Origin of the sequence: Gulosibacter sp. 10 (assembly GCF_900163695.1) — a bacterium.
Lineage (GTDB): Bacteria > Actinomycetota > Actinomycetes > Actinomycetales > Microbacteriaceae > Gulosibacter.
This window is the reverse complement of record NZ_FUIC01000014.1, coordinates 1-113,114: the sequence shown is the minus strand read 5'-3', so window position 1 is coordinate 113,114 and position 113,114 is coordinate 1. Positions and strand designations below refer to the sequence as shown.

Here is a 113,114-nt window from a genome sequence, read left to right as displayed (position 1 = left end):
GTAGTGCAGCTCGACCGCGCCGAATCCGTCGATGTGCGGGGCGAATGGATGGGTCATGCGGTTGAGGGTACGCGGAATCTGAGGTATAGACATGCGCGCGAACAGCCCCTATAGTGGATCATTGCGCTTCGTCGCTCCATGCCTTCATATTGCGGTCGGCTTGGTGGATCCCCGTTCAGCAGCTCTCGACCCCATCCGCGCACTTCGCGCCGTGGCTTCCGAGAGCTCCCGTTCCTCGTCATCGAGGTGCGAGCCTGGGCAGCAGCTCAGAGTTTACACGCTCCGAGACTCGGAACGGGGGATTTCCATCGGGCGGCGGGGCCTTCCCCACGACCATATGCATTGAGCGTCCCGTTCGCCGCGGGATGCGTGGAGGTATTTCTTTTGGCTGCTGCGAGCAACGCAACTCCCATGCCGAAGTCGGGTCGGAACGCGCACCGGCTGTCGTTTGCACAGATCAAGGACACGCTCGAGGTCCCCGATCTGCTGTCACTGCAGACCGATTCGTTCGATTGGCTCGTCGGCAACGAACACTGGAAGGCCCGTCTGGCCTACCAGGAGGCCACCAGCGGTGGTGACAACATCGCCCGCATCTCGGGGCTGGAGGAGGTCTTCGAGGAGATCTCCCCGATCGAGGACAACGCGGGGGCCATGCAGCTTGCGTTCCGCAACCCCTACCTCGAGCCCGAGAAGTACTCGATCGACGAGTGCAAGGAGCGGGGCAAGACCTACTCGGCGCCGCTTTACGTCGAGGCCGAGTTCATGCGCTTCGAGACCGGCGAGATCAAGACCCAGACGGTCTTCATGGGCGACTTCCCGCTCATGACCGACAAGGGCACGTTCATCATCAACGGCACCGAGCGCGTCGTCGTGTCGCAGCTCGTGCGCAGCCCCGGCGTGTACTTCGAGCGCACCCCCGAGAAGAACTCCGACCAGGACGTCTACTCGGCCCGCGTCATCCCGCAGCGCGGCGCATGGCTCGAGTTCGAGGTCGACAAGAAGGGCAACGTCGGCGTCCGCATCGACCGCAAGCGCAAGCAGTCGGTCACGGTGTTCCTCCGCGCCATCGGCCTCACCGAGGAGGACATCCGCGCCGACTTCGCCGGCTTCGAGACCATCCTCGAGACCCTCGCGAAGGACGACCCGAAGATCCAGACGCAGGAAGAGGCCCTGCGCGACATCTACCGCAAGATCCGCCCCGGCGAGCAGGTCGCCTCGGAGGCGGCGCGCGCGCTGCTGGACAACTTCTACTTCAACCGCAAGCGCTACGACCTCGCCAAGGTCGGCCGCTACAAGCTCAACCGCAAGCTCGGCCTCGAGGCGCCGATCAGCGACTCGGTGCTGTCCACCGAGGACATCGTCGCGATCATCCGCTACCTCGTGGCGCTGCAGCGCGGCGACGAGACGATCGAGGGCACCCGCAACGGCGGCGAGCTCGTCGACATCCCCGTCGAGACCGACGACATCGACCACTTCGGCAACCGCCGCATCCGCGCGGTGGGCGAGCTGATCCAGAACCAGGTGCGCACCGGCCTCAGCCGCATGGAGCGCGTCGTGCGCGAGCGCATGACCACGCAGGAGATCGACTCGATCACCCCGCAGTCGCTCATCAACGTGCGCCCGGTCGTCGCCGCGATCAAGGAGTTCTTCGGAACCTCGCAGCTGTCGCAGTTCATGGACCAGAACAACCCGCTCGCGGGCATCACCCACAAGCGCCGCCTCTCGGCCCTGGGCCCCGGCGGCCTCAGCCGCGAGCGCGCGGGCGTCGAGGTCCGCGACGTGCACCCCTCGCACTACGGCCGCATGTGCCCGATCGAGACGCCGGAAGGCCCGAACATCGGCCTGATCGGCTCGCTCGCGACCTTCGCGCGCATCAACTCCTTCGGCTTCATCGAGACCCCGTACCGCCGCGTGCGCGACGGCGTGGTCACCGACGAGGTCGACTACCTCAGCGCCGCCGAGGAGGACGAGTTCGTCGTGGCCCAGGCCAACGCGCAGCTCGACGGCGACAACCGCTTCATCGAGGAGAACGTGCTCGTCCGCCTCAAGGGCGGCGAGGTCGAGCTCGTGCCCGGCGACGAGGTCGACTACATGGACGTCTCGCCGCGCCAGATGGTGTCGGTCGGCACCTCGCTCATCCCGTTCCTCGAGCACGACGACGCGAACCGCGCCCTCATGGGCGCGAACATGCAGCGCCAGGCCGTGCCGCTGCTCCGCGCCTCCTCGCCGATCGTCGGCACGGGCATGGAGAGCTACAGCGCGATCGACGCGGGCGACGTGGTCACCGCGGTCAACGCCGGCGTGGTCACCTCGGTCTCGGCCGACCAGGTCGTCGTGCAGACGGACGAGGGCGGCTCGGAGTCGTACTTCCTCCGCAAGTTCGAGCGCTCGAACGCGGGCACCTGCTACAACCACCGCGCGATCGTCAAGGCGGGCGACCGGATCGAGGTCGGCGAGGTCATCGCCGACGGCCCGTCGACCGACAACGGCGAGCTCGCGCTGGGCAAGAACCTCCTCGTGGCGTTCATGCCGTGGGAGGGCCACAACTTCGAGGACGCGATCATCATCTCGCAGAACCTCGTGCGCGACGACGTCCTCTCCTCGATCCACATCGAGGAGTACGAGGTCGACGCCCGCGACACCAAGCTCGGCAAGGAGGAGATCACCTCCGACCTGCCGAACGTCTCGCAGGAGATGCTCAAGGACCTCGACGAGCGCGGCATCATCCGCGTCGGCGCCGAGGTGCACCCCGGCGACATCCTCGTCGGCAAGGTCACGCCGAAGGGCGAGACCGAGCTGAGCGCCGAGGAGCGCCTGCTCCGCGCGATCTTCAACGAGAAGAGCCGTGAGGTGCGCGACACCTCCCTCAAGGTGCCCCACGGCCAGAACGGCACCGTCATCGGCGTGAAGGTGTTCGACGTCGAGGCCGGCGACGACGAGCTCGGCTCGGGCGTCAACCAGCGCGTGGTCGTGTACATCGCCCAGAAGCGCAAGATCACCGAGGGCGACAAGATGGCCGGCCGTCACGGCAACAAGGGCGTCATCGCGAAGATCCTGCCGGAGGAGGACATGCCGTTCCTCGCCGACGGCACCCCGGTGGACATCATCCTGAACCCGCTGGGCATCCCGAAGCGCATGAACCTCGGCCAGGTGCTCGAGACGCACCTCGGCTGGGCGGCATCGCAGGGCTGGGACGTCGACGGCGCCCCCGAGTGGGCCAACGAGCTCCCCGAGGAGGCCTTCCACGTCGAGCCCGGCACCAAGGTCGCGACCCCCGTCTTCGACGGCGCGACCCAGGACGAGCTGCGCGGCCTGCTCGCGTCCACCCGCCCGAACCGCGACGGCGAGCGCCTGATCGGCGAGAGCGGCAAGACGGAGCTCTTCGACGGCCGTTCCGGCGAGCCCTTCCCGGACCCGATCTCGGTGGGCTACATGTACATGCTCAAGCTGCACCACCTCGTGGACGACAAGATCCACGCGCGCTCGACGGGCCCGTACTCGATGATCACCCAGCAGCCGCTCGGCGGTAAGGCGCAGTTCGGCGGCCAGCGCTTCGGCGAGATGGAGGTGTGGGCCCTCGAGGCCTACGGCGCCGCCTACACGCTGCAGGAGCTGCTCACGATCAAGTCCGACGACATCGTCGGCCGCGTCAAGGCCTACGAGTCGATCGTCAAGGGCGAGAACATCCAGAAGGCCGGCATCCCCGAGTCCTTCCGAGTGCTCGTCCGCGAGATGCGCTCGCTCTGCCTGAACGTCGAGGTGCTCTCGGCCGACGGCAACGTGCTCAGCCTCGAGGAGAACGACGACGACGCCTACCGCGCCGCCGAAGAGCTCGGCATCAACATCTCCACTCGCTTCGAGTCTTCCTCGGTCGACGAGATCTGACCGACCCCCGATACGAAGCATTCCAACTAGGGAGAAAACTTACAGTGATCGACGCAACCAAGTTTGACAGCCTCAGCATCGGGCTGGCGACGTCGGAGGACATCCTCGCCTGGTCCCGCGGTGAGGTGAAGAAGCCGGAGACCATCAACTACCGGACGCTCAAGCCCGAGAAGGACGGCCTGTTCGGCGAGCAGATCTTCGGGCCCTCGCGCGACTGGGAGTGCGCGTGCGGCAAGTACAAGCGCGTGCGCTTCAAGGGCATTATCTGCGAGCGCTGCGGCGTCGAGGTGACCAAGTCCGCGGTGCGCCGCGAGCGCATGGGCCACATCAAGCTCGCCGCGCCCGTGACCCACATCTGGTACTTCAAGGGCGTCCCCTCGCGCCTCGGCTACCTGCTCGACATGGCGCCGAAGGACCTCGAGAAGGTCATCTACTTCGCGGCCTACATGGTCGTCGAGGTGGACGAGGAGGGTCGTCACGACGACCTGAGCGACCTCGAGAAGGAGAAGAACCTCGAGATCCAGACTCGCGCGAACCAGCGCGACTCGCAGATCAACGAGCGCCTCGCGACCCTCGAGAAGGAGCTCGCCGCGCTGGAGGAGGAGAACGCCACCTCCGACCAGCTCAAGAAGGCGAAGGATGCGGGCGAGAAGGAGATGGCGCGCATCCGCAAGGAGTTCGACCGCGACATCGAGCAGCTCGAGCGCGTCTTCGAGTCCTTCAAGAACCTGAAGATCGGCGAGCTCAAGCCGGACGACGCGGATTACGCCGAGCTCGAGGACCGCTACGGCGACTACTTCGAGGCCCACATGGGCGCGGAGGCGATCCAGAACCGCCTGCGCGGCTTCGACCTCGAGGCCGAGGCGGATCTCCTGCGCGAGCAGATCCAGAACGGCAAGGGTCAGAAGAAGATCCGCGCCATCAAGCGCCTGCGGGTCGTGAACGCGTTCCTGCAGACCGAGAACAAGCCCGAGGCCATGGTGCTCGACGTGATCCCCGTGATCCCGCCCGAGCTCCGCCCGATGGTGCAGCTCGACGGCGGCCGGTTCGCGACGAGCGACCTCAACGACCTCTACCGTCGTGTGATCAACCGCAACAACCGCCTGCAGCGCCTGCTCGACCTCGGGGCCCCCGAGATCATCGTGAACAACGAGAAGCGCATGCTGCAGGAGGCCGTCGACGCGCTGTTCGACAACGGCCGCCGCGGCCGCCCCGTCACGGGCACCGGCAACCGCGCCCTCAAGTCCCTGAGCGACATACTCAAGGGCAAGCAGGGGCGTTTCCGCCAGAACCTCCTCGGCAAGCGCGTGGACTACTCGGGCCGCTCGGTCATCATCGTGGGCCCGCAGCTCGAGATGCACCAGTGCGGTCTGCCCAAGCAGATGGCGCTCGAGCTGTTCAAGCCCTACGTCATCAAGCGCCTCATCGACCTGGGCCACGCGTCCAACATCAAGGCGGCGAAGCGCTCGGTCGAGCGCGCGAAGCCCGAGGTGTGGGACGTGCTGGAAGAGGTCATCCGCGAGCGCCCCGTGCTGCTCAACCGCGCGCCCACCCTGCACCGTCTCGGCATCCAGGCCTTCGAGCCGCTGCTGGTCGAGGGCAAGGCCATCCAGCTGCACCCGCTCGCGTGCTCGGCGTTCAACGCCGACTTCGACGGCGACCAGATGGCGGTCCACCTGCCCCTGAGCGTCGAGGCGCAGGCCGAGGCCCGCGTGCTCATGCTCGCCTCGAACAACATCCTCAAGCCCTCGGACGGCCGCCCCGTCACCCTGCCCTCGCAGGACATGGTCGCGGGCCTGTACCACCTCACCTTCGAGCGCGAGGACGCGGTCGGCGCCGGTCGCTCCTTCGCCTCGATCTCCGAGGCGATCATGGCCAAGGACGAGGGCACGCTGCACCTCAACGCGCCCATCACGGTGCGCCTCGAGCAGGTGGCGTTCCACGCGGGCGAGGAGCCCGAGGGCTTCGCCGAGGGCCGTCCCCACGCGATGAAGACCACGCTGGGCCGCGCGCTGTTCAACGAGCTGCTCCCCGAGGGCTACCCGTACCTCGAGGACACCATGACCAAGGGCCGGCTCTCGGGCGTGGTGAACTACCTCGCCGAGCGCTACGACAAGGACGTGGTGTCGGCGACGCTCGACCGGATCAAGGACGCGGGCTTCTACTGGGCCACGCGCTCGGGCATCTCGATCGCCGCCTCCGACGTGATCATCCCCGACACCAAGGACTCCATCATCTCGGAGACCGAGGCGAAGGTGGCCGAGCTGCGGGACGACTACGCCATGGGTCTGTCGACCCAGCAGGAGTACCGCGAGAAGACCATCGCCCTGTGGGAGGACGCCACCGAGCGCGTGGCGGCCGACACCCGCGAGCAGTTCCCCTCGACCAACTCGATCCACCGCATGGTGACGGCGGGTGCGAACGGCAACTGGCTGCAGGTGCGGCAGATCGCCGGCATGCGAGGCATCGTGGCGAACCCGAAGGGCGAGAAGATCGCGCGCCCGATCATCCACTCGTACCGCGAGGGCCTCACGGTGCTCGAGTACTTCTCGTCCACGCACGGCGCCCGCAAGGGCCTGGCCGACACCGCCCTCAAGACCGCGGACTCGGGCTACCTGACCCGCCGCCTCGTGGACGTGTCGCAGGACGTCATCATCCGCGAGGAGGACTGCGGCACCCGTCGCGGCCTCAAGCTCCCGATCGCGCAGACCAACGCGGCCGGCGAGGTCGAGCTCGCGGAGAACGTCGAGAACTCGGTGTACGCCCGCACGCTCGCGACCGACGTCACGGACGCGCAGGGCGAGGTGCTCGCGCACGCGGGGGAGTCGGTGGGCGACGTGCTCATCGAGCGCCTCTTCGAGGCCGGCATCACCGACGTCACCGTGCGCTCGGTGCTCACCTGCGAGTCGCAGGTCGGCGTCTGCCAGAAGTGCTACGGCCGCTCGATGGCCTCGAGCCACCTGGCCGACCTCGGCGAGGCCGTGGGCATCATCGCGGCCCAGTCGATCGGCGAGCCGGGCACCCAGCTGACGATGCGCACCTTCCACACCGGCGGTGTGGCCTCGGGCGCGGACATCACGCAGGGTCTCCCGCGAGTGCAGGAGCTCTTCGAGGCGCGCACCCCGAAGGGGCACGCGAGCCTCGCGAAGGTCGCGGGCCGCGTCACGATCCAGGACACCGAGCGCTCGCGCAAGCTCGTGCTGACCCCGGACTCCGAGGACGAGGAGGTCGTGACCTACCCCGTCTCGAAGCGGGCCGAGCTCCTCATCGAGGACGGCCAGCACGTCGAGCCGGGCACGCAGCTCATCGAGGGTCCGCTCGACCCGAAGGAGGTGCTCGAGGTCCTCGGCACCACCGCGGTCCAGAAGTACCTCGTGAAGGGCGTGCAGGAGGTCTACAACAGCCAGGGCGTGCCGATCCACGACAAGCACATCGAGGTCATCGTCCGTCAGATGCTCCGCAAGGTGACCATCAACGACTCGGGCGAGACCGAGATGCTGCCGGGCGAGCTCGTCGACCGCCAGCGCTTCCAGGCGCAGAACCGCCAGGCGGTCACCGAGGGCCGTCGCCCCGCGTCGGGCCGCCCCGAGGTCATGGGCATCACCAAGGCCTCGCTGGCCACCGAGTCGTGGCTGTCGGCCGCCTCGTTCCAGGAGACCACCCGCGTGCTCACGCAGGCGGCCATGGAGCAGAAGACCGACCCGCTGCTCGGGCTCAAGGAGAACGTCATCATCGGCCGTCTCATCACCGCGGGCACCGGTCTGCCGGTGTACGCGAACCAGGTGGTGGAGCCGACGGAGGAGGCGATCGCCGAGCGCTACCCGTTCGTGGAGTCCACCGAGGACTTCGACGAGGAGCTCACGTTCGTCGACTACGACAGCTTCACCCAGGGTGAGGACTTCGGCATCGACTTCGGTCAGAACAACTAGCGGATCCCTTCCGCGCGAACAGGCCCCGGCGGGGCTCCTCGGCACCGAGGAGTCCCGCCGGGGCCTTTTCCGATAGCTGGCCGGGCCGCGGCGTGGGGCGCGGGGCTGCCCGGCCCACCGCGGTTACAGTGGCGCTATGAATGACCAGCACCGCTCGACCCCGCAGCCCTATGACGACGGTCCGCGCTCGGCCGTCGACCCGCTGCTGCTGCCGCCGACGGCCCGGCGCCCCCGGTTGAGCCTGCACCCGGAGGAGCCCGCGACGGCTCGTCCGGAGGGCGGGGACGCCGATGGCGCGGCGGCGCCGGCGCAGGAGACCGCGGAGCCGGAGGGTGCGCCCATCGCGGCTCCCCCCGCGGCGGCGGATGTCGCGGCGGCCGAGGAGCCCGCGAGCGATGCCGGACGAACCGAGTCCGCCGCGGCCGAGTCCGTTGCAGACGAGCCCGTTGCGGCACCCGCCCCGGCCGCGGACGTCGCAGCCGCCGATGCGGCGAGCCCCGCCGCAACCGACCCCGAGGAAGCAGAGCACGACGTGAACCCCGCAGCGCCCCGTACCGACACGACCGCGGCGGCAGCCGCGGGGGCCGCCCCCGCCGATGATGCCGCGGCGGACGCGGCCATCTCCCCCGACGCCGAGCAGCCCTCGCGGAGCAGGCTCGACGAGGCGCTCGCGCGCTCGCGCTCGCTGCCGCTCGACGAGGCGATGCTCGAGGCGCGGCGCAAGGCGGCCGAGGAGGCCGCCGAGGCCGAGCGCCGGGCCGCCGAGGAGGAGGCCGCCGCCGAGGAGGCCGAAGCGGTCGAGGCGGCGGAGGAGGAGCGGGACGCCGAGCCCTTCGAGACCGTCGTCCTCCCCGAGGCGGAGGCGCTGCGCGAGGAGGACGAGGCCGAGGACGCCGAGGAGACCCGGGCGTTCGTCGAGGTCGAGGAGGAGCACGCCTCGACCGAGGGGCTCGTCATGCCCCCGCAGAAGCGGGGCAACCGGGTGTTCGCCCTGATCATGGCGGTCATCGCGAGCATCGTCTTCGCGGGCCTCTACGCCGCGGGCTTCGCCGCGGCCCGCTGGTTCTTCACCCCCGGCGTCGACCTGCTCGCCGGCGGGCTCGAGTTCATCGGCACCGCGGCCTTCTACGTGCCGGTGGCGATCTTCGGCGTCGTCATGATCCTCTGGTCGGTCATCTCGAACCGGGCCGGATGGTGGTCCTACATCCTCGGCAGCCTCGTGCTCGCGGTGCTCGTCGCCGCCGGCTACTACCTCGGGGTCGGCGCGCAGGAGCTCGTCAACGGCCGGCCTTGGTCGAACGAGGTGGTGATCTCCGCGATCCGCGACACCGCGCACCTGCCCGGCGCGCTGATCGCCTTCATCGCCGCGCGCGAGTCCGCGAACTGGATCGGCGGCCTCATCGCCGCCCGCGGGCGCCACGTCGCCAAGCGCAACGCGGCGGAGCGCTCGGAGTACGAGCGGCGGGTCGAGGAGGAGCGGGTGGCCAGCGCCGCCCACGTCGCGGACACCCTCGCCGAGGAGCCGCTCGACTCGGCCGCCACCGTCGACGCGAAGTAGGGGAGCGGGCATGAACGCCGCGCCGCAGGTCCGCGCAGAGCTCGACCTGCCCGAGGGCTGGGAGCCGCTCGACTGGCCGGGGACGATCGGGGGAGTGCGCCACCGGGTCGCGACGCGGGGCTTCACGCCCCAGGTGCTCGTCACGCTCGACAAATGGCCCGGCACCGTCGACGCGGCGCAGGCGATCGAGATCGTCCGCGCGCAGCTGCGGCAGAGCGGCGCCAGGGTGCTCGCGGCCGAGGAGCTCGGGGGCGAGCCGCCGCAGGCCGAGCTGCGCAGCGAGGTGAAGGACGGCAAGGGGCCGGTCCGGGGCCGCTACCGGCTGCAGCTGCTGCACGTGGCGGGGGATACGCTCGTGCTCACCTCGATCGCGACCTGCCTCAGGACGCAGGAGCCGGCGATCGCGGCCGACCTCGACCGCATTCTCGGCTCGGCGAAGCTCGTCACCCCCGGCTCGGATCGAGCTTGACCGCATTTTGCCTTATGGGTAAGCTGTTTCGGTACATCAATTATCGGCGTGCCTAAACGCGCGCGGTCGTCGCTTTCGTGCGAGTCTGCGTGGGCCGGAGCGCGGGGAGTCACCTCCTCGAGCCGCGGGCGTTCCCCGAACCCTTGCCTCACGAGTGCTGTGACCGGCGAGAACCCAGGGTGCAGGGCCGAGCCGAGCTGCGCAACGCAGCATCGCGAACATCGCAACCACAACAAGGAGAGCAAACAAGTGCCAACGATTCAGCAGTTGGTCCGCAAGGGCCGCAAGCCCAAGGTGTCGGGCTCCAAGTCGCCCGCCCTGAAGGCGAACCCGCAGCAGCGCGGTGTGTGCACCCGTGTCTACACCACCACCCCGAAGAAGCCGAACTCGGCACTGCGCAAGGTCGCCCGTGTGAAGCTGTCGAATGGCACCGAGGTCACCGCCTACATCCCCGGCGAGGGGCACAACCTCCAGGAGCACTCGATGGTGCTCGTCCGCGGCGGCCGTGTGAAGGACCTGCCCGGCGTGCGCTACCACATCGTGCGCGGCGCGCTCGACACCCAGGCCGTCAAGGACCGCAAGCAGGCCCGTAGCCACTACGGCGCGAAGAAGGAGAAGTAATGCCTCGTAAGGGCCCCGCACCCAAGCGCCCCATCGTCGTCGACCCGGTCTACGGCTCGCCCGTCGTCACGCAGCTCATCAACAAGGTGCTCATGCACGGCAAGAAGTCGGGCGCCGAGCGCATCGTCTACGGCGCGCTCGAGAACGTCGCGGCGAAGACCAACGAGGACGCCGTCCAGGTGCTCAAGAAGGCGCTCGACAACGTCCGCCCCACCCTCGAGGTCCGTTCGCGCCGTGTCGGCGGCTCGACCTACCAGGTACCCGTCGAGGTCAAGCCCATCCGCGCGAACACGCTCGCGCTCCGCTGGCTGACCGACTACGCCAAGGCCCGTCGCGAGAAGTCGATGACCGAGCGTCTCACCAACGAGATCCTCGACGCGTCGAACGGTCTCGGCGCGGCCGTGAAGCGCCGCGAGGACATGCACAAGATGGCCGAGTCGAACAAGGCCTTCGCGCACTACCGCTGGTAGCTTTCCGCACCGGTCAACACGATGGTGTACTACTGCGTGTTGGCCGGTGATCCGCGTCGCCCTCACCGACCGACATCCTCTTCACCGCAACTCATACTCAACGGGAGATATCCGTGGCACAGGACGTGCAGACTGACCTGAACAAGGTCCGCAACATCGGCATCATGGCCCACATCGATGCCGGTAAGACCACCACCACCGAGCGCATTCTGTTCTACACGGGCGTCAACCACAAGATCGGCGAGAGCCACGACGGTGCGGCGACCATGGACTGGATGGCCCAGGAGCAGGAGCGTGGCATCACGATCACCTCCGCCGCCACCACCTGCTACTGGAACGGCACCCAGATCAACATCATCGATACGCCCGGGCACGTCGACTTCACGGTCGAGGTGGAGCGCTCGCTCCGCGTGCTCGACGGCGCGGTCGCGGTGTTCGACGGCAAGGAGGGCGTGGAGCCCCAGTCGGAGACCGTCTGGCGCCAGGCCGACAAGTACAACGTGCCCCGCATCTGCTTCATCAACAAGATGGACAAGCTCGGCGCCGACTTCTACCACTCGGTCGAGACCATCAAGTCGCGCCTCGGCGTGAAGCCCCTCGTGCTGCAGCTGCCGATCGGCATCGAGAGCGACTTCATCGGCGTGGTCGACCTCATCACCATGCAGGCGCTGACCTGGCGCGGCGACGCCAAGGGCGTCGTCGCCCCCGGCGCGGACGCCGTGGTCGAGGAGATCCCGGCCGACCTCAAGGAGCGCGCGGAGGAGTACCGCGCCGAGCTGCTCGAGTCGATCGCCGAGTCCAGCGAGGAGCTGATCGAGAAGTACCTCGGCGGCGAGGAGCTCACCGAGCAGGAGATCCGCGAGGCGATCCGCGACATGACCATCGCCGGCGAGGCGTTCCCCGTCATGTGCGGCACCGCGTTCAAGAACCGCGGCATCCAGCCGATGCTCGACGCCGTCGTCTCCTACCTGCCCTCGCCCCTCGAGGTGCCGCCGGTCCACGGCGTGGACGTCAAGGACGAGGAGATCGAGATCGTCCGCAACCCCGACACGAACGAGCCGTTCTCGGCCCTCGCGTTCAAGGTCGCGGTGCACCCCTTCTACGGCCGCCTCACCTACATCCGCGTGTACTCCGGTCACGTCGAGTCCGGCTCGCAGGTGCTCAACTCGACCAAGGGCAAGCGCGAGCGCATCGGCAAGCTGTTCCAGATGCACTCGAACAAGGAGAACCCGGTCGACTCGGTCACCGCGGGGCACATCTACGCGGCCATCGGCCTCAAGGACACCACCACCGGCGACACGCTCTCGGACATGAGCAAGCCGGTCATCCTCGAGTCGATGAGCTTCCCCGAGCCCGTGATCTCGGTGGCGATCGAGCCCAACTCGAAGGCCGACCAGGAGAAGCTCGGCGTCGCGATCCAGAAGCTCGCCGAAGAGGACCCGACGTTCCGCGTCGAGCTCAACCAGGAGACCGGCCAGACGACCATCTCCGGCATGGGCGAGCTGCACCTCGACGTCCTCGTGGACCGCATGAAGCGCGAGTTCAAGGTCGAGGCGAACATCGGCAAGCCCCAGGTGGCCTACCGCGAGACGCTCCGCCGCACGGTCGAGAAGTACGACTACACGCACAAGAAGCAGACCGGTGGTTCCGGCCAGTTCGCGAAGGTGCAGATCAAGCTCGAGCCCATGAAGGTCGAGGGCGACACGATCTACGAGTTCGAGAACGCCGTGACCGGCGGTCGCGTGCCGCGGGAGTACATCCCCTCGGTCGATCAAGGTATTCAGGACGCGATGCGCGTCGGTATTCTCGCCGGCTACCCGATGGTCGGCGTGAAGGCCACCCTGCTTGATGGTCAGTACCACGATGTTGACTCGTCGGAGATGGCGTTCAAGATCGCGGGCTCGATGGCCTTCAAGGAAGCCGCTCCCAAGGCGAGCCCCGCACTGCTCGAGCCCCTGATGAAGGTCGAGGTGCGCACGCCCGAGGAGTACATGGGTGACGTCATCGGCGACCTGAACTCACGTCGTGGCCAGATCCAGGCAATGGAGGATGCGTCCGGCGTCAAGCTGGTGCGAGCACTCGTACCGCTGTCGGAGATGTTCGGCTACATCGGCGACCTGCGCAGCAAGACCTCGGGTCGCGCGGTCTACTCGATGGAGTTCGACTCTTACTCGGAGGTCCCGAACGCTGTCGCGGAGGAGATCATCCAGAAGAGCAAGGGCGAATAGCACCCTGCTCAATCGCCTGGCGATTCGAGACCGGATCACCGGGTACCATATTCACCTGCCCAAATTTCCAAGTCTCGTCACGCACTGTAGTGTGAGTCGAGTCAAAGAAACCGTCCTGAGGAGGACCCACAGTGGCCAAGGCCAAGTTCGAGCGGACCAAGCCGCACGTAAACATCGGAACGATCGGTCACGTCGACCACGGCAAGACGACGCTTTCCGCCGCCATCTCGAAGGTGCTTGCCGACAAGTACCCGTCGGAGACCAACGTCCAGCGCGACTTCGGCACCATCGACTCGGCACCGGAAGAGCGCCAGCGCGGTATCACGATCAACATCTCGCACATCGAGTACGAGACCCCGAAGCGTCACTACGCGCACGTCGACGCCCCTGGTCACGCCGACTACGTGAAGAACATGATCACGGGTGCTGCTCAGATGGACGGCGCGATCCTCGTGGTCGCCGCCACCGACGGCCCCATGGCGCAGACCCGCGAGCACGTGCTGCTCGCCAAGCAGGTCGGCGTCCCCTACCTGCTCGCCGCGCTGAACAAGTCGGACATGGTGGACGACGAGGAGATCATGGAGCTCGTCGAGCTCGAGGTCCGCGAGCTGCTCGCTTCGCAGGGCTTCGACGAGGAGGCTCCGGTCGTCCACGTCTCGGCGCTCAAGGCCCTCGAGGGCGAAGAGAAGTGGGTCAACTCGATCCTCGAGCTCATGGACGCCGTCGACGAGAGCATCCCGGACCCGGTTCGCGACCGTGAGAAGCCCTTCCTCATGCCCATCGAGGACGTCTTCACCATCACCGGTCGTGGCACCGTCGTCACGGGCCGCGCCGAGCGCGGTACCCTCGCGATCAACTCGGACGTCGAGATCGTCGGCATCCGCCCCACCCAGAAGACCACCGTCACCGGTATCGAGATGTTCCACAAGCAGCTCGACGAGGCGTGGGCCGGCGAGAACTGCGGTCTGCTGCTCCGCGGTCTCAAGCGCGAGGACGTCGAGCGCGGCCAGGTCGTGGCCGCCCCCGGCTCCGTGACCCCGCACACCGAGTTCGAGGGCACCGCCTACATCCTCTCGAAGGATGAGGGCGGCCGTCACAACCCGTTCTACTCGAACTACCGTCCGCAGTTCTACTTCCGCACCACGGACGTGACCGGCGTCATCACCCTGCCCGAGGGCAAGGAGATGGTCATGCCCGGTGACACCGTCGACATGTCGGTCGAGCTCATCCAGCCGATCGCCATGGAAGAGGGCCTCGGCTTCGCGATCCGCGAGGGCGGCCGCACCGTCGGTGCCGGTACCGTCACCAAGATCAACAAGTAGGTCTGTCCGGTAGTCGGTTCGGCCCAGCCGTACGACTCCGTCGGGGTCGAGCAGTTCGCTGCTCGGCCCCGACTTCGTTTTCCCGCCCCGGCGACCGGGCGGCCTACAACTCCGGGCTGGTGTTTCCGCCGCCGCATGCTCCCTCGGTGGGCAATGGGCCGGACGGCGGCCCGCGCCCGCATAGGATGACTGGCGTCAGCAGACCATCACAGCCGAATGAGGTGCCCCATGTCGGATGACACGAACCGGCCGGTCGGGCCGGAAGAGCAGCGGCCCGGTCGGGGCGACGGCACGAACGGCGGCCCGGACCGCGGCTCGGGATACGGCGCCGGCCCGAACGCCGGCGGCGGCCCGGCGGGGAGCCCGAGCGGGACGGCCGGATACGGCGGCGGTCCGACGTACGGCGCGGCCCCGGGGGCGGCCGGGCAGGGCCAGGGTGCCGGCGGCGCCGCCGCGAACGGCGGGTCGCAGTACGGGGATCAGACCTCTGGAACGGGCGCCGGATACGGGGCGGAGCAGCCCTACGGCTCGAACCAAAGCTACGGGCCGAACCCGACGTACGGGTACAACCAGAGCTACGGCGGCGCTCGGCAGGAGGGCTCGGGGCGGACGAACGGCTCGAACCAGGTCGCCGGTGCGAACCAGCCGTACGGTGCGAACCAGACCTACGGTGCGAATCAGTCGTACGGCGGGGATCAGCGCTCCGGCCCGAACCGGACGTACGGCTCGAATCCTGCCTACGGGGGTGACCAGGCCTACGGGGCGGCGCCCGGTTCCGGGCAGCCGGACGGAGGGACGGGAGTACCGCAGGGCCACGGCGGCAGCGCCCCGGGTGCGCACCAGGGCGCCTACTCCCAGGGCACCTACGCGCAGGATGCCTCCGCGCAGGGCGGGACCTATGGGCAGGGCGGCTACTCGCAGGGCACCTATGCACAGGGCACGTACGGCGGCCAGTACCCGCAGCAGCCGGGGCCGAACAGCGCGTACGGGCAGCCGCCGAGCGGCTACGCGCCCACGGGGCCGGGCGGCCCCCGCAAGCGGAACCGGAAGCTGCTGTTCGGGATCATCGCCGCTGTCGTCGTGGTCGTGCTCGGCCTCGGCACGTGGGGCCTGTTCGCGCTGCTCGGCAAGTTCGGGGGAGCCCGCAGCCCCGAGGCGGCGGTGACCGACATGTTCGACAGCGTCGCCTCCTTCAACGTGGTCGACTCGGCGCTCGCACTCGCGCCGAGCGAGCGCGACATCTTCCAGGACGCGGCGCAGCAGCTCCAGCAGGCCGACATCGGCGCGAGCGAGGACGGCGAGCATCCGTCCGCGATGGACGCGCTCGAGGCCGCGGAGCGGGCGGTGGACATCGAGCGCGAGGACTTCGAGTACGAGACGGAGGAGATCGTCGAGGGCGTGGAGCTCGTGACGATCACCTCGGGCACCCTGATCGTCGACGGCGACGAGGAGGCGCTCGAGGCCGCCATGCAGGACCTCGCCTGGGCCATGGAGTACGAGTGGCAGAAGCAGACCGGGGCCGATGAGCAGGAGGCCGTCTCGGCGGCCGACGCCGCGACGACGGAGGTCGAGGCGCCGGAGCTGCCCTACGAGTTCGACATGACCATGCAGGGCGGCACGAGCGGGGACATGTTCCCCGAGGGATTCAGTGCGGTGACGGTCAAGGAGGGGAGCGGCTGGTACGTCAGCTACTTCATGACCTTCGCGCACTACATGACCCAGGCGTTCTTCGGCTACGGCGGAGGAGGGCCGTCCACGCCCGGCGACACGGTCGTCGAGGCGACGCCGGCGGCCACCCCCGAGGAGGTGGGCACGGGTCTCGCCGAGGCGTTCATGGAGGCTGGAACCGCAGCGTTCCAGGGGCAGAGCGGCGACTTCGAGTCCGGCATCGGCCTGTTCTCCGAGGCGGAGCGCACGCTCCTGTCCCTCTACGTGCTGCCGATGCTCAAGTACGCCCAGCAGGACTCGGGCGGCTACTCCACGGGCGAGCCCCTCGACTATTCGGTGGAGGGCGGATTCGAGCGCTTCGAGCACGAGGGCACCACGATGATCCTCCCGGACGACCTGCGGCTGACGGCGGACGGCGACACGCTCGTGCTCGACGGCTACTGCGCGACCGACGAGGGCTCGTACAGCGGCCCCTCGACGATGTGCCTGACCGACTGGCCGGGATTCGGCGAGCTCGGATTCGACGAGCTCGGACTCGTGGTCGTCCAGGAGGGCGGGGGATGGGTGTTCAGCCCGTACCGGACCATGGAGGTCTTCGTCGAGGCGGCGACGGACAAGTACCTCGAGCTGCGCGAAGAGGGCCGCCTGCACGAGCTGTTCGGCTAGGCGTACTCCCGCGAGCACGCGCGCGACCCGGGCCGTCGAAGAATCCGACACGCCCGGGTTGCGCGAAACTGCAGCCCGACCCTAAACTAGTGAAGTTCAATACTTCGGGCGTGCCATAGGCAGGCGCCCGAATCACTGTCGCGTTCGTGACGTGCCGACCGCCTCGCGGCCAGGTGCTTCCTCCGGCAGCAGAGCACAGCTCCGGCGTCATGGCGGGTCCTCGACTCCGCCGCGGCGCCGTACATCAGCCTGAGCGCACAGCGCTCCGGGCAGGTGACATTGACAGAAAAACAGTGGTGCACGCCAACTGCAAGCGCAGTCCGGGTAATGCATGTGAGGCCGATTCGAGCCCCAATTGATTGAGGAGTAGGACATGGCGGGACAAAAAATCCGCATCCGACTGAAGTCGTATGACCACGAGGTCATCGACAACTCCGCGCGCAAAATTGTGGACACCGTCACGCGCGCTGGTGCATCCGTCATCGGGCCAGTCCCGCTTCCGACGGAGAAGAACGTGGTAACGGTCATCCGTTCCCCCCACAAGTACAAGGACAGCCGCGAGCAGTTTGAGAAGCGCACCCACAAGCGGCTGATCGACATCGTCGACCCCACGCCGAAGGCCGTCGACTCGCTCATGCGTCTCGACCTGCCGGCAGACGTCAACATCGAGATCAAGCTCTAGAGGAACTCATGCCTACCGCTACCAAGACGTACAAGGGGCTGCTCGGCACCAAGCTGGGCATGACCCAGCAGTGGGACGCCGAGAACCGGATGGTCCCCGTCACCGTTATCCAGGTGAGCCCGAACGTGGTCACGCAGATCCTGAACACCGAGAAGAACGGCTACGACGCGATCCAGATCGCCGCCGGCGCCATCGACCCGCGCAAGGTGAACAAGCCCGCCGCCGGTCACTTCAAGGCCGCAGGCGTGACCCCGCGTCGCCACCTCACCGAGATCCGCACCGCCGACGCCTCGGAGTACGAGCTCGGCCAGGAGCTCACCGTGGACCTGTTCGAGGCCGGCCAGAAGGTCGACGTCGTCGGCACCTCGAAGGGCAAGGGCTTCGCCGGAACGATGAAGCGCCACAACTTCAAGGGCGTCGGCGCCTCCCACGGTGCCCACAAGAACCACCGCAAGCCCGGCTCGATCGGTGCTTCGGCCACCCCCAGCCGTGTCTTCAAGGGCACGCGCATGGCCGGCCGCATGGGCTCGGACCGCGTCACCGTGCAGAACCTCACGGTGCACGGCGTCGACGCCGAGCGCGGTCTGCTGCTGGTCAAGGGCGCCGTCCCCGGCGCCAAGGGCCGTCTCGTATTCGTCCGCAACGCAGTGAAGGGGGCCTAGCCGATGGCTGCCAACACGATCGACGTCCTCGACGCGACCGGCAAGAAGGCCGGCACCGTGGAGCTCCCCGAGGAGCTCTTCGGCCTCGAGGCGAACATCCCGCTGATCCACCAGGTCGTCGTCGCCCAGCAGGCCGCCGCCCGCCAGGGGACGCACAAGACCAAGAACCGCGGCGAGCGCTCCGGCGCCGGCCGCAAGCCCTTCAAGCAGAAGGGCACCGGTAACGCCCGTCAGGGCTCGATCCGCATGCCGCAGCACCGCGGCGGCGGCATCGTGCACGGTCCGGTTCCCCGCAGCTACGCGCAGCGCACCCCCAAGAAGATGGTCGCCGCCGCACTGCTGCAGTCGCTCTCGGACCGCGCCCGCAACGGCCAGATCCACGTCTTCACCGAGCTCGTCTCGGGCGAGGCCCCCTCCACGAAGGCCGCGATCACCGCGTACCGCACCGCAGTCGAGGGCCGCAACGTCCTCGTCGTCGTCGAGCAGGATGACGTCGTCACCCGCAAGTCGGTCCGCAACGTCGAGCACGCGCACGTCATCAGCGCCGACCAGCTCAACGCCTACGACGTCCTCCGCGCAGACGACGTCGTATTCCTCAAGGGAGCCTTCGACGGCTTCGTCGAGTCCAAGACCACCAAGGAGCAGCAGGCATGAGCGGTATCGACAAGGACCCGCGCGATGTCATCCTTCGTCCGGTGATCTCCGAGAAGAGCTACGGCCTCATTGACCAGGGCCAGTACACCTTCGAGGTCGCCACCGGGTCGAACAAGGCGGAGATCAAGTACGCCATCGAGCAGATCTTCTCCGTCGACGTCGCACGCGTGAACATCATCAACCGACAGGGCAAGACGCGCCGCACCCGCTTCGGGACCGGCAAGCGCAAGAACACCAAGCGCGCGATCGTCACCCTGAAGTCCGGCACCATCGACATCTTCACGAACGTCGGCTAACCGGAGGACTGAGAACTATCATGGCGATTCGCAAATTCAAGCCCACCACCCCCGGTCGTCGCGCCGGCTCGGTCTCGGAGTTCACCGAGATCACCCGCACGACCCCCGAGAAGTCGCTGCTCAAGCCGCTTCCCAAGACCGGCGGCCGCAACAACCAGGGACGCATCACCACCCGCCACATCGGCGGCGGTCACAAGCGTCAGTACCGCGTCATCGACTTCACCCGTAACGACAAGGACGGCGTGAACGCGAAGGTCGCGCACATCGAGTACGACCCGAACCGCACCGCGCGCATCGCGCTGCTGCACTTCGTGGACGGCACCAAGCGCTACATCCTCGCACCGAACAAGCTCAAGCAGGGCGACATCGTCGAGTCGGGCCCCGAGGCGGACATCAAGCCGGGCAACAACCTGCCGCTCCGCAACATCCCGACCGGTACCGTCGTGCACGCCGTCGAGCTCCGCCCCGGCGGCGGCGCCAAGATGGCCCGCTCGGCCGGCGCCTCGGTCCGACTCGTCGCCAAGGACGGCCCCTACGCGCAGCTCCGCCTGCCCTCGGGCGAGGTCCGCAACGTGGACGCGCGCTGCCGCGCCACGGTCGGCGAGGTCGGCAACGCCGAGCAGGCGAACATCGACCTCGGCAAGGCCGGCCGCAAGCGCTGGAAGGGCGTCCGCCCGACCGTCCGCGGCGTGGTCATGAACCCGATCGACCACCCCCACGGCGGTGGCGAGGGCCGGACCTCGGGTGGTCGCCACCCGGTCAGCCCCTGGGGTCAGCCGGAAGGCCGCACCCGCAAGCCGAACCGTGAGTCGGACAAGTACATCGTCCGTCGCCGCCCGTCGAAGAAGCGCAAGTAGTAGGAGTTCAAGAAGATGCCTCGCAGTCTTAAGAAGGGCCCCTTCGTCGACGAGCACCTGCTGCAGAAGGTGCTCAAGCAGAACGAAGCCGGTTCCAACAACGTCATCAAGACGTGGTCGCGCCGTTCGATGATCGTGCCCGACATGCTCGGTCACACCATCGCGGTGCACGACGGTCGCAAGCACATCCCGGTGTTCGTCACCGAGTCGATGATCGGCCACAAGCTCGGCGAGTTCGCGCCGACCCGCACCTTCCGCGGTCACGAGAAGGACGACAAGAAGGGTCGCCGCCGCTAACGCGGCGGCTAGAAGGAGGAAATTATGGTGGAGTCGATCGCCCGCGCGCGACACATCCGCGTTACCCCTCAGAAGGCTCGCCGCGTCGTCGACCTGATTCGCGGCAAGCAGGCGCTCGAAGCGCTCGCCATTCTGAAGTTCGCACCCCAGGGTGCCTCTGAGCCGGTCTACAAGGCCGTGGCCTCCGCGATCGCGAATGCGCGCGTCCAGGCAGACAACAACAACGAGTACCTCGACGAGCGCGACCTGTACGTCAGCACCGTGTTCGTCGACGAGGGAGTGACGTTGAAGCGCTTCCGTCCGCGCGCCCAGGGCCGTGCCGGACGCATCAACAAGCGCACCAGCCACATCACCGTAGTGGTGTCGACCCCCGCGGTCGACGCCGTTGAGCAGGAGGCGGCGAACTAATGGGCCAGAAAATCAATCCGTACGGTTTCCGCCTCGGCATCACCACCGACCACCGGTCGCGCTGGTACGCCGACTCGACGAAGCCGGGTCAGCGCTACTCGGACTACGTGAAGGAAGACGTCCAGATCCGGAAGCACCTGACCGAGTCGCTCGACCGGGCGGGTATCGCCTACATCGTCATCGAGCGCACGCGCGACCGCGTCCGCGTCGACATCCACACGGCCCGCCCGGGCATCGTGATCGGTCGTCGCGGCGCCGAGGCCGAGCGCATCCGCGGCGAGCTCGAGAAGCTCACCGGCAAGCAGATCCAGCTGAACATCCTCGAGGTGAAGAACCCCGACCAGGAGGCGCAGCTCGTCGCTCAGGGCATCGCCGAGCAGCTCGCCGGCCGCGTCGCGTTCCGCCGCGCCATGCGCAAGGGACTCCAGGGCGCCCAGCGCGCCGGCGCCAAGGGCATCCGCATCCAGGTGTCCGGCCGTCTCGGCGGCGCCGAGATGAGCCGCTCGGAGTTCTACCGCGAGGGCCGCGTGCCCCTGCACACCCTCCGCGCCAACATCGACTACGGCTTCTACGAGGCCAAGACCACCTACGGTCGCATCGGTGTCAAGGTGTGGATCTACAAGGGTGACCTGACCAACAAGGAGCTTGCCCGCGAGCAGGCCAACCAGAAGTCGTCGCGCGACCGCGGCGACCGTCCGCGCCGCAACCGTCGCCAGGAGCAGGTTGCTGCGGGAGCGGAGAGCTAGAACATGCTGATTCCACGTCGAGTAAAGCACCGTAAGCAGCACCGCCCGACCCGTCGCGGTCAGGCCACCGGCGGCACCAGGGTCACCTTCGGTGAGTTCGGTATCCAGGCGCTCAGCCCCGCGTACCTGACCAACCGTCAGATCGAGGCCGCGCGTATCGCCATGACCCGCCACATCAAGCGCGGCGGCAAGGTCTGGATCAACGTGTTCCCGGACCGCCCGCTCACCAAGAAGCCCGCCGAGACCCGCATGGGCTCGGGCAAGGGCTCGCCCGAGTGGTGGGTAGCCAACATCAAGCCCGGCCGCGTGCTGTTCGAGGTCGGCGGCGTTGACGAGGAGCTCGCTCGTGAGGCACTCACCCGTGCCATCCACAAGCTGCCCCTCAAGGCACGCATCATCACCCGTGAGGAAGGCGAGTAGGAAATGGCGATCGGATCGAAAGAGCTCGCCATCAACGAGCTCGACACCATGGAGAACGGCCGTCTGGTCGAGGAGCTGAAGAAGGCGAAGGAAGAACTCTTCAACCTCCGCTTCCAGGCTGCGACCGGCCAGGGCGAGGAGCGCGGTCGCATCCGCGCCGTGAAGCGCGACATCGCGCGCATCTACACGGTGCTGCGCGAGCGCGAGCTCGGCATCCGCGCGACGCCCGCGCCGGCTGAGAAGCCCGCGAAGAAGAGCCGCGCGAAGAAGGCCGAGGCCGCCGCGACGAACGAGGAGACCAACTAATGGCTGACACCACTTCGACTCCGGCCGAGGCCGAGCAGACGCTGCAGCGCAACTACCGCAAGACCCGCCGCGGCTACGTCACCAGCGACAAGATGGACAAGACCATCGTGGTGCTGGTCGAGGACCGTGTGAAGCACCCCCTCTACGGCAAGGTGATTCGCCGCTCTACCAAGATCAAGGCGCACGACGAGAACAACACCGCCGGCATCGGCGACCTCGTTCGCATCGCAGAGACCCGTCCCCTCAGCGCGAGCAAGCGCTGGCGGCTGGTCGAGATCCTCGAGAAGGCGAAGTAGGCCTCGCCTACAGCGCTGAAACAGCCAAGGAGACTGACACATGATTCAGCAGGAATCCCGCCTCCGCGTCGCCGATAACTCGGGCGCGAAGGAACTGCTCACCATCCGCGTGCTCGGGGGATCCGGACGTCGCTACGCCGGCCTCGGCGACACGATCGTCGCGACCGTCAAGGACGCCATCCCCGGCGGCAACGTGAAGAAGGGTGACATCGTCAAGGCTGTCGTCGTTCGCACGAAGAAGCCGACCCGTCGCGTCGATGGCTCGTACATCAAGTTCGACGAGAACGCCGCCGTGATCCTCAAGAACGACGGCGAACCCCGCGGTACCCGCATCTTCGGCCCGGTCGGCCGCGAGCTGCGCGACAAGCGGTTCATGAAGATCATTTCGCTCGCTCCGGAGGTGCTCTAAACCATGGCGAAGATTCGCAAGGACGACCTCGTCGAGGTCATTACGGGCACTCCGCAGGCGAAGGGCGGCGACAAGGGCAAGCAGGGCAAGGTCCTCGAGGTGCTCGTCGACCGTGACCGCGTGATCGTCGAGGGCGTCAACTACGTCACGAAGCACGTTCGCGAGGGCCAGACCCAGCGCGGCACGAAGACCGGCGGCCTCGAGACCGTCGAGGCGCCGATCCACGTGTCGAACGTGGCGCTCGTCGACCCGGAGACGGGCCGCGGCGCCCGCACCGGCGTCAAGGTCGAGGAGACCACGAAGGACGGCGTCGAGAAGACCACCCGCACCCGTGTCTTCAAGGCCTCGCGCCGCGCGGCAGCGCCGGCCGAGAAGCCCGCGAAGAAGACCACCAAGAAGGCCTCCGCCAAGCAGGCCGAGAAGAAGGACAGCGAGTAGCGCATGACTGAGAACGCCACGGGAGCTGGCAAAATCCAGCCCCGACTCAAGGTGAAGTACCGCGAGGAACTGAAGGCGAAGCTCCAGGAGGAGCTCGGCGTCGCGAACGTGCACCAGGTTCCCACCCTCGAGAAGATCGTGGTGAACATGGGCGTCGGCCGGGCAGCCCAGGACGGCAAGCTGATCGAGGGCGCGGTCAACGACCTCACCCTCATCACCGGTCAGAAGCCCAAGGTCACGAAGGCCCGCAAGTCCATCGCCCAGTTCAAGCTGCGCGAGGGTCAGCCGATCGGCGCGCACGTCACGCTGCGCGGAGACCGCATGTGGGAGTTCCTCGACCGCCTGCTCTCGCTCGCGCTGCCCCGCATCCGCGACTTCCGCGGCCTCTCGGACAAGCAGTTCGACGGCCAGGGCAACTACACCTTCGGACTCACCGAACAGGTGATGTTCCACGAGATCGATCCCGATAAGATTGATCGTCCCCGTGGTATGGACATCACCGTTGTCACCACCGCGAAGGACGACGAGTCCGGCCGCGCGCTCCTGCGCTCGCTGGGCTTCCCGTACCACGCCGGGCTCTCCAACTAGGCGAGCCCGCCCGCTCCCCGGCTTCGGCCGGGGAGCATCACCACCAAAGGTCGCCGCCCCGTGTACGGGGCGGCGAAACCAGGCGAAAGGAAATATCGCGTCATGACTATGACCGACCCCGTCGCAGATATGCTCACGCGTCTGCGCAACGCGAGCAAGGCACACCACGACACCGTGACGATGCCGAGCTCGAAGCTCAAGAAGAGCATTGCCGAGATCCTCAAGCGCGAGGGTTACATCACCGAGTGGGGCTCCGAAGCCGCACGCGTGGGCGAGAGCCTCAGCATCTCGCTCAAGTTCGGCCAGGACCGTCGCCCCGCCCTCACCGGCATCAAGCGCGTCTCGAAGCCGGGCCTGCGCGTGTACGCGAAGTCCACCGAGCTGCCGACCGTTCTGGGCGGCCTCGGAATTGCGATCCTGTCCACGTCCTCCGGCATCCTCACGGACCGCGAGGCCAACGCGAAGGGCGTAGGTGGGGAAGTCCTCGCCTACGTATGGTGATCTAAATGTCGCGCATTGGTCGTCTCCCCATCCAGATTCCCACCGGCGTCGAGGTCAACGTCGCCGGCGCAGACGTCGCCGTGAAGGGCCCCAAGGGCGAACTCAAGCTCACCGTGTCGGCTCCGATCGAGGCCAAGGTCGAGGACGGTCAGGTCATCGTCTCGCGTCCGGACGACGAGCGCGAGTCGCGCTCGCTGCACGGCCTCACCCGCACGCTGATCCACAACAACATCGTCGGCGTCACCGAGGGCTACTCCAAGGGCCTCGAGGTCGTCGGCACCGGGTACCGCGTCCAGGCCAAGGGCAACTCGCTCGAGTTCGCGCTCGGCTTCTCGCACCCCGTCTCGTTCGAGGCTCCCGAGGGCATCACGCTCCAGGTCGAGGGCCAGAACAAGATCACGGTCAGCGGTATCAGCAAGCAGCAGGTCGGCGAGGTCGCCGCCAACATCCGCAAGATCAAGCCCCCGGAGCCCTACAAGGGCAAGGGCATCCGTTACGCAGGCGAACAGGTCCGCCGCAAGGCTGGAAAGGCTGGTAAGTAAGCATGGCTCACCCGAGCAAGCAAGCAGCCCGTGGCCGTCGCCACGCTCGGCTGCGCAAGAAGATCACCGGGACTGCGCAGCGCCCGCGTCTGGTGGTAACCCGTTCGGCGCGGCACGTATTCGTCCAGCTCGTGGACGATGTGCAGGGCCACACGCTCGCCTCGGCCTCCACCATGGAAGCCGACCTGCGTGCGTTCGATGGCGACAAGACCGCGAAGGCGCGTCGCGTGGGCGAGCTGATCGGCCAGCGCGCGAAGGACGCCGGCGTCGAGGGCGCCGTGTTCGACCGCGGTGGTAACCAGTACGCCGGCCGCGTCGCGGCTGTCGCCGATGGAGCACGAGAGGCAGGTCTGAGCCTGTGAGCGAGAAGATCGAGAACAACATCCCCGACAACATCGTCGACAAGCCGGTCGAGACGGCCGCGTCGAGCGAGTCGAACACCCGCGAGGGCGACGACCGTCGTCAGCGCCGCGGCGGCAACCGCGACCGTCAGGACCGCGGCGGACGCCGCGGCGGCCGTGACAACAACGCCGAGAAGAACGAGTTCCTCGAGCGCGTCGTCACCATCAACCGTGTGTCGAAGGTCGTCAAGGGCGGCCGCCGCTTCAGCTTCACCGCGCTCGTCGTGGTGGGCGACGGCAACGGCCTGGTCGGCGTCGGCTACGGCAAGGCCCGCGAGGTTCCGCTGGCCATCTCGAAGGGCGTCGAGGAGGCGAAGAAGAACTTCTTCCGCGTCCCCCGCGTGATCAAGACCATCCCGCACCCCGTGCAGGGTGAGGCCGGCGCGGGCGTCGTCCTGCTCCGTCCCGCCGCCGAGGGTACCGGTGTCATCGCCGGTGGTCCGGTCCGCGCCGTCCTCGAGTGCGCAGGCATCCACGACGTGCTCAGCAAGTCGCTCGGATCCTCCAACACCATCAACATCGTTCACGCAACGGTCGCCGCGCTCAAGCTCCTCGAGGAGCCCCGCGCGGTCGCCGCTCGCCGTGGCCTCGAGGTCGAGCAGGTCGTCCCGCAGCGCATCCTCCGCGCCCAGGCACGTGCCGCCGAAGAGGCTGCCAAGGCTGCAAAGGTTGGTGCCTAATGGCTACGTCCCTCAAGGTGACCCAGATCAAGTCGGTCATCAGCGAAAAGCAGAACCAGCGCGACACGCTGCGCTCGCTGGGCCTCAAGCGCATCGGCCAGTCGGTCGTTCGCGAGGACTCGCAGCAGCTCCGCGGCTACCTGCGTGCCGTTGCGCACCTGGTCAAGGTTGAGGAGATCAACGAATAATGTCGAACAACGAAAACGCCACCGAGCGCGAAGAGCGTGCACTGAAGCTGCACGACCTGCGTCCCGCCGAAGGCGCCAAGAAGTCGCGCATCCGCAAGGGCCGCGGCGAGGCGTCGAAGGGCAAGACCGCCGGTCGCGGTACCAAGGGCACGCGCGCGCGCAAGTCCGTCCCCCTCGGCTTCGAGGGCGGCCAGATGCCGCAGCACATGCGCACCCCGAAGCTCCGCGGCTTCAAGAACCCCTTCCGCAAGGAGTACCAGGTCGTGAACCTGTACGCGCTTGCAGAGCTCTACCCCGAGGGCGGCGACGTCACCGTGGAAGACCTCGTGCAGAAGGGCGCGGTTCGCAAGAACGAACTCGTGAAGGTACTCGGTACCGGCGAGATTACGGTTAAGCTGAACATTGCAGTCGACAAGGTCTCCGCCTCGGCAGAGGAGAAGATCGTGGCTGCAGGCGGCTCAGTCAAGTAGATACCCAGATGCGGGGTCGGCTGCGGCCGGCCCCGCATTTGTCACGTCCACCAACGCGAAAGCAGGATGCAAGCGTGTTCAGCGCCATTTCCCGGGTGTTCAAAACCCCCGACCTTCGTCGGAAGATTCTGTTCACCCTCGGCATGATCGCCATCTACCGGCTCGGGACGTCCATCCCGGCCCCGTTCGTCGACTATCAGAACGTGCAGACCTGCGTGGCGGGCGTCAGCGTCGACGGGCAGAACAGCCTGTTCAACATGCTCAACATGTTCTCGGGCGGCGCGCTCATGCAGCTCTCCATCTTCGCGCTGGGCATCATGCCGTACATCACGGCGTCGATCATCACCCAGCTGCTGCGCGTGGTGATCCCCCACTTCGAGGCCCTCCACAAGGAGGGCCAGTCCGGTCAGGCCAAGCTGACGCAGTACACGCGCTACCTGACCATCGGCCTCGCGGTGCTGCAGTCCACGACCCTGCTCACGGTGGCCCGCAACGGCGGCCTCTTCGGCGCCAACGCCAACCCGGCCTGCTCCAACGTCATCAACTTCGTGCCCGAGACCACCGGCTTCGACATCACGACCAACGTGCTCCGCATGCTGCTCATGATCGGCATCCTCACGGCGGGCACCGCCGTGATCATGTGGTTCGGCGAGCTCATCACCGAGCGCGGCATCGGCAACGGCATGTCGCTGCTCATCTTCACCTCGATCGCCGCGAGCTTCCCGCAGGCCATGTGGTCGCTCGTCTCCGGCGCGGGCGGGGTGTTCACCTTCGCGATCATCATCGTGCTCGCCTTCGGCGTGCTCGTGGCCGTCGTGTTCGTCGAGCAGTCGCAGCGACGGGTGCCAGTGCAGTACGCGCGCCGGATGATCGGCCGCCGCACCTACGGTGGGCAGTCCACCTACATCCCCATCAAGGTCAACCAGGCCGGCGTGATCCCGGTCATCTTCGCCTCCTCGCTGCTGATGATCCCGGCGCTCATCGCCCAGTTCAACCAGCCCGCGGCCGGCGAGGCCCCGGCCGAGTGGGTCGTCTGGCTGCAGAACAACTTCATGTCGGGCGACACGTGGCTCTACATGGTCGTGTACTTCCTGCTCACGATCGGGTTCGCCTACTTCTACGTCTACATCGCCTTCAACCCGGACGAGGTGGCCGAGAACATGCGCAAGCAGGGCGGTTTCGTGCCCGGCATCCGCGCGGGCCAGCCCACGGCCGACTACCTCAGCTTCGTGCTGAACCGGATCACCTTCCCCGGCTCGATCTACCTCGGCATCATCGCGCTGCTGCCCCTCATCGCGCTCGCGACGGTGGGCGCCAACCAGAACTTCCCGTTCGGCGGCGCCTCCATCCTCATCCTCGTCGGCGTCGGCCTTGAGACCGTCAAGCAGATCGACGCGCAACTCCAGCAACGCAACTACGAAGGGCTGCTTCGATGACGAAACCCATCCATCTGCTGATCGTCGGCGCTCCGGGCGCGGGCAAGGGCACGCAGGCCGCCGGGCTCGCCGAGGCCTACGGCGTCCCCGCCATCTCCACGGGCGACATCTTCCGCGAGAACATCAAGAACGGCACCGAGCTCGGCAAGCGCGTGCAGGAGATCACGGCACAGGGCCGGCTCGTGCCCGACACCCTCACGAACGATCTCATCGCCGACCGGCTCTCGCAGGCGGACGCGCAGGAGGGCTTCCTGCTCGACGGGTACCCGCGCACGCGCGGCCAGGTGGAGTTCCTCACGCAGCTGCTCGAGGAGCGCGGCGCGAAGATCGACGCGGTCGTGCAGCTGCAGACCGACACCGATGCGGTCGTCGAGCGCCTGCTCAAGCGCGCGCAGGAGCAGGGCCGCGTGGACGACACCGAGGACGTCATCCGCCACCGCCAGGAGGTCTACGAGCAGGAGACCGCACCGGTCGTGGACATCTACGCCGAGCGCGGCGTCGTGGTCGAGGTCGACGGCATGGGCACGGTCGACGAGGTCGGCCGGCGCATCCTCGACGGGCTCAAGGCCAAGGGCTTCTAGCGCCGCGGCGCCGACGGCACGGCGCAAGAACGCGGCGCGCCTCCCGAACGCTCGGGAGGCGCGCCGCGTTCTTGCGCCGGTGACGGCTCAGGCGAAGGCGTTCTCGCCCGTCAGGTGCTGGCCGAGGATGAGCGTGTGCACCTCGTCGGTGCCCTCGTACGTCCGCACGGACTCGAGGTTGTTCGCGTGCCGCATGACCGAGCGGTCGAGCAGGATGCCGTTGCCGCCGAGGACGGTGCGCGCCTCGCGGCAGATCTCGATGGCGACGCGGCAGTTGTTGAGCTTGCCCACCGAGATCATGTGGCGCTCGAGCCGGCCGGCGTCCTTGAGCCGGCCGATGCGGAGGGCGAGCAGCTGGCCCTTGGTGAGCTCGAGGGCCATGTTCACGAGCTTCTGCTGGGTGAGCTGGAAGGCGGCGAGGGGCTTGTCGAACTGCCGGCGCTCGCCGGCGTAGTCGCGGGCCGTGTCGAAGGCGTCGCGGGCGGCGCCGAGGGCGCCCCACACGATGCCGTAGCGGGCCTCGTTGAGGCATTCGAACGGGGCGCGCAGGCTCGTGGCACCCGGCAGGCGATCGGCCTCGGAGAGCCGGACGTCCTCGAACGAGAGCTCCGTCTGGATGGACGCGCGCATCGACATCTTCGGCTCGAGGGCCTCGGCGCGGAAGCCCTCGGCATCGGTGGGCACGATGAAGCCGCGCACGCCCTCGTCGGTGCGGGCCCACACGATCGCGATCTGCGCGATGGTGCCGAGGCCGATCCAGCGCTTCCTGCCGTTGAGCACCCAGCCGTCGCCGTCGCGCACGGCGACGGTCTCCATTCCGGCCGGGTCGCTGCCGGCGTTCGGCTCGGTGAGGCCGAAGCAGCCGATGACGCGGCCGGCGGCCATCTCCGGCAGCCAGCGCCGTTTCTGCTCCTCCGAGCCGTGCTTCGCGATCGCGCTCATCGCGAGCGAGCCCTGCACCGACACGAAGGTGCGCAGCCCCGAATCGCCGGCCTCGAGCTCCTGCATCGCGATGCCGTACTCGACGGCGCTGCGCCCCGCGCAGCCGTAGCCCTCGATGTGCATGCCGAGCAGCCCGAGCTCGGCCATCTCCGGGACGATCTCGGTCGGGAAGACCGCCCGCTCGTACCAGTCCGCGATGTTCGGGCGGAAGCGGCGGTCGACGAATTCGCGGACGCGGTCGCGCAGGGCGAGTTCCTCGGCGCTGAATTCGGCGTCGAGGTTCAGCAGGTCGCTGACGGTCATTGGGGCACCTTTCGCTGGGGGATGCTGGAGCTGGCTAGGAGGGGTCGTCGGCGCCGAGCTCGGCACGGATGCTCGCGCCGTCGGCATCGAGGGCAGGGGGACCGGCCGTGGGGATCTCGAACCCGGGGGTGTAGCGCACCGGATGCCGGATGCCGAGGGAGCGCACGTGGTCGCGCTCGAGCTCGACCACCGGATCGATGCCGAGCTCGCGGGCGAGCTCGATGCCCTCGCCGATCGTGTTGACGGCCCCGGCGGCGATGCCTGCGGCCACGAGGCGCTCCTGCCACCGCTTGGCGGTGTCGGCGGCGAGGGCCTCCGCGAGCAGTGCCCGGAGTTCGGGCCGGTGGGCCACACGCGAGGGGTTCGTCGCGAAGCGCTCGTCGTCGGCGAGCTCGGGCACGCCGAGCTCGGCGGCGAAGTCGCGGAACTGTTTGTTGTTGCCGATCGCCACCGCGATCTCCCCGTCCCGGCAGGGGAGCGACTCGTAGGGGCAGATCGAGGGGTGCGTATTGCCGAGCCTGCCGGGCTCGACGTCCGCGCCGATCACGGCCTGCACCTGGTTGGCGAGCGCCGCCTGCAGGCTCGAGAGCAGGTTGACCTCGACGCGCATCCCGCGCCCCGTGCGATCCCGCTGGCGCAGCGCGGCGAGGATGCCGGTGATGAGGTCCTTGGAGGCGAGCACGTCGACGAGCGCGACGCCGACCTTCATAGCGGCCCCGTCCGGTTCGCCGGTGATGTGCATGAGGCCGCCGAGCGCCTGGGCGACGAAGTCGTAGCCGGGGCGCTGCGCGCCCGCCGCTGAGCCGAAGCCGGTGATGCTCGCGGTGATGAGGTGCGGATGGCGCTCGCGCAGGGCCGCCAGGTCGATGCCGGAGCGCTCGAGCGCGCCGGAGAGGAAGTTCTCCACGACGACGTCGGCCTCGGCGATGAGCCGGTGCACGACCTCGAGATCCTCGGCCTCGCGGAAGTCGAGGGCGATCGAGCGCTTGTTGCGGTTCGCGCTCTGGAAATAGGTGGCCGTGCCGTCCTCGGCGTAGGGCGGGCCCCAGGAGCGCGTGTCGTCGCCCGCGCCGGGGCGCTCGACCTTGATGACGTCCGCGCCGAGGTCGGCGAGGGTCATGGTGCTGAGCGGGCCCGCGAGGACGCGGGAGAGATCGATGACGCGGATGCCGGCGAGCGGCCCGGTGGCGGCGCTGTGCTGGGACAACAACTTCTCCTTATGCGGCGGCGCGGCTGTGCGCGGTCCGTGTCGATCCTACCGCGAGGGACCCCTCGATGGTAAATCGATTTTTCATCACCTCTTCCGAATCCTGGCCACGACCGGTCGCTTTCGGCGGCCGAGAACGACCGCTCGTGGCCAGGATTTGGAAAAGAGGGGAGGAGTTCGCGAACCGCAAGCTCATCCGCCGCCCGCGGTGAGCCCCCTCCCCACGCACAATTCTGGCCACGGCCGGTCGCTCTCCGTGCTGAGAACGACCGGCCGTGGCCAGGATTCGGGGGAGGCTACGGCTTCCGGTGCGGGTACTTCTCGTACACCTTGATGAGCAGGTGCTTCTCGGCCTTCGGGCCGGGCTTGACGCCGCCGGGGATGCCGAAGAAGAAGATCGCGCCGACGAGCCACCACACGCCGAAGATGATCCAGGGCTCGGCGCCGAGGCCCGCGGGCATGCCGGGCAGGTAGAGCGCGAAGAGGAATGCGGTGATGGCCGCGGAGAGGATGCCGATGATCAGACCGCCGTTGCCCTTGCCGCCGATGCGGAGGGGCCGGTCCATCTTCGGCTCGCGGATGCGGAGGATCACGAAGGAGATGGAGACGAGCAGGTAGGCGATGACGATCATCGGGGAGCCGCCGTCGACGATCCAGCCGAGCGCCTTGTCGCCGAAGAACGGGGCGGCCGTGGCGACCGCGCCGAGTACCAGCAGCGCGTTGACCGGGGTGCCGAACTTCGGGTGCAGCTTGCCGAGCCACTTGGGGAGCATGCCGCCGTGGGCGAGGGAGTACATGAGGCGCGAGGCGCCCATCTGCAGCGAGTTCCACGAGGTCACGATGCCGGCGATGCCCGCGGCGACCATGAGGTTGCCGAAGAACGCGCTGCCGAAGAGGTTCGCCATCGCATCCGCGGCGGGCAGCGCGGACTCGCTCGCCTGTCCCTCGTCGAGCGCGGAGGAGACGGTGAGGATGATCATGATGTACCAGGCCGCGGCGATGAGCACGGAGATGAAGGAGATGCGGCCGGTCTTGCGCGGGGGCAGGTTCACCTCTTCGGCGGTCTGGGGGATGACGTCGAAGCCGACGAACATGAAGGGGACGACCACGAGCACCGCGAAGAACCCGGTCATGCCGTTCGTGAACAGCGGCTCCATCTTGGCCGGCTCGCCGTTCGTGAGGGAGCCGAAGATCTGCAGGGCGCCGATCGCGAAGAGGAAGATGACGACGAACATCTGGAAGCTGCCGGCGATCTTCACGCCGAGGATGTTGATGATCGTGATGATGACGGCGGTCACGGCGCCGACGAGCGCCCAGGAGAGGTAGACCTCGGAGTCGCTGACGGTCCAGAGGTGGATCTGGTCGAGCGGGAGGACGTACTGCACGGCGGTGGGCAGGGCGACGGCCTCGAAGGCCACCACGGTGGCGTAGCCGCCGGTGATGCCCCAGGAGCCGATGAAGGACCAGCGCGGGCCCATGGCGCGGAGGATGTAGTTGTGCTCGCCGCCGGCCTTGGGGATGGCCGCGACGAGCTCGGAGTAGACGAGGGCGACGACGGCCATCATGAGGCCGCCGACGAGCATCGCGGTGGCGGCGCCGAAGGCCCCGGCCTCGGTGATCCAGTTCCCGACGAGGGTGACCCAGCCGAAGCCGACCATGGCGCCGACGCCGAGCGTGAGCGTGGTCCACATGCCGAGACCGCGTTTGAACTGACCGCCCGCCGGCGGGGTGGGAACCGTGGTCGTGGTGAGATTACTCAAGAGTGCTTGTCCCATCGTTGCGACAGTTGGCGAGGCCGGCGGTTCCCGGCCTCGTGGCGATTGCCCGCCCGGAGCGCATACCGCGACTCCAAGACGATGCTAAATCGATATTGCAGTGCGGCTGCGCCCCTGTCAAGAATCGAGCCTATCCGCGTCGGCAAGCGCGAGCCCTGGTCGGGAGCGCACTGAATTACACTCGTCAGCATGCGTTCGATCTACAAGACCCCCGACGAACTGCGCATGATGCTCCCCGCCGGCGAGCTGACGGCCGAGGCCCTCGACGCGGTCGGGGAGGCGATCCGCCCGGGCATCTCGACGCTGGAGCTCGACGCGATCGCCGAGCGCACCATCCGGGAAGGCGGGGGCGAGCCGAACTTCCAGCTCGTGGAGGGCTACTCCCACACCGTCTGCGCCTCCGTGAACGACGCGATCGTGCACGGCATCCCCGACGCCGCCCCGCTCGCGGCGGGGGACGTCGTCTCCATCGACTGCGGCGCGCAGCTGCACGGCTGGAACGGGGACTCCGCGCGCACCTGGATCGTCCCCGGCGAGCCCGACCGCGAGGATGCGCAGGCCTGGCTCGCCGAGGCGCGCCGCGTCTCGGACGCCACGCGCGCGTCGATGTGGGCGGGCATCGCCGCGGTGGCGAGCGCCCGGCACCTCAACGAGATCGGCACCGCGATCGAGCACGAGACGGAATCGCACGAGGGGCCCCTCGGCATCCTCGAGAACTACACCGGCCACGGCATCGGCCGCTCGATGCACGAGGAGCCCACGGTCTTCAACTACCGGGTGCGCCGCCGCGGGCCGGTCGTCAAGCCGGGCCTCGCGATCTGCATCGAGCCGATGCTCACCGGGGGCGGTGCCGAGACGGTCACCGACGACGACGAATGGACGGTGCGCAGCGCCGACGGCAGCCTCGCCGCCCACTGGGAGCACACGGTCATCCGCCACCGGGACGGCATCTGGGTGACCACGGCCGCCGACGGCGGTGCGGAGGGGCTCGCGCGGTTCGGCGTGGTGCCGGTCCCGCCAGGGGAATGACGCGAATGGGCCGGCGCACGACCGGCCCCATCGCGATGGCCGGGATCAGCCAAACGTCTCGATGATCGCGTCCGCCACTCGCTGTCCCTCGGCATATGCGCCGTGCGTCCCGGCGGTCTCCGAGGAGTAGTCGCCCGCGAAGTGCAGCGTCCCCTCCACCGGCCGCTGGATATCCGACAGCGCCGCGTGGCGCTCCGGCGTCAGCAGCGAGAAGCAGTGCTCCCACGATTTGATCTCGGCTCCGAGGATCCGGCCGCGAAGGCCCGGTGCGACCGCGAGGAACTCCTCCACCCATGCCTCCAGCACCCCCGAGCCGGGCCGGTTCGCCTCGGGCACGTAGCCCGAGACGTTCCCGTAGCACACGAACTGGGCGGTTCCCGATCCCCGATGCGGCTGCGGATTGATCACGGCGTCGAAGGGCCGCCCCGGGGTGATGACGAAGGACCAGTCGTCGTAGCCGAGCCGCTCGTCGCCTGCGCGGCCCGTGACGGTCGGATGCACGGCGTTCCGCACATCGGCCACCACGCCGAGGACGGTCGAGCCGGGGGTCTTGATGCGGGCGAGCGCGTCGAGCTTCCACTCCGGCAGCTCGACGAGCGCCGGGATGCGCGGGGCCGGGACCGCGAGGACGACATGACGGGCGCGATGCCGCTCCCCGCCGCCCTCCACGAGCCACTCGCCGTCGTCGAGGAGCGAGACCCGCTCGACCGAGAGCCCCGTGCGGATCGTGGAGTGCTCGAGACGGCGCGCGAGCTCGTCCGGAATGGTCTCGATCCCCGCCGCCGCCACTGCGCGATTGTGCTGTTCGTGCACGAGGTAGCTCGCGAAGTAGCGCAGCGCGTAGGCCGCGCTGAGCTCGGCGGGCCGCGCGACCGATCCGCCGCGGATGGCCGCCACCAGAATCTCCCGGACGTCCTCGGACAGCCCCTCGAGCTGCTCCTGCGCGGAGACCTCGTTGAGCGCCGCGGCAGCCGCCGAGAGCCGTCCGCTCTCGGTGTGCTCGTAGTACGTCTCGGCGGCCCGTTCGAAGAACCCCGCGAGCGAGGCCTTCGACTCGGCGGGCAGTGGCAGGGCGTCGATGAGCGCGCCGTTGTCACGGCTCACGACGGTGCGGTCGCCCGTGTGGATGCCGAGCGTCTCGGGCTCGAACGGCCGCAGCTCGACGCCGAGCTCCTTCGCGAGCCGTTCGGCGGGGGTGTCCCGGTAGACGAACATGGCGCCGAGATTGACCGGTTCGCTGTGCACGCGCCTGGTCAGCGCCCGCCCGCCGTGACGCTCGCTCTCCTCGAGCACGAGCGACGCGATTCCGGCTCGCTCGAGATGGTAAGCCGCGGCGAGGCCCGCGGGACCGCCGCCGACGATGATGACTTCGGGCATGATGGGGTTCCTTTCTTGGAGGTGCATCGCCGCTACGAGGCGCGCGCTCCCGTCCGGCGGTGCTGTTCGGATGCGGTCGGGATCGAGGCGGTGTCGGTGAGCTTCAGGCCGGTCGTCTCGGGAGCCCACATGATCGAGACCACGAGGCCCAGCGCGCAGATCGCGACGCCGATGAGCAGAGTCGGCCCGACGCCCCACGCGGTGAGCCCCATCGGCAGCAGGAACGTGCTCACGGCCGCGCCGATGCGGCTCATCGAGGCGCCGAAGCCCACCGCGGTGGCGCGGATCTCGGTGGGGAAGAGCTCGCTGGGGTAGAGCATCTGCAGCACGCTGCCCGCGGCGTGGGCGAAGGCGAACACGATGAAGCAGGTGATCACGACCCACGAGGGGGCCGTCTGCCACAGGGCGAGCACGAGCAGCGAGGCGCCCATGCCGATGAACGGGATGATGAGCAGCTTGCGCCGTCCGATGCGGTTGACGACCGCGACGCCGGCCACGCAGCCGATGAGCAGGAAGAGATAGAGCACGACCTCGCTCCAGCCGTCGCCGAGGTCGATGTCGAGCTGCGTGAGGATGCGCGGCAGAAAGACGTAGATCGCGAAGAACGGGGTGATCTGCGCCATCCAGAAGATGCTGACGAGCGCCGTCTTGCGGATGTACCGGCGCGAGAACAGTGCGCCGAAGCCGAGCTTCACGGTGGACTCGGCGAGGGCGTCCTCGCGGGTCTCGGGATCGAGGTACTCCTCGGCGATCGCACGGGCCTCCTCCATGCGGCCCCGGCTCGCGAGCCAGCGGGGGCTCTCGGGCAGCCCGATGCGGGCGAGGAACATGACCAGCGCGGGCACGGCGCTGCTCGCGAGGATCCAACGCCAGAGCCCCTCGATGTCGGGGAATGCGTTGAGCGCGAGGATCGCGAGCGTCGCGGAGAGCGAGAAGCCGGCATACCACCAGACGAGCATCTCGGCGAGCTTGGGCCCGCGCTTCTTGAGCGAGGTGAACTCGGCGACCATCGCGCCGCCGATGGCGTAGTCGGCGCCGATCGCCATGCCCATGACCACTCGCAGGGCGAACAGCTGCCACGCGTCGACCACGAAGAACTGCAGGATCGAGCACACGAGGAAGGTGAGCAGCGTGAGCATGAACATCACCTTGCGGCCGAGCCGGTCGGTGACCCAGCCGAACGCCAGGCCGCCGACGAACAGCCCGAACAGCGAGCCGGAGCCGATGAGCCCCTCCATGACGGGGCTGAAACCGAGGCCGGTCGTAGCCAGGGGGAGGACTACGCCGATCACGGCGAGGATCCAGCCGTCGCAGAATTTTCCGCCGGATGCGGTCGCGGCGACTCGATTCTCGAATCTCGAGAAGTTGCGCGTCGCGGTCTTCGGTATCGGATTGGGAGAACTCAAGATCAACCTGCCTCGTTGCGGGGAGAAGGAGCGAACTCGGGCGGTACCGGCGGCAGCGCCCTGCCGAATCCCCGGAACGGGTATCGGCGTGTCCGAGCGTAGGGAAGCGCGGCGTCTCGGCCACCGCCTGCGGCGGAACTGCCCGTAAAGTGAGTCATCGAGTCAGCCGAACGGCTGGGGACGAGCGGCATGGGGATCGGAGGGGCGGATGGACGGCGGCGCCGTGCGGGAGGCAGTGCTGGCGGCGCCGTTGTGGCTGCCCGCGGCGCGCTGCTCGACGAGGGGGATAGCCCGTGCCGTCGGCACCAGCCAGTCGACGGCCTCGCGGGTCTGGCGGGACCTGCGGCGCCCCTCGATCGCCGCAGACACGCTGGCCGGCCTGCTCGCGGACGCCGATGTCGAACTCGTCGGCGCACTGCTCGGCCCGACGGGCTCCTCGCTGCTGCTGCGACGACGGGCGCGGGGCTCGCGCCGGCCGCTCGCGGCGCTGGGACCGGTCAGCCGACGCAGGCTGCGGACGCTCCTGGTCGCGGAGCATGCTCGGGCCCGGAACGGAGTGCCGGCGGACGAGATCGCGGGCGAGCACCGAGCCAGGTTCCGGCGTCTCATCGCCCGGGAGAGGAACGACGCGGTGCTGCTCGCGACGTCGGACGCTCCGGCGGCGGACGGCGGCTCGGCGGCTGTGCTGCGCTGCGCGGACGAGCGCGAGTGGTTCGGCCTGTTCGAGCCGCTCTCGCAGTTGCCGGAGCAGTTCGTGGGCGAACCGCTCGCCGATCTGGAGAAACGGCTGCACCACTGGTACGAGCATGGCGAGGCCTCCTGTCTCTGGACGCCGCCGGCCCCGCCCGAGCCGGCTCCGGGGAAGTCTGAAGCCCCTTCGTCGCTCGTCGCCCCTTCCGAGTCCGAGGAGTCGTCGATCGAGGACGAGCTGCTGGTCTCCATCCGGACAGGTATCGCCGAGGGCTCGTTCGAGATCGGCGACGAGCTGTCCGATCGCGTGCTCGCCGACCGGCTGGGGGCCGGACAGGGCAGGGTCAGGAGAGGGATGCACGCGCTCGCGGAGGAGGGGCTCATCACCGTCACCGCGGAGAACAGCGTGGCCGTGCGCTTGCCGACGAAGGCCGATGTCGTCGAGATGTACGCGGCGCGGCAGGCGCTCGGCACGATCGCGCTCCGCTCGGCATGCAGGCGGGGCACCGCGGGCGCGCGGGAGGCTCGAGCCGCTCTCGACGCACTCGCCGAATGCATCCGCGAGGGCGATACCGCGCGGACCCAGCGGCTCGACGCGGAGTTCCAGACGGCGCTCGCGCAGATGTCGGGGCTTTCGCGGATCCCGGGGCTGATCGGCTCCTTCGCGAAGCAGCTGGTGATGTTCATCACGCTCATGGGCCCGCGCTACGCCTACCCGACGGGCGAGATCCTCGAGCAGGATGCCGGGCTGCTCGCGTCGGTGCTCGAGCACGACCAGGATCGGGCCGTGGCGATCTGGCGCGAGAAGATGGGGCGCGGGGCCGAGTACATGCTCGACCTGCTCGACGAGCCGCGCACCGGTCCGCGGGGTCTCGTCTAGCGGCGGCACCCGCGAACGCAGAAGGGGCGGGCGGATCAGCGGGCGTGGTTGATCTGCACGTGCTTGGTGCGCGAGAAGTCGTTCAGCGCGTAGATCGACAGGTCGCGGCCGTAGCCCGAGCCCTTGAACCCGCCCCAGGGCACCTCGTTCGCGAGGACGAGGTGGGAGTTGACCCAGACGGTGCCGAAGTCGAGCTGCCGCGGCACGGAGAGGCTCCGCGCCGAGTCGCGCGTCCACACGGATGCGGCGAGGCCGTACTCGACGTCGTTGGCGCGGCGGATCGCGTCCTCCTCCTCGGTGAAGGTCTCCACGGTGACGACGGGGCCGAAGGCCTCCTCGCGGGCCGCCTCCGTGCCCTCCACGACGCCGGTCAGCACGGTGGGCGCGACGAAGTAGCCGTCGCCCTCGATCCGGTCGCCGCCGATCGCGGCGGTGGCGCCCTCGGCCTTCGCGCGCTCGATGAAGCCGAGCACGTTCTCGAAGTGTGACTCCGAGATGAGCGGTCCGAGCTCGACATCCGCCCCGGCGCCGGGCTCGCCGACCACGAGCGTCGACACCTGCTCCACGAGCAGCTCCACGAACCGCTCCGCGACCGACTCGTGCACGAGCACTCGCGTGCCCGCGCCGCACTCCTGGCCGGAGTTCCAGTAGCCCGCCGCGCGCAGCCCCTCGGCGGCGGCCGCGAGGTCGGCGTCGTCGAAGATGATCACCGGGGCCTTGCCGCCGAGCTCGAGGTGGACGCGCTTGACGGTCTGCCCCGCGGCGGAGGCGACCTCGCGCCCGGCCCGCACGCTGCCGGTGAGGGCGACGAGGTCGACATCGGGGGAGTCGGAGAGCCGTGCGCCGACCGCGCTGCCCTTGCCGAGGACGACGTTGAGGACGCCGGCCGGGAGGAGGTCCTGCACGAGCTCGGCGAGCTTGAGCGTCGTGAGCGGGGTCTGCTCGGAGGGCTTGATGACGACGGTGTTGCCCGCGGCCAGGATGGGCGCGAGCTTCCAGACGCCCATGAGCAGCGGGTAGTTCCAGGGCACGATGGCGCCGACGACGCCGACCGGCTCGCGGAGGATGAGCGAGGTGTGGTCCTCGACGTAGTCGGCTGCGCCGAGCTCGGTGAAGGCGCGGCTCGCACCGGCGGTGAATCGGAAGGTGTCGACGGCGCTCACGACGTCGTCCTCGGCCACCTCGAGCGGCTTGCCGCAGTTGAGCGCCTCGAGGCGGATGAGGACGTCGGCGTGCTGCTCGATGCGGTCCGCGATCTTGTTGAGCAGTTCTGCGCGCTCCTTCGGCGTCAGCGCGCGCCACGCAGGCAGGGCCTGCTTCGCCGCCGCGATGGCGCGGTCGACCTCCTCCGCGTCGCCGCGGGCGACCCGGACGAGCTCCGAGCCGTTGGCCGGGTCGATCACGGCGCTCGTGGCGGCGGGCTCGCCGGTCGCGAACGCCCCGTCGATGAAGTGGTTGAGCGGCGGGAACTCCTCGGATTTGACGAGTCCGGCCTGGTCGCCCCGGCGGATCTCGGGGAGTGCTGCGGTGGTCATGATTACTGGTCCTCCTCGTTGAGCGCGTCGAGCGCCGCGCGGATGCGCGCGGTCGCCTCGGGCGTGGTCGGTGCGGTGGGTCGGCGGGGCCCGCCGATGGGCAGGCCCTGGAGTTCGAGGCCCTTCTTCACCGCGGGGATGAAGGGCACGGAGATCATCGCGTCGATGACCCGGTACAGGCGCTCCCATTCTGCGAGCGCCCCCTGGAGATCGCCCGACCGGATCTTGCGGGTGACCGAGACGATCTCTGCGGGGACGACGTTCGCGGCCCCGGCCATGACGCCGGCGGCGCCCTCGGCGAGCGCGCTGAACAGGTAGCTGTCCCAGCCGATGAAGGTGCCGATCCGGTCGCCGTGGTGGCGGATGAGCTGGAGCGCCTGCTCCCAGTTCGCCGAGGAGTCCTTGACGTACTTGACGTGCGGGATCTCGTCGGCGAGCGACGCGATGGTGTCCGGGTCGAGGTTGACCCCGGTCGCGTCGGGGATGTTGTACAGCATCACGGGGATGTCGACGGCGGCCGCGACGTCGCGGAGGTAGGCCACGGTCTCGTCGAGGCCGAGCGGCTCGTAGTAGGGCGTGACGATCATGAGCACGTCCGCGCCGCTGCGCTGCGCCGCCTTGGAGAGGGCGATCGCCTCGCGGGTGCTGGTGGCGCCGGTCTGGGCGATCACGGGGACGCGCCCCGCCGAGTGCTCGATCACGGTGTCCACGAACCGGCGGCGCTCATCGCCGCTCATGGTCGCGAACTCGCCGGTGGAGCCGCCGGCGACCACGCCGTCGACGCCGCCGTCGATCGAGCGGTCGACGACCTTTCGCAGGAGGTCGAAGTCGATGTTCTCGTCGCTGTCGAAGGGGGTGGCGAGTGCGGTGAGCACTCCCTTGAGGTCTTGAGTCATGGCTGCTTTCTCTCGATGGTGGTCGTTCGTCGTCGGGATGGTCGTCGGGTCAGGCGTAGCTCGCGTCGCTCTCGGCGGTGAGCGCGCTGCGGGCGCGCTGCGCCGCCGTGAAGCCCGAGGAGATCGCGGTCTCGGTGTAGAGGGTGCCCAGGAAGTCGCCCGCGAGGAACACGCGGTCGGTGGGCTGGGTCAGCGTGGGCTGGAGCCTGCTCCGCCCCGGGAAGCAGAAGGGCGAGCCGAACTCGAACTTCTCGATGTGCGCCTCGGTCACGATGCGCTTGAACCCGGGGAAGATCTCGTCGAGGTCCTTGAGGTGGATGTCGATGATCTCCTCCTCCGGCTTGTCGAAGAGCCTGCGCCCGAGGCTCGCGGGGGAGAAGGTCATCATGCTCCCGCCCGGCCTGCGCACGCTCGTCTTGCCGTGCACGAGGTTGCCGTGGTTGAGCGCGACGGTGAAGGAGCGATTGGGCGTCGCGATGCCGTAGGCGCTGTCGTACGGCATCGGCCCCTCCTCGTTGGTGAGGAAGGCCCCGGCCACGTGGGGGCCGTACTCGATCTTCGAGAGCGCGTCCCGGAGGTCCTCGGGCAGGTCCACCGCGACCCGGTGGGTGATGGGCGCGGGCGTGGCCATCACGACGGTGCGGGCCTTGAGCTCGTGCGCGGTGCCGCCCTTCGTGTAGCGGACCACGACGTGGTCGGCGTGCTGCACGACCTCGTCGGCCGCCGCGCCCAGCTCGATGCTGTCGGAGATCGTCTGCGCGATGCCCTCGGTGAGCGTCGACGCGCCGCCGACGATCGCGTTGCCGAGCCCCTCGCCGATGTTCCAGATCAGGCTGAAGTAGCCGATGCCCGCACCGGCCGCGATCTGATCCGGATCGGCGGTGGAGCGCATGACCACCGGGAAGTAGAAGTCCTTCGCCGCCTTGGGGATCCTCCCCATGTACTCGGCGAACGTCCGTCCGTTCTCGAAGTCGAAGACGCGCTGCTGGCGCTGCTCCGGCAGCTCGCCCTTCCGCGTGCGCACCGCCGCTGCGTAGCGGAATACGTCGAGGCTGAGCTTGGCGCCCGAGCGGAGGATCGCGAGGCGATCGCGCTGCTTCATCGGGATCCGGAACGGATAGGTCTGGATCGGCCCGGTGCTGAGGAACTTGCCGTTCATCGCCATGGCCTGCAGCGAGCCGGGGATGGTCATCGAGTGGCTGCCGGTCTCGTGGACGAGCTGCTCCGTGGAGCTGCCCGAGCCGGCGTACATGTGCCCGCCCCAGTTGAGCACGTAGGGGCCGCGGGACTCGCTGTGGACCCGCCCCCCGATCCTGGTCTCATCCGCTTCGAGCAGCGCGATGTCCCAGTCGCGTAGCCGCCACGCGGCGGAGAGGCCGGCGAGGCCGCCTCCCACGATGACTACGTCTTTCACTTGATACTGCCTCCAGGTGTCGAGGCCGCGCTGAGGCGGTCGAGGTGGTCGGTTGGACGGCGCGAAGGGAAGAGGCATCCGTGTTCGCCGAATCGGCCTGAATTCCAGGGAGCCCTCCGCCTGAGCGGGTGTCAATTCGTGAGGTCGAGGGTCGCCGGGAATACCAGGCCGGTCCGGGTACAGAAACCTTCTTCGCCTTCTGCGTGGCATCGGATAGATGATGGATGATCATCTATCAGCTAATGATGGAGATGCGGATGAGGCGTTGTCAAGGAGCGTTTCCGGGGAATTCCACGGCGTCGGGAAACCGCCGGAAGCGGCGCCGGTCGGGAGATCGCGCCGGGGAGCTGTTGCTCGGCCGCGACGTGGTCTAGCATTAGCCGCGTCGTGTGGGCGGGTGTCACTGAACCACGGAGACGTTTCAATGGAGATTCTGTCCACGATCAACAGCTGGATCTGGGATCCGCTCGCCTACTTCGCCCTCGGCCTGGGCCTCTTCTTCACCTTCCTCACCAAAGGGGTGCAGTTCCGCAGGCTGCCGGACATGATCCGCCAGCTTCGCGCCAAGGACAGCGACCCCGAGGGGCTGTCCTCCTTCCAGACCCTGGCGCTCACGCTCTCGAGCCGGGTCGGCGTCGGCTCGATCTCGGGCGTGGCCACGGCGATCGCGATGGGCGGGCCCGGCGCGATCATGTGGATGGCCATCACCGGGCTGCTGGGATCCACCACGGCCTACGCGGAGGCCGTGCTCGCCCAGACCTTCAAGCGCCGTGTGCACGGCGAGCACCGGGGCGGCATGCCCTACTACATCAAGTACGGGCTCAAGGCGCCCTGGCTCGCCTTCATCGTCGCCATCGCGGCGATGATCGGCTACGGATTCGTCTTCCCCGGCATCCAGGTGAACAACATCGCCTCGAGCGCGCGGGCCGCGTTCGGCATCGAGCCGTGGGTCACCGCCATCGTGGTGACGGCGGCGCTGGCCATCGTCATCATCGGCGGGACCAAGCGCATCGTGCAGGTCGCGCAGACGGTGGTGCCCTTCATGGCCATCGGCTACGTCCTCACCGCCCTCGTGATCATCGCGTTCAACCTGCGCGACGTGCCCGAGGCGATCGCGATCATCATCAACGCCGGCTCGGGCGTGGACCAGATCTTCGGCGGCATCGTCGGCTGGGCCGTTGCTTGGGGCGTCCGCCGCGCGGTCTTCGCCTCGGCCACCGGCTTCGGCGAGGGCACCTTCTCGGCCGCCGCGGCCAAGACCACCCACCCCGGCAAGCAGGGCATCATCCAGGCCTTCAGCATCTACATCGACATCCTGATGATCTGCATGGCCACGGGCCTCATGATCGTCGTCACCGGCAAGTACAACGTGGCGAACGGGCTGAACGGGTTCATCGTCGAGCATGTGCCGGGCCTCGAGGCGGGGCCGAACTTCGTGCAGGCGGCCATCGACACGACGCTGCCCGGCTGGGGCTCGGTGTTCGTGGCGCTCGCGATCCTCTTCTTCGCCTTCACCTCGCAGGTGTTCTTCTTCTACGTCGCCACGACGAACCTCGTCTTCCTGCTCGGGGACCGCCACAGCCCGGTGCTCGAATGGGCGCTGAAGATCGGCGCGCTCACGATCTCCTTCGTCGGCGCGATCATCCAGGCCGACATGATGTGGGCCATCGGCGATATCGGCTACGGCACCCTCGCGTGGCTGAACATGCTCGTGCTGGTGCTGCTCACCCCGATCATCCGCAAGATCGTCCGCGACTACGACTACCAGCGCAAGAAGGGGCTCGACCCGCTCTTCGACCCGGGGCGCCTGGGGATCACCGGCGCCGTCTTCTGGGAGGAGAAGCTGCGCGGCCTGCACACGCAGCCGCTCTCGGCCGCGGAGGCCAAGACGCTCAAGACGCTCGAGGAGGAGGGGGAGCCACCGAAGCGCCGTCGTCGCAAGGGCTGAGCCCGCGGGCCGGACGGCGGCGCCCGGCCTGCGGATATACTCTGGCCCATGGGTCTAGCGAGAATCGGGTCGAGTCGTCGCGCGGGGGATCAGGCGTTCGAGGCGATTCATTCGGCGATCATGAACGGCGATTTCCCCGGCGGCCACGGCCTGCAGCCGGGGGAGCTCTCCGAGGCCCTCGGGATCAGCGCGATGCCGGTGCGCGAGGCGATCAAGCGGCTCGAGGCGCTCGGCCTCGTGGAGGAGCTGCCGTACCGCGGCGCCGTGGTGAAGCAGCTGAGCAAGGCGGAGCTGCTCCACATCTACGCGGTGCGCAAGATGCTCGAGACGGAGGCGACCCGTCTCGGCGCCCCGCGGGTGTCGTCCCGCGCGCTCGAGGACGCCGAGGACGCGTACGCGCGGATGAGCCGGGCGCTGGAGCGCGACGACTTCGCGGAGTACCTCGACCGGGACGAGGAGATCCTCGCGGGCATCTACGCCGACTCGGGCAATCCGGTGCTGCTGGAGACGATCCGCTGGCTCTGGGCGCGGTGCCGGCCGTTCAAGATCGTCGGCGTCCGCGCCCAGGTCGCGAACGGCGAGCTCTCGCCGCTGCTGGACTACCAGCGCCGGCTCATCGACGCGGTGGGGGCCCGCGACGCGGCGGGCGCCGAGCGGATCACCGCGGAATCGCTCGACGCCGCCTCGGAGCGCATCAAGGCGACGCTTCCGGACGAGGAGTAGCCGAACCCCGGCGGCGGGTTCCGAACCGTCCGCCACTACCCGATCATCGCGCCGAGTCCTTGCGAACACGCCATGAATGGACTTATAGTTGACAGTCGGTGTGTTTCGGGATGTTCGTGCATCCCCGACAGCGCCGATTCCGCATGACCGGCATGCGGGCGTTCGACGAACTAGCGACAGTGAGGCTATGGCCAAGAAAGACGGCGTCATTGAGATCGAGGGCTCGGTCATCGAAGCATTGCCCAACGCGATGTTCCGGGTGGAGCTCTCGAACGGACACAAGGTGCTCGCGCACATCTCGGGCAAGATGCGGCAGCACTACATCCGCATCCTCCCGGAGGACCGCGTGATCGTGGAGCTGAGCCCCTACGACCTCACCCGTGGCCGCATCGTCTACCGCTACAAGTAGCGAGTCGTTCGCTCGAGCCGGGTAAGGAACGGCCGGTGCAATCCCGCATCGGCACGAGGCCAGCGAATAAAGGAAAGAATTCATGAAGGTCAAGCCCTCCGTGAAGAAGATCTGTGATTCGTGCCGTGTGATCCGTCGTCACGGCCGCGTCATGGTCATCTGCAGCAACCCGCGCCACAAGCAGCGTCAGGGCTAGCTGATCCCGCTCGAGCCGCTCCGGCGCGCTCGGGCGGCACAACTCAATACGGATCCTCGCAGCGATAAGAGACGCATCCCCGGATGCGTCGACACCTCCGGGCACGAGGCCGGGGCCCATTCGCTGCACCACACCTCAACCGCAACAGGAGCACACTCCCAATGGCACGTCTAGCAGGCGTCGACCTTCCTCGCGAGAAGCGCGTGGAAGTCGCTCTTACCTACATCTACGGCATCGGCCGTACCCGTTCACTCAAGACGCTCGCCGCCACCGGCATCGACGTCGACACCCGCGTCAAGGACCTGACCGACGAGCAGCTGGTCGCGCTCCGCGACCACATCGAAGGCACCTACCAGGTCGAGGGCGACCTCCGCCGCGAGGTCGCGGCCGACATCCGCCGCAAGGTCGAGATCGGCAGCTACCAGGGCATCCGCCACCGTCGTGGACTCCCCGTCCACGGCCAGCGCACCAAGAACAACGCGCGCACGCGCAAGGGTCCGAAGCGCACCGTCGCCGGCAAGAAGAAGGCGAAGTAACCCGTCCGCATTCGCCGGATGCGAGTGAACCGAATTTCGTAGGAGAGAAGAATTGGCTACCCCTAAGTCTGCAGCGCGTAAGACGCGCCGCAAGCAGAGCAAGAACATCGCCGTGGGCCAGGCTCACATCAAGTCGACGTTCAACAACACGATCATCTCGATCACCGACACCACCGGTGCCGTGATCAGCTGGGCGTCCTCGGGCGGCGTCGGCTACAAGGGCTCGCGCAAGTCGACCCCGTTCGCCGCGCAGCTCGCAGCGGAGGCCGCTGCACGACAGGCGCAGGAGCACGGCATGAAGAAGGTCGACGTCTTCGTCAAGGGCCCGGGCTCCGGTCGCGAGACCGCGATCCGCTCGCTTCAGGCCGCGGGCCTCGAGGTCGGCTCGATCAACGACGTCACCCCGCAGGCGCACAACGGCTGCCGCCCCCCGAAGCGCCGCCGCGTCTAACCGTCCGGAGTCGCCCGCACCCACCTCGGTGAGTGCGGGCGACTCGACCGGTGATCGCGCCGGATTCCGTTTGTCATCAGCATCCTCCCTAACTCCCGTCGGCCGGTAGTGCCGGCGGACACGCCAAGCGTCATATAGCGGACGCTTCGCCGAAAGGAACCACACAGTGCTCATTGCACAGCGCCCCACCCTTACCGAGGAGAATGTTTCCGAGTACCGGTCGCGGTTCGTCATCGAGCCGCTCGAGCCCGGGTTCGGATACACGCTCGGAAACTCGATGCGCCGTACTCTGCTCAGCTCCATCCCCGGCGCTGCGGTCACGAGTATCCGACTCGACAACGTCCAGCACGAATTCACGACCATCCCGGGCGTGAAGGAGGACGTGACGGAGATCATCCTCAACGTGAAGGGGCTCGTCGTCTCGAGCGAGCACGACGAACCGATCACGGCATACCTGCGCAAGACCGGCGCGGGCGAGGTCACCGCAGCAGACATCTCCGCGCCCGCCGGCGTGGAGATCCACAACCCCGCTCTCGTCATCGCGACGCTGAACGACGACGCGAAGTTCGAGCTCGAGCTCACCATCGAGCGCGGCCGCGGCTACGTCTCGGCGCAGCAGAACCGCAACGAGTACTCCGACGCCGGCCAGATCCCGGTCGACTCGATCTACTCGCCGGTGCTCAAGGTCACCTACCGCGTGGAGGCCACCCGTGCGGGCGAGCGCACCGACTTCGACCGCCTCATCATCGACGTCGAGACCAAGCCCTCGATGGCGCCGCGCGACGCGCTCGCCTCGGCCGGCACGACGCTCGTCGAGCTCTTCAGCCTCGCGCGCGAGCTCAACGTCGAGGCCGAGGGCATCGAGATCGGCCCGGCCCCGGTGGAGCAGGTCATCAGCGATGAGCTCTCGATGAGCATCAACGACCTCGACCTGTCGGTCCGCTCGTACAATTGCCTCATGCGCGAAGGCGTCACCACGGTGGCCCAGCTCGTCGCGCTGAGCGAGAGCCAGCTCCTGAACATCCGCAACTTCGGGCAGAAGTCGGTGGACGAGGTCCGAGAGAAGCTCGCTTCGCTCGGCCTCACCCTCAAGGACAGCGTGCCCGGCTTCGAAGGCACCCACTTCTACGGTGCCGGCGAAGACAGCGGCGAGTACATCTAAGCCGCGTTCGCGGCCCGTATCTGAGAAAGAGAACTACGAATGCCTAAGCCCAACAAGGGACCGCGCCTCGGAGGCGGCCCTGCCCACGAGCGTCTTCTGCTTGGCAACCTCGCTGCGCAGCTCTTCACGCACAAGCGCATCCAGACCACCGAGACCAAGGCCAAGCGCCTGCAGCCGGTGGCCGAGCGACTGATCACCCACGCGAAGCGCGGCGACCTCCACGCCCGCCGTCGCGTGCTGCAGGTCATCACCGACCGCGGCGTCGTGCACGAGCTGTTCACCGAGATCGCCCCGCTCGTCGCCGAGCGCCCGGGCGGCTACACCCGCATCATCAAGACCGGCTTCCGCAAGGGCGACAACGCCCCCATGGCCGTGATCGAACTGGTGCTCGAGCCGGTGCAGTTCAAGAACAAGCCCGCCGCCGAGACCCCGGCCGAAGAGGCGCCCGTCGTCGAGGAGGCGGAGGAGACCGCCGAGGTCGAGGCCACCGACGCCGATGAGGCGGCAGTCGAGGCGGCCGAGGCCGCTGCCGACGAGGCTCCCGAGGCCGAAGCGGCCGAGGAGGAGACCAAGTAGTCTCCCCGGCTTCAGAGGGAGGGCTCCCGCATCCGCGGGGGCCCTCCGTCGTTTCCGGACGGCGGGCGGCGGGGCCCGGGCGGGCCTGTGCACACGCGCAGAGCGGGCCCGGGAACGGGCCGAGGATGGCAGGATGAGTGACATGACAGTTCGGGTGCGCCTCGACATCTCCTACGACGGCACCGCGTTCAGCGGGTGGGCGACGCAGCCGGGCCTGCGCACGGTCCAGGGCACCCTGGAGGACGGGCTGCGCATCCTCTACCGCGATCTGCCCGAGGAGGGCCCGCTGCTGACCGTCGCGGGGCGGACCGATGCCGGCGTGCACGCGCTCGGGCAGGTCGCGCATCTCGACCTCCCCCTCGAGCTCTGGGAGGGCACGCGGCGCGGCAACCGCGACGACGACGTCGAGGCCGCGTTCCTGCGCCGCATCGCGGGCGTCCTCGGCGCCGAATCCGACGTGGTGGTGAGCCGCGCGACCCTCGCCCCCGAGGGCTTCGACGCGCGGTTCTCCGCGCTCTGGCGCAGCTACGAGTACCGCATCGCCGACTCGAGCTGCCCGCCCAATCCGCTCGAGCGGCACCGGACCACGCTCGTGCGGCGGCCGCTGGACCTCGACCTCATGAACGAGGCGGCGCACCTGCTCATCGGCCTCCACGACTTCGCGGGCTTCTGCAAGCCGCGCGCGCACTCCACCACGGTGCGCACGCTGCAGGAGTTCCACTGGCAGCGGGACGACCAGGGCGTGTTCATCGGCCACGTGCGCGCCGACGCGTTCTGCCACTCGATGGTGCGCTCGCTCGTCGGCATGTGCGCCGCGGTCGGCCAGGGGCGGCTCCCGCTCGACCGCGTGCCGGCCCTGCTCGAGCTCGACGCCCGCTCGAACGACTTCACCGTGCTCGCGGCGAAGGGGCTCACGCTCACCGCCGTCGGCTACCCGCAGGCCGCGGAGCTCGCGACCCGGCAGCAGCAGACCCGCGCCCGGAGGCCGTCGCTGCGCCTGGTGGGGGAGTGAGACGCCGGGGCGGGCCCGCCCCGGCCGGGCGGCATTGACCCGGCGCGAGGCAGCGCATACACTACACAGGTTGCCCAAATCGTATTCGGGCATCGAAGTGGACCCTCGACCGCGACGTTCCCGGCACCGCGTCCCCGACGTACCGGATGCCGAAACCATCGCGACAGAGCGGGACTCACGACCAATCCCTTCGACCGAAAGATGCATATCAATGCGTACCTACACCCCGAAGGCGGGTGAGATCACCCGCGAATGGCACGTCATCGATGCCAACGACGTGATCCTCGGCCGTCTCGCCTCGCACGCCGCCGCGCTGCTGCGCGGCAAGCACAAGGCCATCTTCGCCCCGCACGTCGACACGGGCGACTTCGTCATCATCGTGAACGCCGACAAGGTCGCGCTCACGGGCTCGAAGCTCCAGGACAAGCGCGCCTACCGTCACTCGGGCTACCCGGGCGGCCTCCGCTCGGAGAGCTACGAGGAGCTCATCTCGAAGCGCCCCGATCGCGCCGTCGAGAAGGCGATCCGCGGCATGCTGCCGAAGAACACCCTCGGCCGCGAAATGCTCAAGAAGCTCAAGGTGTACGCGGGGCCCGAGCACCCGCACGCGGCTCAGCAGCCCAAGCCCTACACCTTTGACCAGGTTGCCCAGTAGCGGCAGGAATCGACGAAGGATTTAGAGAAGTGGCGACGATCGCAGACTCCATCGAGGAGCAGCCCACCAATTTCAGCACCGAGACCCCGGCCGACCAGGTCGAGGCTTCGACTCCCCGCCCCGCACTCACCGTGTCGGGCGCCGCAGTCGGACGCCGCAAGCAGGCCATCGCCCGCGTGCGCATCGTTCCCGGCACCGGCAGGTTCGTGGTCAACGGCCGCGAGCTCGAGGAGTACTTCCCCAACAAGCTGCACCAGCAGCTCATCAACGACCCGTTCACGCTCCTCGAGCTGGGCGGCGCGTACGACGTGATCGCGACGATCCGCGGCGGCGGCCCCTCGGGCCAGGCCGGCGCGCTCCGCCTCGGCATCGCCCGTGCGCTCAACGAGGTCGACCGCGAGCACAACCGCCCCGACCTCAAGAAGGCAGGCTTCCTGACCCGCGACCCGCGCGTCAAGGAGCGGAAGAAGGCCGGTCTCAAGAAGGCCCGCAAGGCGCCCCAGTACTCGAAGCGCTAGGCCTCGATTCCGCTATGGCTCGCCTTTTCGGCACCGACGGGGTGCGTGGTCTTGCTAATCAACTGCTCACAGTAGAACTCGCAACGGCTCTCGCACAGGCCGCCGCGGTTGTGCTCGCGCGTGAATCGCGCGAGCACAACCGGCGACCCGTCGCGGTGCTCGCCCGCGATCCGCGGATCTCCGGCGAGTTCCTCTCCCACGCGGTCGCGGCCGGACTCGCATCCTCCGGGGTGGATGTGTTCGACGCGGGCGTGATCCCGACGCCCGCCGCGGCGTTCCTCACCGCGGACACCGGCGCCGACTTCGGCGTCATGATCTCCGCCTCCCACAACCCCGCTCCCGATAACGGGATCAAATTCTTCGCCCGCGGCGGGCTCAAGCTCGCCGACGAGCTCGAGGACCAGATCGAGGCGCAGCTCGACCGCGAGCCGGCACGGCCGGTCGCGGGCGACGTCGGCCACATCGAGCGGTTCGCCGATGCCGAGGACCGCTACGCGCTGCACCTGCTCAGCTCCATCCCGGTGGTCCACGAGGACGGCCGGCCCGCGCTGGACGGCCTGCACGTGGTCATCGACGCGGCCAACGGCGCCGCCGCAGGCGTCTCGCCGCAGGTGTTCAAGGACGCCGGCGCCGAGGTGACCGTCATCGGCAACGAGCCGGACGGCCTGAACATCAACGACCAGGTGGGCTCGACCCACCTGGAGCGCCTGCAGGAGGTCGTGGTCGGCCTCGGCGCCGATCTCGGCATCGCGCACGACGGCGACGCCGACCGCTGCCTCGCGGTCGACGCGAACGGCGAGGTCGTCGACGGCGACCAGATCCTCGCGATCCTGGCCATCTCGCTCAAGGAGCGGGGCCAGCTCGCGGAGAGCACGCTCGTCGCCACCGTCATGTCCAACCTCGGCCTGCGGCTCGCGATGCAGGAGCACGGCATCCGCCTCGTCGAGACCAAGGTCGGCGACCGCTACGTGCTCGCCGAGCTCAACAAGAGCCGGCTCACGCTCGGCGGCGAGCAGTCGGGACACGTGATCCTCACGACCTACGCCACCACGGGCGACGGCCTGCTCACGGGCCTCATGCTCGCCACCGTCATGGCGCAGACCGGCAAGCCGCTCTCGGAGCTCAAGCAGGCCATGAAGGTCTACCCGCAGGTGCTCATCAACGTGCGCGACGTCCGCAAGGACGACTGCGACACGGACGAGGGGCTGCAGGAGGCCGTCGTGGCCATGGCCGCGGAGCTCGGCGAGACCGGCCGGGTGCTGCTGCGCCCCTCCGGCACCGAGCCGGTGGTGCGCGTCATGGTCGAGGCCGAGACCTTCGAGCGCGCGCAGGACTGCGCGAACCGCCTCGCGGAGGTCGTGCGCGGCCGCCTCTCCCTCTGAGACCTCCCGGCCGAGTCCTCTCGGCGCAACGGGCCATCGCCTCGGCGGTGGCCCGTTCCGCGTCCCTCCCGAAGGCCGTCGCGGAGTAGGCTATGCGGACACGCAACGCGCGCATCCTGCGCACAGTCGAGGAGGACAACGATGGCTGACACGGCGACGACGACGGAGGACGCCGGCAGAGGCGGATTCCGAGTCGCGATTCAGAAGTTCGGCACCTTCCTATCCGGAATGATCATGCCGAACATCCCCGCGCTGATCGCGTGGGGCATCATCACCGCATTCTTCATCCCGGACGGCTGGACGCCCAACGAGGGGCTCGCCAAGCTGGTCGACCCGACCATCCACTACCTGCTGCCGCTGCTGATCGCGAACACCGGCGGCCGCATGGTCTACGAGGCCCGAGGCGGGGTCGTCGGGACCGTCGCCACGGTCGGCGCCATCGTCGGGTCCGATCACCTCGTGGACCTGTTCAACGAGACGCTCCCCGCCGGCGCGGACGCGCTGCCGTACACGCACATGTTCATCGGCGCGATGATCCTGGGCCCGCTCGGCGCCTGGGTCATGAAGCAGCTCGACAAGCTCTGGGAGGGCAAGATCAGGGCGGGCTTCGAGATGCTCGTCAACATGTTCTCGGCCGGCATCGTCGCGTTCGGCATGGCGCTCGTCGGCTTCTTCGCGATCGCCCGCGTCGTGAACTGGCTCATGGACGTCCTGGGCGCCGCGGTGGGCTGGCTCATCGAGACCGGCTGGCTGCCGCTCGTGAGCGTCATCATCGAACCCGCGAAGGTGTTCTTCCTCAACAACGCGATCAACCACGGCGTGCTCACCCCGCTCGGCACGCAGATGTCGGCGGCGGACGGCAAGTCGATCCTCTACCTGCTCGAGGCGAACCCCGGCCCGGGCCTCGGCATCCTGCTCGCCTTCACCATCTTCGGCGTCGGCGCGGCCCGCGCGACCGCCCCGGGCGCCGCGATCATCCACTTCTTCGGCGGCATCCACGAGATCTACTTCCCGTACGTGCTCATGAAGCCGGCGCTGCTCGTGGCCGTCATCGCGGGCGGCGCCACCGGCGTCGCGACCAACATGCTCTTCGACGCCGGACTCCGGGCCCCCGCCTCGCCCGGCAGCATCATCGCGATCATGGCGCAGACGGCGAACGACAGCTACCTCGGCGTCATCCTGTCGGTGGTGCTGTCCACGGCGGTCTCCTTCCTCATCGCCGCGGTCATCCTGCGGGCCTCCCGCAAGAACGACCTCGAGAACGAGGACGCGCTGGCCGAGGCGGTCGCGAAGACCGAGGCGAACAAGGGCAAGAAGTCGGACGCGCTGTCCGGCCTCTCGGGCGCCGCAGGCGGCGCGACCGCCACGGCCACGGCCACCCGGACGGTCGAGAAGATCGTCTTCGCGTGCGACGCGGGCATGGGCTCGAGCGCGATGGGCGCGAACGTGATGCGCAAGAAGATCAGGCAGGCGGGCATCGAGGGCGTCGACGTGACGAACCTCGCGATCGCCAACCTCGACCCCTCGGCCGATCTCGTCATCACGCAGAAGGAGCTCACCTCGCGCGCCGAGGGCAAGAACCCGGACTCCATCCACGTCTCGGTGGACAACTTCATGAACTCGCCCCGCTACGACGAGGTCGTGGACCTGCTGCTCGCCCAGCGCGAGGGCGGGGCCCCGGCGGCGGCCGAGCCGGCACCGGCTGCGCAGGCGCCCGCCGCGGAGCCTGTCGCCGCGGAGCCCGCCGCCGCCGAGGCGGGGCCGAGCGTGCTCGTGCCGGAGCGGGTCTTCGCCGAGAGCCCGATCACCGACCGGGACGAGGCGATCCGCGAGGCGGGCCGGCAGCTCGTCGCCTCGGGCGCGGTCACGCAGGCCTACGCCGACTCGATGTTCGACCGCGAGGAGACCGTCTCCACCTACATGGGCAACCTGCTCGCGATCCCGCACGGCACCAACGAGGCGAAGGACGAGGTGAGCGACTCCGCGCTCGTGTTCATCCGCACCGCGCAGCCCATCGACTGGAACGGCAACGAGGTCCGCTTCGTCGTCGGCATCGCCGGCAAGGACGGCGGCCACATCGACATCCTCTCGAAGATCGCGACGATCTTCTCGGACGAGGCGAAGGTCGAGCAGCTGCTCGCCGCGCCCGACGCCGAGGCCCTCTACGCACTCCTCGGAAAGGTGAACGAATAATGAATGCCACTGCAGTCCACTTCGGGGCCGGCAACATCGGCCGCGGCTTCATCGGCCTCGTCCTGCACGAATCCGGCTACGACGTCGTCTTCTCGGACGTCAACGCCGAGCTCGTCGACGCGCTCGACGCCGCGCCGAGCTACGAGGTGCGCGAGGTCGGCGCGGAGGCGCGCACGCACACCGTCGACCGCTTCCGCGCGGTGAACTCGGCGCAGGACGAGGCCGCGGCGGTCGCGGCCGTCGCCGAGGCCGAGGTCGTCACCTGCGCGGTCGGCGTGGGCATCCTCAAGTTCATCGCGCCCGTCATCGCCAAGGGCCTCGCGGCCCGGGCGACGGATGCTCCCCGGCTCGTGGTCATGGCCTGCGAGAACGCGATCGGCGCCACCGACATCCTCGCGGAGTCGGTGCTGGCCGGCGCCCCGGAGCTCGCGGAGCGCGCGATCTTCGCGAACACCGCGGTGGACAGGATCATCCCGGCCGTGGACGCCGAGGGCGTGGACGTGGTCGTGGAGGACTTCTCGGAGTGGGCCATCGAGCGCAAGCCGTTCGACGGCCAGGAGCCGCCGCTCGCGGGCGCGCACTTCGTGGACGACCTCGCCCCGTTCATCGAGCGCAAGCTGTTCACGGTGAACACGGGACACGCCACGGCCGCCTACTGGGGGGCGCTCGAGGGCGCCGAGTCGATCGCCGAGGCGCTCGCGAACCCCCGCGTGCGCGCGGAGGTGGATGCGGTGCTCGCCGAGACGAGCGCGCTGCTCATCGCGAAGTACGGCTTCTCCCGCGAGCAGCACCAGGCGTACGTGGACCGCACGATCCAGCGCTTCGAGAACCCCGAGCTGCCGGACACCCCCGTGCGCATCGGGCGGCAGCCGCTGCGCAAGCTCGGCAGGAACGACCGCTTCGTGAAGCCCGCGTACGAGCTGGCCGAGCGCGAGATGAGCCACGAGGCGCTTGTGCGGGCGATCGGCGCGGGGCTCCGGTTCCGCTCCGAGAGCGACCCGCAGTCGCAGGAGCTCGGTCAGCTGCTCGACACGTGCAGCGCCGAGAGCATCCTGACCCGCGTGTTCGACCTCGACGAGGGCCGGCCCCTCTACGACGAGCTCCTCAAGGTGGTCCTGGAGGTCCAGCAGAAGGCCTGACCCCTCGCCCACCCTCCGAATCCTGGCGGCGAACGGTCGGTTCCGCCCCGGCGGAACGACCGTTCGCCGCCAGGATTCTGCGTGCGGCGGGGGAGGGGGTGTCAGATCCAGCCCTGCTCCCAGGCGAGGTCGCTCGCCTCGTGCCGGGTGCGGACGCCGAGCTTCCCCATGGCCTGGGAGAGATAGTTGCGCACCGTGCCCGGCGCGAGGCGCAGCTCGGCCGCGATCGCATCCACGGTCGGCGCAGAGCGGCCCACCCGCAGCACGTCCCGCTCGCGCGCGGTGAGCGGGCAGCGCTCGCCGGCCAGCGCGCTCGCCGCGATCTCGGGGTCCACCCAGCGGCCGCCCCCGGCCACCCGGCGGATGATGCGCGCGAGCTCCGCGGCCGAGACCGATTTGGGCGTGAACCCCGCGACGCCCGCCTCGAGCGCGCGGCGCAGCACGCCGGGGCGGGCGTGGCGGGTGACGATGATCGCCTTCGTGCGCAGCGAGCGCAGCACGCGCTCGGCGGCCTGGACGCCGTCGAGCCCGGGCATCTCGAGGTCGAACACGCAGACGTCGGGGCGCACCTCCTCGGCCAGGCGCACGGCCTCGGCGCCGTCGCCGCAGCTCGCCGCGATCTCGAGGTCCTCCTCGAGGCCGAGCAGCGCCTCGAGCGCGGTGCGGATGAGCTCCTCGTCGTCGGCGAGGAGCACGCGGATCATCGCCCGGCCCCGTCCGCGGCGGCCGTCGAGCGCCGGTCGGCGCGCTCGGCGGGGGAGCCCGCTCCCACCCTCGCGGGCAGCACGCCGGTCAGGGCGAAGCCGCCCTCCTCGCGCCCCGCGACCACCTCGCCGCCGCGCTCGCGGAAGGCCCGCTCGAGCCCGGCCAGGCCAGAGCCGCTGCCGGGCTCCTCCCCGGCGACGCCGTCGTTCCACATCCGGATGCGCCAGTGCGGCCCCTCGCGCCGCAGCTCGAGGCGGGCCAGGCTCGCCTGCGGCGCGTGGCGGAGCAGGTTCGTGGTGGCCTCGCGCACGAAGCGCCCCAGCGGCTCGCGGTCGGCCGCCTCCCGCGGGGCTCCCGCGAGCACGAGCTCGCAGCTCGTGCCCGCCGCCTCGAGCACGTCCACGGCGTTCTCGAGCTCCTCGTCGAGCGAGGCGTGCCGGTAGCCGCGCGCGATCTCGCGGGTCTGCGCGAGCGCGTCCGCCGCCAGCGAGCGGGCATCGGCGAGCTGGGCGCGGGCGGCGTCGACGTCCTGGTCGAGCAGCCGCTGCGCGAGCTCGGTCTTCAGCGCGAGCACCTGGAGCGTGTGCCCCTGCACGTCGTGCAGCTCGGAGGCGAAGCGCAGGCGCTCGCGGGCCCGCGCGAGATCCGCCTCGGTGCGTCGGGCGGCGTCGAGGCGGCGGACGACCGTCCAGGCCCAGGTGGAGGCGTAGAAGGTCGCGAGCAGCCCGAGGATCATGACGACGGGCAGCAGCGCGTGCTCGAGCGGGAGCGCCAGGTTGAGGGCGGCGAGCAGCATCAGCGCCGCCACGGAGGCGAGCGCCCACGGCCGCGACAGGACGCACGCGAGCAGCGCGAGCGAGGCGGCGAGGGGGAGCGGGCTCAGGCGCGCGCCCGGGTAGCCGGCGAAGGAGAGCGCGAAGGGGATGGCGGAGGCGATGAGCGTCGCGACCGCGGATGCGCGCAGCAGCAGGGTGCGCCGCCTCGCGCCGGCGTCCGGGGCGGCGCCCGGTCCGCCGTCGGGCTCGGCGCGGAGCCCGGAGTGCAGGCCGCCCCGCAGCGGCAGCAGCAGCGCGCACTGCCCGACCAGGGCCGCGAGGACGGGGATCTGCGCCCAGGACGGCATGCCGTTCTGGTGCAGGTTCACGATCGTCACGATCGCGATGAAGATGAGGAGGGAGACGAACGAGGTGACGTTGTAGAGCCAGCTCGCGAACACGCCTCGTTCGGTCTTGGAGCGCGGTGGCCGTGGCATAGCGCCGAGTGTACGGGAGCCGCGGCGGGCCTCCCGGAACCGTGACTCTTGTCACGGCGCCCGCGTGACAACGGCCCCGGAAAGAGGGGCGGATGCGGCGCTGCCGGGCGGCGCCCGGATCCGAGAGCCTGGAGTCATGGCCGCGGCGCCTGCCGCGGCACGACCGAAAGGATCCCCGATGATCGCCGATCTCGTCCAGCACCTGCAGCTCTTCGTCGAGGGGCTGCCCGCCGTGGTGCAGTTCCTCGGGGTGGCGCTCGTCGCCGCCATCCCCTTCGTCGAGTCCTACTTCGGCTCCGCGATCGGGGTGCTCGCCGGCCTCCCGGTGCCGCTCGCGCTCACCGCCGCCGTGCTCGGCAACACCGCGACGATGCTGCTGATGGTCTTCGGCGCGAGCGCCGTGCGCGAGCGGGCCCTCGCCAACCGGGAGCCCGTGGAGCAGTCGCCGCGCCGGCAGCGCATCGGGCGGATGCTCGACCGCTTCGGCGTGCCGGTCGTCAGCCTCGCGGGGCAGACGGTGCTGCCGAGCCAGATCGTCTCGGGCACCATGGTCTCGCTCGGCGCCCGCCGCAACCACGTGATCGGCTGGCAGGTGGTCTCGATCATCCTGTGGGGCGCGATCTTCGCCGCGCTCGCCTATGCGGGGGCGAGCGTGCTGGGCTGACGCGCGCCGGCCGCGGCGGAGCGGCGGGTGGGATGCCGGATGGTCCGGCGGGAATCCCGCCCGCCGTTCGGCGTACGGGAGTTGACACCCGGTCCAAAAAGATGCTTGAGTACTACAAGTTAGTTTTGCCTAACCTAAAGGCTCATGGGAATCCGCTCGCTTCTGACTGCCGAGATCCCGCGAAGAGCCTCATTCGTCAGCCCAATTCGAGGAGTACGACTCTATGACCATCCTCAAGCGTCGAGGTATCACCGCCATCGCGGGCCTTGCCCTGGCCGCGCTCGCGCTCACCGGGTGCGCCGGCACCGAATCCGCCCCCGGGGAGACGGAGGCCGCCGCCGAGAGCAGCGCGCAGTACCCGCTGACCGTCACCGACATGGCGGGCAACGAAGTCACGATCGAGAGCGCCGACAGCGTCGTCGTCACCGACAACCGCTTCTTCGCGGTGCTCGAGGAGTGGGGCGTCGTGCCCACCGCCGCACCGGTCTCGCTCATGAGCCCGAACAACCCGTACACCGAGAACGAGGAGATCCTCGACACCGGCAACCACCGCGAGCCCGACCTCGAGCAGGTCGTCACGGCCGACCCCGACCTCATCATCAACGGCTACCGCTACGACAGCCACGCCGAGGACATCCAGAACGCCGCCCCCGACGCGGCCTTCGTGTCGATGACCGGCCCCGAGGACCAGTCGCTCTACGAGTACACCGAGCAGTCGCTCACCCTGCTCGGCGAGATCTTCGGCAAGCAGGACGAGGCCGCCGCGCTCGTCGAGGAACTCGACACCGCCATCGCGGACGCCAAGGAGGCCTACGACCCGGAGATGACGGTCATGGGCCTGGTCACCTCGGGCAACGAGATCAACTACTCCTCGCCCACCGAGGGACGCGGCGCGAGCGACTACTTCGACCTGCTCGAGCTCACCCCGGCGCTCGAGGCCGAGGGCAGCAGCGACCACCAGGGCGACGAGATCTCGATCGAGTCCATCGCCGAGGCGAACGCCGACTTCTTCCTCGTCCTGGACCGCGACGCGGCCTTCGACGACGAGGAGTACACCCCCGCGACCCAGCTCATCACCGAGTCGGCGGCACTCGCCAACGTGCCCGCGGTCCAGAACGACGCGATCTACGTCATGCCCGGCGACTACTACCTCACCGAGGACGTCTACGCGCACATCGACGTCATCAACGGCCTGGCGGAGGCCTTCAGCGCGGCGAACTGATCCCGCTCCGTTGAACCACCCCTGCGGCACCGTCCCGACTCGTCCGAGCCGAGACGGTGCCGCCGGGCCGTTCGGCGCCATGCCCATCGCCGCCGGTTCTCGGCTCTCACAGAACCCGCACACACCACTATGACTTCACCGAACAGCACGCCGGCGCCGCGCGTCACGAACGCGCACAGCCGAGCCCTCGTCCGGGCGGATGCGCCGCCGCGCTCGCCCATCCGCCGGGCGATGCCCCTCACGATCGCGATCATCGCAACCCTGGGCCTGCTGGTGGTCTCGGTGCTCACGGGTGTCGCCGACCTCGGCGACACCGAGGGCCGCGGGCACGAGTTCCTCTGGATCACCCGCATCCCCCGCACCGTCGCGCTCGTGCTCGCGGGCGCGAGCATGGCGATGGCCGGACTCGTGATGCAGCTCATGACGCAGAACCGGTTCGTCGAGCCCTCCACCGTCGGGACGACCGAGTGGGCCGGGCTCGGCCTGCTCCTCACCTACGCCGTCTGGCCGGGCGCCGGGGTGATGACCAAGATGGTCGTCGCCATCGTGTTCGCCTTCATCGGTACCATGATCTTCTTCGCCTTCCTGCGCCGGGTCACGCTCAAGTCCTCGCTCATCGTGCCCATCGTCGGCATCATGTTCGGCGCGGTGATCGGCGCGGTGTCCACCTTCATCGCGATGCAGCTCAACCTGCTCCAGGTCATCGGCGCCTGGTTCCAGGGACGCTTCGGCGGCATCGAGGTCGGCCGCTACGAGCCGCTGTGGATCGTGCTCGCGGTGGCGATCCTCATCGTGATCATCGCCGACCGGTTCACGGTCGCCGGCCTCGGCAAGGAGGTCGCCACCAATGTGGGCCTCAACTACGAGCGGGTCGTGCTGCTCGGGGTGGGGCTCGTCTCGATCGTCACGGGCGTCGTCACCGTCGTCATCGGCAACCTGCCCTTCATCGGCCTGATCGTGCCGAACATCGTCTCGATGGTCCGGGGCGACAACCTGCGCACGAACATCCCGTGGGTGTTCCTCGCCGGCATCTGGATCGTCACGGTCTGCGACCTCATCGGCCGCGTCGTGATCATGCCCTTCGAGGTGCCGGTATCGCTCGTCCTCGGCGTCGTCGGCGCCGCCGTGTTCATCCTCATGCTCGTGAACCAGCGAAAGCCCAACCATGCCTGAGACCACACCGGGCGCTCCGGCCGGCGCGACTCGCGCCTCCGTCGAGCGCCGCGCGACCGACGCGTTCGCCGCCGCCGACGAGACCCGCTCGGTCGGCCCCTTCGTCAGCGCGAAGCGCCGGCGCCGCTACTACGCGATCCTCATCGGCCTCGCCGTGCTGGCGGTGCTCATCACCATCGGCCTCCTCGGCTGGGACAACAAGCAGGAGTTCCTCACCGAGAAGTGGTGGCGCGTCGCGAAGATGCGCGTGACGGCGGTGGTCGTGATCCTCGTGGTGACCTTCTGCCAGGCCTTCGGCACGGTCGCGTTCCAGACCGCGACGAACAACCGCATCATCACGCCATCCATCATCGGCTTCGAGTCGATGTACGTCCTCGTGCAGACCTCGGTGGTGTACTTCTTCGGCGTCACCGGGCTGAGCGGCATGTCGAATATCGGCACCTTCGTGCTGCAGGTGTCGGTGATGGTGCTCTTCGCGGTGCTCCTGTACTCATGGCTGCTGAGCGGCCGGTTCGGCAACCTCCACGTGATGCTGCTCGTCGGCATCGTGCTCGGCGGCGGCATGGGCGCGATCTCCTCGTTCATGCAGCGCATGCTCGACCCGAACGAATTCGACATCCTCTCGGCGAAGATGTTCGGCAACGTGTCGAACGCAGACACCGACAACTTCATCGTCGTCATCCCCGTGTGCGCGCTCGTGGGCCTGAGCATCTGGCTGCTCGCCCCGCGGCTCAACGTCATCGGGCTTGGCGCGGACATCTCGGCCAACCTCGGCCTGAACCACAAGCGCCAGGTGATGCTCATGCTCACCCTCGTCGCGATCCTCATGGCCATGTCCACCTCGCTCGTCGGCCCGCTCACCTTCCTCGGGTTCCTCAGCGCCACCCTCGCGTACTCGCTGGTGGACTCCTACGACCACCGGCGCATCCTGCCCGTGGCCTGGCTCGTGGGCTACTGCATGCTCGCCGGCGCATACTTCCTCCTCCGCCACGTGCTCACGCTCGTCGACGCGGTCGGCATCATCATCGAACTCATCGGCGGCGGGGTCTTCCTCATCGTCGTACTCAGAAAGGGACGCCTGTGATCCGGGTCAGCAATGTCGTGAAGCGGTACAGCGCGGAGACCGAGATCGGACCGGTCTCGATCGACCTGCCCCGGGGCGGCGTGGTCGCCCTCGTCGGGCCGAACGGCGCGGGCAAGTCCACCCTGCTCACGATGATCGGGCGGCTGCAGCGGCCCGACGACGGCACCATCGAGGTCGGCGGCCGGGACGTGCACGCGACGCCCTCGAAGGAGATCGCGAAGGTCATCTCGATCCTCCGGCAGGAGAACCACTTCGTCACCCGCCTGACGGTGCGCCAGCTCGTGAGCTTCGGGCGCTTCCCCTACAGCGGCGGCCGGCTGACGCAGGAGGACGAGGACCAGATCTCGCGCGCGGTGGACTTCCTCAACCTCACGGCCCTCGAGAACCGCTTCCTCGACGAGCTCTCGGGCGGGCAGCGCCAGCGCGCCTACGTGGCGATGGTGCTCGCGCAGGACACCGAGTACCTGCTGCTCGACGAGCCGCTCAACAACCTCGACGCGCAGCACTCGGTGCAGATGATGCGGATGCTGCGCGAGGCCGCCGACGAGCTCGGCCGCACGATCGTCATCGTGCTGCACGACATCAACTTCGCCGCCTCCTACGCCGACTACATCGTCGCGATGGCGGACGGCAAGATCGTGCGGCACGGCGCCCCGGACACCATCATCAAGGACGAGGTGCTCAGCGAGGTCTTCTGCACCCCGGTGCGCGTGCTCGAGGGGCCGGAGGGCCCCTACGTCGCCTACCACAGGGTGTAGCGGGGCCTGGCGGGGCCGCCGCCGGGCTACAGCTTGCGCAGCAGCACCCGGTCCACCGAGTGATCGGGCGCCTTCCGCAGGATCAGGCGCGCCCGGGAACGGGTGGGCAGCACGTTCTGCTCGAGGTTCGGCAGGTTGATGCTCCGCCAGATCCGCCGCGCGGTGGCGAGCGCCTCCTCCTGGGAGAGGTCCGCGTAGCGGCGGAAGTACGAGGAGGGGTTCGCGAAGGCGCCCTTCTGCAGCCGCAGGAAGCGATCCTCGTACCAGCGCGAGATGTCGTCGGTGCGCGCATCCACGTAGATCGAGAAGTCGAACATGTCGCTGAGCGCGAGCCCGTGCTCCTTCGCAGGCGGCTGCAGCACGTTGAGGCCCTCGACGATGAGCACGTCGGGCGAGTTCACGACGATCTCGGCGTCGGGCACGATGTTGTAGACCATGTGCGAGTAGAACGGCGCGCGCACCTCGGGCGCCCCCGACTTCACCTGCGTCACGAAGCGCAGCAGCGCGCGCCGGTCGTAGGACTCCGGGAAGCCCTTGCGGTGCATGATGCCGCGCCGCTGCAGCTCCTCGTTGGGGTAGAGGAAGCCGTCGGTCGTGATGAGCTCGACCCTCGGGGTGTCCTCCCAGCGCCGCAGCAGCTCGCGCAGCAGGCGCGCCACGGTCGACTTGCCCACGGCCACCGATCCCGCGACGCCGATCACGAACGGCGTCGGCGCCGCGCGCTTGCCGAGGAAGGAGGTCGTGGAGCGCCGCAGCTCCCGCGCGTTGGCGATGTGGATGTTGAGCAGCCGCGAGAGCGGCACGTACACCTCGCGCACCTCGTCGATGTCGATGGGGTCGCCGAGCCCGCGCAGTCGGGCGACGTCGGTCTCGTCGAGGGCGAGCGGAGTCGCGGGCGCCAGTTCGGCCCAGTCGGCGCGCTCCACCTCGAGGAAAGGCGTCGACCACCGCGGGGCTTCGCGTCGGCCGAGAAGGGACATGATGCACCCAGTCTAGTGCCGCGGACGGCCGATGCCGACCGGCCGGGGAGCCGGATGCCGTTGCGCACGGCAACGGGTGCAATACTGGTCGCCATGTGTGGAATCGTTGGATATGTCGGAGACCGGCTCAGCCAGGACATCCTTCTCGGCGGCCTCGGCCGACTCGAATACCGTGGCTACGACTCGGCGGGAATCGCCGTAGTGGATGCCGAAGGCGCGCTGCACCACCGCAAGCGCGCCGGCAAGCTGCAGGTCCTCCGGGACGATCTGCAGGCTCACCCGCTGGCGGATGGCAACATCGGCATCGGGCACACCCGTTGGGCCACCCACGGTGCGCCGAACGATGAGAACGCCCATCCCCACCTCGCGGACGGCGGCAACCTGGCCGTCATCCACAACGGCATCATCGAGAACTTCGCGGAGCTCCGCGAAGAGCTCCTCGACGCCGGCGTGGAGCTGCTCTCGGAGACCGACACCGAGGTCGCCGCGCAGCTCATCGGCCGCGAGTACGCGCGCACGCAGGACCTCGAGCAGGCGTTCCGCGCCGTCGTGACCCGCCTCGAGGGCGCGTTCACGCTGCTCGCCGTGCACGCGAACCAGCCCGACGTCATCGTCGGCGCGCGCCTCAACTCCCCGCTGGTCATCGGCCTCGGCGAGGGCGAGAACTTCCTCGGCTCGGACGTCGCGGCCTTCGTCGAGCACACCCCCCGCGCGATCGCCGTCGGTCAGGCGCAGGTCGTGGTCGTGCGCAAGGACTCGGTGGAGATCACCACCTTCGACGGGCAGCCGGCCGAGGGCGAGGCCTTCGAGGTCGACTGGGACGCCTCCGCCGCCGAGAAGGGCGGCTGGTCCTCGTTCATGGCGAAGGAGATCGCCGAGGACCCCGAGGCCGTCGAGAACACCATCCGCGGCCGCATCGCCGAGGGCACGGTGCACCTGCCCGACCTCGAGTCGCTCTCGGAGGAGTACTTCCGCGACATCGACCGCATCCTGCTCATCGCCTGCGGCACCGCCTACTACTCGGGCCTCACGGGCGCCTACGCGCTCGAGCAGTGGAGCCGCATCCCCGTCTCGGTCGAGCTCGCGCACGAGTTCCGCTACCGCGACCCGGTCATCGACGACCGCACCCTCGTCGTGTCGCTCTCGCAGTCCGGCGAGACGATGGATACGCTCATGGCCGTGCGCTACGTGCGCGAGGCCGGGGCCAAGACCATCTCGATCTGCAACACGCAGGGCGCCACCATCCCGCGCGAATCCGACGCGGTCGTCTACACCTACGCCGGCCCCGAGGTCGCGGTGGCCTCGACCAAGGCGTTCGTGGCGCAGATCGCCGCGATCTACCTGCTCGGCCTGCACGTCGCGAAGGTCCGCGGCACGCTCGCGGATGAGGCGATCGCCGAGATCGCCGAGGAGTTCCAGGCCATCCCCGACAAGCTCCGCGAGGCGCTCGAGGAGCACGAGCGCATCGCGACGCTCGCGAACTGGATGTCCGACACCCGCTCGGTGCTCTTCCTCGGCCGCCACACGGGCTACCCGATCGCGCTCGAGGGCGCGCTCAAGCTCAAGGAGATCGCGTACATCCACGCCGAGGGCTTCGCCGCGGGCGAGCTCAAGCACGGCCCGATCGCGCTCATCGAGCCCGGCCAGCCCGTGTTCGTGCTCGTCCCGAGCCCCCGCCACGAGGACGGCCTGCACGCCAAGATCGTCTCGAACATCGAGGAGATCCGCGCCCGCGGCGCCCGCGTGCTGACGGTCGCCGAGGCCGGCGACGCCTCGGTGCTGCCGTACTCGGACGAGGTCTTCGCGATGCCCCCGACCTCGAAGTTCTTCGAGCCCTTCCTCCGGGTCGTGCCGCTGCAGATCTTCGCGCTCGAGCTCTCGACCGCGAAGGGCCTCGACGTGGACCAGCCGCGCAACCTGGCGAAGTCCGTCACGGTCGAGTAACCGGCAGTGATCTTCGGCATCGGCGTCGACACCGTCGAGCTGAGCCGGGTGGAGCGCGCGCTCGCGGATGAGAGATTCCGCGGGCGCGTGTTCACGTCGGCCGAGCTCGAGCTCCCGCTCGCCTCGGTCGCGGCCCGGTTCGCGGCGCGCGAGGCGGCCGTCAAGGCGCTCCGCGGCCTGAACGGCCTGACGCTGCTCGACCTCGAGGTGCGCCGCAACCACCTGCAGGCGCCCGAGTTCGCGATGGGCCCGCGGCTGCGCGAGGTGCTGGGCCGGCTCGGCGTCGCCGAGCTGCACCTCTCGCTCTCGCACGATCGCAGCTTCGCGACCGCCTTCGTGGTGGCCGAGCGCGGCGATCCGGACAGGTCGCGGGCGTAGGCTTTGCTGCGACGTGAGAAAGGGAGCGCCGCGTGAATCCGGTCATCGAAATCGATCTCGACGCCATCCGAGCCAACTACCGCGAGTTCCGGCGGGTGCTCGACGTCGACATCGTCCCCGTGGTCAAGGCCGACGCGTACGGGCACGGCGCGCTCGCGGTCGCGCAGGCCGTGGCGGGCGCCGGGGCGCCCATGATCGGCGTCGCGGACGCGCGCGAGGGCATCGCCCTCCGCGACGCGGGCATCGCCGCCCCGATCCTCGCGTGGCTGCACTCGCCGCAGCAGGACTGGGACGCGGTGCTCGAGGCCGGCCTCGAAGTGGGCCTCTCCTCCTTCGACTCGCTCGCGCTGCTCGGCGACAGCGCCTCCGCGGGCCGTCCGGCGCGCGTGCACCTCAAGCTCGACACGGGGCTGGGGCGCAACGGCGCCCGGGCCTGCGACTGGCGGGCGCTCTTCGCCCAGGCGCTCGAGCTCGAGCGGGCCGGGCGCATCCGCGTCGCGGGGGTCTTCAGCCACCTCGCGGGCGCGGGGGCCGACGCCGACCTCGCGCAGATCGCCGAGTTCGACCGCGCCTGGCGGCTCGCGCACGAGGTGGGGCTCGAGCCCGAGCGGCGCCACCTCGCCGCCACGGGCGCGGCGCTGCAGTACCCCCAGGCGCGATACGACTTCGTTCGGCTCGGGATCGGGCTCTACGGCCTCTCGCCCTTCGGCCCCGAGCAGGACCCGGGGATCGAGCTGCGCCCGGCGCTGCAGCTGCGCGCCCCCATCCGCAGGCTCTCGGCGGAGGACGCGGAGACGGCCGGCGCCGGGTGGTGCACCCCCGTCGGCAGCGCGGCCGGGCTGCCGCCCATCCTCCACGACCTGCCCGCGCTCGCGGACGACCGCGGCGAGCGCTGGCGCGCGGTGCGCGTCGAGCCGTCCCGGACGCTGCTCGAGCCCGCCGACGACCCCGCCGCGGCGCCGGCCCTCGAGCTCGTGGACGACGGCGCCGAACGCACCGTCGTCCTCATCGACCGCGCGCCGGATCGCTCGGCCACGGCCGACGACTGGGCCGCTGCCGCCGGGACCATCAACTACGAGGTGACCACGCGGCTGAGCGGGCGCATCCACCGGGCCTATCTCGAGCCGGAGCCGCTGCAGCTCGCGCTGGGGGACGGCAACCGGGTGCCCGGCGTGCTCGCCCCGGTGCGGCGCGCCGTCGTCGACCTCGACCTCATCCGGTCCCGGTTCGACGGCTGGAGCGCGGCGGTCGATCTCGGCGAGGACGCGTACGGGCACGGCGCCGACGTGCTGCTCCCGCTCGTGCTCGAGGCGGGGCTGAGCCCCGTCGCGCGCTCGTTGGCGGGGGTCGAGGCGCTCCGCGAGCTCGGCGCATCCGATCCGCGGCTGCTGCCCGACGCCCCCGACGCGACGCGGACGATCTACGGCTTCGACCGCGCCGCCGGCGCCCCCGCGATCCGCCTCTACACCGAGCTGCTGGGCGTCAAGCGCGTCGAGCCCGGCCAGGCGGTGAGCTACGGCTACGCGTGGCGCGCGGCGGCGCCGACCACGCTGGGGCTCGTGCCGCTCGGCTACGCGGACGCGATCCCGCGCTCGGCGTTCGGCCGCGCTCGGGTGTGCGTGGACGGCGTCCCGGTGCCCGTGGTGGGGCGCGTGGCGATGGACCAGGTGGTCGTCGACCTCGGCGACATCGATTGCTGGCCCGGCGCGCTCGTCACGGTGTGGGGTTCCGGGGACGGGGAGCCCGACCTGCACGACTGGGCGGACTGGACGGGGCAGCCGGCGGAGGCGCTGTGCGGCGCGCTCGGCTCGCGGGTCGAGCGCGCCTACAGCGGCGAGCCGTACGTGGACGCGCGCGGCTTCGGCAGCCGCAGCCAGGGGGTGCAGGCATGACGACGGCAGGCGGGGGAGCGCAGGGCGAGGCGGCGGGCGAGCTCCGCACCGCGGAGGCGATGGAGCGGTTCGGCGCCCGGCTCGCGGGACTGCTGGGCGCGGGCGACGTGCTCGTGCTCACCGGGCCGCTCGGGGCAGGCAAGACGACGCTCGTGCGGGGACTCGGGGAGGCGCTGGGCGTGCGGGGCACGGTCGCGAGCCCGACGTTCGTGATCGCCCGGACGCACCCCTCGCTCGAGGGCGGGCCCGCGCTCATCCACGTGGACGCCTACCGGCTCGGCTCGGCGCTTGAGCTCGACGACCTCGACCTGGATTTCGAGGCCTCGGTCACGGTGATCGAGTGGGGGGCGGAGTACGTGGCCGCGCTCGCGGACGACTGGCTCGAGGTCGTCATCGACCGCCCGCGGGCCGGCGGGGAGGGGCCCGTTGCCGCCTCTGCCGCTGCCGGCTCCGCTGTCTCCGCCGACGAAGCCGATGCAGCCGACGCCCCCGAGGACGAGCCCCGCGCCGTGCGCATCCGCGCGATGGGCGAGCGCTGGCGCGACGTCGACCTGGGCGCGCTGCTCGAGCACTGACCGCCCTCGCCGAATCCTGGCCGCAAGATGTCGGTACGAGGGGCGGGAAGCGACGGTTCGCGGCCAGGATTCGGAGAGGGGACCGGGTACGGGGCGTCGAGGCTCGCGGCGTAGACTGGCGAGCATGCTCCTCGCAATCGACACGTCAGCCGGATCCGACGTGGCCGTGGTCTCCGAGGCAGGTCGGGTGCTCGCGCAGTCGCGCATCGCCGACACGCGTCACCACGCCGAGTCCATCGGTCCCGCCATCGCGGAGGTCCTGCAGCAGGCGGGCATCGGCCCGCAGCACGTGACGCAGGTCGTGTGCGGCATAGGGCCGGGATCCTTCACCGGCCTCCGGGTGGGCGTCGCTGCGGCGCGCGCCTTCGCCTTCGCGCGGGGGCTGCCGCTCCACCCCATGCCCAGCCACGAGGCCATCGCGCACGAGTGGCGCCACGAGCATCCCGAGCACGCCGGCGCCATCAACGTCACGACCGACGCGAAGCGCCGCGAGCTCGCCCTCACGCACTTCCCCGCGGGGGAGGCCCTCGCGGGCGCCTTCGAGCTGGTCGCGCCGGATGCGGTGCCCGCCGACGTCGTGCACGTCCCCGCCGCGCAGGTCTCGGCCGCGCACCTCGCCCTCGCCTGGCTCGACCGCGAGCTCCTGGGCGTGCCGGCCGAGCCCGACGAAGTCCTCTACCTCCGCGCGCCCGACGCGAAGCCGGGCGCAGTACCCAAGCGGGTGACCTCATGACCGAATTCCGCATCCGGCCGGCCGAGCTCGGCGACCTCGAGGCGATCATGCGCCTCGAGGGAGAGGCGTTCCCCGAGGACGCGTGGAGCGAGGACAGCTTCCGGGCCGAGCTCGAGAGCGACCACACGGGCTACTGGGTGCTCGTCGACGGCGAGCGGATCGCGGGCTACGCGGGCGTGCTCGCCGGCCAGGGCGCTGGTGAGGCGGACGTGCAGACCATCACGGTCGAGCCGTCGGCGCGCCGCGGCGGCTGGGGCACCCGGCTGCTGCTCGAGGCGCTCGGATGGGCGCGCGCCCGTGGCACGAGGCTCGTGTTCCTCGAGGTGCGCGAGGGCAACGACCCCGCGCGCATCCTCTACGAGCGGCTCGGCTTCGAGCGCATCGGCCGGCGCGAGAACTACTACGCCGGCAGCGGCGAGAGCGCGCTGCTGATGCGCGCCGATATCGACCGGGCCATCGAGGCCGCGCGGGACCGGCTCGATCCGAAGCCTTCGGGCGCCCCGCTCGTGCTCGGCATCGAGACGAGCTGCGACGAGACCGGCGTCGGTATCGTGCGCGGCACCCGGCTGCTCGCGAACGCCGTGGCCTCGTCCATGGACGAGCAGGCGAAGTACGGCGGCGTCGTGCCCGAGGTCGCGGCCCGCGCGCACGTCGACTCGTTCGTGCCGGTGCTGCGGGAGGCGCTCGAGACCGCGGGCGTCGGCCTCGAGGACCTCGACGCGATCGCGGTCACGAGCGGGCCCGGGCTCGCCGGGGCGCTCATGGTGGGCGTGGGCGCGGCCAAGGCGCTCGCGGTGGCGGGCTCCACGCCGCTCTACGGCGTGAACCACCTCGTGGGGCACATCGCCGCTGACCTGCTCCGCGAGGAGGGCGAGCCGGTCGAGTTCCCCGCGATCGCGCTCCTCGTGTCCGGCGGGCACACCTCGCTGCTGCGCGCGGAGTCGCTGGTGGGGGAATCGGAGCTGCTCGGCGAGACGATCGACGACGCGGCCGGCGAGGCCTTCGACAAGGTCGCCAGGGTGCTCGGGCTGCCGTACCCGGGCGGGCCCTCGATCGATCGGGCGGCCGCCGGGGGCGACCCGAGGCGCTTCCGCTTCCCACGCGGGCTCACGCATCCGAAGGATCGCGACCGGCATCGCTTCAACTTCTCCTTCTCGGGCCTGAAGACCGCGGTGGCGCGCGAGGTCGAGCGGTTCGAGGACGCGGGCGAGGCCGTGCCCGTGGCCGACATCGCCGCATCCTTCCGCGAGGCCGTGGCCGACGTGCTCGTGGCCAAGGCGCTCGACGCGTGCGAGGCCCACGGCATCCCGAGGCTGCTGCTCGGCGGCGGCGTGGCGGCGAACGCGCGGGTGCGGGAGCTTGCCGCGGAGCGCTGCGCGGCGGCCGGGGTCTCGCTGCACATCCCGCCGCTGCGGCTGTGTACCGACAACGGCGCCATGATCGCGGCGCTCGGCGCGCAGCTCGTGATGGCCGGAAACGGCCCCTCCTCGCTCGCGCTCGGGGCCGACTCGACCCTGCCGATGACCACCTCGCAGGTGGATCCGGAGGGCGCGAAATCTGCAACTTCAGTAGCTAGTCGAGGTTCTTCACTCCGGGGCACCATAAGATGAGCGCAGAGACCAGGGGAGGAGCCTCGGCGATATGACCGAAACCAACGGTGCGAAGGACGATTCGCTGTCCGCGGCCGGGGAGACCCGCGAGCCGAACGCCGAGCACGCCGCGGCCGTGGGCGCGGCGGATCCCCGACCCGAGGACGACGCCGCGGTGCCCGCGGCGGGCGGCACGTTCGGCGTCGACAGCGACCACTCCGGCTACGGCGAGGGGCGCTCGCTGCCCGGCGACGAGCAGGACGACCTGATCGACGTGGGCTCCTCGGACGACGAGATGCCTCCGCTGCCGAACGTCCCGGCGGATGGCGCGGTGCCCGCCCACGGCGGCACGTTCGGCGTCACGCACGACCAGTCCGGCTACCGGGCCGCCGCGGGCCAGCCCGGCGCCGCTCCGTTCGAGCAGCAGCCCGCCTATGGCACGCCGCAGCCGGCCCAGTACGGCGGCTTCGCGCCCCCGGCCGGCACTCCGGAGATGGTGCCGCCGCAGTACGGCGGTACGAGCACGGCGCAGCAGGGCCGCGACACGCTCGCGCTGCTCGCCCTCTTCCTGGGCGTGGTCGGCGCGGGCTGCATGCTCATCCCGAACTGGGCCTGGATGGTCGGCGGCGTGCTCGGCCTCATCGGCGTCGTGCTCGGCGCGATGCGCCTGAACGGCTCGAGCCGCTTCCTCGCGCTGCTGGGGGTCATCGCGGGCGGCGTGGCCGTGCTCATCGCGATCGCGACGGCGGTCGTGGTGTACCTCGTCTAGCGGGAACCGGCGCGTACGCTCTCCGCGTACGCATCCGACCCGCTCCTGAGGTGGCACCATCGGGCTCGGCCACATACACTCGACTTAGCACCCTCAGGGTGAGAGTGCTAAGTCTCGAACCAAACACATCGTTATGCCTAGAAAGAGGTCAACAGTGTCGGTGAACATCCAGCCGCTCGAAGATCGCATTGTCATCCAGCAGGTCCAGGCCGAGCAGACCACCGCGTCGGGTCTCGTGATTCCTGACACCGCTACCGAGAAGCCCCAGGAGGGCGAAGTCGTGGCCGTCGGCCCGGGTCGCGTCGACGACAACGGCAACCGCATCGCCCTCGACATCGCAGTCGGTGACAAGGTCATCTACTCGAAGTACGGCGGCACCGAGGTGAAGTACGGCGGTGGCGAGTACCTCATCCTTTCGGCACGCGACGTGCTCGCGAAGGTCGGCGCCTAAGCGACGCTTCGCACGCGGGCGGGTCAGCCATCGGCTGGCCCGCCCGTTTTCGCGTCCGCGGGCGCCCGTGTTGTGCCGCGAAGGGGCTCGGACGTCGATCGGCCTCATGCCAACGGAACCTTGCCCCGCTTCCACGCGTGCGAATGTGTGTTTCGCGTGGATGTGAGGGAAGTGCCGGGAATGGGGCGCGGATACCCGGCAGGAGCCTCACATCCGCGTCGGCAACTGCGAAATACCTCACGTCCGCGGGGTGTGGCGGGCATGAAGGGGAAGGGGGCGCAGCTTTCCTCGCCTGCCAGGGATCGTGCCTGCCAGAATTGCCGCGCCTCGCGCTTGTGCCGTCGCGGGCCGAAGCACGCCGGCTTCAGCGTTCTAGGCAGGCCGAGCGCTCGCTGCCGGGTCGCGACGATCCCGTCGGGTGCTCATCTCCACGGGCAGGCCGAACGCTCACAGACGATGAAGATGAACGCTTCATTCGTCAGGAACCGTAGGGCGTCTCAACCGCGATGATGAAGACGATGGCTTCATATTCGGGCCGTGGGATGCGCCCGGACCAGCTCTGAGCCACGGCGCACAGGTGTCGGCCCGGCTACGACCGAAGCGTCTCACGAAGTCGCCGAGGCCCAAGCGCGGGCGCGGCTACGACCGACGCCTCGGTCGAACGGCCGCGGCACCGCTGGGGTCAAGGGCGCTCGGCGAGGATCGCGACGCGCTGCTCGCCGATGCGCGTGCAGATCAGCGTCGCGGACGCATCGCCCTTGAGCGCGAGCTCCTTGCGGAACTGCGCCGGATCGAGGTCGACTCCGCGCACCTTGATCTCGAGCGCGCCGATGCCGCGCGCCCGCAGCGCCTTCTTCAGCAGTGCGCGATCGAGCTTGAACCGCTCGAGCACGCGGAAGGACTGCGCGAACGGGGTCTCGACCGCTTCGTCGGTGGTGATCCACGCGATCTCCGGCGCGATCATCCGCCCCTCGACGCTGTGCGCGAGGTTGCCGATGAAGCGGCCGCGGATGATCGCGGGATCCGGCTCGTGCAGCCAGGCCCCGAGCTCGCCGATCGCGGCGTCGCCCGCCTCCTCGGCGGGGGTGGGTGCGGAGATCGCGTGCGCCGCGCCGTCGCGGATGACGAGCGCCGAACGCGCCACGCCCGCAAGCGCGGCCCCGCCCTGCCAGACGGTGCACTCCACGAGCTCGCCGCCCGAGGACACCCACTGGGCCTCGGCGCCGGCGGGGATCAGCTCGTGCGCGAAGGCCGGCCCGAGCTTGACGCCCACCGAGCGCTCCGGGGCGGCGAGCCCGAACGCGAACTCGAGGGAGGGGCGCCAATCGGCGGGATCGGCCAGCCGCCGCGAACCGCCTCGCTCGGTCGCGCCCTCCCGGCCCGTGCGGCGGGCGGGGTCGAGAAAGACCCCGTCGAATCCCTCGAGATCGAACTCCTCCGCGGCGCCGTGCGCGACCCTGGCATTGGGGAAGGGCGCGAGATTGTAGGTGGCGATGGCGGCGGTGACCTCGTCGATGTCCACGGCCGCGACCTCGAAGCCGAGCGCCGCGAAGGTCATCGCATCCGCCCCGATGCCGCAGCCGAGGTCGGCGATGCGCCGCACCCCGGCGCTGCGGAAGCGCTGCCCGTGGAGCGCGGCGACCTGCAGCCGGGTGGCCTGCGCGAGGCCGTCCTCGGTGAAGAGCATCCTGTCGGCGAAGTCGCCGAACTTGGCGACCGCGCGGCGACGCAGCTTGAGCTGGGTCAGCACCGCCGCGGAGGTGCGCGCATCGGCCCCCGCCTTCCGGAGCGTCGTCACCGCGCCGAGGGCGTCCGCCGCGCTGTCCAGCGTCGCGAACCGGTCGAGCAGGTCGAGCGTCTCGCGGGTGAGCAGGGCGGAGAGTTCGTCGCGATCCATGCGTCTACGGTATCCGCTGCGCGGAACGCCGTCCGTGAACGCGGTCGGCGGATCTGCATCATCGGTCGGCGGATCCGCACTAGGAGGGCAGTGGGAGCGCCATCCCCGCCGGGAGCGGGGGATGGCCCCGTCATCGCCCTCCTAGTGCAGAGACGGGGGTGGAAGACCGCGGACCGGAGCGGTCGGCAGCCGCCGCGACCGCGGGTGGCCGGAGGGCGGGGCGACGGGTGCCGAAACCGTGCCGTGCGCGTAGGATGAAGGTCCCGCCGTACTTCGCAGGCGAACGCGGCCGCCGCGCGCTGTGCGCGGGTCGGCCGATGGCGCCAGCGATCCTCGAATCGTCGAATTGGAGACCCCGCCGAAATGACCGAGCACGACCCCTTCGCGCTGACCGGACTCACCTACGACGACGTGCTGCTTCTGCCCGAAGAGACCGACGTCATACCCTCCGAAGTCGACACGACCACGCAGCTGACGCGCAACATCTCGGTCAAGGTGCCGCTCATCTCGGCGGCCATGGACACCGTCACCGAGTCGCGCATGGCGATCGCCATGGCCCGCCAGGGCGGCCTCGGCATCCTCCACCGCAACATGTCCATCGAGGATCAGGCCGAGATGGTCGATCGGGTCAAGCGCTCCGAGTCGGGCATGGTCACGAACCCCATCACGACCAATCCCGACGCCACCGTCGCCGAGGTGGACGCCGTGTGCGGCCAGTTCCGCATCTCGGGCCTGCCCGTGACCGACCCGCAGGGCAAGCTCGTGGGCGTCATCTCGAACCGCGACATGCGCTTCGTGCCCGAGAGCGTGAAGGCCACCACGAAGGTCTCCGAGGTCATGACCTCGGAGGGGCTCGTCACGGGCCGCGTGGGCATCACGGGCGAGGAGGCGTTCGCGCTGCTCGGCCGCCACCGCATCGAGAAGCTGCCCCTCGTCGACGACCAGGGCGTGCTCAAGGGCCTCATCACGGTCAAGGACTTCGACAAGATCGACAAGTACCCCGACGCCTCGAAGGACTCGCAGGGCCGCCTCATCGTCGGCGCCGCGATCGGCTTCTTCGGCGACGCGTTCGACCGCGCCTCGGCGCTCCGCGACGCGGGGGTGGACGTCATCGTCGTCGACACCGCCAACGGGCAGTCGCGCGGCGAGATCGAGATGATCCGCAAGCTCAAGAACGATCCGGCGTTCTCGGGCATCGACGTGATCGGCGGTAACATCGCCACCCGCGAGGGCGCCGCGGCGCTCATCGAGGCGGGCGCGGATGCCGTGAAGGTCGGCGTCGGCCCCGGCTCGATCTGCACGACGCGCGTGGTCGCGGGCGTGGGCATGCCCCAGGTCACCGCGATCTACGAGGCGTCCAAGGCGGCGCGCGGCACGGGCGTGCCGATCATCGCGGACGGCGGCCTGCAGCACTCGGGCGACATCGCGAAGGCCCTCGTGGCGGGCGCGAACTCGGTGATGCTCGGCTCGCTGCTCGCCGGCACCGACGAGTCGCCCGGCGACCTCATCTTCATCAACGGCAAGCAGTTCAAGCAGTACCGCGGCATGGGCTCGCTCGGCGCGCTGCAGACGCGCGGCAAGAAGACCTCGTACTCGCGCGACCGCTACTTCCAGGCGGACGTGCCCGGCGACGACGACCTCATCGCCGAGGGCATCGAGGGCAAGGTGCCCTACCGCGGCACGGTGCGGCAGAACGTCTTCCAGCTCACCGGCGGCCTGCACCAGTCGATGTTCTACGTGGGCGCGCGCACCGTCCCCGACCTGCAGTCGCGCGGACGCTTCGTGCGCATCACGCCCGCCGGCCTCAAGGAATCCCACCCGCACGACGTGCAGATGGTGGTCGAGGCGCCCAACTACCGCAAGTAGCCGTCGCACGACGCGATGCTGAACGACCTGCCCCGCGGCTCCGACCGGAGCGGCGGGGCAGTCGTGTGAAAGGAGCCGAGAATGGCACAGAAGATCGGATTCATCGCGCCGGGAGTCATGGGCGAGCCCATGGCGCAGCGGCTGCGCGGAGCGGGCTACGAGGTCGTGGCCTGGGCGCGGCGGGCGGAGCGCGCCGCGGAGCTCGAGGCGGCGGGACTGCGCACGGGGACGCTCGAGGAGGTCGCCGCCTGCCCGGTGATCGTGTCCTGCCTGCGCGACACCGCCGCGGTGGAGGAGCTGTTCCTGCGCAACGAGGCGTTCTCGGAGCACCTCGCGGCCGAGCTGGTGATCGAGCACGCGACCATCGCGCCGCGCGTGAGCCGCCAGGTGCATGCGCACCTGGCGGAGCGCGGCATCCACTACCTCGATGCGGCGGTCTCGGGCGGGCCGGCGGGGGCGGCCGAGGGCAGCCTCGTGACCATGGTGGGGGGCAGCGGCGAGGCGATGGCGCTCGCGCGGCCGTATCTCGAGCCCACCTGCGGCAGGATCGTGCACATCGGCGGCCCCGGCTCGGGCGTCGCGCTCAAGCTCGTGAACCAGCACCTCGTGGTGGCGCACTCGGTCGCGGCGGCGGAGGCGGCCGCGCTCATCCGCGATGCGGGGATCGAGCCGGAGGGCGCGCTCGAGGCGCTCATGGGCGGATGGGCGGGATCGCGCCGGCTCGAGCTGCAGCTCGTCGACTCGGTGCGTGGCGAGTACGGCCCGGACGGCGCGGACCTGGACCTGTTCCGCGAGATCCTGCGACTCGTGGGCGGGGCGTTCGAGGACGCCGGGATCGAGAGCGCGCTCCTGCCGGGCGTCGAGGAGACCTGGGACCGGGCGGCGGCCAAGCATCCCCGCGGCCGCCTGGCGAGCCTCGCGAGCGCCTACGAGGCCGCTCCGGAGGACTAGTTCTCGGCCTTGCCGATGCGCCAGTAGCCCATGAAGGCGACGGAGCGGCGGTCGATGCCGCGCTCGCTCACGAGGTGGCGGCGGAGCGTCTTCACGGCGCCCGCCTCGCCCGCGAGCCACGCGTAGAGCGAGGTGCGCTTGAGCGCGGCGCCGCCCTTCGCGTGCCGGGGCACCTCCCAGAGCGTGGTGGAGTCGATGTCGATCTCCTCGACCTGCTGCGGCTCGCCCGCGGGCGCGAGCTCGGCCACGGCCGCGCGCGTGGCGTCGATGAGCGCCTCGCCGTGCTCGCGTCCGTCGCGGGCAACGGCGCGCACCTCGATGCCGGGATGGGCGGGCAGGTAGGCCGCGTCCGCGGTCTCCGGCACCTCCACGACGGCGATGCCGCGGGCGGAGTCGGGCAACTGCTCGAGCGCCACGGCGATCGCGGGCGCGGCGGTCTCGTCGCCCGCGATCAGGAATCGGTCGGTGCGCTCGGGCGGCACGAAGTCCACGCCGCCCGGCTCGCCCTCGTACTCGGCGTTGGGGCCGAGGATGAGCAGCTCGTCGCCGACCTCGGCGTATTCGATCCAGCGGGATGCCGGCCCCACCACGCCGTGCACCACCACGTCCACGTCGAGCTCCTGCTCGCCGGCTCGCACGTACCGGGTCGTGTAGGTGCGCAGCGGATGCCGTTCGCCGTCGGGCAGCGCCCGCCAGGTCCCGTACCAGTCCTCGGCGCCCATGAGCGCCTCGTAGCCGATGCCCTCGATCGGGAACAGGAGCTTGATGCGCTGGTCGAAGCCGGGGTCGGCGAAGGACGCGAGCGACGGATCGGCGAAGGTGAAGCGGCGGAAACCGGGGGTGAGGTCCTCGATCGCCTTCACCCGGACGGGGAAGAACCGGAACGGCGTGGTCATGTGAGCTCCTTACGGGCCGACGGGGTGCTCGGCGGGCTGCGAAAAAAAATCTGGCACACCTCTTGCCGAATGCATCAGGTAAGGCTAACCTTATCTATCGAGGGGCGGTTGCTGTGAACCGAATCTCGAAAAATGTCTCTCGCATCACAACAGGCGGGGCGCTCAACTGCACTGAGTTGAACGCCCCGCCTGTTGCGTGAGGCCCCGCCCGCTCGAGGCGGGCGGGGACCATCGCTAGCCGAGCAGCGCGAGGACCTCGTCGAAGGCCTTCGAGGGACGCATCACCGCGGTCGCCTTGTCGGCGTCGGGGCGGTAGTAGCCGCCGAGGTCCACGGGCGAGCCCTGCACGTCCAGGAGCTCCTGCGCGATCGCATCCGCCTGCGCGGCGAAGGCCTCGGCGACGGGCGCGAAGGCCGCGGCGAGCTCCGCATCCTCGGTCTGCGCGGCGAGCTCCTGCGCCCAGTAGGCCGCGACGTAGAGGTGCGAGCCGCGGTTGTCGATCTCGCCGGCCTTGCGCGAGGGCGACTTGTTCTCGTCGAGGAGGCGCTCGGTGGCCTTGTCGAGCGCGCTGCCGAGCAGGCCCGCACGGGCGTTGCCCGCGCTCGCCTCGTGGCGCAGCGACTCGGCGAGGGCGAGGAACTCGCCGAGCGAGTCCCAGCGCAGGTGGTTCTCCTCGACCAGCTGCTGCACGTGCTTCGGCGCCGAGCCGCCGGCGCCGGTCTCGAACAGGCCGCCGCCGTTCATGAGCGGCACGACGGACAGCATCTTCGCGGAGGTGCCGACCTCGAGGATGGGGAAGAGGTCGGTGAGGTAGTCGCGCAGCACGTTGCCGGTGACCGAGATGGTGTCCTCGCCGCGGCGGATGCGCTCCACCGACAGCTCGGTCGCCTCGATCGGCGAGAGGATGCGGATGTCCAGCCCCTCGGTGTCGTGGTCGCCGAGGTACTGCTCGACCTTGGCGATGAGGTTGCGGTCGTGCGCGCGGGTCTCGTCGAGCCAGAACACGGCGGGGGTCTCGGAGGCGCGGGCGCGCGTGACGGCGAGCTTGACCCAGTCGCGGATCGGCGCGTCCTTGGTCTGGCACGCGCGCCAGATGTCGCCGGCCTCGACGTCGTGGGCGATGAGCACCTCGCCGGCCGAGTTCACGACCTCCACGCGGCCCGCGGCGTCGAGCTGGAAGGTCTTGTCGTGCGAGCCGTACTCCTCCGCCTTCTGCGCCATGAGGCCCACGTTCGGCACGGAGCCCATCGTGGCGGGGTCGAAGGCGCCGTTGGCCTTGCAGTCCTCGATCACGGCCTGGTACACGCCGGCGTAGCTCGAGTCGGGGATCACCGCGAGGGTGTCGTCCTCCTCGCCCTGCGGGCCCCACATGCGGCCGCCGATGCGGATCATGGCGGGCATCGAGGCGTCCACGATCACGTCGCTCGGCACGTGCAGGTTCGTGATGCCCTTGTCGGAGTTGACCATCGCGAGGCGCGGGCCGTCCTGGTAGCCCTGCTCGACGGCGGCGAGGATGCCCTCGCGCTCGGGCAGATGCTCGGCGCCGGCGACGATCGCGGCGATGCCGTTGTTGGCCGAGAGCCCGGCTGCCGCGAGCACCTCGCCGTACTGCTCGAATAGCGCGGGGAAGAACGCGCGCACGATGCGGCCGAAGATGATGGGGTCCGAGACCTTCATCATGGTGGCCTTGAGGTGCGCCGAGAAGAGGACGTCGTCGGCCTTCGCGGCGGCGATCTGCTCGCGCAGGAACTCGTCGAGTGCGGCGGCCCTGAGCACGGTGCCGTCGACGACCTCGCCCTCGAGCACCTTGAGGCCGCTCTTGAGTTCGCGAGTCTCGCCGCCGCTCGTGAAGCGGATGGCGAGGACGTCGTCGGCGGGGATGACGACGGACTGCTCGTTGGAGCGGAAGTCGTTCTCGCCCATGGTCGCCACGCGGGTCTTCGAGTCGGAGGACCAGGCGCCCATCGAGTGCGGGTGCTTGCGGGCGAAGTTCTTCACGGCGGCGGGCGCGCGGCGGTCCGAGTTGCCCTCGCGGAGCACGGGGTTCACGGCCGAGCCCTTGACCTTGTCGTAGCGGGCGCGGGCGTCCTCGGCCTCGGGGCTGCGGTCCTCGTCCTCGGGGTAGTCGGGGATGTCGTAGCCCTGGGCCTGGAGCTCGGCGATGGCGGCCTTGAGCTGGGGCACGGAGGCCGAGATGTTCGGCAGCTTGATGATGTTCGCCTCGGGCGTCTTCGCGAGCTCGCCGAGCTCGGTGAGGGCGTCGCCGACGCGCTGCTCTTCGGTGAGGCGGTCGGGGAAGCCGGCGAGGATGCGACCCGCGAGCGAGATGTCGCGCGTCTCGACTTCGACGCCGGCCTTGGCGGCGTAGGCCTGGATGATCGGCAGGAAAGAGTGGGTCGCGAGGAGCGGGGCCTCGTCGGTGTGCGTATAGATGATCTTCGCCATGCGCGGACTCCCTGATGAAGGTGGATGTGCGGGGTGGCGACCCCTCCGGGGTCGAGTTGTCTCGAAGTCGAGATAACTCGGTCAGTCTATCGGAGCGGGGATGCGCGGGGACCGTGCGGGCGGGACCGCCCGGATCAGCCGGTCGCGGCGCTCGGCGGCTCGGGGGAGCGCCAGACGCGGGCGAACTCCTCGGCGACCCGGGGCCAGACCGCGCGCATCCCGTCCTCGAGCGTGCCGATGTCCTCCGCATCCGCGCCGAGGAGGACGAAGTCGTGGGGGATGACCCGCCCGGACCGGTCCCGCCGACCCTCGGGGTCGGGGAAGCGCAGGGCGCAGCCGCGGGCGCTGCGCCGGACGCCGGAAGCGGCGGCGCCCATGCCCGCGAAGGCCTCGTCGTAGACGGGCAGCGGATCGTCGAGGCCGCCGTCGCGGAGGAATCGGAAGCCCCACTCCCGCCCGCGAGTGGCCCAGATCAGGGTCATCGCGGGCTCCGGAGGAGGACGCGCTCCTGCTCGCCGCGGGCGAGGTCCAGCTTGAACTGCGTGAGCGTGGCCGCGAGGTAGTCGTGCCGGGCCTGTGCGCCGGCGTTCATCGACTTGAGCGCATCGCCGGCGAGCCGCGCGGCCTGGTCCACCGCCTCCTTCGACACGAGGCCGCCGACGGCGCCCTGGACGAGCCGCAGCGGGCCCGGCAGCCGCCGGTTGCCGAGCAGCGCCCCCGCGAGGGCCGTGACCCCGATGGCTCCGGCGCCGACGAGCGACTCGGCGACCTTGCCCGGGAGCTGCTTGGTCCGGGCCCACCGCACGTGGCGCTCGAAGGGCAGCATCGCGGCGAGCGGCAGCATGAGCTCGACGCCGACGCGCGTATCCACATCGATGCGGCCCGTCTCGAACTTCGCGGAGGAGAGCAGCAGGAAGTCCTCGCCCACGGCGAGCGCCTCGCTGCCGGCCACGAACTCCGAGAGCACCTCGCGCAGCTCGTTGATCTCCTCGGCGACCTTGCCGATCATGAGGTCGCGGAAGGCGTACACGTCGGTCTCCGGCAGCAGGTCGGACTTCGACAGCGCCATGATCCAGATGCGGGGGAATCGGATGAGCGGCTCGCCGCCCCGCAGCAGCTCGCCCTTCAGCGACAGCAGGCTGTTGCGGAAGTTGCCGAGCAGCGACTTCAGGTACCGCTGCTCCTCGCCGGCGTAGTCGAGCAGGCGCTGGCCGTCCACGAGGAAGAGCGCGACATCGGAGCCGAGGAGCGACCGGAAGCCGTCGACCCGGCGGGCCTGCTCCGCGGGGCCGCTCGCATCCTGCTCGAACCATTCGCCGGGGTAGTCGTGCCACACGAGCCGCATGGCGTCGAAGGGCCTGCCCCTGACCCGTTTGGCGTTCGAGTCCTCCTTGAGCTTGATCGAGAAGGAGTAGGCGGTCGACTCGAACCGGGTGGCGGGCGGCGCCTGCGCCTCCTGCTTCATGCCGAGGTAGTTCTGGTGCAGCCGGTTGCCCACCCCGGTGTCGTCGGCGTAGAGGCGGTAGAGGTGCTCGCGGCTGTACTGGGGCTCCTGCGTGGCGCCGTAGAACGAGGAGAGCAGCACGGTCTTGCCGCTGCCGCTCTCGCCGAACACGGCGATGTGCTGCTCGAGCGCCGTCTGTTTCCGTGCCATGCGGTTCACCCTATGCGAGCGGGGTCGGAGCATCATGGGGGCGTCACGGTGCCGTCGGCGCGTCCCGGGCGGCGAGCCGATGCAGCCGCCCTCGCGCGCGCCGGACCTCGGCCTCCTTCTCGGCGAGCCGCTGCGCCAGCGCGTCCAGATCGGCATCCGCGGGGTCGGCGCTCGGCGCACCGATCCTTGCCTGCTCCTTCGCCTGGCCCCGCCGATCTCCGCGCTCCTCGCCGCTATCGTGCTCGTGCTGGTCATCGCCCGCAGACCGACCTCGGCCGCGATCCGAACGTCCCCCGCGCTCGAGCCGGAACTCCGAGGAACGAGGGTAGCCCGGCCCGAGCCGCGGTGCTCCGTGATTCCGGTGTGCCGGTGACGCCGGCGTGCCGGCTGCTACGCGGCGGTCTCGGCTCCCGGGAGCGGCGTGACGAGGTTGACGAGCCGGTAGCCGCCGGCCGGCGTCAGCGTTCCGCGGCAGGGCTTGGCGTGGAGGGCCGGATGCCCGTGTTTCGCGCGGATGTGAGGGGAACGCCGGGAATGGAACGCTGTTACCCGGCAGGAGTCTCACATCCGGGCCGGTAGCCGCGAAATGCCTCACATCCGCGGTGCGTGGCGGGTGTGCGGTTTCCCGCGCCTGCCGAGGCCGTGCAGTCCCGTCGCTGCGCGGCAGGCGCGCGACGACTATCCCTCGGGCGTCTCGTCGACCTGGATGTCGAACTCGATGTTGCCGTCGGTCTCTCCCTTGGAGGTGACGGTGACGCCGAACGAGGTGCCCTCGTGGGTGAGCGTGCAGCGCACCTCGGACCCCTCCTCCGCGGGCAGCGGATCGGGGCACTCCACCGAGTCGGGCTCGATCCCCACCTGCTCGGTCAGGGCGCTCTTGACCTCGTCGGCGAGGTCGTCCGCCGACACCGACGAGCTGCATCCGACCAGTGCGAGGGCCACGGCTCCGAGGAGCACGGCGAGCTTCTTCATGGGAGTACCTCCAACATCGGCCGCGCCGGTCGCGGCTCTGGAGGCGATGCTAACGGAGGGACGATGGTGCGGGAATCGTCGTGGAGGCTGACTCCGGCTATCTCGAGAATTCTCGAGGACAATGTCGAATCCGACCGCTCCCGAACGTGTAGATGGCGAGCATGGCATCGAGGCCATGCCGCGACGAAGGAGAAGATCATGGTCCAGTACATGCTGAGCAACATCACCCCCGCCGGCCGAACCCTCGCGCCCGAGCAGCTCCAGCAGGTGATCCAGGACGTCACCGCGGTCACCGGGGAGATGCAGTCCGCCGGCGTCTGGGTGTTCGCGATGCCGCTCGCCGACCCGGCCTCCGCGACGGTGGTGTCGAGCCGGGACGGCGCGATCACCCTGGCGGACGGGCCGTTCGCGGAGCTCAAGGAGTACGTCGGCGGCATCACCGTCATCGACGTGGCCGACCTCGACGCGGCGGTCGCATGGGCGGGCAAGGTCTCCGAGGCCACCGGGCTGGACATCGAGGTCCGCCCCGCGCCGAGCTTCGGCGGCTGAGGGCGCGCCGTGGACGACGCGATCGCGGCCGTGCGCCGGGCGTTCCGCTCGGAGTACGGCCGCACCGTCGCGATCCTCATGCGCGCGATCGGCGACCTCGAGGCGGCCGAGGACGCCGTGCAGGAGGCGTTCGTCGCGGCCGCCGAGACCTGGCCCGACCGGGGCGTGCCGCCGAACCCGCAGGCCTGGATCGTCACGACGGCCCGCCGGCGCGCGATCGACCGCATCCGGCGCGCGGAGACGGAGCAGCGGTACGCGCCGCGGCTCGTGCAGCCCGCCGAGACCTTCCCGGACGAGGGCGAGGACGACGAGCTGCGGATGATCCTGCTCTGCGCGCATCCGAGCCTCTCTGCGGAGTCGCAGGTGGCGCTGACGCTCCGCTACGTCGGCGGGCTCACGGCCGCGGAGATCGCGCGGGCGTTCGGCGCCGCCGAGTCGTCCGTCGCCCAGCGCCTCGCGCGCGCCAAACGGAAGATCCGGGACGCCCGCATCGGCCTGCCCGAGCCGGGGCGGCTGCACGACCGGCTCGACGTCGTGCTCGCGGTCGTCTACGCGATCGCCAACGAGGGCTACGTCGCCACCGCCGGCGCGCTCAGCCGATTCGACCTCAGCCAGGAGGGGGTGCGGCTGGCGAGACTCGTCGCCGCCCGCGCGAGGGGCGAGCCCGAGGCCAAGGGGCTGCTCGCGCTGCTGCTCCTCCTGCAGGCGCGCCGGCCGGCGCGGATCGGGGAGGACGGCGGGCTGATCGCGCTGCCCGAGCAGGACCGCGGACGCTGGGACCGTTCGATGGTCGCCGAGGGGCACGCGCTGGTGCGCGAATGCCTCGCCGCGAACCGCCCCGGCCCCTACCAGCTGCAGGCCGCCATCCAGGCGGTGCACTGCGATGCCGCGCGCGACGAGGACACCGACTGGCGGCAGATCCTCGCCCTCTACGACATGCTCGTGCCGCTCGTGCCCACCGCGGCGGTGCGCACGGCGCGCCTCGTGGCGCGCTCGCACGTCGACGGCCCGCAGGAGGCGCTGGACGAGCTGGACGGGCTGGAGCCCGCGCAGGACGACCGGTACGCGCTCGCGGTCCGCGCCGACCTGCTCGCCAGGCTCGGCCGGGAGGCCGAGGCCGAGCGGCTGTTCCGCCGCGCCGCGGAGAGCGCCGCCAACGACGGCGAGCGGGCGCTCCTGCTGCTGCGGGCGGGGGATGCCGGGGCGGGCCCGCGGGCGTCCGGGCGCGCGGGCGGGGGATGACCGCCCCGGCCGATGCGCGGCGGGCGCGTCGACCCCGACTCGCCGGAGCGCTCAGGAGGCCGGTTCGAACTCGGTGATCGCCGCGAGAGTGTCGAAGAGTTCGCGCATCCGATTCTCGCCGTAGCTTTCCCGCCAGGCGCGGTGGACCTCGACGAAAGCCTGGCGCACCGCGCGCCGGCTCGCGACGCCCCGCTCGGTGAGGAGGACGACTCTGCTGCGACGGTCGCGCTCATCGGGAGAGACCGCGAGGTACCCGTGCTCCGCGAGATAGGCCACCTGCTGGCTGATCGCCTGCTTCGTGACGCCGGAGCGCGGCACGAGGTCGGCGACGCGCATCGGAGTCCCGGGGGAGAGGTGGCGCAGGATGTTCGTGCCGTGCGAGATCGCGACGTCCGGATATCCCGCATCGGCCAGGCGCGATTCGCAGTCGGCCACGAATCGCGCGTGGGCTTGCGCGAGCAGCGCGCCCAGGGGGTAGCGCATCACGCGTCGCGGAGGGATGCGGCTCGGGCCGCCGTGCTCGCCATCAGGGGGATGTACGCGCCGGCGAGCGCGAGGTGCACGGCTGCCAGCCAGAAGCGGTCGCCCGTCTCGATGCCGGGCGTGCCGAACGGGCCGGCCAGGGAGAGGACCGCGACGACGACCGCGATCACCGTCCAGATCCGGCGGGCTCGAGCGCCGAGGCGCGCCTCGAGCACCGCGAGCAGCGCCCAGCCCGCGAGGCCGGCGACCGCCGATGCGGCCAGCACCTGCCACCAGGGCATGTCCGCGGGCTCGCCTCTGCCGAGTGCGACCTGGATGCCGCCGCCGATCAGTGCGAGCGCCCAGATGACGAGTGCGGCCGCGGCGCCCGCCGCGACCACGCCGATGCGTGCGACGATCCGGTTTCCGTTCATGGCATTTCCCTTCGGAGGGGCGCTCGGCATAATTCGTCAAGCGCTTGACTTATTGTGCGCCCGTCCCGGGCGGGCGTCAACCCCCGGGCGCTCGGAGAACGCCCCGAGGCCGGCCCGGTGAGCGTCGCCGGCGGCTGCGGGGCGGGAGAATGGCGGGTATGGGTGACACGTTCGATTCGCTGATCGAGGCCGGGGCGTCCGCGGACGTATCCGGATGGGACTTCTCCTGGCTGGACGGGCGGGCCGCAGAGGAGCGCCCGGCCTGGGGCTACGCCCGGCAGCTGGCCGATCGGCTCGGCCGCGCGACTGCTTCGCTCGATATCCAGACGGGCGGCGGCGAAGTGCTCGCCGAGGCCGAGGTGTTCCCGGTCACTGCGGTCGCGACGGAGTCGTGGCCGCCGAACGTCCGCAAAGCCGCCCGGCTGCTGCATCCGCGCGGCGTGGTCGTCGTGGCCGACCCCGACGAGCCGCCGCTGCCGTTCGCGGATGCCGCCTTCGACCTGGTCACCAGCAGGCATCCCGCGACGATCTGGTGGGAGGAGATCGCCCGAGTGCTCCGGCCCGGCGGTGTCTATTTCGCCCAGCACGTCGGGCCTGCGAGCGCGTTCGAGCTGATCGAGTTCTTCCTCGGCCCCCAGCCCGAGGCGCGGCGCGAGCGCCATCCCGACGACGAGGCGGCCGCGGCGGAGGCGGCCGGGCTCGAGATCGTGAGCCTGCGGACGGCGAGGCTGCGCATCGAGATCCACGATGTCGCAGCCGTGGTGTACCTGCTGCGGAAGGTGATCTGGTGGGTTCCGGGGTTCACGATCGAGCGGCATCGCGATCGGCTCCGCGACCTCCACGAACGCATCCAGCGGGACGGGCCGTTCATCGCGCACTCCACCCGGCACCTCATCGAAGCCAGGCGTCCCGCGGACACCGGGAGGCTCGACGCGCTTGGACGAGCCGGCGATTGATCCGCCGAGCCGTCGAGGCCCGCGCAACGGCGTCGGGTACGACTGTGTGATGTTCGCACCGGGTGCGTCGTAGCCGAGCGTGACGGGATCGACAGCCGGACGCGCTCTCGCCTTCCGACTGCTGCACCCTCTTCCGCGTCGCTATGCACCCGCAGGTCGGCGCGGCACGTCGGCGATGCCGTTCGCGTCGAGGGTGGCGCGGATGGCCGCGGCGATGCGTTCGCCGCTCCAATCCGCCGGGGTGGTGAGGAGCACGCCGTTGCCGACGCGGTCGGCGGCGACGCCCTCCGCGACGGTCGTGACCGCTGCGACGGCGTCGTTGACCCAGGTGGCGTTGCCCTCCGGGACCTGGAACCCGCGCCTCGTCGCGAACGCCGACATGCCGTCGAGGCTCCACCTCGCCGCGGCCGGGTCGAAGGCCACCGCCACGTCCCCGAGCAGTCGCAGTCCCAGCTCGGGGTCCTGGCCCCGCGCCTCGAGCTTCTGCAGCCGGACCGAGACGCTGTGCATCGGCGTGCGCCGCCCGGGATAGGGGTCGCCGGCCATCACGGTGCACTGGATGAACACCCGGTCGGCGGTGGTCCCCGCCACCGACAGCGCATAGCCGTCCTCGCCATCCGGCGCTCCCGTCGCGCCGGGGCTCGGGAACCTCCGGATGAGCGCCGCCCGCTCTGCTCGCGAGCCGCGCCACTGGGCGCCATCGCCCAACCGCCAGGCGGCGATGCCGGTGCTGGCCGATGCGCGCTCGACGAACGCGTCGATGCGGTCCGCGATCCACTCCGGCGTCTCGGAGACCGGGTCGGTCCAGAATGCGAGCACGGAGTTCTGCCGGTCCCAATATCTCGTCATCCGGCGGTCCCCTCCTCCTGCGGCCGTGCGCGGCGCTCCGATAGCGGGCGGCGGTCGCTCCGAGACGAGAGCGTACCCGGCGTCGCCTCTCGGCAACGTGATGCTTGGTATGCGTCCCTTGAGCGGGAAGCGACCGAAGGGGGGGACTGCCTGATGAACGGTATCCGAGGGTCCGGCTCGGTCCGAGAGGAGATGACCGAGGCCGACATGGCCGATGTCATCGTTGACGACGAGACGATTGGTCCCGTGGCCGGGGCGATCATCGGTCAGAAGGAGCTTGCGGAGCGACTGCTCGCGCAGTCGTCGACCGCGCTATCGCTTGGGTGGCTGGCGCACCGGTGGCGTACCGGGCTGTGGGTGATCGAGGGCGCCGCAGCTTCCGGGACAATCCTCGCAGGCCCGGGCTCCCCGGTCGTCGAGGCGGCCCGCAGGCCCGCTCCCGGTTCCACACTGCTCTGGTCAGCGTCGTAGTCGAGCCTTGAAAGCGATGACCGCGACGCTGAGCAGGACGAGTCCGCCGAACCAGAGGACGAACAGCGTGATATGAGAGATGCTCGTTCCTCCGGCGAGGGCATCTTGAGACAGGTTCGCGACGGCCGTGATCGGCGAGACGTCCACGATAGGCCGCAGCGGCGCGGCGTAGCGCTCGCTGGGCATCATCGCCGTGTTGAAGAACATCGCCGCCATGATGGCCGGCGATGCGGCCACGGCTCCCTGTGGCGTCTCTGCGAGATACCCCATCATCACGCCGAACGCGCCGCTCGCGATCGCGACCATCAGCAGCACGGCGAGCATGCGCAGCACCGCTGCCGGGCTGCCGAAATCGGCGCCGAAAACGAGAGCGATGAGCATCGTGAGGGGCGCGGCGAGGAACGCGCGAAGCGATTCCGCGAGGATGCGCCCGGCATAGCCGGCGGAGGCATGCGCGGGGAGAGTGCGGATGCGGTCCATGAACCCTTCCCGGCGCTCCTGCACGGTGCTGCCCGCACCCATGATGGCCCCGGTGAGCATCGATGACACCACGATCATGACCCAGATGCGGGGGAGATCGACGGGGGCGCCGGTGAACCGCTCGATCATGCCGCGGAACATGACGACGAAGATCAGCATCATCATCACGGGGAAGGCGACTGCGGTGAACAGCATCACCGGCGACCGCAGCCACCGTCTGAGGATCCTGCCGGTGTGGATCGCGACGGCGGCAGGCCAGGATGCGGGCCGCGGCGGGGGCATGTCCGGGGTCGTTTCGCTCATGGCGTCCTCCGGAGGGCGCGGGTGACCCAGATGCCGCCGAGTATGGCGCCGATGAGCAGCCAGCCGGTGGCCTCCCACCCGGCTGAGCCCGGAGATGCGCCCTCGAGGAGAGCTCGGAGGGTGTCGATGATCGGGGAGACGGGCTGGTGGACGACGACGGGGCGGAGCCAGTCGGGCAGGGTGTCCGCCGGGACGAACCCGGTGGAGATCATCAGGAACGGCATTTCGATGCCCTGGATGATGCCGCCTGCGGCGACGGGGTGTCTGGTGCGCAGGGCGAGGCCGCAGAACAGCATGGCGAGGATCTCGCCGATGATGAGCGCGAGCAGGAAGGCGAGCGCGAGGCCGCCGACGTTGTCGGGTTTCGCCCCGCAGAGGAGCGCGAGGAGGATCACAGCGGCGAGGGAAGCGAAGGATCGGATCAGGTCGGTGCCGAGGCGGCTCGCGACGATGACCGATGCGGAGATCGGCATCGCGCGGAGTCTTGCCAGCATCCCGCTCTCGGCGTCGACCGCGAGTGCCATCACCGAGCCGCCGGCGCTGAAGAGCGCCGCCTGGAACATGACCGCGGGCAGCAGGAACAGGGCGTAGTCGACGCCGGCCCGCGCGGCGGCGTGTCCGAAGACGACCCAGAAGGCCAGGAAGATCGTGCCGGGGATCACGAACGCGGAGACGAGCGAGGCCCGGTTGCGGCCGAGCCTGAGGGTATTGCGCCACAGGCCGCCCGCCAGTCCGGTCAGCGGCGCATGGTGGTCGCTCGCGGTAGTCACGGTGCATCCGCCGTTCCCGGCGTTGCGGTATCGGCGTTCTCGAACGCGAGTTCGAGGAAGATGTCGTCGAGCGAAGGGGCGCTCAGCTGCGCGGAGTTCACGGTGATCCCCGCTTCGCGGAGGGCGTCGAGTGCCGCGGTGAGATCGTCCGCGCCTCTCGCTGCGGGGAAGGACGCGCCGAGACCTTCGATGGTGAAGCTCCCCGGGGCGATCCCCAGCGCGGCGGGCAGCACGTCGGTGCGGGCACGGGCGGCTTCGGCGGGGGAATCGAGTTCGAGGCGGCAGACCTGGGTGCCGAACTGCGTGCGGATCTGTACCGGCGAGCCCTCGAGGACGCTGCGACCGCCGCGCAGCAGCACGATGGTGTCGGCGAGCCGTTCGGCCTCGTCGAGATACTGGGTGGTGAGCAGGATCGCGACTCCCGCGTCGCGGAGTTCTTCGACCATCTCCCACAGTTCCCGACGTGAGAGGGGGTCCAGGCCGGTGGTCGGCTCGTCGAGGAACAGCAGCCTCGGGGTGACGATGAGCGAAGCGGCGATGTCCAGGCGTCGGCGCATACCCCCGGAGTAGCTCGCCACGAGCTGCCTCGCGGCCTCGGTGAGCCGGAACTGCGCCAGGAGCTCATCGGCCCGTGACCGCGCCGCGGTGCTCGTGAGACCGCGGAGTCTTGCGAAGTAGATCAGGTTCTCCCGGCCGGTGAGCTCCGCGTCGACGGCCGCGAACTGGCCGGTGAGCGAGATCAGCTCCCGTACGGTGCGGGCATCGCGCACCACGTCATGACCGTCGACGCTCGCGGATCCCGTGCTGGGGAGCATCAGGGTGGAGAGGATGTTCACGAGCGTGGTCTTTCCGGCCCCGTTCGCGCCGAGCAGGGCGAGGATGCTGCCCGCGGGGATCGTGAGGCTGAGCCCTCGCAGCACATCCTTGCGCGAGGCGGCCTTGCCGAACGACTTGTGCAGGTCTTCGACGACCAATACCGGGTCGGCGCCGTGCCCGGCGGACGGCGATCGTCTCAGCGGTATGCCCATGTCAGTCGCCCCCTTCCTGCGTGGGCGTCGCCGATGCGGTGGGCGTCGACCCGTCGGGCAGCCCTGCCTCGAGCCAGGCGTTCAGACCGGTGATGGTGATGTCGATGCAGAACCGGAAGTAGCCGAAGCGAGCGCGGACCGCCGACTCGCCGCCTTCGGCATAGGGGCGCATGAGCGAGTTCTTGAAGACATCCATGCCGGGCTGGCCCGTGGAGATCCGCTCGAACTCCCGCATCATCGAGGCGTGATCCCGAGGCCCGTCCTCCTCATGCAGGAGCCGGTCGTCGCCGAGCGCGATCGACAGCAGGGGATTGTTCATCAGCAGCGCAAAGGCGTGGCCCGCCTGCTCGCCGAACCCTGCTCGCGTGAGCGCCGCGAACCCGGCGGTGAACCCCGGCATGACGGCCTGCGTGTTCGGGCCGTGCAGGAGCATCCACTTCGCGACGCCCGGGTACTGCATCACCATCGGCCCCATCGTGAGCAGGAGCTCCCGGAACCAGTCCTGCCACTCGAGGCCGGGATCGGGGACGACGAGTCCCTCGCCGACACGCTCAGCCACGCGCCGGCACAGCAGATCCTTGCCGCCGACATGGTGATAGATCGCCGACGGGTTCACGCCGAGACGCTTCGCAAGATCGCGGATCGACCACGAGAGCAGATGCGACTCGCGCGTCAGCTCGACCGCCGCGTCGATGACGGCCTCGGCGGTCAGCCCGACATGGAACGGCTCGGTCTCACGTTTGGTCATCCCGCTTCCTCTCGTGATTGAAACACTGATTGCAACAGTGTATCATTGAGAATTATTCTCAGTTACGTTCTGGAAGTCTCGACCCCGGAAGGCCCACGATGCCGGAGACCCCCACGCCCACGCAGAGCCCTATGCCGCAGCGACGCCGGTACACGACGCGCACGATCCTCACGGCGGTCGCACTCGGTGCGGCGGTGGGCGTGATCCTGATCCCGATCAACTTCGCCCAGGGGGCGGTGACGGCGGCCGCCCCCATGGTCGGGGTCATCAGCTACGGGCTCTGGGGCATGTCGGCGCTGATCCCGCTGGCGCTGCTGCGTCGTGCAGGGACGGGCATCATCGGGTCCACCGCCGCGGGGATCGTCACGATCATCTCCCCGTACGGGGTGTTCATGGTGATCATGATGCTCCTCTGGGGAGTGCTCATGGAGGCGCCCTTCTTCGTCACCCGGTACCGGCTGTGGGGGTGGAGGACGTTCACGGTCGCAGGCATGGTCTCGGGCGTCATCTCCCTGCTCGGCAGCACGTCGTCGCTCAACCTGCTGAGCATGGACACCGGGGTCGTGATCGGCATTATCGGCATCCAGATCCTCTCCTTCGTCGCCTGCAGCCTGCTGTCGCTCACGATCGCGAAGGGCCTCGCCCGCACCGGGATCGCCGGCGGCCGCCGCCCGCGCACCGATGCGTGAGCCGGACCGGGAGCCGGTGCTCACGCTGCGCGGCGTGAGCGTGCGCTACGACACCGCCGAGGACTGGGTCGGATCAGGACTCGACCTCGACATCGCGGCCGGCGAGACGGTGCTGCTCCTCGGGCCCTCCGGCTGCGGGAAGTCGACACTGCTGCTGGCGATGTCGGGCCTCATCCCCACGAGCGCCGACGCGGAACTGCGCGGGCGTGTGGTCTGCGCAGGGATCGACACCGCGACCGCGCATCCCGGGCAGCTCGCCGCGCACGTCGGGATGGTGTTCCAGGACCCCGATGCGCAGGTCGTCACGAACACCCTGCTCGACGAGGTCTGCTTCGGCCTGGAGAACCTGCTGGTTCCCGCGCCGGAGATCGAGGCGCGCGCTTTGCCCGCCCTGCAACGTGTGGGACTCGCGAACACACGCGAGGAGGCGCTGCTCAGTCCCGCCGCGCTCTCGGGCGGTGGCCGACAGCGGCTCGCCATCGCGTGCGCCCTCGCCCTCGACCCCGAGCTGCTGATCCTCGATGAGCCGACGGCGAACCTCGACCCGGCTGCATCCGCGGAGTTCTACGCCACCCTGGCGGAACTCCGCGACGGCACACGCACGACGATCCTCGTCGAGCATGAACTCGACGATGCCCTGCCGCTCGCCGATCGCGTGATCGTGCTCGACCACGCCGCGGAGCTGATCGCGGACGGCGCACCGGCCGACGTGTTCGGCAGACATGCAGCGCTGCTGCGCAGGCACGGAGTCTGGCTTCCGACCGCAACCGAGATCGCCCTCCGATCCGCGCCCGACGCGCTCCCGCTCCCGCTGACGCTCCCGGAGCTCGCAGACCGGCTCGCGGCGAAGAGCATCGCCACGGACACGCCGGTCGAGACGCCGCGAGGCGGCGACCGGACCGGACGCGATGGCGAGCGGACCGATGTCGTCGCCCGCACCGTGGACGCCGCGGTGGCACTCGGCGGTCAGGTCGTGCTCGAGGGCGTCGACCTCGAGATCCGTCGGGGCGAATTCCTCGCGGTCGCCGGGACGAACGGGGCCGGCAAGAGCACCCTCACCCGTGCCTTGGCAGGTCTCGCACCCCTGAGATCGGGACGCGTCGAGCTCGAGGGCGTGCCGCTCGGATCGCTGGACGCGCGGCAGATCGGCGATCGGGTCGGGTACGTGTTCCAGAATCCGGAGCACCAGTTCGTCACCCGCACCGTCGCCGACGAGCTGGGCTACGGGCTCCGGGTTCGCCGTCGCGACGAGGATGAGATCGCCGCGGCCGTCGCGGCGATGCTCGAGCGGTTCGATCTGGCACGCTACGCGAAGGTGAACCCGTTCCTGCTCTCCCACGGAGAGAAGCGCCGTCTCTCGGTCGCCACCGCACTGATCACCGAGCCGGGCATCCTCATCCTCGACGAGCCGACCTTCGGGCAGGATCGGGCACGGGCCGAGGAGATCATCGCGCTCGTCGACGAGCTCAACGCGACAGGGATCACGATCGTCATGGTCACGCACGACCTGCAGCTCGTGGCCGACCACGCCCACCGTCTCGCCATCCTCGCCGACGCGCATCTCCTGGAAGTCGGCCCCGCTGCGGCGCTTCTTCGGAATGCGGACCTGATCGAGCGCGCCGGGCTCAGGCAGCCGCCGATCCCGCGTCTGGCCCGGATGCTCGCCCGGAGCGGGCGGGGATGGGAGCACCTCACCCGCTCGGACCAGCTGTTGGAGGCACAGACATGACGCAGACGATGCGCGGCTGGCTGACCGCGATCAACCCCCTCGTCAAGCTCGCCGCGACCCTGCCGCCGCTGATACTCGTGTTCTTCACCCGCGATGTCGCCACCCCCGCGTCGATCACCGTGCTCGCGCTGGTCGTGCTGCTGTCCGGCCTGCGGATCAGGGCGCGGACGCTCCTCGTCGGCGCGCTGGCCGTCCTGATCGTCGGGGCGTGGACGGCGCTGCTGTTCGCCCTGCTGGTACGGCCGGAGCTCGTCTCCTCCACGCCGATAGTGTTCGACGGCTGGGTCACGCTCCGCGCAGGGGCGCTGGAGATCGGGACGGCCACCGCGCTCCGATTGATCGCCGTCTCGATGCTCGCCCTCCTGGGGTCGGCGGGGACGACGATCGCCGGACTCTCGAGTGCGCTCGTCCGGCAGCTCCGCATCCCCTACCGCTTCGCCCACGGCGCCCTCGCCGCCGCCCGCTTCGCCCCCCGATACCGCGACGATCTCGTCACGCTTCGCGCCGCACACCGTGCACGGGGGATCATCGACCCACGGGGGCCGGTCGGATTCCTCCGCCGGAGCAGCCGATCCGCGATCCCGCTGCTGGCCGGCGGCGCCCGCTATGCCGAACGACTCTCGCTCGCGATGGACGCCCGCGGTTTCGGCGCGCACCCGACGCGCACCGACCGACATCCCGTCCTGATGCGGCGCCGAGACGTCGTCTTCCTCATCCTGTTCTGGCTGCTCCTCGCCGCCGTCTTCGCCGTCATGGCCGTCCTCGGCCTCGCCCGGTGGAGCGGCAACATCTACGGATACACCGGAGCATGACCGTACTCGCCGCATGTCTGACGAAAGGATGCCGATGAACGATCCGCATCGCACCACGTTCTGGCAGATCACGAAGCCCGCGCATCGCCGGCTCCTGCTCTCGGGGCTGCTGGCAGTGCTCGCAGCAGTGCTCTCCCTGGCGCCCGTGGTGGTGCTCATCGAGCTCGCCCGCGCCGTGCTGCCCGCATTCTCGGGCGGCGCCGTGAACCCCGCGCTCGTGTGGGGGCTGATCGCCGGGCTGGCCGTCGCGACGCTGCTGCAAGCGCTGTGCATGAACCAGAGCTACCTCACGAGCCATCGCGCCGACGGGGTGCTGGCCGAGGACATCCGCCAACGCCAGCTCACCAAGCTCTTGCAGCTGCCCCTGTCGTGGTTCAGCACCACCTCATCGGGCAAGGTGAAGAAGTTCGTGCAGGACGACGTGAACAAGATCCACATGATCGTTGCGCACGGCGCACCGGATATCACCTCTGCCGCACTCGTGCCGCTGCTGAGCCTGGTCTATCTGTTCGTCATCGAGTGGCGGATGGGACTCATCGCCCTGATCCCGACCGTGCTCGCGTTCGGCCTCATGCCGTTCATGATGCGCGACTACGACGAACAGGCGCAGCGGTACACGCGAGGCCTGGCGGATCTGAACTCCGCGATCGTGGAGCTGGTGCGCGGCATCGGCGTGATCAAGGTGTTTCAGCCGGAGGGGCGCAATCAGGGCGCGTTCCTCGCACGCTCCCGCGACTTCGCGAGGTCCTACCTCGCCTGGGTGCGCGCGACCGTGCACCCGGCAGCCCTCATCCAAGTCGTCTCGTCGCCGCTGTTCGGGCTGTTCGTCGTCGTTCTCGCAGGCCCCTGGCTGCTCTCGACCTACGACGTCAGCGTGCTCGCCGTGCTCGCGGGACTCCTGCTCATCGGCAACATCGCCGGCCCCATCAAACAGCTGGCGCAGATGGGCATGATGTTCAAGGAGGCCGGTCAGGCCGCGGGAGAGATCACCGGATTCTTCGACATCCCCGTCCTCCCCGAAGCGGCGGGGAGCCGGCGTCCTGCCGACAACAGCATCGGCTTCGACGAGCTGAGCTTCGCCTACGTCGAGGACGCCACGGTGCTCGAGGGCGTGACCGCGCGTCTGGATCCCGGCTCGGTCACCGCGCTCGTCGGCCCTTCGGGAGCGGGCAAGTCGACCCTCGCACAGCTCATCCCGCGCCTGCTGGACCCGACGAGCGGCGCGGTGCGCATCGGCGGCATCGCCACCACGGACCTCACCGCCGAGCAGCTGTACGACCAGGTCGGATTCGTGTTCCAGGACGCCTATCTCATGCAGCTCAGCGTGCGCGACAACATCCGCCTCGCCGATCCCGATGCGAGCGAGGAGGACGTGCTCCGCGCCGCCCGGGCGGCGCAGATCCACGACCGCATCCTCACGCTGCCACGAGGCTACGACTCCGTGATCGGCGAGGACGCCCAGCTCTCCGGCGGCGAGCAGCAGCGCGTCGCGATCGCGCGGGCGATTCTGCGCGACGCCCCCGTGCTCGTCCTCGACGAGGCGACCGCGTTCGCCGACCCCGATTCCGAGGCCGCGATCCAGCAGGCCATCACCGCACTGGTACAGGGCCGCACACTCCTCGTGATCGCGCACCGCCTGCACACGATCACCGACGCCGACACCATCCTTGTGCTCGAGGAGGGCCGCGTCACCGAGCGCGGCCGCCATGAAGAGCTCGTCGCCGCCGGCGGCAGCTACGCAGGCATGTGGCAGCGCTACGAAGCATCCAGGCAGCGCACCCGGAAGGAGCAGAACCGATGATCCGCATCCTCTATGCGATCGGCAGCGCCCGGAACCGCCGGACGCTCACGATACTGCTCGCTCTCCTGGGCATCTCCTCGGCGGCACTCGCGGCCGGGCTCGTGAGCATCGCCCTCTTCCTCGACGCGCTCTTCGGCGGCGCCGCCGGGCAGACGATGACGTTCCTGATCTGGACGGGGGTCGCCTTCGCCGTCTACGCGGCCTCCGATTGGCTGATCGAGGTGATCGCGCAGAACGTCGGCAACGAATACATCCAGCGCATCCACGAGCTGCTGGCGAACCGGGCCGTGGAGCTGCCGCTCGGGTTCTTCGAGACCGACCGCTCCGGGCAGCTCGGCGTCACCGTCAGCACCGGCGCCGTCTTCGCGGCGAACGCGCCGGGGATGATGCTGCGCCCGATCCTGAACGGCGGGGTTTCCGCCGCGCTCGCGAGCGTCTTCCTGGTGCTCGTCGACTGGCGCATCGGGGTGCTCGCCGCGATCGTGTCGATCGTGACCGTCGTCGCCTTCCGTATCCTGTTCGCGCGCGCCAGAGCGGCGGAGCAGGTCAAGGCGGAGCACGAGGAGCGCACCGCAGCACAGGTGTACGAGTTCGCCCAGGTGCAGCCGGTGCTCCGTGCCGCGGGCCCCGACTCGATCGGTGAGCGCGCCGTGCGCGAGGCGATGCGGGAGCAGCTGCTCGTGCTGCAGCGCACGCAGGCCAGCGGGCACGCCGTCCTGTCCCGTCTCAGCTCGATCATCATGCTCGGCACTGTCGTCGTCCACGCGGCCGCGACCGGGCTCCTGCTGGCCGGCCAGCTGGCGCCCGGCATGTTCGTGGGCCTCATCGTGCTCGTCTTCATGCTGGCCAAGCTCGCGACGCAGGCCGTGCCGTTCGGAGAAGGGCTGCAGATGGCCCACAACACTCTCGACGAGGTGCAGAAGGTGCTCGACGCCGAGGCGCTGCCCGAGCCCGCCGCTCCGGCATCGCCCGAGGGGTACGGCATCGAGTTCGACGACGTGACCTTCGGCTACCGGCCCAGTACCCCAGTCGTACGAGGAGTGAGCTTTCGCGTCGGGCCCGGCACGACGACTGCGCTGGTCGGCCCCAGCGGCTCCGGCAAGAGCACCCTCGTCAAGCTCGCCGCCCGCTTCTACGACGTCGACGGCGGCGCCGTGCGCATCGGCGGGGTCGACGTGCGCGAACTCGGCAGCCGCCACGTGCTCGACTCCCTCGCGATGGTGTTCCAGGACGTCTACCTCTTCGAGGACACCCTCTACGAGAACATCCGCCTCGGACGGCTCGACGCGACCCGCGATGAGGTCCTGCGCGCGGCAGAGCTCGCCGGGGTGACCGAGATCGCCGAGCAGCTCCCGCTGGGCTTCGAGACCGTCATCAGCGAGGGCGGGCAGAGTCTTTCGGGCGGGCAGCGACAGCGGGTGTCCATCGCCCGAGCCCTGCTCAAGGACGCCCCGATCGTGCTGCTCGACGAGGCGACCAGCTCGCTGGACATCGACAACGAGCACCTCATCCTGAAAGGCCTCGAGGAACTCGCCGCGCAGCGCACCACCATCGTCATCGCGCACCGTCTGCACACCATCATCGGCGCTGACCAGATCGTCGTCCTCAGTCCCGAAGGCGAGCTCGAAGCGGTCGGCACGCACGAGGAGCTGCTCGAATCAAGCGACCGCTATCGTGGTTTCTGGGTCGAGAAGGCCGAAGCCACGGGATGGCGGATCGCGCACGATTCGGATGCCCTCGACGGGTAACAGCCGAGTCGGCAGTTCGGTACGACTCTTGATGATCTGCGCGCAAGGCGTGGGCGTTTCACGGCGAGGTTCATCCGGCCTGGTGGTTGTGAACACCGTCCCAGCGCCTACCGTCGCGGGGACGGCATCGCCGTAGTCCCGCTCTCGCTCCTCGGCCCGTGAACGCCGGCCGCGCACCGAGGAGCCCCATCCGTCTCAGAGCACCACGCCGAACCGCTTGAGCCGCTTGCGGTCGGCCTTCGAGGCCGAGTGCTGCAGGGCGAGGAGCTCGGCGTAGATGCCGCCCGAGGTCGCGAGCTCCGCCGGGGTGCCGATCTCATCCACCCGCCCGTCGCGCAGCGTGATGATGCGGTCGACCTCGGCGATCGTCGACAGCCGGTGGGCGATGATGAGGCTCGTGCGATCGCTCATGAGGTCGTCGAGCCCCTGCTGCACGAGCCGCTCCGACTTGGTGTCGAGCGCCGAGGTCGCCTCGTCGAGCACGAGGAGCGGCGCGTCCTTGAGCATGGCCCGCGCCACGGCGATGCGCTGCTTCTGCCCGCCCGAGAGCTTCATGCCGCGCTCGCCGACGACGGTGTCGTAGCCGTTCGGCAGCTTCGCGACGAAGCCGTCGACCGCCGCGCGGCCGGCCACGGCCTCGATCTCCTCGCGGGTGGCGTCCGGGCGGCCGTAGGCGATGTTCTCGGCGATGGTGCCCGAGAACAGCGAGGGGTCCTGGAACACCACCGCGATGCTGCGGCGCAGCGAGGCGAGATCGTTCCCAGCACCCGCCACGCGGATGCTGCCGGAGCGCGCCGCGTAGAGGCCCAGCAGCAGGTTCATGAGCGTGGTCTTGCCGCCGCCCGACTCGCCGACGAACGCGACCCGCTCGCCCGCCCGCACCTCGAACGAGATGTGCCGCAGCACATCCTCGTGGCCGTCGTAGCTGAAGCTCACGTCGTCGAAGGCGACGGCGGGAACGCGCGGCCCCTCCTCGACCTCGGCGGCCGGCGCCTCCTCGGGGCGGGCGCCGCCGCCGTCCACGGCCGCCGGGTCGAGGTCCATCACCTCGAAGTACGAGCGCGAGCCGGCGACCGCGCGCTGGGCGGTGTCGACCACCCAGCTGAGGTTCTGCACAGGCTCCCGCGCCATGGCCATGAGCTGCACGAGCATCACCATCTCGCCGGGGGTGAAGTGGCCGGTCACCGTGCGCACGAAGATGATGACGTAGAGTCCGAAGAAGATGACGTTCAGCGCGCCCCGGCGCAGCGCATCCATGCGGTGCCAGTGCATCGACTGCTCCCGCGTGAGCCGCACCGTCTCGTCGAACCGGGTCGAGAAGTGCGAGAGCTCGCCGCGCTCGCGGACGAACGACTTGACCACGCGCATCTGCCCGACCACCTCGGAGAACCGTCCCGAGGCCTCGTCCACATAGCGGTTCTTGTCGTCCTCGATGCGCTGCCACTTGCGGCTCGTGAGCGCCGTGAGCCACAGGTAGACGGGGTAGGCGACCGCGAGCAGCAGCGCGAGCGGCCAGTAGTGCCACGCGCTGATGACGAGCACGGCGACCGTGGTCATGAGCATCGTCACGAACATGTTCGAGAACGACTTCATGAAGTTCGTGACCTCGGCGATCGACCGGTTGAGGCGCGCGACGACCGTGCCCGTGAGCTCGCCGTCGAAGTAGCGCTGGGGGAGCGCGAGCAGCTGCTCGAAGTAGCGGGTCGAGAGGATGGTGCGCATCTTCGCGCTCATCACGTCGCCCCAGTAGCCGCCGACGTTGCTCACGACGGTCTCGACGAGACTCGCCGCGAGCAGCGCGAGGGCGAGCAGCAGCACCGTGCGGATCGCGGTCTCCGGCACGCCGTTCCCCTCCGCGACCGAGCCGACGGCGGCGACCACCGTGTCGGTCGCGGCGCCGGTGATGAACGGCACGGCGATGCCGGCGCCCGTGACGACGGCCGCCGCGATCATGATGCCGAGGTAGTACGGCGTGAGGGAGCGGGTGAACCGCAGGATGCGCAGGAGGGTGGACAAGTCGGGCTTCGCCTCTTTCGACGTGGTCGGGAGCCGGCGCGGAGCCGGGAGACAGTACAACGCCCCGAGAGCCGGCGCATTCCGGATCCCGAGGCGTTCGTGGGCAGAGGAAGAGTGTACGCGATCCCGCGGGTGCGCCGCAGGCGCGTTCGCGCCGGGCGGAGCCCTCGTCAGGCGTCCGTCTCCCGCGGCAGGTCGGTCTCGCCGAGCACGCCGTTGCGGTCGGTGATCGTCAGCGCGTGGCCGTCGTCGAGCAGCGAGCGCCCCGCCGAGACGGCCATGCGCCGCGCGACGTCCTCGATCTCGTCGACGCGATCGAGGTCGAAGATCACCCGCCTGGTCGCGGGAGGATCCTCGACGAGCCTGCGGATGAGCGACTCGGTGCTCGAGAACACGAGGTCGCCGTGGAGCTCGTACACGGTGGCCTCCTCGCCGCGGTAGTCCACCCGATGCACGTCCCGGATGGCGGAGCGCGCCGGCCGGGCCGCCTCCATCACGTGCATGCCCATGTCCTCCGAGAGCCGCTCCATCATCTTCACGCCCCGCACGCTGTTGCCGTGCCGGTCCAGCCGCGGCGAGAACACCGCCAGCCCCACCTGGCCGGGCAGGACGCCGACGATGCCGCCCGAGACGCCGCTCTTCGAGGGGATGCCCACGGTGGTGAGCCAGTCGCCCGCGGCGTCGTACATGCCGCAGGACATCATGACGCTCAGCACGTGGCGGACGATGCGCTGATCGAGCAGCCGCCGGCCCGTGCGGGGCTGCACGCCGCCGTTCGCGAGCGTGGCCGCCATGAGGGCGAGGTCGGCCACGGCGACCTTCGCGGCGCACTGCCGGATGTACCCCTCGACCACGGCGACCGGGTCGCCCTCGATGTTCCCGACGGACCGCAGCAGGTGCCCGAAGGCGAGATTGCGGTGCCCCTCCTCGAGCTCCGACTCCGCCACGGCGTCGTCGAGCTCGAGGGGCCGGTCGGCGAACGCCGAGTAGAAGTCGAGGATGCGGCGCAGCCGGTCGGCGGCGTCCGCGCCGGCGACGAGGCCGTGCGTCGAGATCGCCCCGGCGTTGATCATCGGGTTCCGCGGGCGGCCGGTGTCCGGCTCGAGCGAGATCTCGTTGAAGGCCTCGCCGGAGGGCTCCACGCCGACCTTCTCGCCCACGCCGTCGATGCCGAGATCGGACAGCGCGAGCGCGTAGGTGAACGGCTTCGACATCGACTGGATGGTGAACACCGCGTCGGCGTCGCCCTGCGCGTACACCGTGCCGTCCACGGTGGCGAGCGCGATCGCCGCCCGGTCGGGGTCGACCCCGGCCAGCTCGGGGATGTAGTCCGCCACGGCGCCGTCGGCGAAGGCGGCGGAGGAGTCGAGCACATCGGCGAGATACCCGGGGACTGGCGATTCCATGGGCGGCAGCCTACCGGGGCGGGCTCGGCGGCGCCTCGACGGGGCCGATGGCGCCCGCGGGCTGCGCGCGCTCAGCTCCCGAGCGCCGCCTCGATGCGCCGGGCGCATGCGGCGGCGCCGTCCTCGCCGGCGTACTCCCGGCGCACCTTCTCGGCGGTTCGGCGGAACGACGAGTCGGAGAGCAGTCGCCGCACCGCATCCGAGAGCGCCCGGGTGCCGGCGGCGCGCGGGGAGAGGGCGATCGCATTGCCGCGGGCCGCGCAGACCCGGACGTTCCACGCCTGCTCGGGCTGCAGCCCCATGCCGACGAAGGGGATGCCCGTGGCGCAGGCGGTCTGCACGGTGCCCTGGCCGCCGTGGAGCACGGCGGCGTCCACGAGCCCGCCGAGGCGGTGCGCGGGGAGGAGGTCGGTGACGTGCACGTTGGCCGGAAGCACATCATCGGGGCGGAGGTAGTGGCGGATCGGCGCGAGCACGTTCACGGGAAGCGCGCCGAGGCGCCGGGCGGCCGCCAGCGCCATGCCGCGGTCGGCGGAGGAGCCGAGCCCCAGGTAGACGAGCGGCTCCTCCCGCTCGGCGAGCTCGTGCACGATACCCGGCAGCGGTGCATCCAGGTGCGCGAAGATCGGCCCGACCCGCTCGTAGCCCTCCGGCAGCGCGTATCCCTCGAACTCGCCCGGCATGACGGTGAGCAGATTCCTGTCCGCCTCGAGCAGCGAAACGATCGTCTTGAGCGGGCGGACGCCGTTGGCGCGGGCGACGCGCGAGAACGCGCGGGGAGCGAGCGGCGCGCGGCCGTAGGCCCACCGGAACGCGCGGGTCGCGAGGGCGTCCAGGGTCCGCGCCGGCATCCCGTCGCCGCGGACCAGGCCGAGCCTGCGCGTCTGCTCGACGTGAGGGCGCGTGAGCGCGAACGGCACCGCGTACCAGAGCGTCGCGCCCTCCGCGCGGGCGGAGATCATCGAGGTGACGTTCGTGCCGATCACGACCGCTTCGGCGCCGGTCTCGCGGATGAGCTCGCGCTCGGCGGCGACGCGAGCGGCGACGAGCGGGGCGGTGAACGGGTTGCGGAGCGTCTTCGCCTGGTCGAATCGCAGCGCCTGCCGACGCTGGGCGGGCGTCCAGGCCGGGGACAGAGCGCGATACTCGAACCCGGCGGTCTCGACGAGGTGCCGGTAGTCCTCCTCGTAGCCGAAGAACACGGCGGTGTGGCGGCGATCGATGGCCCGGGCGACCTCGATCATGCGCGTGACCTCGGCCAGGTTGAACATCACGGCGCCGAAGAGGATCGCGGCCACGTCAGCCCCCTCCGATCGTGGCGCGGATCGAGTCCAGGGCGCGTGAGACGCTCGCCGCGGCGTGCTCGTCCTCGGCGTGCTCGAGTGCCCAGGCGTCGACCGCGAGCAGCATGGCGACGGCCATCTCGGCGAGGAGGTCGACGGGCAGGTCGGTGCGCACCGCGCCGAGCGACTGCCCCTGCACGAGCCGTGCGCGGATCCGATCCGCGAGCCCTCGTCGGAGCCGCCCCAGCTCCGCCGTGGCGTCGGGGCGGTAGATCAGCCCGGCGACGGCCTTGAGCTCCGGGTGCTCGGCGACGGCCCGGTCGAGTTCGGCGAGCGCATCGAGCACGCCCCGCCAGAACTCGGCCCTGCTCCTCGGCTCGGCGTCGAGCCGCGCGAGCGCGGACGCGACGGCGTCCTCCACCCTGCCGATCAGCTCGTCGTAGAGCGCCCGCTTGCTCTCGTAGCGGTGGTAGAAGGTGCTCTTGGCGGTTCCCGAGTTCGCGAGGATGCGATTCAGCGAGGCGCGGTCGAGGCCGAGCGCGCCGAACTCCTGCGCCGCGGCGAGGTGCAGGCGGGCCAGCGCCTCGGGAGGCATCGGCGCGGGCGGGCGCGCCATCAGCGTGCCCTCGCGGGCGAGGCGTTTCGCGGCGGTTCGGCGCTCCGCGCCCCTGGGAGGATGTGCGTCATACCCGCAGCCTATCTGTTCCTGTACCGGATCGGTACAGGAATTGGTGGATTGAGGGGGAGCGCGTCCGCACGGATACCCGCATCCGTGCATCCCGGCTGCGCGCTCCAGCCGAGTGTGGGAGAGGATGAACCGGACAGACGATGAGGAGGTCCGATCGGCATGCATCTCGTCGAGTCGAGCGCCTCCGCGGTCCGGCGCGCTGCGGTGCCGGTGCGCACGATGCGCAGGCGCGCGCACCGCTCGATCGGATTGGGAGTGCTCGGTCTTATCGTGGTCGCCGCCGGTGTCGGAGCGCTGCTGTTCGGCGGCTACGGGTCTTTCGAGGGGCTCGCGGCGTGCGTGGTCATGGGAGCGCTCTTCGGCATGCTGGTCGCCAAGGGCGGAAGCGGCTCGCGGAGCTGCGCGGCAGGAAGGCGGAGGAGCCGTTCATCCCGGCGTCCCACTGCTTCGCGATCGGCGAAGGAGGGCTGATCTTCCCGGAGCTGCCGGGTCACGCCGCGCAGGCATGGCCGCTGGAGCGGACGAGCGCGGCCGTCGTGCATCGGCCGCTCGTGGGCGAGCTGCTGCAGCTGCGCTGTCCCGGATTCGCCCCGCGAAGCTACGCGGCTCCGCTGCTCGCGGAGCCGCCGCGGCAGGTGCTCGCGCGGGTCGAGGCGGCGCGGCGGAGCCCGGGAGCCGAGTAGCCGGCGTCAGCGCCCGGCGCGGTCGAGCGTGCGCCGGAGCTTGTCGTCGAGCAGCTCCAGCGAACGGGCGTCGTGACCGCGCAGATGCTCGAGGGCGGCGAGTGCGGTGAGCGCGACGTCGAGGAGCTCCTCCTCGACATCCGCTCTCGTGTGCGTGACGCCCTTGCGCGGATTCTGCCCGGTGGCGCCGATGTGGGCGGCGACCACCTCTCCGGCCTCCTCGGTGATCTTCGCCAGGCGCGCCCACGTGGCGGCCTCGGGATCGCGCCCGGCGTTGCTCTCGTCGATCCAGCGGCTCAGCTCGGCGATGCCCTGGGAAATCCGCTCCGTGCTCATGCCGGCCATTCTCCTCCACCTCGCCGGACGGTCGGCCGTGCATCCCCGGTGCCGCGGTGCTGCAGTGCCCGGCGCCGCAGTGCCGCGGTGCTGTGGTGCCGGGTGCCGGGTGCCGGGTGCCGGGTGCCGGGTGCCGCAGGGCCGTGGTGCCGCGGTGCTGTGGCGGGCGTGGTGCCGCAATGCGGCCAATGGCCGCGCCGTGCAGATATCCGTGTCCGCAGGGCTATTCGACACGTCCCTGGATGCCGGCTTTCGGGCTGCTGGTCTGCGGCAGTTGCCGGAATGTGTCGGATGGCCGCGTCATCCGGATATGCGCCTTGGCGCCGCTATTTGCCCCAATCCGGTTTGCCTGTCCCGGTCCGGCCCGTCTCAATGTGGGATGTCGGGTTTCGGGCTGCTGGTCCGCGGCAGTTGCCGGGATGTGTCGGATAGCCGCGTCATCCGGATATCCGTCTTGGCGCTGTCATCCGTCCCGATGGAGGTATTGGGTTCTGGTGATCGGGCTGCGGTCGTGGCGGGGATGTGTGGAATGGCCGCGCCATGCAGATATCCGTGTCCGCAGGGCTATTCGACAGGTTCTGGGATGCCGGCTTTCGGGCTGCTGGTCCGCGGCAGTTGCCGGGATGTGTCGGATGGCCGCGTCATCCGGATATCCGTCTTGGCGCTGTCATCCGTCCCGATGGAGGTGTTGGGTGCTGGTGATTGGGCTGCGGTCGTGGCGGAGATGTGTGGAATGGCCGCGCCATGCAGATATCCGTGTCCGCAAGGCTATTCGTCCCGATTCGGGTTGTCGGGTTTCGGGTTGCCGGTGTGCGGTAGCTGCCGGGATGTGTCGGATGGCCGCGTCATCCGGATAGCCGTCTCGGCGCTGCTATCTGTCCCAATCCGGTTTGCCTGTTCCGGTCCGGCCCAGCCGTCCCGGTCTGGCCCCGCCGCCTCGGCCCTGCAGGATCCCGAACCCGCAGAACGCCATCCGTCCCGATCCGGCAGGACGCCGAACCGGGACGGAAGCCGGCACCCCGCCGGCCGGCTCAGAGGAACCAGGCGATGACGGCGTTGCCGAAGAAGCCGAAGAGGATGCCCCAGACGACGATCGACAGCCCCTGGAAGAGGAACACGCTGCGCTTCTTCGCGCCGAGGGCGACGAGTGCGGGCGCGGTGATCTGGCTCGCGAGCACGAGCGGTCCGAGGAGGCAGACACCGGGCACGCCGAGGCGGTCCAGATACTTCGCCACCTTCCGACGGCGCGGCGAGGGCTCCTGCTGCTCCGAGCGGTTGCGCATCACCGCGCCGCGCGCGCCTCCCGCGATCGCGGTCACGAGGAAGGTGCTGGCCAGGTTGCCGAGCACCGCCGCGGCGACGGCGAGGACCGGCGGCACGCCCAGCAGCACGCCGAGGAAGCTGCCGAGGTAGGACTCGATGAAGGGGATCGCGCCTGCCAGCAGCAGCACGCCGCCCTGCTGCCAGGGCTCGGCGGCGACGGCCAACTGCGCGAGCCAGGCGAAGATGTCGGTGACGAAGTCGAAGTTCATGGTGTGCTCCTGTCGTGAGAGGGTCGGTGCTAGGCCGTCGGGTCGCGGTGCTCGGCCGTCCGCCTCCGCGCGCTCGTCGAGGCGGCGAGGAGCGCCGCGACGACGATCCAGACGATGGCGGCGAAGACGATCCAGCCCGCGCCGTCGAGGAGGGCGTCGGGGAGCAGCGAGTCGGAGTAGAAGCCGTCCGGGATCCGGTCGGCGACTCCGCCGCCGCCCAGCTCCCAGCGCCCCGTGCGGATCGCCTCGACGGTGATGAGGATCACCAGCAGCGCGGCGACGGCTATCGTGCAGATCAGTACGGCGGTCATCGGTATTCCTTTCCTCGGTTCTTCGTGCTTCCAGCCTTCCGAGCCGCGGCTTCCCGCGGCAGCGCCGCGAGTCAGGGATGCGGATGACGCCTCGCGGGTCCGCATCTGACACGTGTCATACGTCCGCGTGACGCGGCCCACTTGGGGCGTCGCCGCGCGCGCGGCATGCTGGAGTGGAACACTCGGATGACGGCGATGAAGGGGAGGTGCGCGCATGGGCGATGCCGGATCCGGCGAGACGGCGAAGGCGCCGCTGCTGCGGCTCACCGAGATCGACCTCGGCCGGCTGCTCCTGACGATGACGATCATCTTCGGCATCGCGGGGCTGGCGCGCAGCGCCGCGGCCGCCGCGGAGGGCTCCGTGGCCGCGATCGGCGCCCTGTGCTGCCTCGTCGCGGTGCTGCTCGCGCTCATCCTGGTGCGGATGCGCGACCGGCCCCGAGCGGCGGCTGCGCGCGGCGCGCTGCTCGTGATCGCGGGCGCGATCCTGGTGCTCGCGTTCGCGGTCGGCGGCGACCAGACCGCCGTGTTCGCGACCTCGCTCCCGTTCGCCTTCTCGATCGCCTGGCACCGTCCCCGCTGGCTGTCGATCCTCGGACTGGTCCTCGCCATCGCCGCCGCTGTGGCGATCGCGGGGCTCCTCCCCGGTGCGACCGGCTATCCCGCCGCCGAGGGGTTCGCGATGCTCGCGCTCTCCGGCTCGGCCTGCATCGCGTTCCTCGCGGGGGCCATCGGGTGGCAGGCGCAGCAGCGGCTCGAGCAGCACCACGAGGATCAGCGCGAGCTCGCCGTGGCGCGCGAGCGGCTGCGGTTCGCCACCGACCTGCACGACATCCAGGGCCACACGCTGCTCACCATCAAGGTCAAGGCCGAGCTCGCCCGGCGCAGCCTGCAGCGGAACCCCGCGCGGGCCAACGACGAGCTCGCCGATATCGAGCGCCTCGCAGCGGAGGCGGACGACCGTACCCGGGAGCTCGCGCAGGGCTATCGCGCGCTGACCCTCGCCGCGGAGCTCGCGAACGCCGAGCAGCTGCTCGAGGCCGCGGGGGCCGCCGTCGCCATCGAGCGGGAGGGCGCCCCGGACCCCGACTGGGAGGAGCTCTTCGCCGCGGTCGTCCGCGAGGCGACGACGAACATCCTCCGGCACTCCTCCGCGAGCGCGGTGCGCATCGCGCTCGCCCGCGCCGAGGTGCGCGTCGAGAGCGACGGCGCATCGGGCGGGGAGGAGCCCCGCCGCGAGGGGAGCGGGCTGGTCGGGCTCCGCCGCCGGTTCGACGAGCGGGGCGGGGCCTTCGAATGGCGCCGCGACGGGGAGCGGTTCATCCTCGTCGGCCGGGGCGGGGGCGACGGATGATCCGGGTCTTCCTCGCCGACGACGAGGACATGCTGCGCACGGCGCTCGTCTCGCTCCTCGAGCTGGAGGACGCCATCGCCGTGGTCGGCGACGGCGCCGATGGGCAGGCCGCGCTCGGTCACGACCCGGCCGAGGTCGACGTCTACGTGCTCGACCTCGAGATGCCCGGCCTCGACGGCGTCGACACGACGAGGGCGCTGCGCGCCCGCGACCCCGACGCCGCGGTGGTGATGATCACCCGGCACGCGCGGCCCGGCATCCTGCGCTCGGCGCTCGCGGCCGGCGTGCGCGGATTCGTCCCGAAGAGCACCCCGGCCGAGGAGCTGGCGCGCATCATCGCGCGGGTGCACGCGGGCAGCCGGTACGTGGATCCCGAGCTCGCGGTCACGGCGCTCGGCTTCGACTGCCCGCTCACCGACCGCGAGCTCGACGTGCTCCGGCTCGCGCACCGCGGGCTCGCGATCGCGGACATCGCGGGCACGCTGCATCTCGCCCAGGGGACCGTGCGCAACTACCTCTCGGACGCCATGACCAAGCTCGGCGCGCCGAACCGCCACGCGGCGGCGATGGAGGCGCACCGGCTCGGCTGGATCTGAGCGGGGCGCGGCGGCCGGTCATCCGGAGGCGGCCGGTCATCCGGCGGCGTCCCGGCGCTCCGCCGGCGACACCCTGCTCAGGGGCGAGTCGCTGCGCGGGCCGAAGATGTGCAGGATCTCGACCGCGTCGCCCGCCGGGCCGAACCAGTGCGGCGTCACGGGGTCGAACTCGGCGGTCTCGCCGACGCCGAGCTCATGCTCCTCGTCGTCGAGCAGCAGCCGGAGCCGGCCCGAGAGCACGTACAGCCAGGCGTATCCCTCGTGGGAGACGAGCCTCGGCGCGCGCGGGCCGAGCACGTGCTTGAACACCTGCACCGGTGCGCGATGCGGGGTGAGTGGCACCACGACGCCGCCGGCGGCGTGACGGCGCGGCTGCAGATGGATCCTCGGATCGCCGAGCTCGGGCATCCCCGCCAGCCGGTCCAGCGATACGCGATACGCGCGCGCCAGCGGGATGAGCGCGTCGAGCGTCGGCCGGCGCAGGCCGGTCTCGAGCCGCGAGAGCAGGCTCACGGAGAGCCCCGTCCGCTCCGAGAGCTCCGTCAGGGTGAGCCCCCGCGCCCGCCGCAGTCGGCGCAGCCGCGGGCCGATGGCGCGCAGCGTCGAATCCGTGTCCTCGTCCATGCCTCCCATTTTGCAGTTTTCGCAAAATCGCTTGGGGTTCGACCCGCCGCGGCCGGAGCATGAACGCATCCGCCCCGAGAGGAAGGCCCGCCGACCATGCACCAGACGAGTACCGCCACGAGCGGCCCCGGGCCGAGCGCCCGCCGGCGATGGACGATCCTGGCGGTCTGCGCCCTCGCCCTCTTCCTCGTGGGGCTGGACACGACCATCGTCACGGTCGGGCTCCCCGCGATCGGCGTCGGCCTCGACGTCGACGAAGGGCGGCTGGCCTGGGTGGTGGACGCGTACACGGTGTCGTTCGCGAGCCTGCTCATCACCGCCGGCGCGCTCGCGGACCGGTTCGGCCGGCGCCGGGTGTTCGTGACCGGCCTGCTCGTCTTCGGCGCCGCCTCGCTCGCCTGCGCGGCGGCGGGCTCGGCGGAGACGCTGGTCGCGGCGCGGGCGCTCCAGGGCGCGGGCGCCTCGATGCTCACCCCGGTGGCGCTCTCGATCGTGGTGAACGCGATGCCCGATCCGCGCGAGCGGGCGCAGGCGATCGGCGTGTGGGGCGCGATGTTCGGACTCAGCATGGCGGCAGGCCCGGTCACGGGCGGGGCGCTGCTCGCGGTCTTCGACTGGCGGGCGCTGTTCTGGATCAACCTGCCCGTGGTCGCGATCGCGCTGGTGCTCACGATGCTGCTCGTCCCCGAATCGCGGTCCGGCTCGCCCCGTCGGGTGGACGTGCCGGGGCAGGTGCTGCTGATCCTGATCCTCGCGACCGGCGTGGGCCTGCTCATCGAGGGACCGCGCGTCGGTTGGGGAGCGCCGCCGATGCTGCTCGCCGGCGGTGCGCTGCTCGTGGCCGTGATCGGCTTCGTCCTCCTCGAGTCGCGCATCGGCGAACCCCTCATCGACCCCCGGCTGCTCCGGATCCCGAGCCTCGCCGCCGCGATCGCGGGCGCGATCGCCGTGTTCATCGCCTTCAGCGGCGCGCTCCTGCTGACCACGCTGCTGCTCCAGCGGGGCGAGGGATGGAGCGCGCTGGCGGCAGGCGCGGCCACGCTCCCGATGGCGGTCGCGGCGACGCTCTGCGCCCCGGTGTCGGGCTATCTCGTCGGCAGGATCGGCCCCCGCGCGCCGATGCTCATCGCGGGCTGCTGCATCGCGCTCGGCGGTGCGCTGCTCGTCGGCCTCGGCCTGACCTCCTCGCCGGCGTGGCTGTTCGCGGCATACCCGGTGCTCGGCGTCGGAGTGGGCTTCGCGAACGCGCCCATCACGAACACCGCCGTCGACGGCCTGCCGCGCGACCGGGCGGGCGTTGCGGGCGGCATGGCGTCCACCGCGCGGCAGCTCGGCACGGCCATCGGCATCGCCCTGGCGGGGAGCATCGCCGCGGGCGGCGGCGCTCGGCTCGCGGCGGACGAGCTGCTGCCGGGTGGGCGGCCGTCGCGATCTGCGGCCTGGTCCTGCTCGGCTGCGGGGCCTTCGCGCCGTCGCGGCGCGTCGCGGCCTGACCCGCGCGCACGCCGCGGTATCGGGACATCGGCTTCTGACGAGAGATCGAGGACGGTGCTCGACGTATTTCCCAAGCGTCGAGCTGATCACCTCTTAAACGGGTCGAGGCTCCGTCGGCGAGTTGGTCGCGCCGGCTGCTGCTCATGCTCGGCCCTCGGACCGGCTGCGCCGGCGCGGTGCGCGACCAGAGCATCCGGGGCGATGCGCCCGATAGGGTCGGGGGATGAACCTCCTGCTGCTCTCGCTCGGCGCCGGGGCGGTGCCCGGCTTCATCGCCTCGTGCGTCGACCGTCCTGCGGCCGAGGTCCGCGTCGGGTACCTGAACGATGCCGCGCGCTCCTACCCGGCCGAGTGGTTCGCCGCCGCCGAACGGGAGCAGCTCGCGGCCTTCGGGTACCGGCTGATCGACATCGCCGCGGGCGAGTTCGAGGACGCCGATGCCTTCCGCGCCGCGCTCGACGGCGTCGACGCGCTGTACGCCGCCGGCGGCAACACGTTCGTGCTGCTCGAGGCGCTGCGGCGCCGCGGGAGCGACGCCGTCGTGGTCGAGCGGGTGCGGGCGGGGCTGCCGTACATCGGGTCGAGCGCGGGCTCGATCGTCACCGGGCCGAGCGCGGAGCCCGCCTCGCTCATGGACGACCCGGCGGAGGCTCCGGACCTGTCGGATCGCGCCGGGCTCGGCCTCGTCGACGCCGTCGTCATCCCTCATGCGGACGGGGCGCTGCCGCCCTATCCGCCCGAGCTGATCGACCGCATCGCCCGGACGTACGGCGACGCGTATCCGCTCGTGTTCCTCGAGGACGACCAGGCGCTGCTCGTCGAGGACGCCTCGACCCGGGTGATCCCCTCGCCGTGACGGGGCGGGCATCGCCCCCCGTCGCGCTGATCGCCGGTGATGGTGGACACGTCGCATCGCGGACGTCCTGGACCGGTGCTGCGGCATATCGGGCCGCTCATCCCCGAGTCGCAGCCGCCGTCACGCTTCCGGCCGCAATTCCCTTGCCGCCATGGCGCGGCGCGGACGGCTCGTGCTCCACTGGAGGCATGGGGCGAGGACGGCGCGGATCCTGCGCCGCGGCGGCATCGGCGGTCGCGGCGCTGGCGCTCTCCGGCTGCTCGGCCCCGGGCGCATCCGAGGCGGTCAATCCGGATGCGCCGGAGGCGCTCGTCGCCGTCGCCTGGGCCGAGCATCTCTGCTCGGGGGAGTACTCGGCGGCGAACGATCTCGCCTCCGGGGAGCTCACGGCGGCGCACGACCTCGTGTCGGGCGAGCACCGCATCGACGACGATTGGTACTCCAGCCCCGAACGGGATCTCGCGAGCGCGGAGGCGCTCGCGGCCGCTCGTCTCGAGGAGCTCCGTGAGCAGGGCGTCGACGTCGACCCGGCGGTCGCGGTCGACGCCGTCGAATACGACGAGTCGGGCGACGGCGCCGTGGTCTCCCTGTCCGGGCAGTGCTACGGGGAGGCCTTCTCGCAGGAGGTCGCCGCCGTGCGCGAGGACGGGCAGTGGCGGATCCGCCGCGCGCCGATCAACTGGCAGCCGGAGCAGTATCCCGGCCTGGTCCCCGAGATCCCCGGCGGGCAGTACTTCGCGGTCGAGGGATTCCCCGAGGCCGGTGGCTGGATCCTGCCGCCGGGCACGCACGCCGTCACCGTGCCGAAGCACTTCCTGACGGCGGAAGCGCTCGAGTACACGGTCGTCGCCGACCCGTTCATCGTGGAGGGCGACTTCCCGGAGGTCGAGCCGAGCTCGGCACGGATCGACGACGCGGTGGCGGCGCTCGCGGCCGAGTGCGGCCGCATCTGCACGGTCCTCGACGGCAACGGGCTCAGACTCGAGGTGGAACCGCTGCAGGTCGCCGCCGACGGCTCCGCGACGTTCACCGGGCACGTGCAGATCCTCAGCATCGGCGAGGGCGGAGTCGAGTGGGGCGAGCTGCGCCCCGAGGGCTGGGGCGGCGATCGGCACGGCGACACCGGCTGGGCCGTGCCCGAGCGCTCGACCATCGCCATCGCCTGGCGCTTCTGCCCGGAGGGCCGGGAATGCCGCGTGGATGTACTCGATCATGCGGGCGCCGGAGACGACATCGAGCGCGTCCGCTTCGTCGAGCTCGACGGCGTCGAGGTCGTCGTGAGCGGCATCGACCACGACGAGGACCCGGGATGACGGGGAGCCGACGGGGCAATGCAGCCCCCTGCGACGAGGAGGAGCGCCGATGACCGCGATGAAGGGGAGAGCGATGCGAGGAGGCAAGGGACTCCTCGCGCTGGTCGTGGCCGGAGTGCTCGCGCTCACGGGCTGTGCCGACGGCCCGGACGAGGAGGCGCTCGAGCGCCCCGAGGCCGAGGAGACCGTTGCGGAGCGCTCTCCCGAATCGGACGAGGGCGAGCCCGAGGAGTCGCCCGCGCAGGAGCCGCCGTCGACCGAGCCGGACGCCCGCGACTGCGGTCTCGAGGCATCCGGGGCGCTGGACGACGCCCTCGCGCAGATGCCGCCGCCGTTCGAGGACGAGCACATGGCGGATGTCGCCTGGTCGGCCGAATACGCCGACACGGAGGGCTACGACCCGTGCGAGCCGTTCACCTGGATGGTCGTCTCGGTCGAGGGCGGCACGGTCTCGTCGCCCTCGCAGGTCGTCTTCTTCCATCACGGCGAGTACGTCGGCACGGCCGCGGAGCCCGCGATCGGCTTCTGGCCGGAGGTCGAGCGCGTGGACGAGCTCACCATCCGGGTCGCGTTCCGCTATCCGGAGGACGACGAGGCCAACGCCGAGGCGAGCGGCCGGGCGACGGCGGAGTACACGTGGGACGAGCCCGCCGGCACGTTCACGATGTCGGGCGAGTTTCCGCCCTACGCGCAGGACGCCGAGGTCGGGAACCGCTGATCCGAGGGCGCCGCCTCCTGCGCCCGCGCAGGCCGTCAGCCTCCTGCGGCGGCGGCCCCGCCGCCGGCCGCCATGATGGGGACCATCGCGGCGGCCATGAACGCGGCGTTCATCGCCTGGATGGCGCGGTCCACGGCTTCGCCGGTGGGCGAGTGCTCGACGATCTGCTCGATCCTGGCCTTGAGGTCGCGGGCGCGCAGATCGCCCGATTCGACGGCGAGCACCTTCCGCGCGACGCCGAGCCCCTGCAGGATCGACAGCAGCGTGGCATCGGCGGGCGACGCGGGTGCGGCGCCGGCGAGCACCGCGGCGAGGCGGTCTCGCAGCTGCCGCTCCGGCCCGGGGTCGACCTCCGGGGTGCGGGGCTTGCCCATGCCCAGGAACGTGCGCTCTCCGTACGCGAGCACGCCCTGGGCGACGAGCGACTCCACGACGATGCCCTCGGGGTCCAGCTTCGACCAGGTGACGAGCTGATCGAGCCGCTTGCCGTTCTTCTCCGCGAGGCGCGCGAGGCCGAAGTCCAGTACCGGATTGCCGATCGGTTCGGGCGCCGTGATGTGGATGCGCGGTCGTTTCTCCTCGGTCAGCGTCGCGCGGCCCGCGAACACGAGGTCCGCGACGAGCGCGGCGGTCAGGCCGGTCCCTCGCTGGGTCCCCGGCGCCTCCTGAGTGCCGGTGCCCTTCGTGAGCAGAAGATAGAGGTCTTCGGCGATCAACATGGCGATTCTCCTCTCGCGGCTCCTTCACTCGCGGTCGACTGCAGGGTACGCAGCCACCCCGAAAGCGCGTTCAGCATGGGGGATGAGGTTCCCAGCCGGGCGGCGAGGAGAGTCGACTGCGCCCTTATGCCGTTTTGCAGGCCGAGGATGGGGCTCTTCTGCCTCGTCAGCTGGCTTAACGGGCTCTTCTCGAACGAGGGTGTAGTCCGTTGAGCGCGTCGCTGTCCGTGTAGGAG

At 70.1% G+C, this 113,114-nt stretch carries 110 protein-coding genes and 2 pseudogenes (1 of these 112 running past the window's edge); 78 read left to right on the top strand and 34 right to left on the bottom strand.

The window, feature by feature from the left end; translation table 11 throughout:
* Positions 1-57: the beginning of an MBL fold metallo-hydrolase gene (locus FM112_RS06050; RefSeq protein ID WP_087005019.1), read on the bottom strand. 657 nt of this gene lie to the left of the window's left edge; the window shows 57 of its 714 coding nt (coding positions 1-57); its start codon is at positions 55-57; its stop codon lies beyond the left edge, outside the window.
* A 327-nt stretch (positions 58-384) separates the two neighbouring features.
* On the opposite strand from FM112_RS06050, the gene rpoB reads away from it, so the two are divergent.
* The 31 genes and pseudogenes from rpoB to FM112_RS05895 all read left to right on the top strand — a co-directional run bounded on the left by rpoB (position 385) and on the right by FM112_RS05895 (position 28,674).
* Positions 385-3,885, top strand: a complete 3,501-nt coding sequence (gene rpoB / locus FM112_RS06045; protein WP_087005016.1) for a DNA-directed RNA polymerase subunit beta — start codon at positions 385-387, stop codon at positions 3,883-3,885.
* Positions 3,886-3,929: 44 nt separating this feature from the next.
* Positions 3,930-7,814 carry a DNA-directed RNA polymerase subunit beta' gene (rpoC, locus tag FM112_RS06040; RefSeq protein WP_087005012.1) on the top strand — a complete coding sequence of 1,295 codons (3,885 nt, stop codon included), beginning with the start codon at positions 3,930-3,932 and terminating at the stop codon, positions 7,812-7,814.
* A gap of 136 nt (positions 7,815-7,950) precedes the next feature.
* Positions 7,951-9,372, top strand: coding sequence for a hypothetical protein (locus FM112_RS06035; protein ID WP_087005009.1), 1,422 nt, complete (start codon positions 7,951-7,953; stop codon positions 9,370-9,372).
* A gap of 10 nt (positions 9,373-9,382) precedes the next feature.
* Positions 9,383-9,841, top strand: coding sequence for a hypothetical protein (locus FM112_RS06030; RefSeq protein WP_087005006.1), 459 nt, complete (start codon positions 9,383-9,385; stop codon positions 9,839-9,841).
* A 249-nt stretch (positions 9,842-10,090) separates the two neighbouring features.
* Positions 10,091-10,462: a 30S ribosomal protein S12 gene (gene rpsL / locus FM112_RS06025; protein WP_026937634.1), complete on the top strand. Its 372-nt coding sequence runs from the start codon at positions 10,091-10,093 to the stop codon at positions 10,460-10,462.
* Positions 10,462-10,932 carry a 30S ribosomal protein S7 gene (rpsG, locus tag FM112_RS06020; RefSeq protein WP_087005003.1) on the top strand — a complete coding sequence of 157 codons (471 nt, stop codon included), beginning with the start codon at positions 10,462-10,464 and terminating at the stop codon, positions 10,930-10,932. The genes rpsL and rpsG overlap by 1 nt, the downstream gene beginning before the upstream one ends.
* Positions 10,933-11,045: 113 nt before the next feature.
* Entirely contained in the window at positions 11,046-13,160 is a 2,115-nt protein-coding gene (gene fusA, locus FM112_RS06015; protein ID WP_087005000.1) for an elongation factor G, read from the top strand.
* Between the two features lie 131 nt (positions 13,161-13,291).
* Entirely contained in the window at positions 13,292-14,482 is a 1,191-nt protein-coding gene (gene tuf, locus FM112_RS06010; RefSeq protein WP_087004997.1) for an elongation factor Tu, read from the top strand.
* A gap of 228 nt (positions 14,483-14,710) precedes the next feature.
* On the top strand, positions 14,711-16,816 hold the full coding sequence (locus FM112_RS06005) for a hypothetical protein (RefSeq protein WP_087004994.1): 2,106 nt from the start codon (positions 14,711-14,713) through the stop codon (positions 16,814-16,816).
* A gap of 373 nt (positions 16,817-17,189) precedes the next feature.
* Positions 17,190-17,498, top strand: coding sequence for a 30S ribosomal protein S10 (rpsJ, locus tag FM112_RS06000; RefSeq protein ID WP_026935977.1), 309 nt, complete (start codon positions 17,190-17,192; stop codon positions 17,496-17,498).
* 8 nt (positions 17,499-17,506) lie between these two features.
* Positions 17,507-18,160 carry a 50S ribosomal protein L3 gene (gene rplC / locus FM112_RS05995; protein ID WP_087004992.1) on the top strand — a complete coding sequence of 218 codons (654 nt, stop codon included), beginning with the start codon at positions 17,507-17,509 and terminating at the stop codon, positions 18,158-18,160.
* Between the two features lie 3 nt (positions 18,161-18,163).
* A complete protein-coding gene (gene rplD / locus FM112_RS05990) occupies positions 18,164-18,814 on the top strand; it encodes a 50S ribosomal protein L4 (RefSeq protein ID WP_087004989.1) in 651 nt (216 codons plus the stop codon).
* A complete protein-coding gene (gene rplW / locus FM112_RS05985) occupies positions 18,811-19,110 on the top strand; it encodes a 50S ribosomal protein L23 (protein ID WP_087004986.1) in 300 nt (99 codons plus the stop codon). Before rplD ends, rplW begins: the two co-directional genes overlap by 4 nt.
* A 20-nt stretch (positions 19,111-19,130) precedes the next feature.
* Positions 19,131-19,967, top strand: a complete 837-nt coding sequence (gene rplB, locus FM112_RS05980; RefSeq protein ID WP_087004983.1) for a 50S ribosomal protein L2 — start codon at positions 19,131-19,133, stop codon at positions 19,965-19,967.
* A 15-nt stretch (positions 19,968-19,982) separates the two neighbouring features.
* Positions 19,983-20,264 carry a 30S ribosomal protein S19 gene (gene rpsS, locus FM112_RS05975; protein WP_026935972.1) on the top strand — a complete coding sequence of 94 codons (282 nt, stop codon included), beginning with the start codon at positions 19,983-19,985 and terminating at the stop codon, positions 20,262-20,264.
* Between the two features lie 24 nt (positions 20,265-20,288).
* Positions 20,289-20,672: a 50S ribosomal protein L22 gene (rplV, locus tag FM112_RS05970; RefSeq protein WP_087004980.1), complete on the top strand. Its 384-nt coding sequence runs from the start codon at positions 20,289-20,291 to the stop codon at positions 20,670-20,672.
* Positions 20,672-21,418 carry a 30S ribosomal protein S3 gene (gene rpsC, locus FM112_RS05965; protein ID WP_087004977.1) on the top strand — a complete coding sequence of 249 codons (747 nt, stop codon included), beginning with the start codon at positions 20,672-20,674 and terminating at the stop codon, positions 21,416-21,418. The genes rplV and rpsC overlap by 1 nt, the downstream gene beginning before the upstream one ends.
* Before the next feature lie 3 nt (positions 21,419-21,421).
* Entirely contained in the window at positions 21,422-21,838 is a 417-nt protein-coding gene (gene rplP / locus FM112_RS05960) for a 50S ribosomal protein L16 (RefSeq protein WP_087004974.1), read from the top strand.
* Between the two features lie 3 nt (positions 21,839-21,841).
* On the top strand, positions 21,842-22,144 hold the full coding sequence (gene rpmC / locus FM112_RS17660; protein WP_087004971.1) for a 50S ribosomal protein L29: 303 nt from the start codon (positions 21,842-21,844) through the stop codon (positions 22,142-22,144).
* On the top strand, positions 22,144-22,440 hold the full coding sequence (rpsQ, locus tag FM112_RS05950; protein ID WP_087004968.1) for a 30S ribosomal protein S17: 297 nt from the start codon (positions 22,144-22,146) through the stop codon (positions 22,438-22,440). Before rpmC ends, rpsQ begins: the two co-directional genes overlap by 1 nt.
* Positions 22,441-22,480: 40 nt before the next feature.
* Complete coding sequence (gene rplN / locus FM112_RS05945; protein WP_087004965.1) at positions 22,481-22,849, top strand: 50S ribosomal protein L14; 369 nt, start codon at positions 22,481-22,483, stop codon at positions 22,847-22,849.
* A gap of 3 nt (positions 22,850-22,852) precedes the next feature.
* Positions 22,853-23,203: pseudogene (rplX, locus tag FM112_RS05940) on the top strand (50S ribosomal protein L24); the annotation flags it as partial.
* Between the two features lie 87 nt (positions 23,204-23,290).
* The gene (gene rplE / locus FM112_RS05935) at positions 23,291-23,875 is read left to right on the top strand and encodes a 50S ribosomal protein L5 (RefSeq protein WP_087004960.1); all 585 of its coding nucleotides are present in this window, start codon (positions 23,291-23,293) and stop codon (positions 23,873-23,875) included.
* 102 nt (positions 23,876-23,977) lie between these two features.
* On the top strand, positions 23,978-24,376 hold the full coding sequence (gene rpsH / locus FM112_RS05930; RefSeq protein ID WP_087004957.1) for a 30S ribosomal protein S8: 399 nt from the start codon (positions 23,978-23,980) through the stop codon (positions 24,374-24,376).
* Positions 24,377-24,381: 5 nt separating this feature from the next.
* A complete protein-coding gene (gene rplF, locus FM112_RS05925) occupies positions 24,382-24,918 on the top strand; it encodes a 50S ribosomal protein L6 (protein ID WP_087004955.1) in 537 nt (178 codons plus the stop codon).
* Positions 24,919-24,920: 2 nt separating this feature from the next.
* Positions 24,921-25,280, top strand: coding sequence for a 50S ribosomal protein L18 (gene rplR, locus FM112_RS05920; RefSeq protein WP_087004952.1), 360 nt, complete (start codon positions 24,921-24,923; stop codon positions 25,278-25,280).
* A 32-nt stretch (positions 25,281-25,312) separates the two neighbouring features.
* Positions 25,313-25,999: a 30S ribosomal protein S5 gene (gene rpsE / locus FM112_RS05915; protein WP_254910394.1), complete on the top strand. Its 687-nt coding sequence runs from the start codon at positions 25,313-25,315 to the stop codon at positions 25,997-25,999.
* The gene (rpmD, locus tag FM112_RS05910) at positions 25,999-26,187 is read left to right on the top strand and encodes a 50S ribosomal protein L30 (RefSeq protein ID WP_087004946.1); all 189 of its coding nucleotides are present in this window, start codon (positions 25,999-26,001) and stop codon (positions 26,185-26,187) included. The genes rpsE and rpmD overlap by 1 nt, the downstream gene beginning before the upstream one ends.
* A complete protein-coding gene (gene rplO / locus FM112_RS05905; protein WP_087004943.1) occupies positions 26,187-26,657 on the top strand; it encodes a 50S ribosomal protein L15 in 471 nt (156 codons plus the stop codon). Before rpmD ends, rplO begins: the two co-directional genes overlap by 1 nt.
* A 74-nt stretch (positions 26,658-26,731) precedes the next feature.
* Entirely contained in the window at positions 26,732-28,093 is a 1,362-nt protein-coding gene (gene secY / locus FM112_RS05900) for a preprotein translocase subunit SecY (RefSeq protein ID WP_087004940.1), read from the top strand.
* Entirely contained in the window at positions 28,090-28,674 is a 585-nt protein-coding gene (locus FM112_RS05895; protein WP_176386687.1) for an adenylate kinase, read from the top strand. The genes secY and FM112_RS05895 overlap by 4 nt, the downstream gene beginning before the upstream one ends.
* An 87-nt stretch (positions 28,675-28,761) precedes the next feature.
* On the opposite strand, the gene FM112_RS05890 is transcribed toward FM112_RS05895, so the two are convergent.
* From FM112_RS05890 to FM112_RS05880, 3 genes are all read right to left on the bottom strand, one after another.
* A complete protein-coding gene (locus FM112_RS05890; RefSeq protein WP_087004936.1) occupies positions 28,762-29,919 on the bottom strand; it encodes an acyl-CoA dehydrogenase family protein in 1,158 nt (385 codons plus the stop codon).
* A 34-nt stretch (positions 29,920-29,953) separates the two neighbouring features.
* Entirely contained in the window at positions 29,954-31,126 is a 1,173-nt protein-coding gene (locus tag FM112_RS05885) for a CaiB/BaiF CoA-transferase family protein (RefSeq protein ID WP_254910392.1), read from the bottom strand.
* A 296-nt stretch (positions 31,127-31,422) separates the two neighbouring features.
* Positions 31,423-32,817 (bottom strand): APC family permease, encoded by a 1,395-nt coding sequence (locus FM112_RS05880; protein ID WP_087004933.1) that lies wholly within the window; start codon positions 32,815-32,817, stop codon positions 31,423-31,425.
* A gap of 273 nt (positions 32,818-33,090) precedes the next feature.
* On the opposite strand from FM112_RS05880, the gene map reads away from it, so the two are divergent.
* Positions 33,091-33,930, top strand: coding sequence for a type I methionyl aminopeptidase (map, locus tag FM112_RS05875; RefSeq protein WP_087004930.1), 840 nt, complete (start codon positions 33,091-33,093; stop codon positions 33,928-33,930).
* Between the two features lie 45 nt (positions 33,931-33,975).
* On the opposite strand, the gene FM112_RS05870 is transcribed toward map, so the two are convergent.
* Together FM112_RS05870 and FM112_RS05865 are read right to left on the bottom strand one after the other, a co-directional pair.
* Positions 33,976-35,307, bottom strand: a complete 1,332-nt coding sequence (locus FM112_RS05870; protein WP_176386685.1) for an FAD-dependent oxidoreductase — start codon at positions 35,305-35,307, stop codon at positions 33,976-33,978.
* A gap of 32 nt (positions 35,308-35,339) precedes the next feature.
* Positions 35,340-36,713, bottom strand: coding sequence for an MFS transporter (locus FM112_RS05865; RefSeq protein ID WP_176386684.1), 1,374 nt, complete (start codon positions 36,711-36,713; stop codon positions 35,340-35,342).
* Positions 36,714-36,921: 208 nt separating this feature from the next.
* Between FM112_RS05865 and FM112_RS05860 the strand changes: the two genes are divergently transcribed.
* A complete protein-coding gene (locus FM112_RS05860) occupies positions 36,922-38,283 on the top strand; it encodes a GntR family transcriptional regulator (RefSeq protein WP_087004920.1) in 1,362 nt (453 codons plus the stop codon).
* A gap of 35 nt (positions 38,284-38,318) precedes the next feature.
* Here the strand turns inward: FM112_RS05860 and FM112_RS05855 are convergent, their stop codons facing one another.
* From FM112_RS05855 to FM112_RS05845, 3 genes are read right to left on the bottom strand one after another with little or no spacing between them, the layout of a single operon-like run.
* The gene (locus tag FM112_RS05855) at positions 38,319-39,818 is read right to left on the bottom strand and encodes an aminobutyraldehyde dehydrogenase (protein ID WP_087004916.1); all 1,500 of its coding nucleotides are present in this window, start codon (positions 39,816-39,818) and stop codon (positions 38,319-38,321) included.
* Positions 39,819-39,820: 2 nt separating this feature from the next.
* Entirely contained in the window at positions 39,821-40,714 is an 894-nt protein-coding gene (gene dapA, locus FM112_RS05850; protein ID WP_087004913.1) for a 4-hydroxy-tetrahydrodipicolinate synthase, read from the bottom strand.
* Positions 40,715-40,763: 49 nt separating this feature from the next.
* Complete coding sequence (locus tag FM112_RS05845; RefSeq protein WP_217874451.1) at positions 40,764-42,128, bottom strand: NAD(P)/FAD-dependent oxidoreductase; 1,365 nt, start codon at positions 42,126-42,128, stop codon at positions 40,764-40,766.
* Positions 42,129-42,552: 424 nt separating this feature from the next.
* Here FM112_RS05845 and FM112_RS05840 point away from each other — a divergent pair, with 424 nt between their 5' ends.
* The 14 genes from FM112_RS05840 to FM112_RS05775 all read left to right on the top strand — a co-directional run bounded on the left by FM112_RS05840 (position 42,553) and on the right by FM112_RS05775 (position 55,028).
* Positions 42,553-44,076 carry a sodium:alanine symporter family protein gene (locus FM112_RS05840; protein WP_087004907.1) on the top strand — a complete coding sequence of 508 codons (1,524 nt, stop codon included), beginning with the start codon at positions 42,553-42,555 and terminating at the stop codon, positions 44,074-44,076.
* Positions 44,077-44,124: 48 nt separating this feature from the next.
* Positions 44,125-44,799 carry a GntR family transcriptional regulator gene (locus FM112_RS05835; protein WP_087004902.1) on the top strand — a complete coding sequence of 225 codons (675 nt, stop codon included), beginning with the start codon at positions 44,125-44,127 and terminating at the stop codon, positions 44,797-44,799.
* Positions 44,800-44,986: 187 nt separating this feature from the next.
* Complete coding sequence (infA, locus tag FM112_RS05830) at positions 44,987-45,208, top strand: translation initiation factor IF-1 (RefSeq protein WP_087004899.1); 222 nt, start codon at positions 44,987-44,989, stop codon at positions 45,206-45,208.
* 82 nt (positions 45,209-45,290) lie between these two features.
* Complete coding sequence (rpmJ, locus tag FM112_RS05825) at positions 45,291-45,404, top strand: 50S ribosomal protein L36 (RefSeq protein ID WP_087004896.1); 114 nt, start codon at positions 45,291-45,293, stop codon at positions 45,402-45,404.
* Positions 45,405-45,565: 161 nt separating this feature from the next.
* Positions 45,566-45,940: a 30S ribosomal protein S13 gene (gene rpsM, locus FM112_RS05820; RefSeq protein ID WP_087004893.1), complete on the top strand. Its 375-nt coding sequence runs from the start codon at positions 45,566-45,568 to the stop codon at positions 45,938-45,940.
* Between the two features lie 52 nt (positions 45,941-45,992).
* The gene (rpsK, locus tag FM112_RS05815; RefSeq protein ID WP_087004890.1) at positions 45,993-46,391 is read left to right on the top strand and encodes a 30S ribosomal protein S11; all 399 of its coding nucleotides are present in this window, start codon (positions 45,993-45,995) and stop codon (positions 46,389-46,391) included.
* A gap of 166 nt (positions 46,392-46,557) precedes the next feature.
* Positions 46,558-47,553 carry a DNA-directed RNA polymerase subunit alpha gene (locus FM112_RS05810; protein ID WP_087004887.1) on the top strand — a complete coding sequence of 332 codons (996 nt, stop codon included), beginning with the start codon at positions 46,558-46,560 and terminating at the stop codon, positions 47,551-47,553.
* Between the two features lie 39 nt (positions 47,554-47,592).
* Positions 47,593-48,129, top strand: a complete 537-nt coding sequence (gene rplQ, locus FM112_RS05805) for a 50S ribosomal protein L17 (RefSeq protein WP_087004884.1) — start codon at positions 47,593-47,595, stop codon at positions 48,127-48,129.
* A gap of 133 nt (positions 48,130-48,262) precedes the next feature.
* The gene (truA, locus tag FM112_RS05800; RefSeq protein WP_254910391.1) at positions 48,263-49,141 is read left to right on the top strand and encodes a tRNA pseudouridine(38-40) synthase TruA; all 879 of its coding nucleotides are present in this window, start codon (positions 48,263-48,265) and stop codon (positions 49,139-49,141) included.
* Positions 49,142-49,352: 211 nt separating this feature from the next.
* Positions 49,353-49,796 carry a 50S ribosomal protein L13 gene (rplM, locus tag FM112_RS05795; protein WP_087004877.1) on the top strand — a complete coding sequence of 148 codons (444 nt, stop codon included), beginning with the start codon at positions 49,353-49,355 and terminating at the stop codon, positions 49,794-49,796.
* Between the two features lie 29 nt (positions 49,797-49,825).
* The gene (gene rpsI, locus FM112_RS05790) at positions 49,826-50,314 is read left to right on the top strand and encodes a 30S ribosomal protein S9 (RefSeq protein ID WP_087004874.1); all 489 of its coding nucleotides are present in this window, start codon (positions 49,826-49,828) and stop codon (positions 50,312-50,314) included.
* Positions 50,315-50,328: 14 nt separating this feature from the next.
* On the top strand, positions 50,329-51,696 hold the full coding sequence (glmM, locus tag FM112_RS05785) for a phosphoglucosamine mutase (RefSeq protein WP_087004871.1): 1,368 nt from the start codon (positions 50,329-50,331) through the stop codon (positions 51,694-51,696).
* Positions 51,697-51,837: 141 nt separating this feature from the next.
* The gene (locus tag FM112_RS05780; RefSeq protein ID WP_087004868.1) at positions 51,838-53,889 is read left to right on the top strand and encodes a PTS mannitol transporter subunit IICBA; all 2,052 of its coding nucleotides are present in this window, start codon (positions 51,838-51,840) and stop codon (positions 53,887-53,889) included.
* The gene (locus FM112_RS05775) at positions 53,889-55,028 is read left to right on the top strand and encodes a mannitol-1-phosphate 5-dehydrogenase (protein WP_087004865.1); all 1,140 of its coding nucleotides are present in this window, start codon (positions 53,889-53,891) and stop codon (positions 55,026-55,028) included. The genes FM112_RS05780 and FM112_RS05775 overlap by 1 nt, the downstream gene beginning before the upstream one ends.
* A 101-nt stretch (positions 55,029-55,129) precedes the next feature.
* Here FM112_RS05775 and FM112_RS05770 read toward each other — a convergent pair whose 3' ends face one another.
* Positions 55,130-55,732: a DNA-binding response regulator gene (locus FM112_RS05770; RefSeq protein ID WP_087004860.1), complete on the bottom strand. Its 603-nt coding sequence runs from the start codon at positions 55,730-55,732 to the stop codon at positions 55,130-55,132.
* The gene (locus FM112_RS05765; RefSeq protein WP_087004857.1) at positions 55,729-56,985 is read right to left on the bottom strand and encodes a sensor histidine kinase; all 1,257 of its coding nucleotides are present in this window, start codon (positions 56,983-56,985) and stop codon (positions 55,729-55,731) included. The genes FM112_RS05770 and FM112_RS05765 overlap by 4 nt, the downstream gene beginning before the upstream one ends.
* A 178-nt stretch (positions 56,986-57,163) precedes the next feature.
* Between FM112_RS05765 and FM112_RS05760 the strand changes: the two genes are divergently transcribed.
* The 5 genes from FM112_RS05760 (at position 57,164) to FM112_RS05740 (ending at position 61,886) form a co-directional block, all read left to right on the top strand.
* Positions 57,164-57,649 carry a hypothetical protein gene (locus FM112_RS05760; protein ID WP_087004854.1) on the top strand — a complete coding sequence of 162 codons (486 nt, stop codon included), beginning with the start codon at positions 57,164-57,166 and terminating at the stop codon, positions 57,647-57,649.
* Positions 57,650-57,872: 223 nt separating this feature from the next.
* The gene (locus FM112_RS05755; RefSeq protein ID WP_087004851.1) at positions 57,873-58,871 is read left to right on the top strand and encodes an ABC transporter substrate-binding protein; all 999 of its coding nucleotides are present in this window, start codon (positions 57,873-57,875) and stop codon (positions 58,869-58,871) included.
* A 231-nt stretch (positions 58,872-59,102) separates the two neighbouring features.
* On the top strand, positions 59,103-60,044 hold the full coding sequence (locus FM112_RS05750) for an ABC transporter permease (protein WP_254910393.1): 942 nt from the start codon (positions 59,103-59,105) through the stop codon (positions 60,042-60,044).
* Positions 60,037-61,128, top strand: coding sequence for an iron chelate uptake ABC transporter family permease subunit (locus FM112_RS05745; RefSeq protein ID WP_087004844.1), 1,092 nt, complete (start codon positions 60,037-60,039; stop codon positions 61,126-61,128). Before FM112_RS05750 ends, FM112_RS05745 begins: the two co-directional genes overlap by 8 nt.
* The gene (locus tag FM112_RS05740; RefSeq protein WP_087004841.1) at positions 61,125-61,886 is read left to right on the top strand and encodes an ABC transporter ATP-binding protein; all 762 of its coding nucleotides are present in this window, start codon (positions 61,125-61,127) and stop codon (positions 61,884-61,886) included. The genes FM112_RS05745 and FM112_RS05740 overlap by 4 nt, the downstream gene beginning before the upstream one ends.
* Before the next feature lie 26 nt (positions 61,887-61,912).
* Here FM112_RS05740 and coaA read toward each other — a convergent pair whose 3' ends face one another.
* Complete coding sequence (coaA, locus tag FM112_RS05735) at positions 61,913-62,866, bottom strand: type I pantothenate kinase (protein ID WP_087004838.1); 954 nt, start codon at positions 62,864-62,866, stop codon at positions 61,913-61,915.
* Between the two features lie 93 nt (positions 62,867-62,959).
* Here coaA and glmS point away from each other — a divergent pair, with 93 nt between their 5' ends.
* The 8 genes from glmS to groES all read left to right on the top strand — a co-directional run bounded on the left by glmS (position 62,960) and on the right by groES (position 71,197).
* Positions 62,960-64,810 (top strand): glutamine--fructose-6-phosphate transaminase (isomerizing), encoded by a 1,851-nt coding sequence (gene glmS, locus FM112_RS05730; protein WP_087004835.1) that lies wholly within the window; start codon positions 62,960-62,962, stop codon positions 64,808-64,810.
* Positions 64,811-64,816: 6 nt separating this feature from the next.
* Positions 64,817-65,188 (top strand): holo-ACP synthase, encoded by a 372-nt coding sequence (gene acpS, locus FM112_RS05725; protein ID WP_087004832.1) that lies wholly within the window; start codon positions 64,817-64,819, stop codon positions 65,186-65,188.
* A 32-nt stretch (positions 65,189-65,220) separates the two neighbouring features.
* Positions 65,221-67,080 carry an alanine racemase gene (locus tag FM112_RS05720; RefSeq protein ID WP_087004829.1) on the top strand — a complete coding sequence of 620 codons (1,860 nt, stop codon included), beginning with the start codon at positions 65,221-65,223 and terminating at the stop codon, positions 67,078-67,080.
* Complete coding sequence (gene tsaE, locus FM112_RS05715; protein ID WP_176386683.1) at positions 67,077-67,655, top strand: tRNA (adenosine(37)-N6)-threonylcarbamoyltransferase complex ATPase subunit type 1 TsaE; 579 nt, start codon at positions 67,077-67,079, stop codon at positions 67,653-67,655. The genes FM112_RS05720 and tsaE overlap by 4 nt, the downstream gene beginning before the upstream one ends.
* A 124-nt stretch (positions 67,656-67,779) precedes the next feature.
* Positions 67,780-68,388 (top strand): tRNA (adenosine(37)-N6)-threonylcarbamoyltransferase complex dimerization subunit type 1 TsaB, encoded by a 609-nt coding sequence (gene tsaB, locus FM112_RS05710; protein WP_087004825.1) that lies wholly within the window; start codon positions 67,780-67,782, stop codon positions 68,386-68,388.
* Positions 68,385-69,998, top strand: a complete 1,614-nt coding sequence (tsaD, locus tag FM112_RS05705) for a tRNA (adenosine(37)-N6)-threonylcarbamoyltransferase complex transferase subunit TsaD (RefSeq protein WP_254910390.1) — start codon at positions 68,385-68,387, stop codon at positions 69,996-69,998. The genes tsaB and tsaD overlap by 4 nt, the downstream gene beginning before the upstream one ends.
* Before the next feature lie 31 nt (positions 69,999-70,029).
* Entirely contained in the window at positions 70,030-70,746 is a 717-nt protein-coding gene (locus tag FM112_RS05700) for a hypothetical protein (RefSeq protein ID WP_087004822.1), read from the top strand.
* Positions 70,747-70,900: 154 nt separating this feature from the next.
* Positions 70,901-71,197 (top strand): co-chaperone GroES, encoded by a 297-nt coding sequence (gene groES / locus FM112_RS05695; protein WP_087004817.1) that lies wholly within the window; start codon positions 70,901-70,903, stop codon positions 71,195-71,197.
* 682 nt (positions 71,198-71,879) lie between these two features.
* Here the strand turns inward: groES and FM112_RS05690 are convergent.
* Positions 71,880-73,094 (bottom strand): class I SAM-dependent methyltransferase, encoded by a 1,215-nt coding sequence (locus FM112_RS05690; RefSeq protein WP_087004814.1) that lies wholly within the window; start codon positions 73,092-73,094, stop codon positions 71,880-71,882.
* A gap of 363 nt (positions 73,095-73,457) precedes the next feature.
* On the opposite strand from FM112_RS05690, the gene guaB reads away from it, so the two are divergent.
* The gene (gene guaB / locus FM112_RS05685) at positions 73,458-74,960 is read left to right on the top strand and encodes an IMP dehydrogenase (RefSeq protein ID WP_087004811.1); all 1,503 of its coding nucleotides are present in this window, start codon (positions 73,458-73,460) and stop codon (positions 74,958-74,960) included.
* Between the two features lie 81 nt (positions 74,961-75,041).
* Complete coding sequence (locus FM112_RS05680) at positions 75,042-75,911, top strand: NAD(P)-dependent oxidoreductase (protein ID WP_087004808.1); 870 nt, start codon at positions 75,042-75,044, stop codon at positions 75,909-75,911.
* On the opposite strand, the gene FM112_RS05675 is transcribed toward FM112_RS05680, so the two are convergent.
* The 5 genes from FM112_RS05675 to FM112_RS17100 all read right to left on the bottom strand — a co-directional run bounded on the left by FM112_RS05675 (position 75,908) and on the right by FM112_RS17100 (position 81,878).
* A complete protein-coding gene (locus tag FM112_RS05675) occupies positions 75,908-76,807 on the bottom strand; it encodes a siderophore-interacting protein (protein WP_087004805.1) in 900 nt (299 codons plus the stop codon). The genes FM112_RS05680 and FM112_RS05675 overlap by 4 nt on opposite strands.
* A gap of 234 nt (positions 76,808-77,041) precedes the next feature.
* Entirely contained in the window at positions 77,042-79,252 is a 2,211-nt protein-coding gene (locus FM112_RS05670; RefSeq protein ID WP_087004802.1) for an NADP-dependent isocitrate dehydrogenase, read from the bottom strand.
* Between the two features lie 134 nt (positions 79,253-79,386).
* Positions 79,387-79,734 (bottom strand): hypothetical protein, encoded by a 348-nt coding sequence (locus tag FM112_RS05665; protein ID WP_087004799.1) that lies wholly within the window; start codon positions 79,732-79,734, stop codon positions 79,387-79,389.
* Positions 79,731-80,906, bottom strand: coding sequence for an ATP/GTP-binding protein (locus tag FM112_RS05660; protein WP_087004796.1), 1,176 nt, complete (start codon positions 80,904-80,906; stop codon positions 79,731-79,733). Before FM112_RS05660 ends, FM112_RS05665 begins: the two co-directional genes overlap by 4 nt.
* A gap of 678 nt (positions 80,907-81,584) precedes the next feature.
* On the bottom strand, positions 81,585-81,878 hold the full coding sequence (locus FM112_RS17100; RefSeq protein WP_176386682.1) for a DUF4333 domain-containing protein: 294 nt from the start codon (positions 81,876-81,878) through the stop codon (positions 81,585-81,587).
* Positions 81,879-82,076: 198 nt separating this feature from the next.
* On the opposite strand from FM112_RS17100, the gene FM112_RS05645 reads away from it, so the two are divergent.
* The gene (locus tag FM112_RS05645; RefSeq protein WP_087004787.1) at positions 82,077-82,427 is read left to right on the top strand and encodes a YciI family protein; all 351 of its coding nucleotides are present in this window, start codon (positions 82,077-82,079) and stop codon (positions 82,425-82,427) included.
* Positions 82,428-82,436: 9 nt separating this feature from the next.
* Positions 82,437-83,669 (top strand): RNA polymerase sigma factor, encoded by a 1,233-nt coding sequence (locus tag FM112_RS05640; protein WP_217874448.1) that lies wholly within the window; start codon positions 82,437-82,439, stop codon positions 83,667-83,669.
* A 51-nt stretch (positions 83,670-83,720) separates the two neighbouring features.
* Here FM112_RS05640 and FM112_RS05635 read toward each other — a convergent pair whose 3' ends face one another.
* A complete protein-coding gene (locus FM112_RS05635) occupies positions 83,721-84,152 on the bottom strand; it encodes a MarR family winged helix-turn-helix transcriptional regulator (protein ID WP_087004784.1) in 432 nt (143 codons plus the stop codon).
* Positions 84,152-84,565, bottom strand: a complete 414-nt coding sequence (locus FM112_RS05630; RefSeq protein WP_217874446.1) for a DUF6069 family protein — start codon at positions 84,563-84,565, stop codon at positions 84,152-84,154. Before FM112_RS05630 ends, FM112_RS05635 begins: the two co-directional genes overlap by 1 nt.
* Before the next feature lie 158 nt (positions 84,566-84,723).
* Between FM112_RS05630 and FM112_RS05625 the strand changes: the two genes are divergently transcribed.
* Positions 84,724-85,521 carry a class I SAM-dependent methyltransferase gene (locus tag FM112_RS05625; RefSeq protein ID WP_087004781.1) on the top strand — a complete coding sequence of 266 codons (798 nt, stop codon included), beginning with the start codon at positions 84,724-84,726 and terminating at the stop codon, positions 85,519-85,521.
* A gap of 141 nt (positions 85,522-85,662) precedes the next feature.
* Here the strand turns inward: FM112_RS05625 and FM112_RS05620 are convergent, their stop codons facing one another.
* Positions 85,663-86,370: a hypothetical protein gene (locus FM112_RS05620; RefSeq protein ID WP_087004778.1), complete on the bottom strand. Its 708-nt coding sequence runs from the start codon at positions 86,368-86,370 to the stop codon at positions 85,663-85,665.
* 192 nt (positions 86,371-86,562) lie between these two features.
* Here FM112_RS05620 and FM112_RS05615 point away from each other — a divergent pair, with 192 nt between their 5' ends.
* Positions 86,563-86,841, top strand: a complete 279-nt coding sequence (locus FM112_RS05615; protein WP_140400582.1) for a hypothetical protein — start codon at positions 86,563-86,565, stop codon at positions 86,839-86,841.
* Here FM112_RS05615 and FM112_RS05610 read toward each other — a convergent pair.
* The 4 genes from FM112_RS05610 to FM112_RS05595 are packed head-to-tail and all read right to left on the bottom strand — an operon-like array spanning position 86,830 to position 90,170.
* A complete protein-coding gene (locus FM112_RS05610; RefSeq protein WP_217874444.1) occupies positions 86,830-87,624 on the bottom strand; it encodes an ABC transporter permease in 795 nt (264 codons plus the stop codon). The genes FM112_RS05615 and FM112_RS05610 overlap by 12 nt on opposite strands.
* Positions 87,621-88,394, bottom strand: a complete 774-nt coding sequence (locus FM112_RS05605) for an ABC transporter permease (protein WP_087004769.1) — start codon at positions 88,392-88,394, stop codon at positions 87,621-87,623. The genes FM112_RS05610 and FM112_RS05605 overlap by 4 nt, the downstream gene beginning before the upstream one ends.
* On the bottom strand, positions 88,391-89,422 hold the full coding sequence (locus FM112_RS05600; protein WP_087004767.1) for an ATP-binding cassette domain-containing protein: 1,032 nt from the start codon (positions 89,420-89,422) through the stop codon (positions 88,391-88,393). Before FM112_RS05600 ends, FM112_RS05605 begins: the two co-directional genes overlap by 4 nt.
* Before the next feature lies 1 nt (position 89,423).
* Positions 89,424-90,170: a TetR/AcrR family transcriptional regulator gene (locus tag FM112_RS05595; RefSeq protein ID WP_087004764.1), complete on the bottom strand. Its 747-nt coding sequence runs from the start codon at positions 90,168-90,170 to the stop codon at positions 89,424-89,426.
* Positions 90,171-90,301: 131 nt separating this feature from the next.
* Between FM112_RS05595 and FM112_RS05590 the strand changes: the two genes are divergently transcribed.
* From FM112_RS05590 to FM112_RS05570, 5 genes are read left to right on the top strand one after another with little or no spacing between them, the layout of a single operon-like run.
* Positions 90,302-90,859: an ECF transporter S component gene (locus FM112_RS05590; RefSeq protein WP_176386681.1), complete on the top strand. Its 558-nt coding sequence runs from the start codon at positions 90,302-90,304 to the stop codon at positions 90,857-90,859.
* Complete coding sequence (locus tag FM112_RS05585; RefSeq protein ID WP_087004757.1) at positions 90,852-92,588, top strand: ABC transporter ATP-binding protein; 1,737 nt, start codon at positions 90,852-90,854, stop codon at positions 92,586-92,588. The genes FM112_RS05590 and FM112_RS05585 overlap by 8 nt, the downstream gene beginning before the upstream one ends.
* Complete coding sequence (locus FM112_RS05580) at positions 92,585-93,400, top strand: energy-coupling factor transporter transmembrane protein EcfT (protein WP_176386680.1); 816 nt, start codon at positions 92,585-92,587, stop codon at positions 93,398-93,400. The genes FM112_RS05585 and FM112_RS05580 overlap by 4 nt, the downstream gene beginning before the upstream one ends.
* A gap of 34 nt (positions 93,401-93,434) precedes the next feature.
* Positions 93,435-95,201, top strand: a complete 1,767-nt coding sequence (locus FM112_RS05575) for an ABC transporter ATP-binding protein (RefSeq protein WP_217874442.1) — start codon at positions 93,435-93,437, stop codon at positions 95,199-95,201.
* Positions 95,198-96,949 (top strand): ABC transporter ATP-binding protein, encoded by a 1,752-nt coding sequence (locus FM112_RS05570; protein ID WP_087004747.1) that lies wholly within the window; start codon positions 95,198-95,200, stop codon positions 96,947-96,949. Before FM112_RS05575 ends, FM112_RS05570 begins: the two co-directional genes overlap by 4 nt.
* 195 nt (positions 96,950-97,144) lie before the next feature.
* Here FM112_RS05570 and FM112_RS05565 read toward each other — a convergent pair whose 3' ends face one another.
* The 4 genes from FM112_RS05565 to FM112_RS05550 all read right to left on the bottom strand — a co-directional run bounded on the left by FM112_RS05565 (position 97,145) and on the right by FM112_RS05550 (position 102,270).
* Positions 97,145-98,965, bottom strand: coding sequence for an ABC transporter ATP-binding protein (locus tag FM112_RS05565; RefSeq protein ID WP_087004744.1), 1,821 nt, complete (start codon positions 98,963-98,965; stop codon positions 97,145-97,147).
* A gap of 170 nt (positions 98,966-99,135) precedes the next feature.
* Positions 99,136-100,371, bottom strand: a complete 1,236-nt coding sequence (locus FM112_RS05560) for a glutaminase (protein WP_087004741.1) — start codon at positions 100,369-100,371, stop codon at positions 99,136-99,138.
* A 71-nt stretch (positions 100,372-100,442) separates the two neighbouring features.
* Positions 100,443-101,669, bottom strand: coding sequence for a nucleotide disphospho-sugar-binding domain-containing protein (locus FM112_RS05555; RefSeq protein ID WP_087004738.1), 1,227 nt, complete (start codon positions 101,667-101,669; stop codon positions 100,443-100,445).
* A gap of 1 nt (position 101,670) precedes the next feature.
* Positions 101,671-102,270, bottom strand: a complete 600-nt coding sequence (locus FM112_RS05550; protein ID WP_176386679.1) for a TetR/AcrR family transcriptional regulator — start codon at positions 102,268-102,270, stop codon at positions 101,671-101,673.
* Between the two features lie 407 nt (positions 102,271-102,677).
* On the opposite strand from FM112_RS05550, the gene FM112_RS16790 reads away from it, so the two are divergent.
* Positions 102,678-103,025, top strand: coding sequence for a hypothetical protein (locus FM112_RS16790; RefSeq protein WP_140400581.1), 348 nt, complete (start codon positions 102,678-102,680; stop codon positions 103,023-103,025).
* A gap of 6 nt (positions 103,026-103,031) precedes the next feature.
* On the opposite strand, the gene FM112_RS05540 is transcribed toward FM112_RS16790, so the two are convergent.
* From FM112_RS05540 to FM112_RS05530, 3 genes are all read right to left on the bottom strand, one after another.
* Complete coding sequence (locus FM112_RS05540) at positions 103,032-103,361, bottom strand: MazG-like family protein (protein ID WP_087005078.1); 330 nt, start codon at positions 103,359-103,361, stop codon at positions 103,032-103,034.
* Positions 103,362-104,392: 1,031 nt separating this feature from the next.
* Positions 104,393-104,893 (bottom strand): hypothetical protein, encoded by a 501-nt coding sequence (locus FM112_RS05535; protein ID WP_087004729.1) that lies wholly within the window; start codon positions 104,891-104,893, stop codon positions 104,393-104,395.
* 29 nt (positions 104,894-104,922) lie between these two features.
* Complete coding sequence (locus FM112_RS05530; protein ID WP_087004726.1) at positions 104,923-105,204, bottom strand: hypothetical protein; 282 nt, start codon at positions 105,202-105,204, stop codon at positions 104,923-104,925.
* 214 nt (positions 105,205-105,418) lie between these two features.
* Here FM112_RS05530 and FM112_RS05525 point away from each other — a divergent pair, with 214 nt between their 5' ends.
* Positions 105,419-106,558, top strand: coding sequence for a sensor histidine kinase (locus FM112_RS05525; RefSeq protein WP_087004723.1), 1,140 nt, complete (start codon positions 105,419-105,421; stop codon positions 106,556-106,558).
* Positions 106,555-107,154 (top strand): response regulator transcription factor, encoded by a 600-nt coding sequence (locus tag FM112_RS05520; RefSeq protein WP_087004721.1) that lies wholly within the window; start codon positions 106,555-106,557, stop codon positions 107,152-107,154. The genes FM112_RS05525 and FM112_RS05520 overlap by 4 nt, the downstream gene beginning before the upstream one ends.
* A 36-nt stretch (positions 107,155-107,190) precedes the next feature.
* On the opposite strand, the gene FM112_RS05515 is transcribed toward FM112_RS05520, so the two are convergent.
* Positions 107,191-107,778 (bottom strand): helix-turn-helix domain-containing protein, encoded by a 588-nt coding sequence (locus tag FM112_RS05515; protein ID WP_087004719.1) that lies wholly within the window; start codon positions 107,776-107,778, stop codon positions 107,191-107,193.
* Positions 107,779-107,874: 96 nt separating this feature from the next.
* On the opposite strand from FM112_RS05515, the pseudogene FM112_RS17685 reads away from it, so the two are divergent.
* The 4 genes and pseudogenes from FM112_RS17685 to FM112_RS05495 all read left to right on the top strand — a co-directional run.
* Positions 107,875-109,086 (top strand): annotated as a pseudogene (locus FM112_RS17685) (MFS transporter); the annotation flags it as partial.
* A gap of 409 nt (positions 109,087-109,495) precedes the next feature.
* Complete coding sequence (locus FM112_RS05505; protein WP_087004716.1) at positions 109,496-110,128, top strand: Type 1 glutamine amidotransferase-like domain-containing protein; 633 nt, start codon at positions 109,496-109,498, stop codon at positions 110,126-110,128.
* A gap of 188 nt (positions 110,129-110,316) precedes the next feature.
* Positions 110,317-111,441: a hypothetical protein gene (locus tag FM112_RS05500; RefSeq protein WP_087004713.1), complete on the top strand. Its 1,125-nt coding sequence runs from the start codon at positions 110,317-110,319 to the stop codon at positions 111,439-111,441.
* A 49-nt stretch (positions 111,442-111,490) separates the two neighbouring features.
* Positions 111,491-112,159: an LppP/LprE family lipoprotein gene (locus FM112_RS05495; RefSeq protein WP_087004710.1), complete on the top strand. Its 669-nt coding sequence runs from the start codon at positions 111,491-111,493 to the stop codon at positions 112,157-112,159.
* A gap of 35 nt (positions 112,160-112,194) precedes the next feature.
* Here the strand turns inward: FM112_RS05495 and FM112_RS05490 are convergent, their stop codons facing one another.
* Positions 112,195-112,878: a GPP34 family phosphoprotein gene (locus FM112_RS05490; protein WP_087004706.1), complete on the bottom strand. Its 684-nt coding sequence runs from the start codon at positions 112,876-112,878 to the stop codon at positions 112,195-112,197.
* Positions 112,879-113,114 lie beyond the last annotated feature (236 nt).

Coding starts and splice junctions, on each gene's coding strand:
- rplD (WP_087004989.1), top strand. CDS start 18,164: ATGGCTGCCAACACGATCGACGTCCTCGACGCGACCGGCAAGAAGGCC.
- FM112_RS05860 (WP_087004920.1), top strand. CDS start 36,922: ATGGACGGCGGCGCCGTGCGGGAGGCAGTGCTGGCGGCGCCGTTGTGG.
- FM112_RS05630 (WP_217874446.1), bottom strand. CDS start 84,565: ATGAACGGAAACCGGATCGTCGCACGCATCGGCGTGGTCGCGGCGGGC.
- rplC (WP_087004992.1), top strand. CDS start 17,507: ATGCCTACCGCTACCAAGACGTACAAGGGGCTGCTCGGCACCAAGCTG.
- rplW (WP_087004986.1), top strand. CDS start 18,811: ATGAGCGGTATCGACAAGGACCCGCGCGATGTCATCCTTCGTCCGGTG.
- FM112_RS05600 (WP_087004767.1), bottom strand. CDS start 89,422: ATGGGCATACCGCTGAGACGATCGCCGTCCGCCGGGCACGGCGCCGAC.
- FM112_RS06035 (WP_087005009.1), top strand. CDS start 7,951: ATGAATGACCAGCACCGCTCGACCCCGCAGCCCTATGACGACGGTCCG.
- FM112_RS05660 (WP_087004796.1), bottom strand. CDS start 80,906: ATGGCACGGAAACAGACGGCGCTCGAGCAGCACATCGCCGTGTTCGGC.
- map (WP_087004930.1), top strand. CDS start 33,091: ATGCGTTCGATCTACAAGACCCCCGACGAACTGCGCATGATGCTCCCC.
- rplO (WP_087004943.1), top strand. CDS start 26,187: ATGTCGAACAACGAAAACGCCACCGAGCGCGAAGAGCGTGCACTGAAG.
- FM112_RS05775 (WP_087004865.1), top strand. CDS start 53,889: ATGAATGCCACTGCAGTCCACTTCGGGGCCGGCAACATCGGCCGCGGC.
- glmM (WP_087004871.1), top strand. CDS start 50,329: ATGGCTCGCCTTTTCGGCACCGACGGGGTGCGTGGTCTTGCTAATCAA.
- tsaE (WP_176386683.1), top strand. CDS start 67,077: ATGACGACGGCAGGCGGGGGAGCGCAGGGCGAGGCGGCGGGCGAGCTC.
- guaB (WP_087004811.1), top strand. CDS start 73,458: ATGACCGAGCACGACCCCTTCGCGCTGACCGGACTCACCTACGACGAC.
- rpsS (WP_026935972.1), top strand. CDS start 19,983: ATGCCTCGCAGTCTTAAGAAGGGCCCCTTCGTCGACGAGCACCTGCTG.
- rpsQ (WP_087004968.1), top strand. CDS start 22,144: ATGGCTGACACCACTTCGACTCCGGCCGAGGCCGAGCAGACGCTGCAG.
- FM112_RS05525 (WP_087004723.1), top strand. CDS start 105,419: ATGGGCGATGCCGGATCCGGCGAGACGGCGAAGGCGCCGCTGCTGCGG.
- FM112_RS05580 (WP_176386680.1), top strand. CDS start 92,585: ATGACGCAGACGATGCGCGGCTGGCTGACCGCGATCAACCCCCTCGTC.
- FM112_RS05780 (WP_087004868.1), top strand. CDS start 51,838: ATGGCTGACACGGCGACGACGACGGAGGACGCCGGCAGAGGCGGATTC.
- rpmD (WP_087004946.1), top strand. CDS start 25,999: ATGGCTACGTCCCTCAAGGTGACCCAGATCAAGTCGGTCATCAGCGAA.
- rplE (WP_087004960.1), top strand. CDS start 23,291: ATGACTGAGAACGCCACGGGAGCTGGCAAAATCCAGCCCCGACTCAAG.
- FM112_RS05590 (WP_176386681.1), top strand. CDS start 90,302: ATGCCGCAGCGACGCCGGTACACGACGCGCACGATCCTCACGGCGGTC.
- FM112_RS05755 (WP_087004851.1), top strand. CDS start 57,873: ATGACCATCCTCAAGCGTCGAGGTATCACCGCCATCGCGGGCCTTGCC.
- FM112_RS06030 (WP_087005006.1), top strand. CDS start 9,383: ATGAACGCCGCGCCGCAGGTCCGCGCAGAGCTCGACCTGCCCGAGGGC.
- rplM (WP_087004877.1), top strand. CDS start 49,353: ATGCGTACCTACACCCCGAAGGCGGGTGAGATCACCCGCGAATGGCAC.
- FM112_RS05760 (WP_087004854.1), top strand. CDS start 57,164: ATGATCGCCGATCTCGTCCAGCACCTGCAGCTCTTCGTCGAGGGGCTG.
- FM112_RS05535 (WP_087004729.1), bottom strand. CDS start 104,893: ATGAACTTCGACTTCGTCACCGACATCTTCGCCTGGCTCGCGCAGTTG.
- FM112_RS05500 (WP_087004713.1), top strand. CDS start 110,317: ATGGGGCGAGGACGGCGCGGATCCTGCGCCGCGGCGGCATCGGCGGTC.
- FM112_RS05665 (WP_087004799.1), bottom strand. CDS start 79,734: ATGACCCTGATCTGGGCCACTCGCGGGCGGGAGTGGGGCTTCCGATTC.
- rpmJ (WP_087004896.1), top strand. CDS start 45,291: ATGAAGGTCAAGCCCTCCGTGAAGAAGATCTGTGATTCGTGCCGTGTG.
- rpsC (WP_087004977.1), top strand. CDS start 20,672: ATGGGCCAGAAAATCAATCCGTACGGTTTCCGCCTCGGCATCACCACC.
- FM112_RS05700 (WP_087004822.1), top strand. CDS start 70,030: ATGACCGAAACCAACGGTGCGAAGGACGATTCGCTGTCCGCGGCCGGG.
- FM112_RS05680 (WP_087004808.1), top strand. CDS start 75,042: ATGGCACAGAAGATCGGATTCATCGCGCCGGGAGTCATGGGCGAGCCC.
- dapA (WP_087004913.1), bottom strand. CDS start 40,714: ATGACTCAAGACCTCAAGGGAGTGCTCACCGCACTCGCCACCCCCTTC.
- rplQ (WP_087004884.1), top strand. CDS start 47,593: ATGCCTAAGCCCAACAAGGGACCGCGCCTCGGAGGCGGCCCTGCCCAC.
- FM112_RS05540 (WP_087005078.1), bottom strand. CDS start 103,361: ATGAGCACGGAGCGGATTTCCCAGGGCATCGCCGAGCTGAGCCGCTGG.
- FM112_RS05750 (WP_254910393.1), top strand. CDS start 59,103: ATGCCCCTCACGATCGCGATCATCGCAACCCTGGGCCTGCTGGTGGTC.
- FM112_RS05625 (WP_087004781.1), top strand. CDS start 84,724: ATGGGTGACACGTTCGATTCGCTGATCGAGGCCGGGGCGTCCGCGGAC.
- FM112_RS05645 (WP_087004787.1), top strand. CDS start 82,077: ATGGTCCAGTACATGCTGAGCAACATCACCCCCGCCGGCCGAACCCTC.
- rpsJ (WP_026935977.1), top strand. CDS start 17,190: ATGGCGGGACAAAAAATCCGCATCCGACTGAAGTCGTATGACCACGAG.
- rplB (WP_087004983.1), top strand. CDS start 19,131: ATGGCGATTCGCAAATTCAAGCCCACCACCCCCGGTCGTCGCGCCGGC.
- FM112_RS05585 (WP_087004757.1), top strand. CDS start 90,852: ATGCGTGAGCCGGACCGGGAGCCGGTGCTCACGCTGCGCGGCGTGAGC.
- FM112_RS05890 (WP_087004936.1), bottom strand. CDS start 29,919: ATGACCGTCAGCGACCTGCTGAACCTCGACGCCGAATTCAGCGCCGAG.
- rplF (WP_087004955.1), top strand. CDS start 24,382: ATGTCGCGCATTGGTCGTCTCCCCATCCAGATTCCCACCGGCGTCGAG.
- FM112_RS05635 (WP_087004784.1), bottom strand. CDS start 84,152: ATGCGCTACCCCCTGGGCGCGCTGCTCGCGCAAGCCCACGCGCGATTC.
- FM112_RS05490 (WP_087004706.1), bottom strand. CDS start 112,878: ATGTTGATCGCCGAAGACCTCTATCTTCTGCTCACGAAGGGCACCGGC.
- rplN (WP_087004965.1), top strand. CDS start 22,481: ATGATTCAGCAGGAATCCCGCCTCCGCGTCGCCGATAACTCGGGCGCG.
- FM112_RS05870 (WP_176386685.1), bottom strand. CDS start 35,307: ATGCCCGAAGTCATCATCGTCGGCGGCGGTCCCGCGGGCCTCGCCGCG.
- FM112_RS05675 (WP_087004805.1), bottom strand. CDS start 76,807: ATGACCACGCCGTTCCGGTTCTTCCCCGTCCGGGTGAAGGCGATCGAG.
- FM112_RS05620 (WP_087004778.1), bottom strand. CDS start 86,370: ATGACGAGATATTGGGACCGGCAGAACTCCGTGCTCGCATTCTGGACC.
- rpmC (WP_087004971.1), top strand. CDS start 21,842: ATGGCGATCGGATCGAAAGAGCTCGCCATCAACGAGCTCGACACCATG.
- FM112_RS05855 (WP_087004916.1), bottom strand. CDS start 39,818: ATGACCACCGCAGCACTCCCCGAGATCCGCCGGGGCGACCAGGCCGGA.
- truA (WP_254910391.1), top strand. CDS start 48,263: ATGAGTGACATGACAGTTCGGGTGCGCCTCGACATCTCCTACGACGGC.
- FM112_RS05560 (WP_087004741.1), bottom strand. CDS start 100,371: ATGGAATCGCCAGTCCCCGGGTATCTCGCCGATGTGCTCGACTCCTCC.
- FM112_RS05530 (WP_087004726.1), bottom strand. CDS start 105,204: ATGACCGCCGTACTGATCTGCACGATAGCCGTCGCCGCGCTGCTGGTG.
- FM112_RS05670 (WP_087004802.1), bottom strand. CDS start 79,252: ATGGCGAAGATCATCTATACGCACACCGACGAGGCCCCGCTCCTCGCG.
- FM112_RS05880 (WP_087004933.1), bottom strand. CDS start 32,817: ATGTGGACCACGCTCACGCTCGGCGTCGGCGCCATGGTCGGCTTCGGC.
- infA (WP_087004899.1), top strand. CDS start 44,987: ATGGCCAAGAAAGACGGCGTCATTGAGATCGAGGGCTCGGTCATCGAA.
- rplP (WP_087004974.1), top strand. CDS start 21,422: ATGCTGATTCCACGTCGAGTAAAGCACCGTAAGCAGCACCGCCCGACC.
- FM112_RS05690 (WP_087004814.1), bottom strand. CDS start 73,094: ATGGATCGCGACGAACTCTCCGCCCTGCTCACCCGCGAGACGCTCGAC.
- FM112_RS05570 (WP_087004747.1), top strand. CDS start 95,198: ATGATCCGCATCCTCTATGCGATCGGCAGCGCCCGGAACCGCCGGACG.
- FM112_RS05895 (WP_176386687.1), top strand. CDS start 28,090: ATGACGAAACCCATCCATCTGCTGATCGTCGGCGCTCCGGGCGCGGGC.
- FM112_RS05550 (WP_176386679.1), bottom strand. CDS start 102,270: ATGGCGCGCCCGCCCGCGCCGATGCCTCCCGAGGCGCTGGCCCGCCTG.
- tsaB (WP_087004825.1), top strand. CDS start 67,780: ATGCTCCTCGCAATCGACACGTCAGCCGGATCCGACGTGGCCGTGGTC.
- tsaD (WP_254910390.1), top strand. CDS start 68,385: ATGACCGAATTCCGCATCCGGCCGGCCGAGCTCGGCGACCTCGAGGCG.
- FM112_RS05610 (WP_217874444.1), bottom strand. CDS start 87,624: ATGAGCGAAACGACCCCGGACATGCCCCCGCCGCGGCCCGCATCCTGG.
- rplV (WP_087004980.1), top strand. CDS start 20,289: ATGGTGGAGTCGATCGCCCGCGCGCGACACATCCGCGTTACCCCTCAG.
- FM112_RS05520 (WP_087004721.1), top strand. CDS start 106,555: ATGATCCGGGTCTTCCTCGCCGACGACGAGGACATGCTGCGCACGGCG.
- FM112_RS05615 (WP_140400582.1), top strand. CDS start 86,563: ATGACCGAGGCCGACATGGCCGATGTCATCGTTGACGACGAGACGATT.
- FM112_RS05745 (WP_087004844.1), top strand. CDS start 60,037: ATGCCTGAGACCACACCGGGCGCTCCGGCCGGCGCGACTCGCGCCTCC.
- rplR (WP_087004952.1), top strand. CDS start 24,921: ATGGCTCACCCGAGCAAGCAAGCAGCCCGTGGCCGTCGCCACGCTCGG.
- FM112_RS05515 (WP_087004719.1), bottom strand. CDS start 107,778: ATGGACGAGGACACGGATTCGACGCTGCGCGCCATCGGCCCGCGGCTG.
- FM112_RS05505 (WP_087004716.1), top strand. CDS start 109,496: ATGAACCTCCTGCTGCTCTCGCTCGGCGCCGGGGCGGTGCCCGGCTTC.
- FM112_RS06005 (WP_087004994.1), top strand. CDS start 14,711: ATGTCGGATGACACGAACCGGCCGGTCGGGCCGGAAGAGCAGCGGCCC.
- glmS (WP_087004835.1), top strand. CDS start 62,960: ATGTGTGGAATCGTTGGATATGTCGGAGACCGGCTCAGCCAGGACATC.
- FM112_RS05770 (WP_087004860.1), bottom strand. CDS start 55,732: ATGATCCGCGTGCTCCTCGCCGACGACGAGGAGCTCATCCGCACCGCG.
- FM112_RS05595 (WP_087004764.1), bottom strand. CDS start 90,170: ATGACCAAACGTGAGACCGAGCCGTTCCATGTCGGGCTGACCGCCGAG.
- coaA (WP_087004838.1), bottom strand. CDS start 62,866: ATGTCCCTTCTCGGCCGACGCGAAGCCCCGCGGTGGTCGACGCCTTTC.
- FM112_RS05575 (WP_217874442.1), top strand. CDS start 93,435: ATGAACGATCCGCATCGCACCACGTTCTGGCAGATCACGAAGCCCGCG.
- FM112_RS05495 (WP_087004710.1), top strand. CDS start 111,491: ATGACCGCGATGAAGGGGAGAGCGATGCGAGGAGGCAAGGGACTCCTC.
- rpsM (WP_087004893.1), top strand. CDS start 45,566: ATGGCACGTCTAGCAGGCGTCGACCTTCCTCGCGAGAAGCGCGTGGAA.
- FM112_RS05840 (WP_087004907.1), top strand. CDS start 42,553: ATGGAGATTCTGTCCACGATCAACAGCTGGATCTGGGATCCGCTCGCC.
- rpsG (WP_087005003.1), top strand. CDS start 10,462: ATGCCTCGTAAGGGCCCCGCACCCAAGCGCCCCATCGTCGTCGACCCG.
- FM112_RS17100 (WP_176386682.1), bottom strand. CDS start 81,878: ATGAAGAAGCTCGCCGTGCTCCTCGGAGCCGTGGCCCTCGCACTGGTC.
- FM112_RS05765 (WP_087004857.1), bottom strand. CDS start 56,985: ATGCCACGGCCACCGCGCTCCAAGACCGAACGAGGCGTGTTCGCGAGC.
- FM112_RS05835 (WP_087004902.1), top strand. CDS start 44,125: ATGGGTCTAGCGAGAATCGGGTCGAGTCGTCGCGCGGGGGATCAGGCG.
- rpsH (WP_087004957.1), top strand. CDS start 23,978: ATGACTATGACCGACCCCGTCGCAGATATGCTCACGCGTCTGCGCAAC.